The following is a 115343-nucleotide window of genomic DNA, read 5'->3' as shown; positions in this document are numbered from 1 at the left end:
TCAGCTGCATCTGCTTCGGATTTGTACCAGATGACATCCCCACTGAATGTCCCCAAACCAACCCTGTGGCTCAACAGATCCCGAATAGTCACATTGCCACTGATCCATGGATCGTCATATAGGGAGAAATAAGGCAGATAATCTTTCACTTTATCATTCCAACCCAACTTACCTTCCTGAACAAGCATACCGATAATGGCCGATGTAAACGCTTTAGAATTGGAAGCAATGGCATATAGGGTATTGGAATCCGGCTTTTCACTTTTACCAACTTCCTTAGTGCCGTAATTCCCTGTAAATACAAGCTGACCATCCTTTACAATTCCAATACTTGCCCCCGGAACATCCCAATCTTTGACCATCTGCTCAAAATAGGCATCAAGTTTTTTGAAATCGGGGTAATTTTGTGCATTGGTACGGAGTGAAAAAATCAGGAAAAAGACGACCAAAAACGATAGGTGATTTTTCATATATTTAAGATTGGATTGAATCAGCCTCAATTTAGGAAAGGGGGAGGATTGAACCAAAAAATTCATCTATAATCAATTTCTAGGTTGTTGGCTTTCTACCTTGATCACCATTTTTTTTCGATATTACCATTATTAAATCAAAGCTTCAAAAAATCCCCAGCAAACGCATCTACCCTTTTCCAATCCGTATATTCTATGGCTGATTTCGGAAATATTGGGCCTTTGGTAATGACCATAATCAATCTGATCATTAGCTTATCCAAAAAATTATATTTGGAATAATCCAGCATCCCGGCAAAAACTCCTACTAAGGAAGGTTTCCAGAAAATACCTCCCAAAAACTTACTTACATATGGATTGGTAATTTCATTATTTTTTTCTGGTTTTCTCGCTACCAAATTGACGGAGATAAAGGCGGCTTTTTTACTATTCAGAATTTCGTGATTTTCTTCTATAAACTTGATGATTTTTTCATTGTGCTTGCCATATCGGATACTAGAGGCAATAATTATTTTCCCATATTCCTCTAGCTCTCCACTGAAAAAATCTATATGAAATAGGTGTGTTTCTCTATCCTTTTCATTTAAAATTTTTGACAGATACCCGCAAATTTTCAATGTTTGCCCATCGACTGTAGAATATATAATGACTGTATTTTTTTCCATCGGAAAAGGTTTTTCTGTTCAAGTTTTTGATTTCAGAACTTGTTGGAATATGAGTGAGATCATTCGGCGACAAAATTAATCTTAATTCTAGGTTAAGTTAAAGATAGATAAACTAAGGAATAGAAAAAAACTATCAGCTTTCAATTATGATAAAAGTCATCTCTTAAGGTGTTTATGGTCAACTCTCTTTTATAGCTTATTCTATACCTTGACCATTATTATAAATCCATGAACTATTCAACCAATTCTAAAAAATATTGACTTATGAGGTTTTTAACAAAAAGCAGTAGACCAGTATGGTTGGTACTGTTAATTACATTTGGAAGTTTAGGTTTCATTGCAAGTTGTACGCATGAAGACACCTTGAACCCCTCCAATCCAGATGTCCCCTCCACTTTGGAGCCTTTGGACAAGCAAGTTCGTGTTCAGGTAGCTTATGACGCCACGGAAGTGGCAATTAAGTTTGTCTGGAAAACTCAGGAAAAACTTTATCCTGAGGGTATGGCCAATGTTGGCAAAAATTATCCCATGCAGTTCCATGATATTCTCCAACATGACGGAACTAAATTTGACCGTTTTCCTTCTGCTCAAAGACTACAGGAAGATAGGATTACCTTTATGATTGACAAGCATGAAGGTGGAATTCAGGGTTATGCAAGAATGGGTTGTGGCATTACCTGCCATACAGGAATGGAGGATCACAATTTACTGACTAATGACGTTTTGGACCATTGGCATTATAGAGCAGCACGAAGTGGTCCTATGGGATATGCTGAAGATGTGGCCGTTGATAATGTATCCAGGATAAGAGATGATTTGGGAACGATGCCAACAAAATTTTTACGCTCAGGTGGAGATAGATTAAGGGAAAATCAGTCAGCAATCATAGGTTCAGGCCATCCTGTACTGGAAGATGGATTGCCACGATTTGTTTTTAATAAAGGAAAGTCTATGCCAGGAGGTTTTGTTGTGCCCGGGTTTTTTCTCCCAAATAGATCTAATACTACCATGATTGACTCCCATATTGATATTCCACAGATTAAAGATGTCTCAAATAACATCAGTTTATTGGTAGTCTATCAAGATCGGACTTTTGATCCTATTGAAAAGGTCAATGCCATAGATTTAGGGTATTTGGCGTGGTTGGCCACAGGGATGGTAGCTCATTTGCCCGCTCATTTGAGGGATGAAACAAGTGCGGATTTTACTGCTTGGAAAAACTATTGGGCAACCGAAACCGGTATATCAACTGAAGCAGCTGCAATTACAAAACTTGATCAGGTTCACCAAGAATGGGTTGCATCTGGTAAAAAGGCCATGGTTACCCGTAGTGTTGGTTTTATTTATAATTCTGATCAACATGATATTACCTCGGAAAGGGATTTCAATGCGGACAGAAATGAGTGGACAGTAATTCTAAAGAGAAAACTTTCTACAGGTTCAGCTAAGGATGCCAACCTTTCCACACTTCCCAATGGAGGTAAATTTACCATCAGCTTTGCCATGCACGATTCCGGAGCGGGATCTGAAACACATGATATTTCTTTACCCTATGAAATTTCTAATGCTGATAATGCAGATCTCCAAGCCAAGCAAGTTTCAAGCATCTCTAATGTAGAATGGGGCACTGTTCCAGCATTGGATACTTATTGGGTAAAGCAGGCAGTTATGCCAAGATTCACAAATGATTGGTTGAGAAGTGGGGCGCATCCCGGTTCAGGAAGCATTGAATCTACCAAGTGTATAACCTGCCATACAGAGAGCAACAATGTGATCTTTACACAAGGCGTGTTGAACTAAAGCATTGTATCCAGGATGCAGATAACATCTGGGGGAGAAAGACTAAGGGTAGTTTTATGGAATTCAACCATTATCAATTCTCCCTCAAATTTTAAAAGTATCAAAAAACACAAATTAATCTAAAGAGCCATGGAATTAAAAAATATACTTGTGATTTTCTCGACCTTGCTCATATTTATTCTGGTCCTGAATTCATGCTACTACGATCAGATCGTCCCACCTGAAATTGATATATCAGATGTACCCCCCCAGTCATTTAGCGGGGATATTATTCCGATATTCAATCAGAGCTGCAATAATGCCGGATGTCATAGCGGTGCAGTAAGTCCCGACTTGAGACCTGCCAATGCTTACAGTGCTTTGACAAATGGAGGCTTTATCAATACAAGTTCTCCGGAATCAAGTGAATTATATCAATGGATGTTGGGTAATCGATCGACACCAATGCCACTGTCAGGTCCTAACGCAGACTACAATAGAAGAGTGTTAAGATGGATCACTGACGGAGCCTTAAATAATTGAAAATTTTTACCATGAAAAAGATGAATCCCATGCTAAAATATATCAAAGCATCAACAATCTTGCTGTTTATGACCTACCTGATTTCAGGGGCTTACGCTCAGGAAACAGAAGAAAAGAAAAAAGAAAATCCGGAAGATGAGGTTCAAACCCTTTACATTCATAGTCGTCCCTTACAAAGAGTGGGGAATACTTTTGAAAGTACCTGGTTGATTGACAACCAAACTGTCTTGGTTCCTTTGAGGAAAACTTTCCAGTTTGATATTTTACACAGATTTGGGACGGTAAACAATGGATACAGTGACTTCTGGGGGCTTTATGCACCTTCCAATATTAGATTAGGTTTTGCTTATACACCAATAAACAACCTCATGGTGGGTTTTGGCTTCACCAAATTCAATTTGCTTTGGGATTTCAATGCGAAATATGCCATTCTTAAAGAACAAGGTCCAAATCCTAAACCTGTGAGTCTGACCTATTTTGTAAATATGGCTGTAGATACCAGGCCTTCTGAAAATTTCACTTATGGCTCAGACCGGTGGAGCTATTTTCATCAGATTATGTTGGCTAAAAAGTTGAACAGGGATGTATCAGTTCAAGGTTCATTAAATTTTAGCCATTTCAATGCCGTTGAAGCATTTATTGACCCCGAGGGAGATAAACAAGCCTTGATGCGAAATGACCATTTTTCATTCACCTTGTTAGGTAGATATAAAGTTTCTGATGCTTTATCCTTCATCGGAAACTATGACCAACCTCTTACCCAGCATCCAACCAATAACCCCAATCCAAATGTTTCCTTGGGTTTGGAATTGGCTACACCACTTCACGCTTTTCAGGTTTTTGTTGGGAATTATCAATGGATTGTACCTCAGTATAATAATGTCTTCAATAGAAATAATTATGAAAAAGGTCAGTTCTTGATTGGTTTCAATATCACAAGGTTATTAGATGTAAAAGAGGAAAATCTGAAAGAAATGGTATTCAAAGAGAAAAAAGGACCTAAAAGGAAAAATAAATTGTAAGGTTGAATTTTGATTAAAAAAAGCATCGGTTCAGCCGGTGCTTTTTTTAATGATTATTTTTAAAAGTAGGTAAATGAGTGGCTAATATTTTTTTTCTCCCAAATCCCGATAATCACATAATTGGTTATCAAAACGTGTAAAAAATCACATAATCGGAACTAATTGTGCGAAAAGACGAAAACGACATCATCCTTATATAACCTCAAAGCTTATTTTCAAAAATGTATTTCAAAAATTCAACGGTCTTATCTGCTAGAAACAATGGGATATTCAATAACCCATTATTGAATTCTAAATTTCTAAGGGAAAATCGAACCTTAATTTTAGGTTCGTAAGATTGAGAATAGTAAGCCAAACTTTTACTTCTGATGTTTTCATCTGATTTTACTTCAATCGGGATGATTTCATTCTTGTACTGAATCAGAAAATCAACTTCTGCTTTGCCATTGGAAGTCCAATATCTTGGCATCACATCCAATTGTGGCAATAAAGCCTGCAATATGTAGTTTTCCGAAAATGCTCCTTTGAATTCTGTGAATAATCTGTTTCCCTCTTTGAATGCCATGGGGTCGAGTTCTGATTTTCTTCTCAGCAAACCAACATCCAACATGTATATTTTGAATGCGGACAGGTCATCATAAGCCGACAAAGGCAAATTGGGTTTATTGTTTTTACTAACCTTGTAGACAAACCCGGCTTGAATAAGCCACAAAAGGGCATCTTCATATTCTCTTGCCCTGGCACCTGTCTTTACCACCTGATATAGAAATTTTTTGTTTTCCCTGGAAAGCTGTGAAGGAATGGAATCCCATGTGTATCCAATTTTAGGAATGTCTTTTAATTCAGTATGTTTTGAAAAGTCCAATTCATAAGCCTGACGGATATCATTCAGAACTTGTTGCGTTCGCTCTATGTCAAATTCTTCCAGTAGAATTTTTGCCGCCTCGGGCATACCTCCTGAAATAAAATACATTTTGAATTTTTCTTTGAGGGAATTGAAGAATAAGTCAGGTATGGGATTTGTAGGAGTCACAGTGTTTACAAATTCATATAAATTGGCATCGGCTTTTTGGAGAAACTCCATAAATGTCAAAGGAAAAGCTTCCAAAAATTCCACTTTACCCACCGGGAAAGAAGCCTGATTCCCCAGCGTAATTCCCAACAATGACCCTGCACAGATGATATCATATTCCGGGGCCTTTTCATTAAAATACTTCAGCGCATTCAAGGCAGCTTTGCATTCCTGAATTTCATCAAACACAATTAATGTTGAATTAGGCTGAATAGCATGACCGTGTACCAATGAAAGGTTTTGAAGTAAACGCTGCGGGTCTTTTGTAACCTCAAAAAATTGTTTGAGATCGGTCTGCTCATCAAAGTTGAAATAGGCTATATCCTCGTAAGCCTTCTGGCCAAAGCTTTTGATCAAGGAAGTTTTGCCTACTTATCTTGCACCTTTGATGATCAAAGGCTTTTTGCTTTTCCTGTTTTTCCAAGCATATAACTTGGCTTCCAAATCCCTTTCAAAAAACATAATCACATAATTTGTTGTAAAAATGTGAAAAAAATCACATAATCAGAACTAATTGTGTGAAAATGATTTAAAATTGCTCTGAATTCAATTTTTAAAAAAATAAGGAATCCGTCATGCTGATCCCAATTGCCGGGAGAAGCTTCTATACAGAATCTGGTAAACGGTAATTGTGAACTTGATTCGAACCACGGGAGATTCCTCCTGACGTAGGAATGACGGGACGATTTCATCACTCAGCCTTGCTTTTCTCCACGAGCCCTTCGGTCAGTTTATTCAAAGCTTCAACCTTGTATTCAAAATCTCCCTTTAAAGTCTCCCTGTATTTGTTGATGTTTTCCACCAATTCATTGATATCTTCAGGAATAACTTCCTCCAAAAGCTGTCGGAGTCTTTTGGCTGTGGTTGGGGATTTGCCGTTGGTACTGATGGCAATTTTGACATTGCCTTTGGTCACGATACCACCAAGATAAAAATCACAGAGTTCAGGAGTGTCAGCCACATTGACCAATAAATAGCGCTCCTTAGCCTCATCATGAATTTGCTTATTGACAGCCTTATCATCAGTGGCGGCAATGACAATATGTTTGGCGCCAAGGTACTTTTCATGATACACATCTTCAATCAAAGTCACGTTGGGAGCGTCATGTGCCAATTTTAAAAACTCCTCATTGAATTCCTTGGAAACCGCTGTCACTTGGGCTTTGGGACTGCTTTTCAACAAAAAAGAAAGCTTCTCCGTCCCCACAAATCCACCCCCGACCAAAAGGATGTTCAATTGATGCACTTTGAGAAATATGGGGTAGAGAGAATTCATATTTTAGACCTGCCTGCCGGCAGGCAGGTTTTAGATTTAAGTAAAATACAGTTGAAATAAAATAGAAATACCATTGAAATATTTTGAGCTATTTCTTGCCATTTGGTTCCTTAATTTTTCTTATAACCTATTGAAATTGTATTTCAAGAATGCCTATTCCAAAATTATATCAGGGATTATATTTCAATATATTTTGCGAAGCATATTTCTACCTTATTTCCAAAGTTATAACCTCCTGGTAAATATCCTTCAACCTATAACTTTCCCTGACAACCTCACCTGCGATGATGATGGCCGGGGCAGTGATTCCGGAGGATTGGGCTTTGGCTTGGATATCCTGAATGGTACCTGCGACAAATCGTTCTTCTTTGGTAGTGCCATTTTGGATGATGGCTATAGGCAAATCAGATTTACCGGCCTGTCGATAAGCTTTTACAATCTCAGGAAGCTTTTTGGTTCCCATAAGGATGACAACAGTGGCCGTAGATTGGGCGGCAATGGCGATATCCCTTGAAAGTTCACTGTGAGTAGTAGTTGCAGTGATTACCCAGAAACTTTCGGAAACCCCACGCTTGGTTACCGGAATCCCAACAGAACCCGGTACCGCGATGGCAGAGGTGATACCCGGCACCACTTCAGTGGGTATACCAAAAGTTTCTATATAATCTATCTCTTCGGCACCTCTTCCAAACACAAAAGGATCTCCTCCCTTTAGTCTCACCACATGTCCATGTTTCAAAGCATATTCCACACATAGCCTATTGGTCTCATCCTGCGGGCAACTGTGTTTTCCCACTCTTTTACCCACAAATATTTTTATGGCTTGGGCAGGTGCATGCTTGAGTAGTGACTTGTCAATCAGTGCATCATAGAGAACAACATCTGCTTTGTTCAATGCCAAAACTGCCTTCAAAGTAATCAATTCCGGGTCACCGGGTCCTGCACCCACTAGGGTAACTTTTGGTTTTATTTTCTCTATCATGCCGTTACCTCCTTTTCTCTATAATTGCTGATGGCTTGGAATACTTTTGCCGCGTCCTCAAAATATTGATAGGCAAAGGCCTCAGATGGCTCGTTGTTTTGGATCTGATAAGTAATTTCGGCAAAGGTTTTCCCCAATTCAATCTTACCTGATTCTGTAAATGTTTCGTCAAAGAGGGCGATGATATTTGCGTAAGAATTGGTGCTCTTGCCTTCACTCAATAAGATGGCCTTTGCTGCATTGACCATTCCTGCATAGGTATGGTAGATACTGTCTGACCATCTTTTTTCTTTGAATGCTTCCTCAGAAAGCTCCAATTTTTCTCTGGCTTCCAACAATAAGGTAGCCACCAAATCAATCACCACACCGGCACATTCGCCTACCCCAACTGCCACTTTATAAGCATCCTCATTGCCCCAGTCTACCTGATCTTCCTCGGTCAGGGTTTCTGTTTCGGTTAGCACTTTAAGGATATCATAGAAATAAATCTGTCCTTTACGGTCGTAATAATCCAAGAAAGACTCTTCACCTTCTCCAAAATTTTCAAAATCATTGATCAATATCCTTAATGCTTCGGGGCCTCTCTTACTTGGGATTTTGATCACTTTATCCGCAAATCTTCCATTGCCATTGCCAAGCGTACCACCTCCCAATAGTACCTGAAGTGCAGGAAATACAGTTTTCCCAACTTTCATGGACATCCCCTGAAATCCGATATGGGCCATATTATGCTGCCCGCAGGCATTCATGCAGCCGGAGATTTTGATGGTCAGGTCTTTGTTTTTGAGGTACTTCGGATATTCTGCCAAAATGACTTTTTCCAGTTCCTTGGCAATACCTGTACTGCTGGCAATACCCAAATTACAGGTATCTGTTCCTGGACAGGCGGTGATATCTGCGAAACTATCATAGCCTGCATCTGCCAAAGCTATTCTCTTCAATTCCTGATAGAAAAATGGTATAGCTCCAACCTGTACATCCCGAATGAGGATATTTTGTCTCAATGTGAAGCGTACCTCATTTCCTGCATATTGGCTCACCAAATCTGCCAATTGTCTGGCCTGATCGGTATAAAAATCACCCAAATGTACTTTTACCCCGATGGAAACAAATCCGGATTGTTTTTGAGGAATCACATTGGTCAGTTTCCATTGCTCATAGGTCAAATCCAAAGGCTCCTCCAGCAAGGGAAATTCAGGCTGGGGAAGCACTTTGGATTCTTCATAGGTTTGAGCGTCAATGGGATATTTTTTATAAGGCAAAGCCTTTCTTTCTTCTTCGACCAAATTGAGGAATGTTTCAAGACCTAACTCATTGATCAGAAACTTCATCCTGGCTTTAAGCCTTCTGGAACGTTCACCATGTCTGTCAAAAACCCTCAACACACCTTCAATAAAAGGAATCAATTCATCTGTTGGCAAAAATTCGGTAATCAGATCAGCGTGTCTTGGCTGTGAACCCAAACCTCCACCCAATAGGATTTTAAATCCCCTTATTTCTTCTCCATTTTCTGTTTTTACTTGGGGAATAAAACCCAAGTCATGCAGATAAGCCAATGCAGTATCCTCTTCTGAGGCAGAGAAAGCCATTTTGAATTTTCTCCCCATTTCCTGACAAACCGGATTTCTTAAAAAATATCTAAAAACCGCATCAGCATAAGGGGTGACATCAAATGACTCTTTGGGATCCACACCGGCAGTTTCGGAAGCTGTCACATTCCTTACCGTATTTCCGCAAGCTTCCCTTAAGGTCACATCGTTCTTTTCCAATTCTGCCCAAAGGGCCGGTGTCTCGTCCAAACTGACATAATGGATCTGAATATCCTGCCGGGTTGTGATATGAAGTCTTCCGGTAGAGTATTTGTCAGAAACATCTGAAATCCTCTTCAACTGTTCTCCCGTAGCTTTTCCATAAGGTAATTTGATTCTGATCATTTGTACCCCGGGCTGCCTTTGACCATAAACTCCTCGGGCTAGCCGGAGACTACGGAATTTTTCCTCATCTATTTTCCCTTCCCTGAAAAGCCTGATTTTTCTTTCCAACTCAAGGATGTCCTTTTCCACAATGGGATTTTCGATTTCCGTTCTGAAGCTTTGCATCTTTTTATTTATTTTCCCTATCGGGTTTGTGGTTTAATGGTAATTTATGAACGAAGTACTATGTACAAAGTACCAAGTACATCTCACCCTTAGAGGTAAATTGAATCAATTAAAGTTTTCTGTAAGTTTGATTTCTTATGTTGACTCAATACTTGGTACTTTATCTGTCATACAACTTGTCCGCCGTATCGAATGGTACAACCCCCTATTTTATACTTTTTACAACTGCCCAAGATGGTGGCAATACTTGGTACTTGGTTCATTATACTTGGTACTTGGTTCATTGTACATTGTACATGTTACATCCGCTTATTCAATAAACCCAACACTCACAGTATCATAGCTACCCTCATCAATAAGAATAAAACTGCCGTTGGATTTATTTTCGGTATAACTATCAAAGTGAATGGGCTTGCTCAAGCGTAAATTCACTTTCCCAATGTCATTCAGTTTCAGTTGCTGCGTAGGTTCCTCGCCTGAGAAATCAGTGTGAATAAGAGACTCAATACTGTCGACCTTTGCTAAAACCCTGTTCACACCATGTTGAAGTGTAAATTTGTCCCCAACCCTTAACGGCTTATTATTGACCTGACAGATTGTGGCAGCAATTTGCTTTTCGGATTTGGGGAGTTCGTTGGATTTGACCAACATGTCTCCTCTGCTGATATTTACCTCATCCTCCAATGTCACAGTCAAAGAGGATCCTGGAGTAGCAACCTCATATTCCTGATCGAATAAACTAATGGATTTGATCTTGGATTGTGTTAAGGATGGCAAAACCGTCACCTCATCGCCCACATTCAGGTTACCTCCATATAGCACCCCTGAGAAACCTCTAAAGTCATGAAATGCTTCGGTTTTAGGGCGAATGACATACTGAACAGGAAAACGGGCTACCGAACTTTCCTGTAAGTCCCCAGTCTCCAAAACTTCCAAATGATCCAATAAGGTATTCCCAACAAACCAAGGCATCAACTCCGATTGCTTGGCGATATTTTCTCCCTTCAAAGCCGAGATGGGAATAAAAGTAATTTGTTCTGTATTGAAATTACTTTTCTCCACAAGGGCTTCAAAGTCAGTTTTTATTTTGAGATAAACATCTTCATCATAGTCCACCAAATCCATCTTATTGATCGCAACCACCACATGGCTGATGCGTAGCAGGTTACTGATAAAGAAGTGTCTATATGTTTGCTCAATGACACCTTTCCGGGCATCAATCAATATGATGGCAACCTGAGAAGTTGAAGCGCCTGTAACCATGTTACGGGTATACTCGACATGACCGGGAGTATCAGCTATGACGAAGTTGGTTTTGGCCGTATTGAAGTAAATATGGGCCACATCGATGGTAATACCTTGTTCCCTTTCGGCTACCAAACCATCAGTCGCCAAGGAAAAATCCAGATAATCAAAGCCACGTTTACGGCTGGTTTTTTCTATTGCCTCCAACTTGTCGGTAGTCAGTGACTTCGTATCATACAGCAATCTACCGATGAGGGTACTTTTACCATCATCCACGGAACCTGCTGTCGCTATTTTTATGAGTTTTTTACTTTCCATTTAATTAGAAGTGAGACGTGAGACATAAGACGTGAGACTTGGCCTCAGCTGATATTTTAATGCCACTAAGTCACGAAGACTTATGGTTTTTTGATTTTATTTCTAGAACTCCATTAGGCAGTATGAAGACTGCAAGGTTTGTGGTCCAAGACTGAAGTGGTGAACCATTTGCGAGTCTTGGTACTTTATACTTTGTACTTTCAAATCAAAAATACCCAACCTTTTTCCTTTTCTCCATGGCGGCTTCCGACCTTTTGTCGTCAATCCTGGCACCTCTTTCTGAGATGGTGGAATCCCTGATTTCAGCGACTACGGCATCTAGGGTTTCAGCTTCTGAAAGTACTGCAGCAGTACAGGTCATATCTCCTACCGTTCTGAAACGGACCATTTTTTCAAATACTTCCTCGCTGTTTTCCCTGTACACATGCTCATTGGCTGTCCAAATCAATCCGTCACGGAAAAAGACTTCTCTCTTATGCGCAAAGTAGATGGAAGGTATTTCGATATTTTCAGTTTTGATATATTCCCAAACATCAAGCTCAGTCCAGTTGGATATTGGGAAAACACGGACATTCTGCCCTTGGTGTATTTTGCCATTGAGCATGTCGAAAAGCTCTGGTCGCTGATTTTTCTCATCCCACTGACCGAAGTCATCCCTTACCGAAAAAACCCTTTCCTTTGCTCTTGCCTTTTCTTCATCCCTCCTTGCACCACCGATACAGGCATCAAATTTGAATTCCTCGATGGCATCCAATAAGGTAGTAGTCTGCAAAGTGTTTCTGCTGGCATACCTGCCCCTTTCTTCCGTCACTTTTCCCTGATCGATAGAATCCTGTACATTTCTGACAATCAATTCCAAACCCAATTCCGCCACAAGCTGATCCCTGAACTGAATAGTCTCCGGGAAATTATGACCCGTATCAATATGTAAAAGGGGAAAAGGAATCCTTGCAGGATAAAATGCCTTTTGGGCAAGCCTGACCAAAGTGATGGAATCTTTACCTCCTGAAAATAACAACACAGGCTTTTCAAACTGCGCCGCCACCTCCCTCAGGATATGAATCGATTCCGCTTCTTTGGGGTTTGGTATAAGTAGGTTTGACATAGTGATTAAATCTTTATGTTTTTTATTCCATTTTTACTTCATCGTTCTTCATTCAATGCTCGATATTCTAAATTTTGAATATCGAATGTCGAATGATGAATTCCAAAGTCTGAATTCTTTGTTCTCTCTTGTCTCTTGGTTCTTGACTCTTGGTTCTTATCTCGCATGCAACCCACACTCCTTCTTCGATTCTTCCCACCACCATCTGCCTGCGCGGGCATCTTCACCATCTGATATGGCCCTTGTACAAGGTGCACAGCCAATGCTGATGAATCCTTTGTCATGCAATGGATTGTAAGGAATCTTATTCTCTTCGATATAAGCTATCATTTGATCGAAAGACCAATCCAACAAAGGATTGAATTTGATGATGTTGTTTGCGTCATCCCACTCAATCTTTCTCATGGAGGATCGGTTGGCACTTTGCTCTGCACGAAGACCTGTCACCCAAATGCTGTTTCCGGCCAAAGCTCTTTTTAAAGGTTCCACCTTCCTTACATAGCAACAGGACTTTCTATGTTCAACCGAATCATAAAAACCGTTGATCCCTATTTTATCCACCAGATTTTCAACGGATTGTCTTTCAGGATATAATACCTGTATTCTCTTTTTATATTTACTTTCTGTTCTTGCAATTAGATCTAACGTCTCCGGAAAAAGCCTGCCGGTATCCAAAGAAAAAATATGAACAGGAAGGTTGTTTTCTGCAATCAATTGGGTAACCACCTGATCTTCCTGTCCCAATGATGTAGAGAAGACTACTTTCCCGGGAAAGAGATCAGACAAAAAGCCAAGTGCTTCTGCAGGACTTAGCTTTTCCACTTTTTCACTCAACTTATGCAAATTCGTTTTTAGGCTCATCTTTTTCAATTTTTGTGGCACCTTCCCAAGCGCGCTCGTGGAGATAATAAAGGGCTATTTTGGTGACCACCTCAATGGAACCGATGGAGAGTGCCATCACCAATTGACCTGTTACAAAAAATGAAATCACCATGGTGTCAATCGTACCGACTATTCTCCAGGAGATGGATTTGGCAAAACTCTTGACATTGGTGTCCTGACCTTTACTGTTTACAAACCATTTTTTAAGAGGCTGATCTAGAATCATACATTTTTTATTAAACTCAGAAACAAAAGTATATAAAACCTATAAATATTATCGGGTAAATGAGCAAAAAATTTTATTCTTTATCCAAAATATCTGCTAATGACTTGTTTTCCAATACATTAAGCATTTCATCTCTTACCTGAATCATTACCTTATTCAACCCACATTTAACTTCACTTTTACATTCCACACAGGGTTCGTAGTAATTGAGACTCACACATGGCAATAAGGCTATAGGCCCATCTAGCAAACGGATCACCTTGGAAAGCGGCACATCTTTGGGTTCTTTGATCAGGTAATAGCCGCCCCCTTTACCTTTCTTGCTGCCTAGTATCCCGGCTTTTTTGAGTTCAAGTAATATGTTTTCCAAAAACTTATGGGAAATACCATATTCCTCTGATATATCCTGAATTAAAACAGTTTTTTGGTCTCTATGCTTGCCGAGGTAGGTCAGGGCATGAAAAGCGTATTTGGTTTTTTTGGATAGCATGGTTACAAAAATAGGGGAAAAATCGGGACGGCAAAGGGTGGGGAATTGGAAAATTAAAAAATTGGAAGATTGGGTGGAATGGAAAGCAAAATCAGGATACTTTAGATGAATAAATTCGAAATCCTCAAAAACTTCAGAAAACTTAACCAAAGAAAGAGGATCAATGAATAAGATCTTTTTGACAGGTTCTGATGTCTTGAAATGGCAATTAGTTAGAACCATTAAAATATTTGCTGGTAAAATTAAATTTAGAAATTTCATATTTATCTTTCTAGGTGAATTACATAAAAGAAAGAGAAGGTGGGATTCTTTACTAGTAATTCTATTTCAATTTATACTTATACAGGTTGGCTTCACCATCATCAACAGATCCGATCAGATAGTCATCATTTTGAGAAACTGAAATTAAATTCAGCTGTTGATCCAATTCCAAAACTTTGATTGGATTACCATTCCAATCATATACCAAAATAGTGTTGCTGTACATGGCATTTTCTTTCATTGTTTTGCCTGAATATAAAATATAGATAAAATTATCAGACACCGATGTGCTTAGGCAGCCATACTTGTTGTCTGATTCCATTGTAGAAATGAAGTAACCTGTACTAATAAGTGAACCTGAATTACCTCCAAAGGAAGGAGGCCAAAACCTGGTTGCATTTTCCAACTCCAATGATCCATTAAGTCCAATTCTAACAATGTCGAAATTAAATGAAGATCTGGAAGTAGATACAAATTTTCCTCCCGAAGGCCGCATAAGAATGTCTCCCTGATAGGCAATAGACAGAATATGGTGATTAAATGCTGCAAGGTCCTTACTGAACGGATATTCGCCGAAAAATTCACTAGGTAACTTTTCATCGGTTTTTGAAACTGCAAATCGCTTTTCAAAAGAGCCTGTTCCAACAAATAGGCTGTCTTGAACTTTAATTAATTTGTGATAATTAAGATTAAAGTTTGAGGTTGTATTTATACAGGTATCCAACTTATTGTTTTGAGACAACACTGAAGAGAGATTGAATTCCTGATAGGAAAATTTATTCCTATTGTTTACGCCAACAACATTAGACCCATTTCCAGTTAATTGTAGACTTGCAGGAAAGGACAATTCACAAGGTCCATAACCCATTTTCCCAAACTCTGCTACCTTTTTTTCTTCATTCAGGTCTATAATGGTAAAATGATATTGGAAATTTGGGTTAGAAACAATCAGCAGTTCTCCCACAACCAATAATTCATATGCTTTTTGGATGTTGTCACTGACTGCAAGTCTATTTCCTGTAACCGTTTGGTATTCCTTAAACCCAAAAAATTCCTCAGGATTTTTGTTGTTCTTGCTACAACCCAAAGTCACAATCAAAAAGCATATAGCGATAATTGATAAATTGATTTTTTTCATATTTTAAAGAATTGGAGATTGATAGAACCAATGTAGGATTGAATTCATAGATCCAATTTAAAGAGAAATCTGTAAAAACAAAGGTTTAGGTTTTATTATTCTTTATTAAATAGATTTCAACTTGATTTTCAGATCAAAAAAATACTAACGTTCTAAGTTAAAAATAAAAGCCCTTGAAAACCGCAATTTTCAAGGGCTTGATTGTTCTTTGAAGTTTCTGAAAAACTCGAAGAACTGAGATTATAAGAAATCTTCGAGGTCTGGACGATCTCAAAGATTAAATCAATTCCACACTTCGCTTCACAAAGGCAGTCAGGTCTTTGCCGGTAAGCATACCTTGGGAAAGCAAGGCTAAATCAAACGCCTGCTTGGCAAGTTTGGTTTGCGCCCCTTCATCCTCGGACTTGAGCAGCTTGTCAACAACCGGATGATTTCCGTTGATGGCTACTTTGTAGTGGTCAGGCATCGCTCCGTAGAAACTCATTCCCCCGCCCATCTGTGCCATGTCCTTCATCCTGCGCATAAATTCATCCATGGTCACTGTCACAGGCATCTCCTCAGGACTTAATCCTTCGACTTCTACTGTATAGTCCTTGTTGTTGATTGCTTTTTCGAAGATTTCTTTGACCTTGGTGGATTGTTCTTCAGTTAACAAGTTGGCATAAGTGTCTTCTTTCTGGATCAGTTTTTCTGCAACATCAGCATCTACACGCTTCAGTTGGGTCTTTTCCTCTTTGCCTTCCACATGTTGAATAAAGTGACTGTCAATAGGAGAGTCCATTACCAAAACATCATAATCCTTTTTGTTTGCCGATTGGATAAATCCATCCTGTTTGTTGACATCGGTAGCATACAGGTATATGGTCTGCTCATTTTTGTCTGTCTGAATGGCTTTTACCTTTTCCTTGTATTCGGGTAGGGTGAAATATTCCCCTTTGGTATTCTTCAGCAATGCGAAATCCTTACCTTTTTCGGCAAATTTGTCCTCGCTGATCATTCCGTATTTCACAAAGAGTCCGATATCATTCCATTTCTCTTCATAAGCTTTTCTGTCTTTTTTGAAGAGTTCGCCCAATTTATCCGCCACCTTTTTGGTGATATAGCTGTTGATTTTTTTCACATTGCTGTCAGCTTGCAAAAAGCTCCTTGACACATTCAATGGAATATCCGGTGAGTCAATCACCCCATGCAACAACATCAGGAATTCAGGTACGATGTCCTTTACTTCATCCGTGATAAATACCTGACGACTGAAAAGTTTGATCTTGTTTTTCTGCATTTCAAAATCGTTCTTGATTTTAGGAAAATACAGCACTCCTGTAAGATTGAAGGGATAATCAACATTCAAATGAATCCAAAACAAAGGATCTTCACCCATTGGATACAATTGCTTGTAGAAAGCCAAATAATCTTCATCTTTCAGGTCATTGGGGGATTTGGTCCAGATTGGGGTAGTGGTGTTGATGATATTGTCTACATCCACAGACTTCCATTTCTTTTCTCCTTTGTCATCGACACCATCTTCCACGCTATCGGATTTTGTGCCGAACTTGATGGGAACAGGTAGGAATTTACAGTATTTGTCCAAAATCCCCTGAAGCTTCCACTTGTCCAGAAATTCTTCTGAATCTGCATTGATGAAAAGTGTTACATCTGTTCCACGGTCTTTTCTATCACCTGCACTGATTTCAAACTCGGTGCTTCCGTCACAGGTCCATTTGGCAGCCTCAGCACCTTCTTGATAGGATAGGGTATTGATTTCGACCTTGTCGGCGACCATAAAGGCAGAGTAGAAACCCAAACCGAATTTACCGATGATTTCATTGGCATCTTTGGCGTCTTTAAATTTCTCCACAAACTCAGCTGCACCTGAGAATGCAATCTGATTGATGTACTTCTTAATTTCTTCTGCTGTCATCCCCAGACCTCTATCGGAAATGGTGATGGTCTTTTTGTCTTTGTCAAAGGCTACTTCAACGGTGATGTCACCAAGTTCTCCGGCGTATTGACCCAATGTGGCCAACCTTTTGATTTTTTGGGTGGCATCCACTGCATTGGAAACCAATTCGCGGAGAAAAATCTCATTGTCAGAGTATAAAAACTTCTTGATGATCGGGAAGATATTCTCGGTATGTATCGAGATGGTACCTTTTTCCTGCATAGCTATCGTTAGTTTAAGTTGAATAACATTTTGTAATGAAACACCCTTATCAAGTGCTGTTCCAAATAGGTTTTGGTGTCATTTTGGCAGAAAACTTATGTACCCTCAGAAAATTTAGTTGATAAAAATATGACTCAAGTCATAAAATTATACCACCGATTACAACCTTTACTGACTATTTATAGTCTTTGATGCAATAGATTTAAACCGATGAAAATAATTGTAATCAGTCAATGCACCCCAAGAGAAAAAATTATTGTTCAGCAAATTGTTAAAAATTTTGACAATGTGACGGTGCTCCAATCTAAAAAATGGACAGGCATCAAGCTTAAGAAGGAAAATCAAGGGCTTAGTGGAAAAAATTCAAAATCACGCTCATTTTTAGATCAAAACGGCTTGAGATTTTTTTACAAATTCCATAAAGAGTCCATCCGCTTAAAAACAAAACACGTCAAACTTGAAGATCATCATTTTACCAAAGTGAGCATGCCTTTCAGTGAAATCAATTCCACGAGCGGGCAAGAGTTCATTGAATCTCTTCAGCCTGACATTTTATTTACCTGTAATGCACCTATTCTGCGGGGCAGAATATTGGATATCCCGAAAATTGCCGCTATCAACGCGCACTATGGAATCCCTCCTCATTACCGTGGAAACGACACCCTATTTTGGGCCTATATCAAAAAAGATTTTGAGAATTTAGGAGGCTGTCTCCACTACATTACTAAAGGAGTTGATCGGGGTAACATTCTTGCTGAGGTATTCCCCGAATTAGAACCAAAGGACAGTTTGGTACATGTAGACATCAAAACCTCAGAATTGTTGGCAAAAGCCACTGTTAAAATCTTGAAAGACATTGAAAATTGTGATTTGATTCCTAAAGGTAAAGAGCAGGTGGAAATTGGAAAAAATTACAAATTATCTGAAAAGACACTGGTACATCATTTAAAATATCTTGCTAAAGTCAACCTAGGAGTCCTCAAACCATTGCCCAGGAAAGAAAAGACAGTCTTCTATCTTCATTGAGATTTTGAGATAAGATCATTCCGCAAACTTTTTATATTTGTCCCATGCTCAAAGAAATTGCTGTACTCATCCAAAAAGAAATCACCCTTGAATGGCGTCAAAAGTACGCCTTGAACGGCATCTTATTGTATGTAGTCTCAGCGGTTTTCATCACTTATCTCAGTGTAGGTGCGAAACAGGGAAATATTGATATTCCGACATGGAATGCCTTGTATTGGATCATCATCCTTTTTTCAGCTGTCAATGCCGTTGCCAAAAGTTTTGTTCAGGAACATCAGGGAAGGCAGTTGTATTATTACATGATCGTCTCACCTGAATCCATCATCATATCCAAGATGATTTACAATACCCTTTTGACCCTGATTTTGGCGCTTTTAGGATATTTGGTGTTCAGCATCATTCTTGGCAATCCTGTGGCAGATCAGGGCATGTTTCTTTTGAACCTCATTTTGGGTGCGGTTGGCTTTTCGGCTTGTCTTACCATGGTTTCCGGAATTGCTTCCAAAGCAAGCAACAACGCCACCTTAATGGCAATCCTCAGTTTTCCGGTGATCATTCCCATTCTATTGATGGCGATTCGTGTTTCCAAAAATGCCATAGACGGCTTGGACTGGTCGGTAAGTGTGGATAAGATTATAACCCTGATTGCCATCAATGCTATAATAGCGGTGACAGCTTATATTCTGTTCCCGTACTTGTGGAGAAGTTAGGGGAGAGGGCTCGAAAAAAAAATGAATCCCGCGAAGACGCAAAGGCGCAAAGAGAAATTTTAAATAAAATGGATAGTCCACTTTTTTGCCAGCAACCCAAGATTATATTTTAAACAGGTTGGATGTTTGAAGTCCCCTGCCGGCAGACATGGATGTACCGGACATTTAAATTTACTTGCGAGAATTATATTGACTTATCATTTTACTTGAATCATAGTGTAAATACTTAATAAAATGTATTACCTCTTTAATTCATCATCAGCTCATTAAGAATAATGTATAGTGATTTCGGAATCTAAATCATAATAATTTCTTTGCGCCTTAGGGTCTTTGCGGGAAACCTAAAATCATCCCAATTTCTTTGCGTCTTAGCGTCTTGGTGGGAAACCAATCGCCTTACCCCAACTTATATTACAAAAAGCACAGGAATCAGAAACTTATGACCTATTTTTGCGATTGAGTTAGCAAAATTCCTGAAATGAAAAAAAGCTGGTGGAAAATCCTCACTATCCTCTTATTGGCATACACCATTACAGCAGGTCTTCTCCTTGATGTTCCCCGATTACCCATCCTCAATGAAACCATCAGGGCATTGCATTTCCATGTCACCATGTGGTTTGGAATGATACTGATGTTGGTGGTATCGGTCGTTTACAGCATAAAATTTCTGAGAACAAATGATCTTAAAAATGACGATGTGGCCATTGAATTTACTAATGCAGCGATATTGTTCGGAGTATTGGGAATTGTGACGGGAATGCTTTGGGCTAAATTCACTTGGGGAGATTATTGGAGTGGAGATCCAAAACAGAATGCTTCTGCGATCGGGTTGTTAATGTACTTCGCCTACCTGATTCTGCGAAATTCACTTACCGATGTTCACCAAAGAGCCCGGATAGGGGCAGTTTATAACATTTTTGCGTTTGCTGCATTTATACCTTTGATCTTTGTATTGCCAAGATTGACAGACAGTCTACATCCAGGGAATGGTGGCAATCCGGGATTCAATGCCTATGACCTTGACAGTAAATTGAGGATGGTATTTTACCCTGCCATCATCGCATGGACCTTGATGGGTACATGGATGGCCACAGTGAGAGTTCGATTGAGAAGAATAGAAAGAAAAGTTGAAGATAGATTGATAAATCAAGTATCATGAAAAAATGGTTTATAATATTATTCCTGTTGATTAGTCTTCAGGGCATGGCCCAAGAGAAAATTGCCATCACCGATGATGATTACCAAAACTCCAGAATTGAAATGGCAGATACCATGCGCTCTGAAGGAAAAATTTACGTATTAGTTGGAATAATCGGGATTGTTTTTGCAGGAATTTTGGTTTATGTAATTGCTACGGATAAGAAGGTAGGGAAATTGGAGAAATTATTGAAAGATTAACCATTAGATCTGAGCTACTTTTGAAGCTTTTGATATTGGAAAAATGAATTACTAAGTTATGAAAAAAAGACATATAATAGGTTTGGGAATCATTGGAGTGGCTATCATCATCATCATGTCAATGATTGGGGATGCGAGTACATATGAAAGTTTTGCAACTGCCCGGGATTTGAAAATGACAGGGAACGAAAAATCCATCCATGTGGTGGGGCAATTGAAAAAAAGCATCTCAGGTACAGTAGAGGGAATAGAAGTTAATCAAGATAAGACATCCTTTTATTTTATGATGGTGGATAATGACGGGACGGAACAGAAAGTATTTTATAATGAACCTGTACCTGCGGATTTTGCCAGGGCCGAACAAGTTGTTGTAATTGGTTCCTATGCAAATTCGGATCTTTTTGTAGCAGACAAAATCTTGATGAAATGTCCGTCAAAATACCAAGAAACAGAAGTCAGCAATGCCAGCATGTAATGAATTCACCCATTTATTAGCGTAACCATGATCAATACCTTTGCCGGTAATTTAGGCCACTTTGCAGTTATATTGGCTTTTGTCAGTGCAATTGTAGCAGCTTATTCTTATTATCAATATACCATTGCACCTGAATTGGAAAAAGCAAATTGGAAACGCTTTAGCCGTGCAGTATTCTATATTCACTCGGTGGCAAGTGTCACTATAGCCATTTCCCTTTTTGAGATCATCTATAACCATAGATTCGAATACTTTTATGCTTATTCCCATTCTTCCAAAGCATTACCGGTTCATTACATGATTTCCAGTTTTTGGGAAGGTCAAGAGGGTGCTTTTATCCTTTGGATTTTCTGGAATGTGGTATTGGGCTTGATCTTAATCCATACCAATAAATTTTGGGAAGGCCCTGTCATGATCGTTTTTGCCTTGGTTCAGGCTTTCCTGGTGTCCATGATATTGGGTGTGGTCATTGGGGATTTGAAAATCGGAAGTTCTCCTTTTATCCTTTTGCGGGATGCCATGAGTGCCCCGATATTCCAAATCAATCCTGATTTCGTTCCTGAAGACGGTACGGGCCTCAATCCTTTGCTCCAAAATATTTGGATGGTAATCCATCCACCTACCCTCTTTCTAGGATATGCTTCCACTTTAGTCCCATTTGCTTTTCTTATGGGAGGATTGGCCACCAAAAAATATTCGGAGTGGGTTCGTCCTGCACTACCTTGGGCGATTTTCTCTGCCATGATTTTGGGCATGGGAATCATAATGGGTGCCTATTGGGCTTATGTGACCTTGAACTTCGGTGGTTATTGGAACTGGGATCCGGTAGAGAATGCCGTCTATGTGCCTTGGCTGATTATGATTGCAGCTATCCATACCATGATTACTTTTAAGAAAAGCAGTACTGCCTTGAAGTCATCTATCGTTTTGGTCATTGCTTCTTTTATTTTAGTGCTTTATGCAACGTTCCTCGTAAGAAGTGGGGTTTTGGGAGATTCTTCCGTCCATTCATTTACCGATTTGGGTCTATCGGGACAATTGCTGATTTATATGTTGTTTTTCCTTGGTGTAGCTGTTTTCCTCGCTGCAAAAAACTGGAAATATATTCCTACTTCTGAAAAAGAAGCCTCAGTATATTCCAGGGAATTTTGGATCTTTATAGGAGCAATTACTTTATCTCTGATGGCTTTTCAGGTCATCCTACCTACTTCTATTCCTGTTTGGAATGCAATTGTGGAAAGTTTCGGGGGGATTTCCAATATGGCACCACCTGCTGATCAGGTCGGGTTTTATACCAAATTCCAACTTTGGTTTGCAGTGGCTTTGGCTTTGCTCACTGCTGTTGGACAGTTTTTCTGGTGGAATAAAATAGATGGCAAAACATTGCGAGAGGCTTTGGTGATGCCATATATCATATCTGTTGTGCTTTCAGCCATTATCATTATAGCGGGTAAGGTGTTTGATATTTCCTATATCATTGTAGTGCTAGCCGCCACATTTACCATTGTGGCCAATGCGACAATCCTGACAAAGCTGGTCAAAAAGACAACGTTCAAATTAGCAGGTGGTTCTTTAGCACATATAGGTTTGGGTCTGATTTTAATAGGCGTGATGTTTTCATCGGGCTACTCAGAAATCATTTCTTACAACATGTCAGGATTGACTTATAGCAACAGTTGGGAGGATGAAATGAACAAAGAACACGTGTTGCTTTGGATCAACAAACCAACTCAAATCAAAGAATACACAGCTATCTATAGAGGAAGGCAGAAAAAAGTTCAGGGAGTTCCCGGTTATGTCAATGTCAATCTCTTAAAATCAACAGACAACATCAACGAAGCCATTGCTTTAGATGATATCACTGCTCGGGGAAGAACACATTACAAAAAAGGAGAAACAGTTACCTTGATTTTGGAAGAAAATGATTACTTCCAAATTGACTATTTCAAAGATGACGTTTACCAGTTTTCTCTGAATCCTATGTCACAGTTCAATAGTTCTATGGGGCTTATTTCCTCACCGGATTCAAGAAGATTTGTGAACAGGGATCTTTACACCTTTGTCTCAGCCATCAATGACTATGAGGACCCTGAGTGGAGAGAGGATGAATTCTTTGAAGTATCACCGGGCGAGACATTCTATATCGCCGATTTTGTTACGACTTTTGAAGGTGGAGAGGTACTTACCAGCTTGGATGGTATAGATTTGAAAGAAGGTGATGTGGCGGTGAAGGCCAAACTTGTAGTGATGGACTATGATCAGGAAAAAAGACTTGAACCCATTTTTATTATCAGGGGAAATCAAGTTGGAAGAATCCCTTCTATTGATAACGAGTTGGGTGTGAAAGTGGAACTGGAAAACATACTGCCTGAATCCAATACATTTTCCTTTAAAGTCAATCGCTATCAGAAGGATTACGTAGTACTGAAAGCGATCGTGAAACCACAAATAAATATTCTATGGATCGGTACCATTATCATGTTGATCGGATTTACCGTAGCAATCTACAGAAGGTATGATGAATTCAGTAAAATGAGAGACAAAGGATTGGAATGATTTCAATCTGTGCATTTTATAATGGTGTACATAAAAGCAGAAAAACCCCAAGACTCAATTTCTTGGGGTTTTTTTGATGTTTCTTATTTCAAGTCAAATAATTTATCTTTCAATCATGAAATTTAAAATTGCGATACTTGGCACTGGAAATGTTGCTTGGCACTTAGGCCCTGCATTGGAGGATGCTGGACATACTATCACCGAAGTATTTGGAAGGGATATTGAAAAAGCAAATAACCTAACAAAGAGACTATATGTGGCCGAGGCGAAAGACGATTTGGATTTTTCAGATTCTGAAGCACATATCTTTATCATTTCAGTAAGCGATCAGGCTATCTCCGAAATTGCCGATGAAATCATTTTACCCGAAGACAGCATTTTGGTACATACTTCAGGATCAGTCGGAATGGATATTTTGGGCTATAGTTCTGCTTCCTATACCGGAATCTTCTACCCGTTGCAGACTTTTAGCAAAGACAGAAGGTTGGATTTTGCGGACGTGCCGTTTTTGTTAGAGTCAGACGATCAGACCACCTTGCAGAATCTCAAAAAATTGGCAAAAAGTCTTTCTCAACATCAATATGTGATCAGATCAAAAGACAGAAAAGCGCTGCATGTAGCGGCAGTGTTTGCCAGTAACTTTTCAAACCACATGCTGAGATTATCGGAAGAAATCATGGGTCGGCAAGGAATTGATTTTGAAATGTTAAAGCCCCTGATCATTGAAACCATCAGCAAGAGCCTTGAACTGGGTGCAAAAAAAGCCCAAACTGGCCCGGCTATCCGTAGTGATTTCAATATTTTAGATGACCATTATCAATTTTTAAATTATAACGAACAAGTTGCTGAAATCTATAAGCTTATTTCTCAGGACATTATAGACAGTTATTAAACAATATCTAATTCCAGGTATTTTTCTTTGTCATATAATTAACTACATTTATGACGGGTGATTAAGCAACTTTTTCAGGTTTAAATGACCTGCATTAAAATGTTATTAATTTTTAAACATATAAGTGGCCGCTCTGAAAAGACGGCCACTTTCATTTTTATTCCTGCCAGGAACCGAATTTCCCCAGCTGATAATCCTGATATGCCTGCCGGATTTCCTCTTGGGTATTCATGACAAATGGTCCCTGTGCCACCAAAGGTTCGTTGAATGGTTTGGCATGCCCAAGGATAATAACTGCGTCTTCTGTTGCCTCCACAGCTATGGAATCACCATCATTGTTGAATTCAATCAAATTTCTAAATGGAATTTCCTCTCCCATCACTTTCACTTTCCCCCGGACCACATAGAAAAATATATTTTCTTCCGTGGGAATATTTTTCGAGAACTTTCCTCCCGATTTTATAAATATCGTGCTCAAAAAGATAGGCCAAAGCGAATCAAAAGATCCTTTTTTATTGTCCCATTCTCCTGCGATCAATTGGACTTTTACCTTTTCATTATCCAGATTGAAATGAGTGATTTCATTCTTTTGCAAACCAAAATACCTCGGTTCTGTCATCTTTAGACGGGCAGGAAGGTTAAGCCAAAGCTGTAGGATTTCAAGTTCCCCTCCTTCTTCTTTGAATTTATTGGAAGAAACCTCTGCATGAATCAAACCTCTCCCCGCAGTCATCCACTGAATTCCACCGGCATCGATGACGGATTCATGTCCTCCTGAGTCCTTATGCATGATATCGCCTTCCAATATAAAAGTAACAGTCTCCATTCCTCGATGGGGATGTGGACCGAACGGTAACCCATTGTTGTTTTTGGGATAAGTTTGGTGTCCATGGTGATTGAGAAAAATGAAAGGGTCAATCTGCCGCAACTTTGGTGAAGGCAAAGGGTTGTAAGTGATCAAATCCGCAATAGGATGATAACTGGCTTTATGGATTTCTTTAATTGTCTTCATAATATTTGATGTATATACATTCAATCTAATTAAACCTCAATTTGTTCCATTAAAGGTCAAAAAAAAGCCTGAATTTCTTCAGGCTTCAAACATTCTTATTTTATCCAAGCTAGTGAGATTTCATCAGGAGCTTTCATTCTATCCGCTAAACGCATGTATCTGTCAGCCAAATTTGAAAGATAGTCCTGTGCTTTCGAGGCTACATCATTGAGACCTGTTAAGTTTTCAATGTCCCAAAGCTTTACCAAATGGTCGATAATCCTTGCATAATCCCAACCGGTATAAATCCCGACTTTTTGAGTAATGGCTGAAAACTGATCAAATAAAGTCGGATTGCTACTTCCTTTACCCATCAGGACTGCAGGCATCACTATTTGCTTTCGCATCATTTTATCAAAAGCCATAATTGCCCCATTTGGGTCAATTTCAAAGATTTCACTCATGAAACTTTTATAGGCTTTCTCATGCCTGGCTTCATCACCGGCAATCGTCTTACAAATCCTGGACAATACATCGTCACCTGCTTTATGCGCTAGCTTACCTGTATTGACATGGGAAATCTTGGTAGCTCTTTCCTGAAAAGAGGTATAAATCATGGCTTGATATGGATCTTTTTCAGATTTAGGATCAAAGCCATTGTAGATCAATCTGTGAATCGTCTGTTCGACCTTTTTCATATCTGCCCTTCCTGACAGATAAAGGTACTTATTCAGTAGGTCACCATGGCGGTTTTCCTCAGCTGTCCAGGCTTTAGACCATCGCACCCAACCTGAATTGCTCAAAAGGCTACCTTCTACATTGATGCCCTCCAACATGTTGAAATACGTCTGATAGCTGGGCAATGCCTCTTCCGTAATCATATTTCCTATCAAGGAAGTGATGATGGTATCAGGAATGCCGGCTGCTCTTTCCTGAAGTTTTTTTACCTCATCAAAGGCATCCGGTTCCCCCATATCAGGAAGAAAATCTGAAGGCTGCCAACATTCATCCGGATCAACCAATACGGTATCTACTGCATTATTGACGAAGCCATCTAACTGAGAAATGACTTCCATGTTTTTTTCCAATTCGTAATTTATGTGTTCTGATTTATTCATGATATTAAACTTTTCGACTTAAATAACTAAAAACCACTACCCATATACGCTGATATTTTAAGCAGCTTGAATTCAAATATCAAAGCCAATTAGACATAAAGGTAATGACAAATTATCGGATTAAATGGAAATAAACCCGATTTCTATATTCGGTTTCCGCTAAAAGGAAGGCATTATTTACTTAAGACCCAAGTTTTCATATTGAAGTTTGATGGGGCAGTGGCATTTAAGCGTTTTCCTATTTTGTCAAGGTACATAGTATTATACCTTAATCTCGTGATATAGTTCGGAAGATCGGGATCTCCGTTCCAGCAATGTTCGGCCCTGTCACCATAAAGCACTTCGCCACCATAATAGGGATCGGTTGTACTTTCAAGGAAATCTTCAGTCAGATAAACGGCATTATTGAGATAATAATTATCCATATCTCCACAATAGATATGGATTTTTCCTTCCAGATCTTTTCCCAATTTTGACCAATCCCTTTCCATGATATAGCGGAGGTCAAAGTTTTCCTGCCAGTGCTTAGCCACTTCCTTGTCTATCTTACCGGAATACCTGTCCCAAATAGGTTTTGGATATCCATCTTCACCCACAGGAGAATATACGGACTGCCAAATATCCCACTGATCTCCGGACCTACTTTTAGTGCCACCCAATGCAAGTTCCTTGTGATTCATGTCTTTGAGCATGGCTGATACATGGCCAAGATAATCTCTCTTGCCTACACGATCTGTGGTCCTGAAAGTACCTTTGAGAAAATAGGCATTTTCTTCCTCATAAATATTGACCGTAGTAAATGCCCTAAAATCAATGGGGTCAGGACAGGCAGCAAAACAACCATTATATTCATTGGGATACATGACTTGTACAGCCAAGGCTTCCCAACCGCCGGTAGAACCTCCATACACAAACCTGGACCAACCTTCTCCTATACCTCTAAACTGTTTTTCAATATGTGGGATCAATTCATAGGTAATCGCGTCACCATATGGACCGATATTCTGAGAATTGACAGCATAACTGTCATCATAAAATGGGTTGGCATGTTGAACTTCAATTACAATGAATTTTTGAAAATCAGGTGAAATCCATTTTTTGTAGAAATCATAGGCTTCTTGCTGTTGTATTTTATTATAGCCATAAATATTAAACCTAGCGCTGTAATCCTCCTCCAAATCTTCATCCGGTGGGGTAGTCCTAAACCCATCAAAATCCGATGGAAAATGACCATGATAAATCATCAAAGGATAATATTCATTTGGATTTGAATCAAAATCTCTTGGAATCAGAACATGCGCACCCAAATAAATATCCCGTCCCCAAAACTCAGACAGCATTTCGCTTTTGAATTTGACATGTTTGATAAATTCAGTGTCCTCTGGTTCAGTCACAGGAGGATTGACCTGATCGATGATCAGATCAAGAGCTGTTTTTCCATCCCATTTTATTTTTTGAGGCTTACTATAAATATTTCCGGGCGTCCTGTTCCATTGTCTTCCTTCCCATTGGTCCATTGGCATTTTGATGGTATGGCCATCAGACCTGTTGAAGATTTCATGTTTTACAATATACGCTTGTACCCAATACTCCCCTTCCGGGATATTCTGATAGTTTTCAATTGGATAGCCAAATTCATTCAGATTGAAACTGAGTGCTTGACCAGATTGATAATCCTCAAAATCCATCCCGATGACCTGGGCAGAATTGATATCATCGCTGACAGCAAATCTTGGTTCTGCCTTATCATTATGGTGAAAAAGCAAAAGCAAGCGACCGTCTTTCAAATCATTGGTCAATTCCTCAGATACCGTTACCCTGACTTCCGGAATCGGATTGGATTGACAGGAAATGAATATTATAATAATGAAAATCGGAAAATATCTCATGACAATAAATTTTGGTGGAAATTGAAGATACTACAAAATCCAAATTGATATTTTGTTGGGAATATCAAATTACACAAACGGACAAATACTGCTTTTTTACCCAAATATTCTACCGCCTATATATCTTGAAAGATTATTCAACAGAAGAAAGTATATCTTAAAGGTTCAACCATCAACAACATGAAAAGAACATTGTTTACTTTAATTGCCTCTGTATTGCTTTTTGCCTGCGGAGAAAAATCTGAAATCATAGATTATACTTTATTGTCAGATGAAGAGAGATTAAGCATCGCCAAAGAAATTGCCCAAAACACCATCATGGTGGATGGGCATGTAGACTTACCTTACAGAATGAAGGTGGGAGGATTTACCCTGCAAAGAGAAGTATTGGATGTATCCGTCAGGACAGATGGTGGTAATTTTGACTTCCCCAGATCAAAGGAAGGCGGCCTCGATGCCCCTTTCATGTCCATTTATATTCCAGCCATCTACCAAGAAAGAGGTGGTGCCAAAGCTTTGGCAGACTCACTTATTTTGATGACAGAAAGATTGTGCGATACCTGGCCTGATAAGTTTGCCATAGCAACCTCCCCCGATGATATCCAAAAAAATACCGAGGAAGGCAAAATTTCATTTCCTATGGGCATGGAAAACGGTGCCGCCTTGGAAGATGATATCAATAATGTCAAATATTTCTATGATAGAGGCATCAGGTACATCACACTTACCCATGGCAAAGACAACCTGATAGGAGATTCATCTTATGATACGACCCGAACCCACGGGGGATTAAGTGAATATGGCGTACAGGTAGTCAAAGAAATGAACAAGACTGGTATCATGGTGGATATTTCCCATGTATCAGATGACACTTTCTATGATGTGGTCAAGATAACCGACGTACCTGTCATCGCTTCACATTCTTCTGCCAGGGCTTTTACTCCCGGCTTTGAAAGAAATATGGATGATGATATGATCAAGGAGCTCGGAAAAAACGGGGGAGTAATCATGATCAACTTTGGCGGGAGTTTTATAGACGGGGATTACAATGAGCGTTCGAGAGAGGTCAGGGAACACCTGGTAAACTGGCTTGCAGATAATGGATTGAGCAGGTCAGATTCAGCAGCCCAAGCATACATCCAAAAGTACACTGCTGAAAACAATCCCTTTCCCAACGTCTCCAAAGTCGCAGACCACATTGACCACGTCAAAGCCCTTGTTGGTATTGACCATATTGGCTTAGGCTCTGATTTTGATGGCGTTGGAGACAGCCTTCCAACAGGGCTAAAGGATGTTTCCATGTATCCAAACCTGATTGCAGAATTGCTCAAAAGGGGATATTCGAAAGAAGATATTGAGAAAATTTGCTATAAAAATATCTTCCGTGTTTGGAATCAGGTCATCGCTGCTGCCAATTAATGGTCTGAAAAATATTTAAATAAATAAGATAATTACCTTTAGAAAAAAAAGATACAGCAGGCCCAAGCCGTTTATAAAATGAGGCAAAGAATTCATCAATAAATTCCTTATTTTTACATGTCAAACGATTCAAATCATATGAAAAAATTTAAAAATTTATCTTTTATTCTGGCAGGCGGATTATTTCTTTTTGCTTCTTGTGCGGAAAAAGAAGTTTCTGAAACTGAACCAGAACCATCTCCTTTTGCTGTTGAAACAGAAAAGATGACAATCAACGTGGACACCTTATACACCGATTTTGAAAGTCCTTGGGGCATGACCTGGCTTCCGGATGGCAGAATGCTCGTCACAGAGAGAAAAGGAGAGATCCTGGTTTTTAAAGATGATCAATACACCGGAGAGAAACTCACAGGTGTGCCGGCTGTTTCCGAAGTAAACCAAGCTGGATTGTTGGACATTACCATTCACCCGGATTATAAAACGAATGGTTGGATCTATATATCTTATGCAAGACCAAAAGGAGAAGGTGAAGTTTTGGTGATTTCAAGGGCAAAACTAAATGGCAATGCCCTTGAAAACCTGGAAGAAATTTTCGTGGCCAACCCTGAATGGAAGGGCGGAAGACACTTTGGTTCAAGGATAGTTTTTGACAAAGACAACTATCTGTTTTTCTCAAATGGTGATAAAGGTTCAAGACCCCAAAACGCACAGGAATTGGACAACGACCATGGGAAGATCCACAGAATACATGATGATGGAAGTATTCCTTCTGATAATCCTTTTGTGGATACCGAGGGAGCCTCACCTTCTATTTGGACTTATGGCAACAGAAATCCACAGGGGATGATTTATGACAAGGCCAACGATAGAATCTGGGCTGTAGAACATGGCCCTAAAGGCGGTGACGAACTTAATTTGATTGAAAAAGGAAAAAATTACGGTTGGCCGGTTATTTCTTATGGCATCAACTATGATGGTACTATCCTTACAGAGTTGACCGAAAAAGAAGGTATGGAACAGCCTGTAACCTATTGGGTACCTTCCATTGCAACCTGTGGTATGACATTGGTGACCTCTGACAGATATCCTGAATGGAAAGGCAATGTATTGGTAGCAGGTTTGGCAGGACAGCAGATCGCAAGGGTAGAGCTTGATGGCACTACTGCCGCGGGTGAAGAAACCCTTTTGAAGGACATTGGTCGTGTAAGACAAGTGTCAGAAAGTCCTGATGGATATATCTACGCTGTAACAGAAGCAACAGGTCTTTTGATAAAATTAGTTCGCACTGCCAGCATCCCTGTGCCTCCACGTGACTGATTCGATTAAAATATTGGTCATAGTAATTTCCAATAAATAAAAACCAAATATCTTATTGCAGAAAATAATACCCTTCCAATCAAGAAGGGTATTATTTTTTTTCAATTTTGAATCCAAAAGCTCCTATGAATACCAAAAATCAAGAGGATCAGGAATCTGGAACTTATATCCTGTAGCTTGTATTTTTTGTGAAGAAATCTGCTTCCAATCAGTTTTGCCAACGGGTGCATAATCTTTGGGCGGTGAAAATCCCAAATCCAAAGCATTTTTTTCGTAGACTAATTTACGTTTGGGATGATAAGGTGCTACCCCATTGTAAATTTGACTCCAGAGATTATTTTCAATTACCCAAGATGATATACCGACTGCATCATCTCGGTGGATATAATTGACGGGGCTGTCACCGACAACATTTGTTTTACCGGAAAAATATCTACCGGGAATTCTATCCACTCCCAACAGACCACCAAACCTGATAATGGTCAGGTCAAAATCAGGTTCATGAAGAAGAATATTTTCAGCCTGAAAGAGCGAAATATTACCTGTGTTATTTTTTGTCAGTGAAAAGGTTTCATCGAGTTCCCCGTTTAGATCTGGATAAACTGAAGTGGAACTGACATAGATTATTTTTTTCACTCCTGCCTGGATAGCCATGGATTTGATGAATTTGATCTGTTCCGGATGGAAAGTTTCAGGCATTGTTCTGCTTCTAGGAGGAATATTTATAAACAAGATTTCCGTCTCAAATAACTCCTGAAAGCCTTTCCCTTCGGGATGAGGCATCAATTTTAACAAATAGGTCGAAATTCCTTTGGTGTTCAATTCATCCAATTTTTCTGGACTTGTGGTACTACCTTTCACTTGAAAACCTTTTTCTTTGAGTGCTTTGGCTAATGGTAGTCCTAGCCAGCCTAAACCAATAATTGAAACAGATGTCATAAAAAGGATGGTATATTTTTAAATTATAGGTAAATTCAATGTTCAACAAATATAGAACTAAAAATAAATGTATCTTGGCTGTAAAAGCTTTATGAAAATAAACTTCCAACCTTTTTTCAATTTGATGGGTACAGCCCTTTTGGGATTGGTCCTCATCTCCTGCGGCGAAAAAGAAAAAGACAATCCACTTTTTGGGAATTGGTATGGGTTTGAACAAGATTCAACCTATTATGAATTATATATCAATGACACCTTGATCGTGTTAAACCACGAAAGTATTGGGCCAATTGGTTATGATTATTTTGTTCAAGACAATATTCTCATTGTCAGTAATGCTGCCGGGATGGAAAGGGTTTGGCAAATGACAGCTGTTGAAGATGACTATTTCACCCTCATAGACAGTTTGGAAACGATAACTTATTTCAAAATCGATCTCGCTCAGGATTTCTTTAAAAGTATTCAGGACTCTCTCAGTTATGTTGAATTCCAAGAAGGATTTACATTTAGATACCTAGAAAAAAAAGGTGAAAATGTACCTTAAACAAAAGCATTGCTGACATTTAAATCATTACAATTTATTCCCCTTGTTCAAAATGAAGTTTTAGAAATTATTTGTCGTGTATGTACGCAATGAGGCCAGTAAAATGGTATTTTAATGCCTGGATTGCTTCGGACATTTTTTTAATATTATAACAGATTTAATTGTCTATTTTTCTTTTTTGGGCATTGTTCCCAAGATATAATCCCAAAGTGGAGAACTTACTCCATATGCTACATCGGGATCTTTGTAATGATGAATGGCATGATTGACCCACAGCACCTTTAGAAAATTTTTGGGAGGCTGATAAGCATGTACCACAAAATGTACACCTAAGTATGCTGAATACCCAACCATAAAGCCAGGAAGAAAGTAAAGTGCATAATCACCCATGATCAAAGTGAAAACTGCATAAAAAATAACAGCATATGCCATACTGACAAATGGGGGCATGGTCAATCTATCCTTATCTTTGGGGTAATCATGATGGATGCCATGAACCGAATATTGTATTTTGTCTTTAATTGGTGTATCAGGCTCCATGTGAAACAAGTACCTATGCATCACATACTCTAGTAAAGTAAACCCAAATATTCCCAGAATAAATACTGTAATGCCATATAATACCTTGATTTCAGTCGCAGTATATGCATAGTACAATGACACAGAAGCCACAATAAAATACATAATGATGGGAATACTTATGTGGGTTCTTGTTAGCTTTTCCATTAAAGGATTCTGAAACATCTGGGCTGTTCCGTTATTATCCGGCCTGTCCAATCTCCCGATTTTCTTTAAGGTAGTCATTGGCGTCTTAGTTTTACTTAATAATCAATATTAAACAAAAGTCTATATTTTACAAAAGCAGTGGTTGAATTAAAACCTATCTATTTTTCAAATTTATAATAAAAGGAGGAAATAATTGCTGTTTACTTCACCATACAATCAATGATTTAGTCATCAATTAGAAATATATTGCTTTGATTCTTCAATCGTTTGATGATACAATGCCTCATACATCGGTAAGATAACAGATACGTCAAATTCCTTTGCCCTTGCCAAAGCCCTGATTTTAAAACCGGGAAGATTTTTTTCATCCAAAATTTCCAATGCTCTTTTGGTCATTTCTTTCACATCTCCCACTGTACAGGTAAAGCCTGTGACGCCATCGATATTTAATTCAGGAATTCCACCTGCATCTGAGCTCAAGACAGGCACCTCACAAGCCATAGCTTCCAACGCAGCAAGCCCAAAACTCTCTTTTTCTGAAGGCATCATAAAAAGATCAGCGACAGAAAGCACTTCTTCAACCGCCTCAAGCTTACCTAAAAAACGAACGTCATCACAAGTGCCCAGTTCCCGACATAATCTCTCCATTTTGTCTCTTTCAGGCCCATCTCCAACAAGCAGTAATTTTGCTGGGATTTTTTTTCTCAGTTCATAGAAAACCCTGATGACATCCTCTACCCTCTTCACCTTTCTAAAGTTGGAGGTGTGTACCAATAGCTTTTCTCCATGAGGGCAAATTGCCAATTTGAAATGTTCCTTTTTTTGCTTTTTGAATCTTTCCAGGTCTATGAAATTGGGAATAACCTCAATCCGCTTTTTGATATCAAAATGTTCAAAAGTTGATTTACGAAGATCTTCAGAAACCGCAGTGACTGCATCAGATTGATTGATGCTAAAGGTGACTACTGGTTCATAACTTGGATCCTTCCCCACCAATGTGATGTCGGTACCATGCAGTGTGGTCATGACCGGGATGTATATGCCTTGTTCTTTTAAAATCTGCTTTGCCATATACGCTGCAGAGGCATGGGGAATGGCATAATGGACATGCAACAAATCAAGTGACTCGTATTTTACCACGTTCACCATTTTGCTCGCTAGCGCCAGTTCATATGGAGCGTGCTCAAATAGGGGATAGCTTTTGATATCCACCTCATGATAGAATAGATTTTGATTGAAAAAATCCAGCCGAGTTGGTTGACTGTAAGTGATGAAGTGGATTTGGTGGCCTTCTTTCGCCAAAGCTTTTCCTAACTCAGTAGCTACAACCCCGCTTCCACCAAATGTTGGATAACAAACGATCCCAATTTTCATGAATATGATGTTTAAAATATATCAACAAGATACTAAACACTGCAATGATGTAATTTTGTTCAATATCTATTCCATTAAATTCCAAAATCCTTTTTGTTGGGCCGGACTTCTCATGGCTTGGTAGATAATATCATGGATTTCGGTCCTCACTCCATCTTTCAGTAGAATAGTGTTATTGGCATTCGGATGAACCCTGTTCGATAGAAAAACATAAATCAGGTCATTATCAGGGTCCGCCCAAACGCAAGTCCCGGTAAAACCTGTATGTCCAAATGTGCTTTTCGGCGCCAATACACCTGCGCTACCTCCTTTTCCCATTTCAGGTTCAGGTTTATCCCATCCCCAACCTCTTCTGCTCTGAATGGATTGTCTTTTGGTAAATTCAGCAATGGTCTTTTCATCTAAAAAATGAACATCTCCATATTTTCCTCCATTGATCATCATCTGCATCATCACCGCCAGATCATTTGCCTTTCCAAATAAGCCGGCATGTCCAGCGACCCCTCCATACATGGCGGCACCCGGATCATGGACATAGCCCTGAACAAGTCTTTTTCTAAATGTAATATCATCTTCTGTAGGAGCTATCAAGTCCTTGGTAAACTTTTTCATCGGGTTAAATGACATGGTCTGTAAACCTAAAGGCGCGTAGATATTCTGATCCAAAAATTCATCCATAGGCTGATTCGTCATTGTTTCTACCAAAGCCTGCATCAAATACATGGTGAGGTCAGAATAGACATAGCCATATTTTCTTCTTCCGGGGCTAGGATTTCTGAGGTCTGAGTTCACAGTCCAGACCCATAAACTATCTCTTAACGAATTGACAGCGAACATTTCATTGGAAACTGGTAAGGAATAACCTGGCTCCTCTTTGGATCTGTAAAAATCAGATTTCCAAGAACCTGCTTCCACCGTTTTTGCATAGTGTGGAATAAAAGCCAACAAACCAGCCTCATGGGCAAGGATATCCTTCAAAATTAAATTTCCTTTGTTGGTACTCCTCAGTTCGGGAATATATCTACCGATGGGTTTGTCCATATCAATCACCCCACGGCTGGCCAAAAACATAACAGCCTGTGTTGTGGCCAACACTTTGGTGATTGAAGCCAAATCGTAGACTGTCTCTGTAGTTACTTCTTTGGTTTTTTTGTAATCATAATGTCCATAAGCTTTTTCAAAAACTACCTGTCCATTTTTGGCAACCAAAACCACTCCTCCAGGAAAAGCCCTTTTTTTAATGCTTACATCCATTACTGTATCTATTCTGGCCAACACCTTACTGTCCATTCCTTGACTCTCAGGAATACTGTAGGCCAATCTGCCTATTCCGGGTAGATATCCTCCCGCCCCTGATCTTAAATTAAGATTAATAGATACCGGTAAAATCCCCCTTGCAGCCCTAGCTCCAAAAATAATTTCAGGCACGAGTCTTTGCGTGAAGGAATTGTTTTCATAAGCCAAAATATTATGTGGTATTTCGGGTATATATTTGGTTGCATAGGCATTCCCAAAAGTTACTAAAACCACATTTTTCTCCTGTCCCAGTTTTTTGATAAAATTAAAGTCTGTCATCGTGACACCAAAACTCCGAGTGGGACTATTGGAAATCCCCATGACCCCGATGATGACCGTATCAAAATCTTTTAACTTTTTTTCAATATTATCCAGACTGCCGGCATCCAGTCCCTTGCTGATTTGAAAATGTTCAAAATGGGCATATTTGTCAAGCTTTTTTTGAAATTCCAAGCCGTTCCCTCCTATAGTTAGAGATGCCATTTTCTTGAGATCCAATTGTTTGATTGGGAGAAAATCGTCCTTATTGGAAGTCACTGTGATGGCACTTGCATATAAATTTTCAGCAAGCAATTTCGCGGATGGGGCATTGAGTCTGTTGACCAGATTTTTGGTTTCTATTTCTTCTGTCCTGCCCAATCCTGCCCAAAATTTGGCTTTAAGGATTTTTCTGATCCTTTCATCCACCTCTTCTTGTGAAATTTTCCCTTCAGCTATGGCTTGAAGTATCAGGGCTTTTGCTTTCGGCACATCCTGAGAAAAAACCAACACATCATTTCCTGCCAACAAAGCCGCCAACTCAACTTCTCCAGGCTTGACATAACTGCTAACACCTTTCATATTCAGGGCATCTGTAAATACCAGTCCATCAAAGTTCATCTGTCTTTTGAGGAGATCACTGACCACATATTTGGATAGTGAGGTGGCCTTATTCCTTTCACTGTCCAAGCTTGGTATGTGCAAATGAGCAACCATGACACTCATCAGGTCATTGTCGATCATTTCCCGGTAAGGATATAGATCTATATCCTTGATTCTGGTTTCGGAGTGTCTGATAATAGGCAATGTATAGTGGGAATCAGATTCTGTATCCCCATGACCTGGAAAATGCTTGGCATTGGCCATTACCCCATGGTCTTGAAGTCCCTTCATGTACGCAATTGATTTTCTCGCTACAAGTCTTTTTTCTTCTCCAAATGCCCTGTATCCGATCACGGGATTGTTTGGATTTGAATTTACATCTACCACAGGGGCAAAATTGATGTGCATTCCCAGTTCTTTGAACTGATAGGCAATTTCTTTTCCCATCTCATAAATGAGGTCATCATCTGTCAAAGCTCCTAAAGTCATGGCTTTTGGAAAAGTAATCACGGAATCCAACCGCATGCTAACCCCCCATTCTGCATCCATGGCAATAAACAGCGGTACCCTGCTGATAGATTGAAAATAATTAGTCAGATTGGCCTGTCTCACTGGACCACCTTGAAAAAATATCAGTCCCCCAATATTGTGCTGCGATATTAACCTGGCAAGATCCTGTTTGTGCCTTTCATCTTTATTGGAATAGGCTGCTACCATGAAAAGCTGACCGAGTCGATCTTCAAAATTTTGATTTTCAAAAACACTGTCAACCCAAGCCATCTGCCTGTTTTCATCCAAAGAAATAAAAGGATCCTTGTCCTCTTTAAGAACTTTGGAACCTGATCTTTCCAAACCCAAAACAGCATCTGATTGAAAAATCACCAACAATGCAATCAGAACACCCCAAACTTTTACCCGCATGCCACTGTTTTATTTTTATTGCTTGAATTTTAAAATAACTTTGTATCAATATACACTCAATTGTACAAACTTACACGGAAAATTTAAGCCCAAAGATCAATTTTTGATTTGCGGATGAAAGATTTTGAAATTATACTGTACAAATCCATTTGAATAAATTCCCAAAATGAAATTTCCTTCAATTTTCAGAACAGCCAAACCCATGCGGTTTGATATCAAGCCCAGGTATTATGATCCTGTAAAAGAAGAAATAAACCAGCGGACGGCCAAAATCAAAAGAGAGCTTCAGGCTGACGGGAAGCTTCCGTTGGAAAATGAAGACAGTGACGTGTTAAACAGAGATTATGGTTCCTCCATTCGAGGATCATTTACCCAGGGAAGTCCTATCAAAGGAAGAACCGCTTCTATGGTTACAAGCGCAGGAATGATCCGATTGGTGATTTTCATCGTGCTTCTGGGAGCCTTCTTTGGATATGTTTACTTAGGGCCTGATGCACTGTACACCATGTTGTTTATTTTTATGGGCGGTGGTTTGGTTTATTTATTTTTTAGGTTAAAAGGAAAAAGTCGCCGATGAATGACATTATCCAACTTCTTCCGGATGCCATTGCCAATCAGATCGCTGCTGGCGAAGTAGTTCAGAGACCTGCTTCAGCATTGAAAGAACTGATGGAAAATGCCGTGGATGCCGGTGCAACCAAGGTCAATGTGCTGGTGAAAGAAGCTGGAAAAAATCTTATTCAGGTCATTGACAATGGCAAAGGTATGTCCTTGACAGATGCCAGAATGAGCTTTGAAAGACATGCCACTTCCAAAATTCGGACTTCAGAAGATCTGTTTGCCATACGTACTTTCGGATTCAGGGGTGAAGCACTTGCCTCTATCGCTGCTGTAGCACAGGTGGAAATGAAAACCAGATTGCGGGGCGAAGAACTTGGCACCATGCTTCAGATTGAGGATTCGGAAGTCAAAAAACAGGAACCTATCGCAACACAGGATGGCACTTCCATTGCCGTAAAAAATCTGTTTTTCAATGTACCTGCCAGGCGGAATTTTCTGAAATCAAACGCAGTGGAAATGAAACATCTCGTGGAAGAATTTCAAAGAGTAGCACTTTCCTATCCTGAGATTGGGTTTACATTTATGCAGCATGACATGGAACTGTTTAACCTGCCTCCCGGAAAACTTAGCCAAAGAATTGTCGGTATTTTTGGGAAATCTTTTCAAAATCACTTAGTGGCTTGTATCGAAGATACGCCCCACCTCAACATTAAGGGATATATCGGGAAACCGGAATCTTCCAAAAAATCCCGTGGTGACCAATTCTTTTTTGTCAATAACCGATACATCAAAAACAACTACCTCCACCATGCAGTGGTCCATTCCTATGAAGGATTGATGGCCGCTGATATGCACCCTTTTTATGTGCTTTTTTTGGATATTGATCCAAGTCATATTGACATCAATGTCCATCCCACCAAAACTGAAATCAAATTTGATGACGAAAGGACAGTTTATGGGGTAGTAAGGTCAGCTGTGAAACAGGCCCTTGGCGCCCATAATGTGGTTCCTTCTTTGGATTTTGGGCTTGATGTCAACTTCAATGAAAATTGGAAAAGCGATAAGTTACAGTCCGAAAGAGTCAGTATAGAAAATGCATATAAACCTGACACAGTCGGTCCGGAAAATCAATACAAGACTTTTCAAAGTCCTGCGTTCATAAAACAGTCTGTTTCGGGATGGGAGAAACTCTTCGAAAGTGGTGAAAACCTAAACATGACAAAAGAAATTAAATCCTTGGATTTAGAAAACCAAGATGATGTCCTGACGTTCCCTTCAAAAGCAAACGAGGATGTATTCAAATTGAATGAGGGAAGAAATTCAGGGGCGACATTTCAGGTAGAAAACAATTATATTATTGCACAGATGTCTTCAGGATTACTCATTATAGACCAGCAAGCTGCACATGAAAGGATCCTTTACGAGAAATACACCAAGCAACTGACCAAAGCCGCAGGTGCTTCTCAGCAATGTCTCTTCCCACAACATATACAATTGGCACAGGCTGACTTTGCACTGGTGATGGATATCATTGACGAGCTCCACAGTTTGGGCTTTGTCATTGAGGAATTTGGGAAAAGTACCATATTGATACAAGGTGTGCCTGCAGATATCTATGTAACCAATGAAAAAAGGCTATTTGAAGGCCTGATTGATCAATTCAAGCATTTCAAATCCGAACTTTCTTTGGACAACAGGGAAAATCTGGCACGTTCCTTGGCCAGAAGATCTTCTATAAAAAAAGGGAATATATTAGCATCGGCAGAAATGGAGACCATTGTTGGGCAGTTGTTCGCCTGTCAAAACCCTAATTATGGGCTCTCAGGGAACAAAACCTTCGTCAAACTGGATTTACCTCAAATACAAAGCTTTTTTACAAGATAAGATATGTTTAGAAATCTAACACCTGTAGTTAAAAACCTTTTGCTCATCACAGTAGGCGTTTATGTGATTACTGCATTTCTGATGCCTCAGCTGAAGTCCATATTTGCATTGTATTATGTAAATAGCAGTAGGTTTCTACCATTCCAGTTTCTGACATATATGTTCATGCATGCTGATTTCTGGCATTTGTTCAGCAATATGTTTGGACTGTTTATATTCGGGCCTTTATTGGAACAATTTCTGGGTCCAAAAAAGATTTTGATACTTTGGATGGTCTGTGGCGTAGGTTCGGGATTATTATATTCAGGATATACCTCCTTTAAAATGCACCAACTTGATAACAAAATAAGTGCATTTTATGAAAATCCAAGCCCTGATCTCTTCAGCGATTTTGTAAAGGATAACAAACACTTTTTCAAATCAGGAGTTTATGATTTTATTGATGCTTACAGCAGAAATCCTGAGGACAGCGGATTGATTCAGCGGGCAAAAGAAAACCTGATGGGTATCAGGGATATTCAGGTCAACATACCAATGGTAGGTGCTTCAGGTGCTCTTTTTGGAGTCCTTATAGCCTTTGGCATGCTCTTTCCCAATACCCAATTGTTTTTATTATTTCCCCCTATGCCTGTGAAAGCCAAATATTTGGTCTTATTTTACGGACTTTATACCTTGTATGCGATTCTAAATAATAACCCCAGTGACAATGTAGCGCATTTTGCCCATCTGAGCGGATTGGTGATCGGAGCTGGTCTTGTATATTATTGGAAAAAAGACAGAAAAAACTTTTATTGATAGATTATGTACGGAGGATTCTTGTTAAACCTTAGAAACGCTTTCAAGCAAAACAACAACAGCTTGTATAAGATCATTGCGATCAACATTCTGGTGTTTTTTGCCATGCTTGTTGTCAGGGTCATTTTTACTTTTTCAGGGGCAGGATCATTGTATCAGGCTTTTAGGTCCCTTTTGATGATGCCTGCAGATATTGGTCAGATTATTACCCAACCATGGTCAATTTTGACTTATATGTTTTTTCATGAAGGATTATTCCACATCCTGTTCAATATGCTTTTCCTATATTGGTTTGGGCTGCTTTTACATGAATATCTAGGAAGTCGGAAACTGGCTAATATTTATATCCTAGGTGGATTGGCAGGAGCATTACTTTATGTGGTGATGTACAATATTTCTCCCTATTTCAGTGAAGTCGTAAGTTCTTCCAGGATGCTAGGGGCAAGTGCGGGTGTTTATGCCGTAGTAGTGGCAGCAGCCACGCTTTCACCCAATACCACCTTTTTCCTACTACTTCTCGGTCCTGTTAAGATCAAATACATCGCCATTTTCTATGTGCTCATTGCATTTGTAAACTCTGCTGGTGAGAATGCCGGAGGGGAGTTGGCGCATTTGGGTGGGGCAGCTTTGGGTTTTATCTATGTCTATCAACTTCAAAAAGGAAAAGATTTAGGCGTTTGGATACAGGCTATCGGAAACTTTTTTGTCAATATTTTCGAGAAAAAGCCCTCTGTAAAAGTGACTTACCGAAAAAAGAAATCATACACCACCACTCCTGACCCGGCTCCATCTAAGACAGGAAATAGTTCATCAGGAAAAATTGAAGTTGCTACCCAAGAGGAAATTGATCTTATCCTTGACAAAATCGCCGAAAAAGGCTACGATGCGCTTAGCAAGGAAGAAAAAAGGAAGCTTTTTGAATTCAGTAAAAAATAGATTTTTACAATTTCCAAACCAATGCAACCCTTAGCACGGTTTGTCTGGTATTCTGACTTTGTACCTTAAATTCCGTATTCATTCCAAGGTTACCGATCAGGTCGAAATAAGATCCGACACCAAAATTACCCCCCGCTCTAGAAATCGTAGTTCCCGGAAGTCCCGGTTGCGTATTGAGCCAAAGATTATTGTATCCCCCCAACACATAGATCTGGGACACGCCTTCTGTAATGTAATAGCGCAAATCCACATTCAGATTGGACTCCCTTCCGACATTTGGAAACCAATAGGTGAAATTCGGAGCAATCGAAAACTTATCCACAAAGAAATATTCAACCCCTGCATTGGCCCCGATAATATTGATCTGAAACCTGTAATCCACCCCCAATTGAATACGGGTGTCCCCTTGTTCCTGGGCCTTGGCCAATTGAAATGATGCGAAAAGCAAAAATAAAACGAGTAGATTTTTCATGGAATCATTATTTGGGTCAGCACAAAACTATTTAAACATCGGGAAAAGGAAAGGAAATTCTTAAAAATAAAGAACAAGGGTCAATAAAACTGCACCTCCCTAAGAGAAGAATAAGCTTGAATGGAAGCTGGGTGTAGTTTGCAATTACGCCCTACAATCTTCCAACCATCCCGATAGCTATCAGGATGCAATTGAATCACTAAAAGCCATATCCTCCTAGGTTTTAAATTTGGCACCTATGAAATTCGGGAATTGCTCCCGACCACTGTACGGGATCCACGGATAGAAAGGTGTAGATGCTCCCTACAACCGTACTGGAATACACCTAGCGCCTTCGCCAATCTTTACCCACGTGGGTTGATTAACTTCCAATAGCTTTACTGAAATATCTAAAAAAACTAAAAATCCTGTTATAAAAAGGCTTTTTTCAATAATGTCCTTTTGCAGAAAGAATAAAGATTTTATGATCGAAAACCTCGTAAACTAGACGATGCTCTTTGTTGATTCTGCGAGACCAGCATCCAGAGAGCCCATGTTTTAAAGGCTCCGGTTTTCCAATACCTTCAAAGGGTGTTTGCTGAACCGATTCGATGAGTTTGCGGATTTTTTTCAGGATGCCGTTTTGACCAGACTTTTTGAAATGGCCAATATCTTCTTTAGCCTGGATAGTGAACTCAATTAATCTTTCCATATATCGTCCAAATCCATCTTTACAGTTTCCCCTTTTTGGGCCTGCCTTCTGCTTTCTTGAATTTTGGCCACAAATTCCGGGTCATAAGGTTTTTCCTTGGTAATCTCAAATTTGATTTTAAGTGCCTCGATAAATGCCTTTAGAGCGATTTCTTGTTCTGCTGTCTCCGGATGAATAATAAATGTATTTACTGTTTTCATGATATTTCGATTTAATCGTGCCTCAACATAGAAGCGTTGTTTTTTTACCATTTCAGTCTGGGAAAGATTTCAGGGTTTCCTCAGGGACTCTACTAATTTACAAAAATTTTTATCTTGGAAAGATAGAAATCACCTTGCATTGTGTAGTTTTTTCAAAGATACAAACCTTAAGAAGTAAATTAAAATTCATTGTTGCAAAGTCACCATGGGTATATATCCAGAAGCAAAATTACAATTCTAGAAAACAAAACTTTCCTTGACATTCACTTCAACCGCTTCATATAATCCTCCATCGCCAACCGGATCAGCTCGTCCAAGTGTTCTTGTTTTACCAAAGGTGCTGGAGGAAGGGCTTCCGCTTCATTCAAAGTGTTGGTCCATGTTCTTTCCGTTGAATGTCTAATTTGCCTGCTATACAAAATCTCACTATCTTTAACTAAATAAACAATTAGATTAACGAAAGAGACTAAGTGAAAACCATTATCATAAGCCATGCCCATTTGAATAATTTAGAATTCTTTTTAAATTGAAAATTAAAATTTTAGAAGATGAAGATATTCTCCATAATTTTTTTATCAGCTGTATTATTATTTTCCTGTAAAAATGAGCCAGGATCTGATTTTATTGTATTCACGGAGGATGATTTACCTGCCCCGATTTTTTTAAAGGGGAAAAAATACAACTTTGAAGAAATCATCAATCCCCGGTACATCTTTCTCAAGGAAGGTCATTTGATTGTCACTGAAAGAAAAAATGAATATGACAATAAAATCCAAATCATCGATATTGCAAATGAAACTTACAAAAGTTCAAAAGGCATCCATGGTTTAGGTCCCGGAGAAATCACCTTGGCCTATAAAATTGAGGACCGGGGAGAAGCCGGAAAGTTTTGGACTTTCGATATGGAACAGATCAAATTTTCAAAATTTGACCTTTATGATACAGTCAAACTTGCTGAGGAACAGACTGGCAGGGAAATGAAAACTGGGGTCTTCAGCACGGACCTTTCCTGGACTTCAGATTCTACATTGCTTTCCACGTTAGTAGATGGCTGGACCAAATATTTTGAATTCAGTATCTCAGGAGATACCCTCAGGCAATTTGGTAACTGGAAAGATATGGTCACAGGTAAAGAATATCCAACAAGAATAAAAAAAGAGGATCTCGATGCCAATGTCATCAGCAGTATATTTCAGGGGGAAATCAAAGGAAATCCCACCAAAACCTATTTCATCAAGGCCGGAAGTATAGTAGATTTTATAGAAATCATCCATCTGGAAAGTGAGACAATCAAAACCATTTACGGTCCGGTAAATGAAATCCCAAATTTTGAAATCAGCTATAGCATGGGCTATCAGATGGCTTCTGTCGACAGAACAAGTCCAAGCCGTTATATCGATGTTTATCCGGGTGAAACCTCATTCTTTTTATTATACAGTGGGAAACATTGGCAAAAATTTAGTGATTCCGACAGCTTGAACAGAATTTTTGAGGTGGATTATGAAGGGAATCTTCTCAATCAATATCAGGTGAACTTTCCTCTTTTGAGTATCACGGTAGATGAAAAAAACAAAAAAATCTATGCGCTTACCGTCGATGAAGAGCCAAACGTAGTTGAATTTTCTTTGACTGATAGCTAAAACAATTATCAACGGAAATTCCAAGGATTGAAAGGTGTAGATACTCCCGACAATTGTACCGGACTACACCTAGGCCCTCCGACAATCTTTAACTAAATTGGTTGTCAGGGTTGATCCTTTTATTTCTTTTGCGTCTTAGTGTCTTTGTGGGCAATAATCCTACCCCAACTGCCCCACTTCATTCTTATTCGCCAATTGCCCACAGGCAGCATCGATGTCCTGCCCACGGGATTTTCTGACTTTGGCGATGATGCCGTTTTGTTCCAATATCCGGACATACATTTCCACGGCTTCCTTGGATGCCTGACGGAATTCACCCTCGTCGATTGGGTTGTATTGGATGATATTGACTTTGGAAGGAATGATTTTACAGAATTTTGCCAAAGCCCTGGCATGTTCTTCGTTGTCGTTGATGCCTTCCCAGATTACATATTCATAGGTGACTTTTCGTTTGGTTTTTTGATACCAGTACTTCAGGGATTCAGCCAAATCCTCTAAGGGATTGACATCATTGATGGGCATTAACCTGCTACGGGTTTCGTTGATGGCTGAGTGCAGGGAAACGGCAAGATTGAACTTCACCTCATCATCAGCCATCTTTTTGATCATTTTGGGTATCCCGACTGTAGAAAGTGTGATCCTTCTCGCTGCCATTCCCAGGCCATCAGGAGATGTGATTTTGTCGATGGCTTCTATGACATTGGCATAATTGAGAAGTGGTTCGCCCATTCCCATAAATACTATATTGGTCAGGGGCCTGTTGAAGTAAGTCTCTGCCTCTTCTTTTATTGCCACTACTTGATCGTAGATTTCGTCTGGGTTGAGGTTTCGCATGCGTTTAAGTCTTGCAGTGGCACAGAAGTTACAATCCAGGCTGCAACCCACTTGAGAGGAAACACAGGCGGTGATTCTTTTTGTGGTGGGGATCAGAACAGATTCTACTATTTTCTCGTCATAAAGCTTCACGGCATTTTTGATTGTACCGTCGGTAGAGTGCTGCATCAGGTCCACCAATATGTGGTTGATGGTGAAGTTCTCTTTGAGCATTTCCCTGGTTTCTTTAGAGATATTGCTCATGTCATCAAAGTTTTTCAGGGACTTGTTCCACAGCCATTCATACACCTGCTTGGCACGAAACTTCTTTTCACCATGGGAGATAAAAAATTCTTCCAACTGCTCCAAGGTAAACTTCCTAATGTCTTTTTTTACGGTACTGTCCATGGGGCAAAGGTAGGGGATTTAAAGAACTTGTCCGTCGTGGAGGATTGGAAGATTGAAAAATTAGAAAATTGGAAGATTGGGAAGGCTGAAACTTACAAGGAAGTGCCTGAATTTCAGGAAAAGGTGTTTTACATAAAGTCCTAAATTGAATATCTGCATAATTTCAAGCTAATCCATTTTTAAAATCCTTTAAATTTAATTGTATATTTACCCTTTGAAATCTATTGAAATTCAGAGCGATAATAAAGAAATAATTGAAGCTTTTAAGAAACTGGCCGAGGCGTTTAAGGTTAAGTTTACCGAGAAAGATGATTTGGCCAAGGAAACAAACCCTTCCCCTAGCAATGACCCTTATTTTGAAAATTCCGGAGTATTGAAGGGTATAAAAAGAGGCATTGAGGATAGTAAGGCTGGAAGGGTGGTTTAATTGACACGAGAAGAACGTGAAAAGTTGCTTGGATTATGAGCTTTGAGGTGGAATTCACCCGTTCATCGCATCCCTCACTTCCACCAAAGTATCCCTAATCTCCACAATACTTTCCCATTCCTTGTCTTTTTCGCCATGCTCGATGCCTACATAGCCGTGGTAGCCATGGGAAAGCACGATTTTCATCATCCGCTCATAGTCTAATGGATATTGGTTTCCCTTGTCATCAAAGACAGTTGGCTTGAGACTGACACCTTTGGCCATGGCATCAGTTCATCCACACCCTGATAAGAGTCATAGGAAACATGTTTGTTCTCATCCCTAAAAATCCTAAAGTTGCCAAAATCCGGTAGGCTGCCGGCTCTTTTATGTCCGGTCTGTTCGAGCATACCTACGAGCCATTTGCCATCGATGGAAAATCCGCCATGGTTTTCGATAATGATATTGATATCAAAGTCATCAGCAAATTCACAAAGAGATCGCATGCCATCTGCACAAAGCTTCATAGCTTCTGCAGCCATCTTTGGATCCGTTGACCAAGGAATCTCAGTATAGGCATTGATCCGAATGGAATGACATCCCAAAAACTCCGCGGCCTCCACCCATTTTTTATGGTTTTCAACGGTCTGTTGCCTATCAGTAGCAGCCTTGGCTCCCAAAGTCCCTTCCCTATCCACCATGATCAAGACCTGGTCGATCCCCTCATTATCGCATCGGGTATTCATTTCCTTGAGATAGTTTCTGTCCTGAGCCTTATCCATAAAAAAATGATTGACATACTCCACCGCAAGAATTCCATGCTTTTTGCTCATCAAAGGAAAATCAAGATGATCCATCTGTCCCGAAAAAAGCAACCGGTTGACAGACCATTCTGCAAGAGAGATTTTGAACAAAGGGTCTTGTTTTTTCATAGTGAAACTGAATTGGGGAATACCGAATCCTAAAGCTGCTGTTGCCAATCCGGCTTTTTTGAGAAAATCTCTTCTACGATTCATCACGAAATATTTTGGGTTATAAAGATTGATTGGGTTTGAAAATTCTGTCTTATCCGATTCTGTTAATTCAGATACCCTAAAGACAAATCGATTATTAATATCGCAAAAAAGAATAGAATCACAACAGTATTTTGGCTAATTTGGATTCCTGATTTTTAAAAACCAGTCAAATTGAAAAGACGCCAATCTTACCTACTACCTTTTTTATACCAAATCAAGCGGGCTTATTCTTCTTTTAAACTCAAATCCGGAATCAAACTAGGACTGATCAAGTCAATCATGATCATGCCTTACAAAGGTTTTGGCAACGAACGGGAAATATATTTTGTAGCAAGAATTCTCAGGGACCGAAAAATCGGACCTTCGGATGCACAAGATAGGCGATTGAGAAACTTTCAAAAAATGTATAAACGCTTTATGACTTGGGAAATACCCCATGTGAGGGTCAAAGCTACATTTTATGAAAATGAAGTTATTGCTGTATCTGATGAGGAAGGCTATGCTGAATTCAGAATCCCTGTTCCTGCCAATTGTACCTTTACCAATCAATGGGAGGAAGTACACTTGGAATTATTGGATAAGGTCATTTCGAAACAGGGTCAAGTAGCGGCCATCAATAAGATATTCATGCCCTCTGAACATTTGGAGTATGGAATCATTTCGGATATTGATGATACTATTGTACCAACAGGTGCTACGAGACTATGGGAAATGATCAAGACGACTTTTTTGGGAAATGCCTATTCCCGAATTCCATTTCCAGGTGTTTCGGCATTTTACAAAGCAATGGAAAAAGGGAGGGATGAAATCGAAAGCAACCCCTTGTTTTATGTATCGAGCAGCCCCTGGAACCTTTATGATTTCCTGATGGAGTTTTTGGAAGTGCATCATATTCCCAAAGGTCCCTTGATGTTAAGGGATATTGGCTTGTCCAGGGAACAATTGATAGCCGGTAGTCATTTTGACCACAAGTTGTCCCAAGTGGAAAAGATATTTGAATTTTATGGAGAAATTCCTTTTATCCTGATCGGCGATTCCGGTCAACATGACCCGGAAATTTACCTGCAAGTGATCAAAGATTATCCAGGTAGGGTCAAGATGATTTATATCCGGGATGTCCAAGTGTCCCGGCATGCTGCGATGGAAGAGATTCAATTGAAAATGCAAAACCTCGGAGTGGAGATGCTCTTGGTGACGGATACCATGGACGCTGCAAGGCACGCACTGGATAAAGGCTGGATCCTAAAATCAGATGTAATCGATATCGCCGAAACCAAAAAAGAAGACGAGGAAGCTTCGTAAATGCCTTTTTCAGGGAGGTTTAAAAAAATAATGAACCACAAAAGTTACAAAAGGGTACAAAAGAAAAATAAAAAAATTGGTTTCATTCAACCTCAAATTTTACTCACTTTTGTTTCCTTTTGTCTCTTTTGTGGTTCAAAAAAATTAAATCCATATTCCTTCTTATATTTTTAAATGACCAGAAAAAAATTCAATTGATCTTTAGTTCCCCCGCTTCCACATACCAAAATCCATCCCATTCCCATTCCCATGTTTTGAGATCCAAAGATGGATTTTGATCAGCATTGACCGTTTTATATTTCAGGGCTTGTTGGCCAAGGTTCCATGTTAGGGGAGTTTGGTTTTGGAGTGTTTCGGCTAGTTGGTCTGCATTGGATTCCATCAGGTAAAAAGCATTGGCCTGACCAAAAACTTTGGCTTGGCCATCTTTGTCAATCACCACCGCAGTCTTCTCATCTACTGCAATGGCCTTGAGAAGCTCATTATTGGCAAGGTTTTTCAACCTTGCCAAAAACCCGACCAATCTGCCTTCTCTCCCTCTCTGAGAAAAATGCTGGTCAGTGATTGTGTTTTGCAAAAGGGGATGATTGATGAGACTGGACCGGCGAACTGTCAATCTTTCATCAAATGGATTTTGGAGGGCTTCCTGACTGATGATGGAACCGCTTTCCCCTGTATAGACAAACTCACCCATAATGGCACAACCTGCACTTGTTCCACCTATCGGAATTTGTTTTTCATGGATCAGGTACTGAATGGCCTCTTCAACTTTGGTGCCTTCCCATAATCTCAAGTATTGGGACTGATCACCACCCGCAATAAACAAGGCCTCGGCATTCATCAAGGTCTCAAACACCTTTTCATCATTGGCGGATTCAACTGTATTGAGACGCAAGGTTTCTACAGAATTCAGTCCACCCATATTATAGAGGTAATCATTGTATCCATCTCCGCCACTTACCCTGATGATCACAAAATCCCCACCGCCCGACCTTTCGATCATCCATAACATGGCTGCATCCACATCCGTGCTGCCGCCCATCAGGACAAGTCCACTTTCCGTATCGGTCTGTAGATCCTCAGCATTTCCGACCCTCCCCAAGGAATAAGAATTCCCAACAGGAGGAATAGGGGGCATGATGGGTTCAGCATTACAGGCATAAGTGAAAAGTAGAAAGAAAGAAATCGCTGCAGAAAAATGCTTGGATCTGACCATGATAATTCAAAATTTGTAATTGAAATGCAAACTAATGAATACATTTAAATTCCCCCAATTTGTCCAAAATCATTTTGAAACAAACTAAACAAATCAGGCATAAATTCTTTTACCAACTCCTTCAGGCTTGCTTTGCTTAAGTCCAAACAAAGGTCTAATCCATTTCCACCTCCTGATACCAAATTCATAAACCAACCAGGAAAAACCAAATGTTCCTGCCGACATGACCAGGAACTTGGGCCAAAACCCCCAATCCAAGTGCATCAAATAAAATCCTATCGCAATAGTGAAAGTCTGATGAAGAATATAAAATGGATAGACCGACTCATTGGCATAGGTCAGGGCTGTGCTGGGCCGATTCAGGTAAGCAGCCGCATAACCGAACAAAGCCAATATCCAAGCCCAAAGGTTGAACACTTTGAAAAAGGCTTCAATGAAATGGATCAAAGTAGAATCTGCATACACCTGTCTCAATCCAATCAATAGTGTGAAACCGACCAACCCACAATAGAGGTATTTCCTTCTGTTTTGCAAAACAGTTTTCCAGAAAATATCTTTGACAGAAATCAATAAAAAGCCAAAAAAGAACAGTGTAATATAATTCACCACATTGAACCAATCTCCCCATAGGGCATGGGTGGAGGGGAAAAAAGGCTCCAATAAAGATTCCCATAGATAAAGCGGAATGATCAACCAAAACAGACCAAAAGGCCTGGAAGCTAGGACAGTCATTTTTTTCAATAACCAGCTTTGAGGATGATTTCTGAGGTAAAGGAAAGCAGGAATCAACACCAGAGAAAAGAGCAACAGGTAGGGCAAAAACCACAAGTGGTGCCAAGAAAAATTACCCTCGGGGTAAACTCCGATAAATGCCTGTGATGGCCAAAATTCGAAATATCCCTCAGTAAATTGACCTTTATCCAAACGCTCAAAATAAACCTGGGGAGGAACAACCAAAAGAATACCAACCATCAATGGCAACAAAAGTCTTTGAATCCTTTCTTTGGCAAAATGTCCACCGCTTCTTTTGGAAAGGGCGTAATAGGTTCCCATCCCAGAAATCACAAAAAGGATAGGCAAACGCCATTGATTCACAAATAACATAGGCCACCGCAAGTCGGGATAAATGATGTCATTCTTGATATGGAATCCCCAAGGGACAAAAAACATCCCAACATGGTAAAATATCAGCAATCCGAAAACGATTACCCTTAGCCAATCTAAGTCATGTCTGCGCATAATTTTTGATTTTGTTTTATCCAAAAGTAGATATTGAAAAGATTGAAAAAAGGGCCTTGTGATCAATGTCAAGGATTTGGGATGAAATGCAAGATTATGAGACTTTGTACTTTCTTTCAAAGTCATCAATCATCCCTCTTGATACAGGGAGTGAATCAGAATGACTTTTTACTTTCAATTGATAACCTTGTGCATTGCCTTTTACTTGCGCTACTTTTTGGAGATTTACCAAAAAAGACCTGTGAGTTTTGAAAAAATGGGGAAAGGATTGCAATTGGCTTTCAAATTCTTTGAGTGTCATTCTTTTTAAAACCTTGTTCGCTGTGTCACCTTTCTCGAAATATATCTCCAAGTAATTCCCTTCCGATTTGGCAAATAAAAACTCTTCAGGGTTGAGGTCAAAGTCATCACTTTTTTGTTGGGTAACAATAGGAAGTAGTTTTTCCCTTTGTGTTGAAAAATCAAGCTGTTGCTGACTGTTGAGAGATTTGGCGGTTTTCAGATGTGCCTTCAATAATCTCAGGTAATTCATGGGAACAAGAATAATTGCAAACAGAACTCCTACCAAAAATGTATTTCTGATTTCTTCCAAAAAGTATCTTATTGACCAGTTATCAGGATTTGAATAAATAAAATCCCTGACAAGAAACTGACTGATTCCAATCATCAACAATACACCTGCAATCAATGCGATTTCTTTTCTGACAGTCCACTTGTCTTCATTTACACTCAAATTGTTCAAACCAATAATGAGCAATACACAAAAAAAGGCATTCAAAGAATGTATCATGGAAATCCAAAAATAACTGACTTTGTGTTCAGGTCTGTAAACCACAAAAGGTTCAAAAAAATAGTTGAAGCCCATACTCATCCCAAAAATCACCGTAGCTAAGATCCAAAGGTTTTTCCCCTTGAAATAATAGGGGTAAGGTTGTTTTAGAAAATCTTGGACGTTTGAGTACATGGATTTTTCGGGATTGAAGAATAAAATTAATCAATCTTAAATTCCCAGCCATTCAAATACATCATCAAAATTTACTGTAACAGAAGAATTGCCATCCGGGTGCAAATTAGGAAAAGTGGTCAGATTGCTTTCTCTGTTCATCAGCATCGCTTTCACAAAATGTAGCTTATGCCCTTCTGCCAGGCTTCGTTGGTCTTCCAGAAAAGCCCTTCCAGCAGTGGCATTACCAAAGGTTCGGGTATTGGGCCTACTAAGTATTGCAGCAAATATTTGCTCTCCTTCCCGACAAGTTGACCCGTCAATCAAGACTGCAACTTTTGGTAAGGGAGATAATACCTCCAATGCATTTGGAACAGTCACTTTTCGAACACCACCAATGAAGGATCCACCGTTTTTATACTCCCAATCTTCTTTTTTACTGTCATCATAAAAAAATGCCCCCAAGACCCCATCTCCAAGTAAAGGCCCCAAACCGGCCAACATTCCCTCCAAATTCCCTCCTGTCAGGCTTCGGAGGTCTATGATCCAAGCATCTGTTGCCTCCAATTCTCTCCCCCTTATCTGTTCCTGAATGGCCAAAGCTATATCTTCGGGGCTTAATTGAGAGGTCGGAATATCCAAATAGGCTATATTATTGGGTAAAGCGGGTGTTTGTTTTTGGACTGAAATACAATCAAAGGCATTTTTGTCTCCTGCTACAATTTCTCCTCTTGAGTTGATCACATAACTTTTATCATCCCCAATCATCTCGAACACCTTATCCAATGCAATATAAGTATCCTCGATTTTCCGGGCATCTTTAGTCAATTCCGATATGGCCTGATCAATTTGGGACTTCTTCCAAGTGTAATTGAAACTAAATGAACTATAAAAATCATTTTCAACCAATTGGAGGAACTCATTCAAAAATGCCTCTGCTTCTGGAGAAATTGTTTCTTCATTTTTTTCCTCAGTTTCCTGACAGGAAAAAGTCAGCATAACGATAGCGAGAATTGAAAGAAATCGTTTCATTGGACATCCATTTTATCTTAGAATATTACAAAAATATATTATTTAATTCAAGAGGTCAAAGAATTTTTTGAAGTCTTGGATGATGATTTTTTTATTTTCCTTTGTCAATTGATCACTTTGATTCATCGTGATGATATAACCCTCATCCATATTGAAAAACCCCATTGCCTCCACCAAACCTTCCACTTCCCTATCCCTATTGTCAGGATTCAATTCATTGGTAACCTGTATCAGCCATCGACAAACAGTTCCCTCAAAAACCACAAAATCACATTCCTTCTTTTCTTTGAAGTAATACAGCTTTTTATTTTTTTTCCTAAAATTCAAATAAACAAGATTCTCCAAAAGTCTTCCCTTATCCTTTATGAAACTCAATGAATTGGATTTGGCAAATCCAGTATCGATGCAATAAACTTTTTTGGGATTTTTCGATATACTTTTAGAGGACCAACTAAACCGCGGAAGGAAAAACAACAAATAGGAATCCTCCATCCAAGATAAATAATCAGAAACGGTGGTAGGCGAACCGACATTGAAAGTTTTGCGGATACCATTGAAACTTACCTCTTTCCCGATATTGGATATTAAAAAAAGTGCGATATCCATCAGCACATGGGTATTTTTTATTCCATACCTGACCGCTATATCCCTATACAAGATATCTTTCAGCAACATTTGAAGTATTTCAGGGTTTTGGTCTCTTAGGAATTCAGGAAAGCCACCTTTAACCACATAGTCATTGAAATTTTCCTGACTATCATCTAGACCTAAAAAGGTGAGGTATTCTTTATATGAAAAAGGGAATACTTCATGACTGAGATATCTTCCGGTCAATCTTGTACCCATTTCCCGGCTCAAAAGTGAAGCATTTGAACCGGTGACAAATACTTTCTCCCCTCTTTCATGTAGCTGTCTCACAAAAACCTCCCAACCCTTCACATTCTGGATTTCATCAAAAAAGTAGGCTTCAACATCCTCTCCCATGACATCATCCAACTTTGAAAAATCACCTACTTCAAAACCAAATACTCTTGAATCTTCAAAGTTGAAATAGGCGACTTTTTCATAATATTTTTTGACTATCTGTCGCATCAGGGTACTCTTTCCAGATCTTCTTATGCCGGAAATTACCTCGACATGAGTAGAGGATGGTTTGAATATCTCCAACATTTCACGTTTGATAAACCCAAAATCTTTGGCTAATACTCGTTTTTGACCATCGTATGCGGCTTCTATATCTTCTTTAAATACCATAAGCATAAGTAATTTACATCACAAATATAAAGTTTATTTTGTAAAAGTAAATTGTCTTATTTTGCAAACGTAAACTAATTTACGTTAACAGCATAAGAAAATAAAAGTTAAGGCCCATTTTCATAATCTAATGGGATATTTATTTAAATTGGATTTTATACCAAATCAAAATTGGAAAATCTAAAATGAATACAGAAAATACATCAGATAAATTGGAAGGAATAATTGTTCCTATGGTTACGCCTTTACTATCCAATGGAGAATTGGACAGGAAAGGGACAGAAAGATTGATTCGACACCTGACCCAAGGGGGAGTCCATGGGATTTTTATTTTGGGAACCACAGGTGAAGCTTCCAGTTTGAAACCGGCCATCAAAAAAGAACTGATAGAAATCACCTGTAAGGAATCACAAGGCCAGCATTTGGTCTTGGCCGGTATCACCCATACGGCTTTGGATGTAAGCTTGAAAATAGCCAAAACCGCTAAAGAAAATGGCGCTGAAGCAGTTGTGGCTGCCCCTCCTTACTATTTCCATTTGGATCAGGATGACCTATTTAAATATTATATCAGACTTGCGGACCTGAGCCCCTTGCCACTCTTTTTGTATAATTTTCCCGTCATGACCAAAATCACTTTAGAGCCTGAGACGGTACAGAAATTATCCCAACATCCCAATATTATCGGAATCAAAGACAGTTCGGGAAATGGCGTATACTTCCAGAACCTATTGGAACTAAAAAAGGGGAATTCTGAATTTTCTGTGTTGATAGGTCCTGAGGAGATGCTTGCTCAATCTGTCTTTTCAGGTGGTGATGGCGGGGTCAACGGAGGTGCTAATATTTTCCCAAGTCTCTATGTCCGACTCTTTGAAGCTGCTAAAAACCATGATTTTGAAATGGTCAACAAAATCCAGCCTCTCATTCTGGAAATTTCAAAGAACATTTATGGATGTAGCCCAAAAAGCTCAAGCTACCTCTGTGGTGTCAAAGAAAGCCTCTATTATTTGGGTATCTGTGAACCTCATATCGCTCCACCTTTACAAACCGTGGACGCACTGACGAAAGAAAAAATAGTCCAAAATCTTGAAAAAATCATCTTCAAAATTAAAAGCATTTAATCCCCACCTCTCAATCACCATTTATGAATCTTCCTATCATCGACCTCACTGTTTTTTTGGTTTATGTGATTGGAATAATTGGCTTTGGGGCTTCCTTTTATTTCAAAAAAAGAACACCAATCGATTACATCACCGGAGGAGGAAGGTTGCCGGCATGGGCATTGGGAATGTCCATTTTCGCAACTTATGTGAGCAGCATCAGTTTTTTGGCCTTACCAGGCAGTGCCTATCAGTCCAATTGGAACGGTTTTGTTTTTAGTCTTTCCATACCATTGGCAGGATTTGTAGCAGTGAAATATTTTGTCCCACTCTACAGAAAACTTCAGAGCCCATCAGCCTATGCCTATCTGGAAAACAGGTTTGGAGTTTGGGCCCGGGTCTATGCCTCCACCTGCTACCTGCTTACCCAATTGGCACGCATGGGGGCCATCATGTATTTATTGGCTTTGCCCATGAATGCATTGTTTGGCTGGAGTATCCCTTTGATAATCATTGCCACAGGAATTGGGGTGGTAATATATGCCATGTTGGGAGGAATAGAAGCGGTGGTTTGGACGGATGCTGTTCAGGGTGTTTTATTAATCATAGGTGCATTGACCTGTTTTGTTTTGATCATTTGGGAAATGCCAGGAGGTTTTTCACAGGTATATGAAATAGCCCACGAACAAAATAAACTTTCCTTGGGCAGCTTTTCCTTTGATTGGAGTCAGAGTACCTTTTGGGTAATTTTGGTCTATGGATTATTTATCAATTTGCAGAATTTCGGTGTGGACCAAAGTTATATCCAACGCTATTTGGGTGCGAAAACCGAATCAGAAGCCAAGATATCAACGTGGTTGGGAAGCCTGCTTTATGTCCCGGTTTCCTTGTTGTTTTTTATGATAGGCACAGCACTTTTTACCTATTATCAACAATTCCCTGAAAACCTCCCAATAGAATTACAATCCTTTGAAAATGCGGATAAAGTTTTCCCTTATTTTATTGTTTCAACGCTTCCCAAAGGATTGACCGGACTGATGATCGCAGCCATATTTGCCGCAGGTATGAGTACACTATCTACCAGTATCAACAGTTCGGCTACAGTTATTTTGGAAGATCATGTCAAAAAATACTTATTCCCCAAACTACCGAAAGCCGTCGAGTTCAAAGTTCTGTATTTGTCTTCATTTATCATGGGATTAGCAAGTATCTTAATTGGACTGGCATTTAATGGGGTCAGTAGCGCTTTGGATGCCTGGTGGGCATTGGCTTCGATTTTCAGTGGTGGAATATTGGGACTTTTCCTTTTAGGAGTGCTGACTCAATCCGAAAGTATTATCCCAGCAATCACAGGTGTAATCTGTGGCTTGATCATCATTGCATGGATAAGTCTGGAAGAGTTACTCAGGGCTTATGGCTGGCCAGTCCTGGAACTGCATAAAAATCTAGCGATTGTTTTGGGAACCATGGCTGTTTTTATTGTGGGATTTGTTTTGGGTTGGATGGTGAATAGGGTGAGGGCTATTTAGCTTGGAGGCAATAGACCTCTCCTGTCGTCGAGGTGACAAAGCAAAGTAAACTTTGAAATCTCAAAAGCTGTTTTTGGTTCAATCGTGTTTCAGTCCTCTCCTTCCTTAATCTTCCTTCCTCATCGATATGCCAGTCCACATCCATAGAGGTGGTCGGATCTGAGGTCCAAGTGAGGTAAAATGCGTGTGGATCTGATTGGGAAAATCCTGGAATCCCAAAAAAAATTCCTGCAAAAAGAAGGATAAAATGCCTAAAATGTTTCATTTTGGTTATGTTTTTTGAGTTAGAAATACAATCTAATAAAGATAATTGACTACAATTTAACATTATCGATTTGGGTCAAAAACCTTTAAAAATGGTCAAATTTTGGACTTTTTTGACTATATTTAGAAATCTGTCTTTTATCAAAAATTCATTTATTGTTTATTAATTCCGTGTAATGGTAAAAACCATAATTGTATCAAATAGACTTCCTGTTTCCCTAAGACACCGAAATGGCCGATTCGAATTCAAACCATCGGCAGGAGGTTTGGCCACAGGCTTAGGGTCCATTTACAAATCAGGTGAAAATATCTGGATAGGCTGGCCGGGCAATACTGTTGAAGACCCCGAACAGCGAGCAGAAATCATTTTGGAATTGCATGAATTGAAAATGGCACCGGTTTTCCTTACAAAAGAAGACGTGGAGCAGTTTTATGAAGGATTCAGTAATGAAACCTTATGGCCGGCATTCCATTATTTTACCCAGTACATAGTTTACAACCCTGAGCATTGGGAAGCATACATTCGGGTCAATCAAATGTTTTGCGAGGCTATTCTAAAAAAAGCTGCTCCGGATGACACCATTTGGGTGCATGACTACCAATTATTGCTCCTCCCCAAAATGCTGAGAGAGGCCTTGCCCAATGCGACGATTGCATTTTTTCAACATATACCCTTTCCATCCTATGAAATTATCAGGATGATCCCCTGGAGAAAAGAATTGCTGGAAGGAGTCTGCGGTTCTGATTTGATCGGATTTCACACATATGACGACATGCGTCACTTTCTCAGTGCTGTGGGCAGGATCACAGGAATGTCTTCCGAAAGCGGATATATCCAAGCGGAAAATAGGATAATTAATGTCGATTCTTTTCCCATGGGTATTGATTATGGGAAATTTGAAAAACAGGCCAAAAGCAAAAAAACCCAAAATATTGTCAAAAATTTCAAAACCCAAGTAGGAGATGTCAAGCTGATCTTAACCATAGATAGACTGGATTATTCCAAAGGTATTCCTCAACGTCTCCATGTATTCTACGAACTTCTAAAAAGCCATAAGGAACTTCATGGGAAAATATCTATGATCATGGTTGTGGTGCCCAGTAGGGACATGGTACAATCCTACAAGGAACTTAAGGAAGAAATTGATTTACTGGTAGGCCGGATAAATGCAGAGTACTCCACCCTAAATTGGATACCGGTCCACTATTTCTACAGGGGTTTTCCTTTTGAGGAATTGAGTGCTTTTTATAGTATGTCTGACATCGCTTTGGTCACACCGCTTAGGGATGGGATGAATCTGGTATGCAAGGAATTTGTAGCCAGTAAAACCGACCAAACAGGTGTCCTGATTCTTTCCGAAATGGCAGGAGCTTCTAAAGAACTCATAGATGCAGTCTTGGTCAACCCCAACGATAAGCAGGGTGTGGTAGATGCTATTTATCAAGCATTAGCTATGAAACCTGAGGAACAAAAATCCAGAATGGTTTCTATGCAGGAAAGTCTGAAGAAGTATGATATTTTTCAATGGGTAAAGGTTTATCTAGATCGGTTGGAGCATGTGAAAGAGAAACAAGCGGAACTTACCTCTAGGGTGGTGGATACCAAAATTATCCAAGAAATTGAAGAAAAATTCAAAACTGCTTCCAACCCTGTTCTGTTCTTAGATTATGATGGTACGTTGACGGGATTCAAATCAAACCCACAGGATGCTATGCCTGATGCGGAGTTAAAAGCTATAATCAAAGGTTTGAGTACCAAATCTCAAGTTGTCATTATTTCCGGTAGAGATAAGGATACGCTTGGTCAATGGTTTAAAGGTCAATCAATAGATATGATTGCTGAACACGGTGTTTGGGTGAAGCGCAAATCCTCCAAGGAAGGATGGGAACTTTATGCCGAGGTAGATGATAGTTGGAAGGAAGAGATCAGAAAAATCATGGAATATTATGTACTCAGGACCCCAGGTGCATTTATTGAAGAAAAACACCATTCGTTGGTATGGCATTACAGAAAAGTAGAAAGCGGTCTAGGAGACCTAAGAATGAGGGAACTCTTTTCTCATCTCAAATATATGGCACGTGGATATAATTTGCAGGTTTTGGAAGGAAACATGGTCTTGGAAATCAAACGGCCTGATATCAACAAGGGTCGTGCAGCTGTAACCATGATGAAAGGTATAGAATATGATTTTGTCCTGGCAATTGGTGACGATTGGACAGATGAAGACACTTTCAAGGCCATGCCTAAAAATGCTTACACCATCCGGGTAGGTTATGCCTACACCCAAGCAAATTATAACATCAAATCCTACCGACAGGTACGAGACCTACTCAAAAAACTCATTGAGTAGGTGGTTTTGAAAATTCGAAAATTAAGCAATTGGTTTTAAAAAAATTAGGGAATTATATTTGAACCACAAAAGAAACAAAAGGGAACAAAAGAGGATATGACCAAAAGTTGATATTCAGTAACTTTTGTATTCTTTTGTCACTTTTGTGGTTCCATTTTTTACTTTGTTTATAGAAAATTAGGCCGATCCAACTTTTTACCAATTCTGAAAGCCGCATTCATCAATCCTACATGGGAGTAAGCCTGTGGAAAATTCCCCCATTGACTACCTGTAGCCTGATCCACATCTTCTGAAAATAGATTGAGGTGGTTGGAATATTTGATCAATGTTTCAAAACCTTCAACTGCCTCATCCAGCCTATTCACACAAGCCAATGCCTCAATATACCAAAATGCACAGATCAAAAATGTGGTCTCAGGTACCCCGAAATCATCCATATGCTTGTATCGGAAAAAGAGGTAATCTTTTGAAAGCAGCTCTTTTTCCAATTCCTTAAGGTGATTATTTGCCCGCTCTATATCATCTCCAAAGTAACCCATGGTAATCAACTGCAAGGTAGAAGCATCCATATGTTTTGCGCCAATGGCCTGCGAGTAGGCCTTCCTGTCAGGGAGATAGCAAGCTTCTATTTTTGCCACTGCAAGATCCTTCAAGTACATTGCTTTCTCATACATCTTTTCGTTTTTGAGACGTTTCCCGATTTTGGCGGCTGCCAATGAACCTGCCCAATGAAAAAGGAATGTATAGCAATGTTCTTGGGCAAGACTCCTAAACTCCCATAAACCTGCATCCTTTTCATCCATCGTCTGTTCGATTTTATCCAAAAGATTCATGATCATGGGTTCAGAATGACTTCGTTCCTTTGAGGTGAACCTCTGATCTGAATACAGGGGTAAAAGGGAAACCAACACCTGTCCATACAGATCATTTTGAATATGGGTATAGGCCTGATTGCCAAATCTGACGGGCTTGTTTCCCAAATAACCCTCCAAATCAGAGATTTCTTCAATCAACAAACTCTCTCCTGTAATAGAATAAAGTGGTTGATATCTTCCATCTGCACCTGTCGGCAGGTTTTGGATGAATTCAAAATATTTCTCGAGCTCTTCAAAGTGACCAACACCATTAAAAGAAGTTAGGGTATAATAACTGTCCCTTATCCAACAATATCGGTAATCCCAATTCCTTGTGGAGCCTGGAGACTCCGGAAGGGATGTGGTGGAGGCGGCTATGATGGCACCGGTGTCCTCATATTGGTGGATTTTTAGGATCAGGGCAGAGCGAAGCACCAACCGCTGATGAAATCCGGAAATACTGGTGGACTTGACCCATGATTGCCAGTAATCCGTAGTTGCTTGCAGAAATCTCTCAGATGTGGATTCAATCGGCGCTTCCAATGGCCTTCCATAGGTGAAAACCAGATAAATTGGCCGCTGAAGCACAAAAGATTTCCCTTCACAGATGTAAGTAAGGGCTGCATTTGAAGTCAGTCTGATTTCCTGATCCTCACCCATATACTGAATATGATTGCTACCAATACTGGGCGTAAGTGTTTTTGTTCCTCTTTGCGCAACTGGCTTACAGGTAATCTTAATCCTTGAGGCTCCGGTAAGAGGTTCTATCTTCCGGATCAGCATCAAGGGTTTAAAATACCTGTCGAAATTCTTGAAACGAGGGGCAAAATCAGTCACTTTATAACTATCCTGTCCAGTATTAATTATGGTTTCAAGTATATTGGTATTTTCTAAATATGATTGAGTAGATTCAAAATCAGACCCTTCTGGTAAAATGGTAAACTCACCACCTTTTTTTCTGTCCAGCATTCCACCGAAAATAAAATCCGAGTCAAAGCGAGGCAGGCAAAGCCACGAAATATTAGTGTTCTTTTCAACATGGGCAATGTAGGAACAGTTACCGATTAGCCCAGATTCATAAATATGCTTGTTCATGTAGATTAAAGTTTAGGTTTGAGAAAATACTAAAAATGGCTAGCAGGCTCCCGGCAAGAAAACGAAATCAGTTTTCTAATCCAAAGATTTATAAATTTTAAATGGATTTCATTTTAAACTGCTTATAATCTTTTCCGGTTGCTTTAATATCTTGAATTTGATAAATAATTATTTTTGATCGAGTAAATACCAACCTTTCGGATCAACCTCTATCGTCCCTGCACTTCTTACTAGCACTGGTTTGGAGGAAAGAATATGGCGCTCAAATCCATTGGAAGTTTTGATTTCCACTGGCATCGAAAAATCAATATTGGGTAGGCTGACCTGATACCCTTTTTTACCCTTTTTGGAAACTTTCACCTTAGGAACCCGGATGGTTTTTAGATACATATCAAAGAATCCCTGTAATTCGATTCCAGTATATTGCTGTACAAACTGAGTAAAATCAGCTGTTTCGACGAGGTTTTCATAGGTAAATCGCTCATCTGAAGCAAAGGATTTGAGCATGGGGAAAAACACCTCATCCCCAATATAGTATCTCAGCGAATGTATTATAAATGCCCCTTTGGTGTAAATCTCGGGATGATAGGCTTGGTCAGAGTTGGAGTTTCTTGGTGAAACTACGGGCCTGGCATGGGCAATCCCCTTTTTGACCGAAGCTACCTTTTCATGATAGGCATCTTCTCCTCCATGTTCCAGATAAAACAGCCAATCCCCATAAGCCGTCAATCCCTCGTGGATCCAGAAATCTGCCCAGTCTTTGACCGAAACCTTATTGCCAAACCACTCATGCCCCAATTCATGGTGAAGCAGCCAATCGGCGTACCCATCCCCTATTTTTTCAAACTGAAAGTTGTTCCCATAAGCATTGATAGTCTGATGTTCCATCCCCAAATAGGGAGTTTCCACCACAGCGATTTTGTCATTGGGAAAGGGGTATGATCCAAAAAACTTCTCATGGGTTTTGGCAGAAGTTTCCAATACTTCCATCAGCGATTTGGCTTTATCCCTGTTTTCCTGCAGGACATAGACTATCATCGGGATTTCCGTCCCATCTGTACTGTTGAAAGTTTTTGATTCTTCATGGAAAACCCCCATCGTAAAGTTGATATTGTAATTGTTAATGGGATATTGTGTGGTCCAATGGTAGGTGACTTTTCCATTTTCATTTTTGGTATCTACCAGTCTTCCATTTGCTGCTACAAAATAAGGATATGGGGCAGTGAGGATCAAATCCACTCCGTTTGAAGGTTCACTTGATGGGTGGTCCAGGCAGGGCATGAAAATCTTTGCACCTTCATTCTGAGAGGATAGCCCCATCCAATGGTTATCCAATTCGTCTATCTCCCAAGTAAAACCTCCTGTCCAGGGTGGCCGGATAGCGATTGGAGTTTGGCCACCGTAAAACACCTCCACCTCAGTGCAAGTACAATCGGAAGGATAAATGTCCAATGTATCCCCAAAATGCCTGAAACCGACTTCCGCTCCATCCATGATGACTTTGCTCACTTTGTACTCCTCGATCAGGTTCACTCTTAGCGTATCCAACTTTTCATCTGAGGAGAAAGTGATTTTGTTTTTCCCATGGATCTCCTGTTTTTCGGGAAATATTTCCAGTTCCAACTGATAGTGCAGAACCTCATATTTTGTTTGCAAAGGATCAATTTCCCCACCCCAAGCCCAGTTTTTTTGGATTTGGGAAAATGTGCTGAAAGAGATCAGAAGGAATGATAGGATTAGGGAGGTTGTTTTCATTGTATTTAATATAATAGGGTTAATTGGTATCAGGGAATTCCTTTTCTATAATACGGTTCACAAGAGCTTTCAATTGATCTAAATCTTCAGAAGCTGCATAAATCCGTGTCATTTTTATTTTATGATATTCATGAGCTATAAAATTCCGAAAGGATTTTGGAACATTCCATGGATAGGGATAAGGTTCCAAAAACCAGCTTTCAATACTTTTTATAGCTTCTCCGATAATTAAGAACTGGTAAAGAACAGCACTTTGAATCATTGAATTTTTAAGAAATTCCTCTTCATCCATATCATCCATAAAATCCTTGATACTATCGATTGCATGGATAACATGTAGTAGCCTTTCTTTATTGGTAGGTTTAGCCATAAATCTGAATTAGATCCTTTTTTACATTATCTACCATATACTCACGAAGTGTGTCGTGTTCCACAAAGTCAATCTTTCTATTAAGCGCTTCTATCAACTGTTCCCTAATTCCAAGCTGATCGAATATGCTGAATTTAACATTTTTCTTTACTTGGAATAAGATATCGATGTCACTTTCCGGATTGTCGTCCCCTCTGGCAAAGGAGCCAAAAACCCAGCCTTTTTCTATTCTTGAATCCCTATCAAGGATTTCATTGATTTTTTTGATTATGGCTTTTCTGTCAATTTTCTCAAAAACCCTATAAGCAACTTCCTCCTCTGCAACTTTCAGTGCTTCTTTGGCCATTTCGTTATCATCGCCGAGGTCATATACTACCTTATCCGCCATCCAAGGAACCAATAGTTCTGAAGATGGAATCTCAAAAATTTCTGACAAGCGGATGACCTGTTCTTTGGATAGTTTCCTGATTCCCCGCTCTGCTTTACTGATTAAAGCTTGGTCAATATCCAAGAACACACCTACTGTCCGGAGGGGCATCTCTTTTTCCAGTCTAAGCTTTCTGATTTTTTTGCCGAACCTGTTCATGATTTTGACAAATATTTTTTGACCAATTTAGTCAAAATTGCGTAGGAGTGCAAGGAGTTGAGGAGAGATAGGTTTAAGACATAAGAAGCAAGATGTAAGACATAAGAGAGGCATTTTTTGGTTTCGGTCCCGATAGCCATCGGGATGATATTCTTCTCCCATAATTAAAAATATTTCAACAGCACTGGAATTGCTCCTGACTCCTGTACGGGATCCAAAGATAGAAATGTGTAGATACTCCCGACTGCTGTACCGGACTACAACTAGCGTCTTCGTCAATCTTCACCCAGATGGCTTTAAATACAAATTTCTGTCTAGGCATAGAGGTGAATATCGACTGAGTTGGGTGACAAAAGATGTGATTGGCTTAAAATTACTTGGCAACTTTAACTCCATTTTCTATTAAAACCTTCGGGGCTTTGAAAACCCCAAAGGTTAACCCTAACTCATTTTGTCCCTTGGTTCTTGATTCTTGATTCTAAAATCTCCCTCCCCTCATTCAATTCACTTACCAATGCTTCAATATCCTCTTCCGAAGTATTGTAGTTTGTAATACAGGCCCGGAATGTTGGTTTGCCGAAGACAGGATAAATAGATAGCCAGGACTTTCCGGAGTCAATGATGTTTTTGATTACTGTTTTGGTGAAATCAGGATTATCCAGGTAATTTTCATCCATAAAACATACCACGGGAAATGGGCTGCTGTTCATTACAGTCCATCCGCTGTTTTTCAACAAACCTTTCAGTTTTTCCCCTATTTCTGTTTGATGGCGAATGGTTTTTTCATAACCCTCCCAACCAAAAATCATCAATGCCAAATACAGTTTGATGCCATAAGCCCTGCGGGACCATTGGATGGAATGGGTAAATGGATCGACAATTTCAAGGTCTTTGGCTTCCTTGGGCATATATTCGGCTGTGATCCGGAATGTTTCTGATAAGATTTCTTTGTGCCGGGTGATAAACAAACTGGTGCCCATCGTGACAGACAACCATTTGTGCGCATCAAAAGTGATGGAGTCAGAAAGTGAAATTCCGTTCAGATAAGGTTTCAGATCGGGATGCAAAACTGCCGCACCTCCATAAGCAGCGTCCACATGGAACCAAAGCCCGAAGTCATCTGCGATTTTCCTGATTCCCGGCAAGTCATCAATGGCGCCTGTTCCCGTTGTGCCGGCAGTACCGATGACCAAAAAAGGTTGGTAACCGTCATGAACATCCTTTTGAATGGTTTCCTTTAGGATTTCCAAATCCATTTTCAGGTCTTTCCTAACCGGAATATTCCTGATGGCATCATAGCCCAATCCAACGGTTTTAGCTGCCTTATGAACTGAGTGGTGAGACTCAGCCGAACAATACATCACAGGTCTCTTCCTTACCCCAAACCAACCCGACTTGGCAAATTGGGGAAAAGCATAGTTCACCGCACACAAAACAGCGGTCAGGTTAGCTTCGGCACCTCCACTTGCAAACACCCCATCTATGCTCTCTGTAGAATATCCAAACTTCTTTCCAAATTCAGCAATCAGATAATTCTCAATTTCATTGGCAAATGGAGAATGGCTCCAAGCTGCCAATTGGGGATTAAAAACAGCGGTGATCAAATCTCCCAAAATACTGGGGAAGTTTGCCCGGGGATTGTAGAGGCCGAAATATTTTGGATGTGGGGTTTGGACAGAATAGTTTTTCATACCCTCCACCAAATGCTTGAGAGCCTCCTTAGAAGTTAAAGGAGCAGAGAAATCAACCTTCCTTACTTCCTTCACAATTTCAGAAATATCGAGCCTCGGAGAAACCCGATTGGACTTTGTATCAGAATAGTATTTCTCAAGAAAGTCAATGGTGAATTTGTACAGTTCCTGTCTTTCGGAAGGGGTTAAATCAAAGCTTTGCATGTAATTGATTGGTTAGAACGGTTTGAAAAACAAGATGAAAAAATACTGATTACTACCCAAAAGAACCGTCATATATTTAAGGGAGTTCTTCACCTTGGAGGTACTTATTTGACCACAAAAGTGCCAAATGAAAACAAAAGAAAAGGAAGATTTAATGTTGAAATCAAACACCATAAACAAAATGTTCTGGGAATTAATTAAATTTGATAAAAGAAATAAGCGATGGAAAATCTACAGATAGAAAGCACAACCAGTCAAATTATTCTGAAACTTAACAAAAAAGGCTTTACTGAGCAGTTTTTAGATTCCTTGATTAAGCGATTAAAAATCGAAGATTTGGCACAAAAATCGGCTTTGGATGACAAAATATTGAAAATTGCAGATGAAATCAATCAGGATTGGTGGGATAAAAATGGTGAGGAGTTTTTGAAAAATATAGCCAAATGATTTCGAATGCGGCTGTCGTAGATACCAACATTATTTTATCAGCTTTAATCTCCAAATCTTCTGGAATTAGGGAAAAACTTTTTGATGAAACAATGAATTATTTTGCCCCAAATTATATCATCATTGAATTATATAAACACAAAGAGAAGTTACTGAAATATTCAAAACTTGATGAGACCGAATTCTTTGAATTTTTTTCCTCAATTGTAAACCGAATAAATTTTGTTTCTCTTGAGACTATTAAAGAAGAAAACAAAAAGAAGGCATACCATCTCTGCAAAAGCATTGATATTAAAGATACTCCTTTTGTAGCACTTTCAATTCAGCTTAAAATCCCCCTATGGACTGGGGATAAGAAGCTTAAACAAGGTCTTATCAAACTTGGTTTTATGGACTTTGGGGAGGAATAAAATATTGTTTTTCGGAGCTTGTAGCTTCGAAACATTTGGTAAAGAAGATACTTTTTTTTAACCACAAAAGTGACAAAAGGAAACAAAAGAAAGGAAGGGATTGATCTGGAGATCAAAAAAAGCCTCCCAGTTTCCTGGAAGGATGTTTTTTATTGTTGTCTCCGCGATACTAGAGCCAGGCTTTGAATCTAAGTCTCGAACCTTGTTTTCTGGTAAAAACCTTCGGGGTTTTAAAAACCCCAAAGGTTTCACCCTAACTCATCTCGTTTCTCGCCTCTCGTTTCTCGCTTCTTGTCTCTTGGCTCTTGGTTCTTAACTCTCACAACTCATGTCTCACCTCTAAACCTCCGTCTCCGCATACTCCTCCACAGGAATACAGCTACACACCAGATTTCTATCACCATATGCGGAATCGACTCTTCTGACGGTTGGCCAGAATTTATTGCCTTTCACAAATGGTAAAGGATAGACTGCTTTTTCTCTTGTGTAAGGGAAATCCCAATTATCTGATAAAGCGAGTACTGCTGTATGAGGTGCATTTTTTAGCACGTTGTTTTCTTTATCTGCCTTACCATCATACACTTCTTGGATTTCTTCGCGGATTCCAATCATGGCATCACAAAACCTGTCCAATTCAGCCATGGTTTCTGATTCCGTTGGCTCTATCATCAATGTTCCCGCTACCGGGAAAGATACCGTCGGAGCATGGAATCCATAATCCATTAGACGCTTGGCAATATCTTCTACTTCTACCCCAACCTCTTTGAATTCCCTGCAATCCAGGATCATTTCATGGGCTGCCCGTCCACCTTTTCCAGTATAGAGAATTGGATAATGCTTTTCCAGTCTTGATTTGATGTAGTTGGCATTCAGAATGGCGATTTTGGTAGCATTGGTCAATCCATCTCCACCCATCATGGCGATGTAGGCATATGAAATCGGAAGAATACTCGCACTACCATAAGGTGCTGCTGAAATTGAAGTGATAGCAGATGTCCCTCCTGTTTCAATTAAAGGGTTGCCCGGTAAAAACGGCACTAAATGCTCTGCTACACATATTGGGCCCATCCCTGGTCCACCACCACCATGAGGAATACAGAAGGTTTTATGGAGATTTAAGTGACAGACATCCGCACCAATTCTTCCAGGACTTGTCAGTCCAACCTGCGCATTCATATTTGCCCCGTCCATATATACCTGACCACCATTATCGTGGATGATCTGACAGATTTCCTGAATGGCTTCCTCAAAGACCCCATGGGTTGAGGGGTAAGTCACCATCAAAGATGCCAATTCACCTTTATGTGCTTCAGCTTTTGACTTCAAATCCTCCACGTCAATATTTCCACTTTCATCACATTTGACCAAGACAACTTTCATCCCTGCCATCACCGCTGATGCTGGATTGGTACCATGTGCGGAAGTTGGGATCAGAGCTATATTCCTATGGTGATCTCCCCTGTTCATGTGGTAAGCGCGGATTACCATCAATCCGGCATACTCTCCCTGTGCACCGGAATTGGGTTGGAGGGATGTATCGGAAAATCCTGTGATTTCAGTCAACCAATTTCTGAGATTTTGAAAAAGCTCATAATATCCGGCTGCCTGATCTTGGGGGCAGAAAGGATGCAACTGACCAAACTCAGGCCAAGTAACGGGAATCATTTCTGCTGTTGCGTTCAGTTTCATGGTACATGAGCCAAGAGAAATCATGGAATGTACCAAAGAAAGGTCCTTGTTTTCCAATCTTTTGATATACCGGAGCATTTCATGCTCTGAATGGTAAAGATTGAAAACGGGGTGCGTCAAATATTCAGAAGTTCTCAACAAACCTGCCGGATAATTTAACTCCAATTCAGAAATCATGGCATTCCAATCAAACTGAACTTTATTGTTGATGGACTTTGAGAATACTTCCACCACTCCCTTAACATCGCTGATGGTCTTTGCTTGATCAAAAGCCAATACTACGGCACCTTCTTCATACCTGAAATTCATCTCAGACGATAAAGCAAAGGCCTTGATTTTTGACAGTTGTACAGCATCCGCTTTGATTTTGATGGTGTCAAAAAAGTTCTCATTCAATTGCTCATATCCCAATAATCCCAATGCCTTTGCAGTCAATTGGGCAAGTCCATGGGTTCTTGCTGCAATTTCTTTCAAGCTTTTTGGACCGTGGTAAACAGCATACATTCCTGCCATGACTGCCAACAACACCTGTGCTGTGCAAATATTGGAAGTGGCTTTTTCTCTTTTGATATGTTGCTCACGGGTCTGTAATGCCATTCTGTAAGCATTATTCCCATCCCTGTCTACGGAAACACCAATAATTCTTCCGGGAACTTGTCTTTTATAAGCTTCTTTTGTAGCAAAAAATGCGGCATGAGGACCTCCATATCCCATAGGGACTCCGAATCGTTGACTAGTGCCCACTACCACATCTGCTCCCATTTCTCCCGGAGGGGTAAGTAAGGTCAAGCTCAAAAGATCTGTAGCAAAAGCAGTCAGCACATTATTTTCCTTTGCAGAAGCGACCAATTGAGCATGATCGATCACAGCACCATCAAGATTAGGGTATTGCAAAAGCATCCCAAATAAGTTTGCATCAGTCAGATCCAAACTTGAAAGAGGCGCAATGACCAACTCGATACCGATAGGTTCAGCACGGGTGATCAGAAGATCCTTGGTCTGAGGGAATATTTTTTCATCCACAAAAAATTTATTGGCATTCTTTTTTTCTCTGGGCTTGGAAGCATAAAGCATGGTCATCGCTTCAGCAGCCGCAGTGGCTTCATCTAGCAATGAAGCGTTGGCCATCTCCATACCGGTAAGGTCCATCACCATGGTCTGATAATTGATCAATGCTTCCAATCTTCCCTGAGCAATCTCAGCTTGATATGGAGTGTAGGCGGTGTACCATCCCGGATTTTCAAGGATATTTCTCAGGATCACACCTGGCACAATCGTATCATAATAACCCAACCCAATAAAAGATTTGAAAATCTTATTTTTAGATGCCAGTTTTTTGAATTCCCTCAAAAATGAAGCTTCTGTTTTGGATTTGGGAAGATCCAAAGGTTTTTCCAACTGTATGGCCTTTGGAATGGTTTGATCTATTAGCTCTTCCATGGAAGCTGCTCCGATACTGTCTAGCATCAGTTCAATTTCCTTCGGAGATGGGCCGTTATGTCTTTGTTCAAACTTGGTAGAGGGATCTAATTTAATCTTCATTTTTATTAAGATATAAGGACAAATTTGGGTTCTATTCTCATCACTTTTTTGGTTGTGCAAAGGTATAAATTATTGAATGATAATAATTTTTTAAACCCAAAGAATTATAGTCTTGTAACACTCAAATTGACAAACGGTTTTAATGTATTGGGAATTATTTCTATGTTTGAAGCCTTAATTTTAAATACCCCAAATATATTTTATGAAAAAGAAAATATGGATAGTAGGAGCGATAGCTCTATTATTTACTGGAAAGATCGAAGCCCAAGATGCCACTGCGATAAAATATGCCAATTCAATCACTGCGACTGACCTTGAAAAACACCTGACTTATTTGGCCTCAGATGAATTGGAGGGCAGGGATACAGGGGAAAAAGGTCAAAAATTAGCTGCTGAATATTTAGCTGGTTTTTATAAAAATCTTGGACTTTCAGGGCCTGTTGATGGGGAATATTTTCAGAAATTTAACCTATCATCTGTTTCATATCCCCAAGTGAACCTTACTGTTGGCAAACAGAAACTGGTTAACAATGAAGACTTTGTGTTCATTGGTGATGCGGACATGAAAAGGCTTGCAAAAACTGATCTGGTATTTTTGGGGCTTGCCAACGATGAGAATTTGAAAAAAGTAGATGTGAAAGGAAAATTGGTTGGCCTATGGGCAATCGGTAGCAGAGCTCAGACAGTTGTGCCTGAGGTGATGGAAGCAGGTGCTGCAGGAATTGTGATTGTCACCATGGAAGGACAGGCTAATTTTGACCGAATGACCAATTGGTACAAATCCTTGAGCGGCAGGGGAAGATTGGGTTTTGAACAACCAACCAAACAAGAACCTATATTTTTGGTAAGCTCAGACAAGATGTCTGTATTGTTTGATACTCCTGTGGAGATATTGAAGGAAGCCGCCAAAAATAACCCTGAGTCTATCAAAACACAAAAAGCTTCTTATTTAGTCAAAAAAGAAAACAGATTGGTCCCCACTGAAAATGTCATGGCTTTCTTGGAGGGTACAGATAAAAAGGAAGAGGTATTGGTGATTTCTTCCCACTATGACCATGTAGGAATCAACAGTAAAGGAGAAATAAACAACGGTGCCGATGATGATGGTTCGGGGACTGTATCCGTGATGGAAATTGCAGAGGCATTTGCTTTGGCTGCAAAAGATGGTATTCGACCAAAAAGAAGCGTATTGTTCCTGAATGTGACCGGAGAAGAGAAAGGACTTTTAGGCTCTGAGTATTATTCCAACAACCCGATTTTCCCATTGGAAAATACGGTGAACAATATCAACATTGATATGGTGGGCAGGATAGATTATGAATATCAGGATGCCGAGAATCAGGATTATGTCTATGTGATCGGTTCTGAAATGCTTTCCTCACACTTGAAAGTCATCAACGAATACAACAACATCACCTATACCGGTCTGATTTTGGATTACAGGTATGACGCGGAAGATGATCCAAACAGGTTCTACTACCGATCTGACCATTACAATTTTGCCAAACACAATATTCCGGTGATCTTCTTTTTCAATGGCATTCATGATGATTACCATCAGCCCAGTGATACTGTGGACAAAATCGAGTTTCCTTTGATGACCAAAAGGGCTACGTTGATTTTCCATACTGCTTGGGATTTGGCCAATAGAGAGAACAGAACACCTGTGGATGGCACCAATACAAGGACTGCCCGATAAAATTAAATTATGAAAATATCAACCATTTTTTTCCTCGTCTTTCTGATGAACTTCCAGCTTTTTGCCCAAAAGCAAAAAGTATGGTTGGATTCGGATACCGGGAATGAAATGGATGATCTTTATGCAATTGTCAGGTTATTGAAAGAGCCTTCTGTGGATGTGGTTGGCTTAAGTTCAACCCATTTTAATAATCCGGACCTTTTGGTTTTTGAAAAATGGAATGCTTATGATACCAAGGGTTTGAATACCTTGGAGGACAGTCAGCGGCTCAATGAGCTTATTCTGAACACCATGGGACTTTCCCATATCCCCCACCCCAAAGGTGCAGATAGGCAAATCGGCAGAGCTTGGGGAGGTCAGGAACCAAGGGATTCTCCGGCAGCACTAGCCATAATAGCTCTTGCCAATTCATTGCCTGAAAATGAAAAACTGGATATCCTAACTTTGGGAGCATTGACGAATGTAGCATCAGCCATCATTCTTGACCCTGAAATTATACCCAAAATAAGGATTTACGCTTTGGGCGCTAAATACAATCAAAGCTCGCGAGCTTGGAGTAAGAATGAATTCAATATCAGGAATGACCTCAATGCCTTTGATTACCTTTTGGATCTTTCCGGACTCGACTTTACAATCATGCCTTTGGAAACCGCACTTCCCTTGAAATTTGATCGGGACGAGACCTTTAAAAAAACCGACGACAACATCCCTATAGAAAAAATTCTTGCAGACAGATGGAGAGAACAAAATCCTCAGGATAAAACGCGGGTAATGTGGGATTTGGCCTTAGTGCAGGCCTATTTATTACCCCAGTATTCAGAGACTATTTTGGTTAATTCTCCTCCTGAGAGCAAAACCTTCACGGTTAAGATTTTTTCAAAAATAGACAGTAAAGCCATGATGGAGGATTTTTGGGTAGTGCTTAAGAAGTAAAGAATTTATAAGGAATAAAGGCAGACAATCCCTTGCATATATTCAACAATCAAAAATTTTACTTTTCAAGGGGAATTAGTTTGTTGTTATTGCTAAAATCCATACTTTAATTTCTGTATTCAATAAATCCACCCGATGACCAAGTCTATAAGAACCCTGATTTGCCTCAATTTTATTGTTTTCACCTTTTGCAGTGGCCCGGATTCTACTAAGTTGTTGGATTACAGCAAATGGGAGACTTTTGGCGGGACCAAAGATGCCGCTCGATATTCTGCTTCCAGTCAGATCAATAAAGAAAATGTCAAAAACCTCGAAGTAGCTTGGACTTTCAACACCGGAGATGCCACCGAAAGGTCCCAAATCCAATGTCAACCAATCGTAGTTGACGGCGTTTTGTTTGCCACTAGTCCACAGGTCAATGTATTTGCTTTGGATGCTGCTACAGGCAAATTACTTTGGAGATTCAACCCGTTCCAATTGCTTGGGGGTCAAAACTCCTGGGCCGGCACTAACCGTGGCGTGACCTATTGGGAAGAAGGTGATGATAAGCGAATATTGTTTACAGCAGGCAATTGGCTGATGGCTTTAAATGCAACAGATGGAAGACCTATCGAAACATTTGGCGATGGCGGAAAAGTGGATCTTCAAAAAAATCTGGATACAGACATGGAAGAATTCCTGATCGTATCCAATACCCCTGGAATTATTTACAAAGACAAATTGATCATGGGTATGCGCCTTTCTGAAGGGCTTGATGCTGCACCTGGCCATATCCGTGCATTCAATGTAAAAACTGGAGAAAGGGAGTGGATTTTTCACACTATTCCCCATCCCGGAGAATTTGGACATGACACTTGGGAAGCAGAATATTGGGATAAAATCGGTGCTGCCAATAACTGGGCAGGTATGAGTCTGGATGATGAAAGGGGTATTGTGTATGTACCTACAGGCTCGGCAGCCTATGACTTCTGGGGTGGTTACAGGCATGGTCAGAATTTATTTGCCAACAGCCTGATCGCACTTGATGCAAGTACCGGTGAAAGAATCTGGCACTTTCAGGCCATTCATCACGATATTTGGGACCGGGATTTTCCTGCCAATCCAAACCTGATCCGAATCAAAAAAGATGGCAAATGGCTTGATGCTGTGGCCCAGACTTCCAAACAGGGTTATATTTATGTTTTTGATAGGGTTACGGGTGAACCTGTTTGGCCGATACATGAAAAGGCTGTACCACAATCAGAAATTCCTGGGGATAAAAGTTGGCCCACTCAACCACATCCCTCATTACCGGAACCATTTATGAGAATGGCCTATACGGAGAATGAAATTTTAAAGCTAACGCCTGAATGGGAACAAGAAATCAGGTCTAAACTCGAAAATGTGAAATATGGTGACATGTGGTTACCTCCAAGTCATGAACATGGGATAGTGTTGTTTCCCGGAATGGATGGTGGGGCTGAATGGGGGGGCTCTTCATTTGATCCCTATACCCAAACCATGTACATCAATGCCAATGAAATCCCATGGGTGATAAAAATGGGTGCCAACCCAAAATTCGAGAATCTTGGCCAAGGAATATATGTGAATTACTGTGCCAATTGCCATGGCGTAGATAGAAAAGGAAATCCGCCCGCTTTTCCAACTTTGATGGATTTGAACAAAAATTTTACCGCAACTTCCTTGGACGCTTTAATCAAAAACGGGAAAGGGGCTATGCCTGCTTTTGCGCACATTGCGGACGATGACAGGAAGTTGTTGGTGGAATATCTTCTTGGAAAAGAACAGGATCCAAACGCAGAAAAAAAAGAACTGGAAGGCGGAGTTGAACTGCTTACGCCTCAATATGTCATGCAAGGTTATTCGAGGTTGCTGACTGAAGATGGTTATCCTGGCATTCAGCCTCCTTGGGGAACCCTTACTGCCATGGATATGAATACAGGGAAAATCAAATGGCAATCGGTCCTCGGAGAATTTGATGAACTGACAGAAAAGGGTTTTGAGCCGACCGGTTCAGAAAATTATGGAGGACCTGTCACTACTGCCGGAGGTTTGGTATTTATTGCTGCCACCAAAGATGAAAAGATCAGGGCATTTGATAAAGATACAGGTAAGGTTTTATGGGAAGCCAAGTTGCCCGCTGCAGGTCATGCTACCCCCGCAGTCTATGAGAAAAACGGTAAACAATTTGTGGTGATTGCCTGCGGAGGAGGTAAAGGCACAAAATCCGGAGACGCTTATGTTGCTTTTGCTTTGCCTGAAATCGAAAAAAATTGAAGGCAACCTAAAGAAATTTAAAAAAATAAAACTTATCCCGCTTCTGCTTCCAGGAGCGGGATAAGTTTTATTTTTGGCCCAACAATGTTTTTATACCTTCCAATAACTGTTTAAATCCTTCTTTGAAATGCTCCTTGGAATCCTGAAAATTAGGTTCCATTTCTTCTTTATAGAGCTTTTCAATTTTTTCCTTTCCCTTATTGAATTCGTCTTCAAGGGTGGTTTTCTTCTCTTTTAGGTCTTTGATTTTCTTTTCTATTTCATCTCTTGCCTCACCTGTCGCATTGGTGCCTTTTTCGATTAATTGTTCTATTTTAGTGCCAATATCCTGTAGAAGTGATTCCACTTCTTCAAACCCTGTTTTTTTTTCTGACATAATATAAATATTTATTAAACCCTTTGAATCAATGGTTTCTAATATACTAAGTAAGCTTCAGACTACCAGCAAATTGAAATATAATTTATTTGAAAGCACAGAAGCGCTCTTTATCGAGTTGGAAAATATTTGCCGGGAACTGAGTAAAGAGATCATTGAGGAAAACAAAGAAGAAAAACCTATCCCCATCAAAATCGAAAAAATCAACGACTATGAATTCATCTTTAGGATAGGTGCCGATGTTTTGATTTTTATTTTACAAAGTAATATTGTAAGACTTCCAGACGACACTTATCTCAGTAAATCCAAATACCTAAAAGAGGATGTTTCACTCAGGTATTTTGGACAGATTTTGATTTATAACTTCCTTAGCGATACTTTGACGTTTGGCAGGCTCGATGACCCGGGGTATTTGATAGGCCGAATACTGCTCAATCGAGAAAACAAATTCTTTTTGGAAGGTGACAGGAAAATAGTCTTCAATTTTCCAGAGCTAAAGGAAAACCCGGTGTCCAAAGAAAAAATGAGAGACTTGGTAGAGCAATTGATCGTTTCTGCATTGGAAAATGATCTTTTGGCTCCTGCTTTCCATGATATCATGCTGATCTCTTATCACCAAAAACTCGAACATACTTCAAGCATGGGAAATCCCCAAAAAATTGGATTTGATTTTTTCGCCAAAAACCGTGAATGATTTGATCTGACAGGTCAAGTATGATTATCAAAAAAAATCTGACATGTTCTTGCCAAGAGAGGATTATTCTCCGACTACCTCATTCACTTGGGTCTGTTTTTCATATAATTCAGCATAAACGCCTTTTTTTGCCATCAAGATATCGTGCGATCCTTGTTCGATGACCCTTCCATCGTCTAAGACTATAATTTTATCTGCAAGTTTTGCGGAGGAAACTCTATGCGAAATGATGATAGAGGTTCTATTGACCATAATGTCTTTGAGCGCATTCAAAATTGCATTTTCAGTTTTGGTATCAACTGCAGAGAGGCAATCATCTAGTAGCAGAATTCTGGGCTCTTTGGCCACAGCTCTTGCAATAGACACCCTTTGTTTTTGTCCTCCTGAAAGCGTGACCCCACGCTCACCCAGCTTTGTGTTGAAGCCATTTGGAAATTTTACGATATTTTCATAAACATCAGCATCTTTTGCAGCTTTCTCCACGATATCCATATCTGTTTGATCCCGTCCAAAAGCGATGTTACTGGCAATCGTGTCACTAAAGAGGAAGACATCCTGAGGAACATATCCTATTTGTTTGCGAAGGTCTGAGATGTCATATTCCTGTATGTTTTTATCATCAATCCATATCTCACCCTCCTGTGGGTCATACATTCGAAGCAAAAGGTTGGCAATGGTGGATTTGCCTGAACCTGTGGTACCTATGATCGCGAGGGATTCTCCTGACTTGATCGTGAAGCTTACATTCTGCAAAGCTTTTATTCCCGAATCAGGATATACAAAAGATACATTTTTTACAGAAATATCTCCAGAAATAGGACCGACATAACTTTCTGTACTTATCATGGGATTTTCCACATCCAAAAATTCATTGATTCTGGCCTGAGATGCTGCTGCCCGTTGGATGATACTGGTCACCCAGCCCAAAGAAGTCACAGGCCATGTCAACATATTGACATAAAGAATAAATTCTGCAATCACACCATATCCAATTTGCCCATCCATCACCTGTATGCCGCCAACGTATACGGTCAATATCGTACTGACTCCGATCAGACCCATAATCAGTGGGAAAAACAGAGACTGCACCAAAGTCAGACGAATCGATTTATCCTTATAATCTTCACTTGCCTTGGTGAATTCATTGGAACTGTCCTCCTCTCTCACAAAAGCTTTTAAGACCCTGATACCCGAAAATGCCTCCTGTACAAAAGTGCTCAGTCCAGAAAGGCTCCTTTGAATCTTCTCTGAACGTTCATTGATCATGTTATTGACAAAATAAATACTTATAGAAAGTATAGGTAAGGGAAGAAGTGAATAAATGGTCAACTCAACATTGACTGTCAACATATATCCGATCACTAAAGGAAACAACACCAATAGATTTATACCATACATCAATGCCGGACCGAGATACATTCTTACCCTACTCACATCCTCTGTAATCCTTGCCATCAAATCTCCTGTACTGTTCTGTCTAAAAAAGCTGAGGGGTAATTTTTGGTAGTGGTCGAAAATATCATTCTTCAAATCATACTCTATCAGCCTTGACATGATGATCACAGTCTGACGGATCAGAAAAAGGAAAAAACCCCTTAACAGCGCCATGACCAAAATCAAAACTCCAAAGACAAGAACAAATTTCAGGAATTGACTTCGGGCAATTTCTGCCAGATGACCCTCTCCAAAAACCTGATAATACTTAAAACTCTCAACCACAAAATCTATTGAAATTCTTACCAATTGGGCAGGTATTATTACAAAAATATTGGAGATAATGGTAAATAATGTTCCCAAAAGGAGATAGCCCTTGTATTTATATAGGTATTTGTTTAGCCGTAGTAAGTGTTTCACAAAATAAAAACTTTAAAATCTCTTGATAAGTTTTGTTATACTCCATTAATTGTATTAGTAAAGCCCAAACAAAATATATAATTTTGCCTGACGTTTTTAAAGCACAATAACCCAAATATAACACTTAAATAAAATCCAAGTTCAAATGGTAGAGATTAATACTGAGGAAAAAGTGAGGGAAGGATCTATTTACGGTCAGATCACTTCTTTAGGCCACGAGCAATTAGTTATTTGTTATGATGAGCCTACGGGCTTAAAGGCCCTTATCGGTATACACAACACGGTACTCGGGCCAGCCTTAGGTGGTACTAGGATGTGGAACTATGCTTCCGAAGCTGAAGCCATCACAGATGTACTGAGATTATCCCGGGGTATGACTTTCAAAGCTGCCATTTCCGGCCTGAATTTGGGGGGAGGAAAAGCCGTAATCATTGGCGATCCTAAGCTGAAAAATGAAGCATTTCTAAGACGATTCGGAAGATTTATTGAAAGCCTTGGAGGCCGCTACATCACTGCCGAAGATGTTAATATGAAAACCAGCGATATGGAATATATCGCTATGGAAAGCAAATATGTAACCGGCCTGCCCGAAGTAAGGGGAGGTGGTGGAGATCCTTCACCTGTCACGGCATATGGCACGTATTTGGGCATGAAATCAGCAGCTAAAAAGGCCTTTGGATCAGATAGCCTTACGGGAAAAAAGATCGCTGTCCAAGGAATCGGACAAGTTGGTAAATATCTTGTCGAACACTTGATCAAAGAAAGGGCAGAAGTTTTTATCACAGATATCTTTGAAGATAAATTGAAGCAGGTGGCCAAAGAAACCGGAGCCACAGTTGTCGACTCAAATGTGATTTATGATATTGATATGGACATCTATGCACCATGTGCATTAGGCGCTACCATCAACGATCAAACCATCGATAGATTAAAATGTCAGGTTATAGCAGGTGCAGCCAACAATCAATTGCAGGATGAAGAAAAGCATGGCAAAATCCTTTTGGAAAAAGGCATCACCTATGCTCCCGATTTTTTGATCAATGCCGGCGGCCTTATCAATGTCTACGCCGAATTTGTAGGCGGTTACAACAGGGAACTGACCTACAAACACGCAGAAAAGATTTACGATATCTGCACCGCGATTTTGGATAAATCAGAAAAAGAAAATATCCCTGCCCAGCAAGCTGCCATTGAAATGGCATGGAATAGGATACAGGCAATGGGCAAAGTCAAATTGCCTTATTGAGATAAACAATACAAAACAATACCACCTGTCAGCCGAATAAAATCAAGGCTACAGTTGGTATTGTCATCTTTGGGAAGGTAAAACAGAATACTTTCTTTATCCTCCCACAAAATATTTATATTTACGTTCTTTAATTTCAGGTATGTTAAACAGAAGAATACTCAGGGTCAAAGCCTTTCAGAATTTATACGCCTATGATCAATGCAAGGCATCAAATCTCAATATCGCCAAAGACCAAATAAGGGAAGCTTTCTTACCTGACCTCAATACCATGGAAGTACAGGATAAAGGTCTTCTCAAAAAAGAAGGCGAATTAGCTGTAAAAGCCTTTGTAGAAAATCTGAATTCTGAAATTTTTAAACCCAATGGCAATCTCAATCAGAAAGTCAATATAGAAGCCAAAGCAGCAATCAACAATTATCACAAAGCCAATAAAAAAGACTATGAGTTTTTGTTGAAGAATATGGTAACCTCGGCAGAAAGGATCCCACAATTATACTTATTTGCCATTCAACTTTTAATTGCATTTGGAGACTATGTGGCTCTTGAGTCAGAAAAAAAGAAAAAAAGGTCTACAGACGCGGTAAAAATGACGTTGGGAGAAATCAATCTTGCTAAAAACAAAATTCTCCAGAACATTAAAAATTCTGCTGATTACCAAGCTGCTGTCATAAGACAACATGCTGGCATTGAGGAATTGGAATTGGAAATCAAAGAATGGTTCAGGGAATATGTGAAGCCATTGGAGAGCTATCAGGAATACATACAATTGGAGGAACCCAGTATGGAACAGGATTTCCAGATTGTAGATAACATTCTAAAAAAAGCAATATTCAAATCTGAGGTGATATTGAATTTTTTTGCGGAAAAAGACATTAATTGGACAGAGAATAAATCTGTGGTAAGGAGCCTAGCCTCAAAAGTACTCAAAAACGAAGCGGAAAATTCCGGTGCCGTACTTCCCGAAATAGCCATCAATTGGGAGGATGACAAGGAATTTTTCCAAAATATATTTAACTTGACCGTCCGAAATGACGAGGATAATAGAATGCTGATCTCCCAAAAAACCCAAAACTGGGATATTGAAAGAATTGCTCAGACAGATAAGATCATCCTTTCCATGGCAATCACAGAAATGATGAATTTCCCAAGTATCCCGGTCAAAGTCAGCATCAATGAGTATATTGACATCTCAAAAACATACAGTACTCCCAAAAGCAAACAATTTGTGAACGGATTGTTGGATGTTTTGTCAAAAGAACTAACTGAAAAGGGTCTTATCCGTAAGAGTGGTAGAGGTCTTTTAGATAACAAATAAAACATTAAACTGATGAGCAATAATTCAAATTCATGGATAGCATTCATTGCAGGTGCCAGTATAGGCGCTGCTATTGGTATCCTTTTCGCCCCCGATACTGGAAAAAACACCAGAGACAGACTTTCTTACCAACTATCCAAGTACAGTGAGGAGCTGGAAAAATTGATCAATGATTTAAGAGAAGGAAAAAATCTGCCTTCCAATGAAGCGAAAACTGAAGGTAACAAGGTCATTTCTGATGCAAAAAACAAAGCAGAAAACCTTCTCAGTGATGTGAATAAACTGATAGAACAAATAAACAGAGAATCGAATTAAATCAAACAAGTTATGAAATACCTAAAAATGTCTGCTTTGGCTTTGGCCCTAGCTATCACCGCAGTAGGTTGCGAAACTAAAAATGACCAAAGCGATAAAATCGCTGAGTTGGAACAAAAATTGGCAAGATTGGAAGCATCCCAACCCATACCAACAAACGTAAGTTCGGTGGCAGCTGCAGATCCTACCTCTTTGGGGGCCTTTCAATTTCAAGAAATGGAGTATGATTTCGGAACAATCAATGAAGGAAAAGTAGTGGAGCATCTCTTCAAATTCACCAATAACGGACAAGCACCATTGGTGATTTCAAACATCACTGCATCTTGCGGTTGTACCAGTCCTGACTGGACCAAAACGCCCGTTAAGCCAGGTGATGAAGGTTTTGTGAAAGTGATTTTCAATTCTACAGCCAAGACTGGAACGCAGGCCCCAACAGTTACCATTCAGGCAAATACAAGCCCTAATGTTACAAGATTGAGATTGAAAGGTAATGTAACCCCAAAATTAGCCGGCGCAAACCCAAATCAACTCGGTCCAGTTAAAAAATAATATATGAAACTTTGGATTTTACTTCAGGCCGATGGTGGTGCTGGTATTATGGGACAAGTCTTCCTTTTTGGCTCCATCATTTTGATCATGTACTTCTTCATGATCAGGCCTCAACAAAAAAAACAAAAAGAAACCAAAAATTTTCTTGAGTCCATTAAAAAAGGAGACAGCGTAGTGACTATAGGTGGAATCCATGGAAAAATATTTTCCATAGATGGAGAAACTCTGACACTTGAACTGGACAAAGGATTCAAGATTAAAGTTGAAAAATCTGCTGTTTCGGCTGATTTTAGTAAAAAAGCTTTAGGAACCCAATAAAAATATCTTGGCCCAGCTTAAAAAATTCTTCAATAATCTTAATCCACAAAAAACCTCAAATTTTAAAGTGGCGGCGCTATGTTTCATAGCAGCCGCCACTTTTTGGGTTTTAAATGCGCTTAATAAAGATAATTATACAACAGTCGTAGATTTTCCCATTGAAATTATTTTTGATGACAATGAATTTATGGCTGTTGAAAATCTCCCAAACAGAATCAAATTGGAAATCAATGGTAATGGTTGGGATCTATTAAGAAAATATTTTAAAATCAACGAATCTCCTTTTTTGATAGAAATCAACAATCCCTCTACCAAGGATTATTTTCTCACTTCTGAAATCAGGCGTGGTCTTTCGGAAACATTAAATCCTACAAGTTTAGTCTCAATTTTGCCAGATACAGTCAGATTCAGTATTGACAAAATAGTAACCCGAAAAATCAAAATTCAAGCAGACACCACTACCAATACTTTAGCAAAAAACTTTAGATTGATTACCCCAATTGAGATTGACCCTGCTGTTATCAATATCAAAGGTCCAACTTCTGTGTTACAAAAACTCGATGGCGTTTTGAATGTTGACCTCCAAGAAGTTAGAATCAGTGAAAATTACAGTAAAATTATTACCCTTGAACTACCTGACAGCCTGAAAAAATATCTGGAGTTGGAAGAAGAAAGTGTTCACGTCCGCTTTGAGTTGATTCAAATGCTGGAAGGAAATAAAAGGCTTAGATTGAAACTGGTCAACTTCCCCGACAATGTCAGTTTGGTTCAACAACCTGGTACCATCATCATGTCTTATTTGATAGATGAAAGAAAGCTTGAGGACCTCAAGGCATTGGAGTTTGAGGCCATATTAAATTATAATAACCGCAACGCTCAGGATAGTACCATCAATGTACAAGTTCTACCAAAACCTACCTACCTTGAGAACATCAAATTTGAACCGGAAGTATTAAAACTAAGGTATGACTAGAAAAACCCCACTTCTTGTCGGCCTCACAGGAGGTATTGGTTCGGGCAAATCGACCGTAGCAAAGATTTTTTCCATTTTAGGCATAGCCATCTATTATGCTGATGACAGGGCAAAGTGGTTGATGGCGTACGATGTGGAACTGAAAAATCAAATTTTGACTCATTTTGGAGATAAAAGCTACACCGAAGATGGAAAGCTAAACCGAAGCTATTTGGCAGAAACGGTATTTAGTAATGAAGAAAAAGTCAAAACCATTAACAGTTTGGTCCATCCTGCTGTAAAAAAGGATTTTGAAAAATGGGCCGCCCAACAAATCTCCCCTTATGTTTTGAAAGAAGCTGCCTTACTTTTTGAAACCGGCTCTTTCAAAGACCTGGATAAAACGATCAATGTTAGTGCACCTTTGAAGATCCGGATTACAAGGGTTTTACTTCGTGACCCTCATAGGACAGAAAAGCAAGTGAATGATATCATTGACAAACAAATTCCTGATGAAGAAAAAAATCAGAGGGCAGACTATGTGATCAAAAACGCTGACAACAAATTATTGATTCCGCAGGTGTTGCAAATCCACCGTGAGCTATTGGGTCAGCAAGCTTAAATACCTTTAGAGGCTGAACTGAATCTGATCAAGATAAAACTTCATTCTGGTATGCCTTCTGTTCAAAAAATCAATGTTATCTATTTTATCCAATTTATGGTTGTAAAAAACCTCAATATATTCATTATTAAGTAAGTACAGATTTACCTTATAGGTATAATACCTGATGCCTACTACAAAAGTTCCTTCTGTATAAAGCATCTGTATCTTTTTATTTATTGGTAATTTTCTAAAATCTTCCTTACTCATTTCACTAATTTTGACAGCTCCATTTCTGAGGCAATATAGCCAAAAGCAGACCAATTTCCACTCTTAAGGACATTTTCAAAACAGTTTTCGCCTTAACCGTATCACCCTTTGCCAGATAGTAATTAATTTATAGTTAGATAATCTTTTGAATCTATACGTTAGCTATGTATTATTGAAGATAAAAATATTCCTGCCAATAATGAAGACAAACTTAGGGCAAATTCTCAAATCCCGAATTTTATTGATCCTGATTACTATCACCATTCCTATTTTCTTCTCTTCATGCTCCTCAACCAAAAAAATCCGGAATCAGAATATCAATAAAGTGATTGACACCGCCCGTTCTTACCGGGGCACTCCATATAGGTACGGCGGAACTACCCGATCAGGAATAGATTGCTCCGCTTTGATTTTTCATTCATTCCAACCCGTGGGCATCAACATGCCCAGAACATCCGAAGCACAAAGCAAAATGGGTAAGAAGGTCAATGAGAGTAGGCTGGAAAAAGGTGATCTTGTTTTTTTCTCTACGGGAAAAAGCAAAAGAAAAGTATCTCATGCCGGAATTGTCACTGAAAACTCCAGGGGCAACATCATTTTTATCCACTCATCGACATCCCTTGGTGTCACAGAAGACAAGCTGGACAATTCCTATTGGAGTAAGGCATTTCGGTTTGGGCGAAGAGTTTTTTAGATAAAAAATTAAAAGGCTGTCTCATAAATCGTCTTTCTAATTTTATTGCCAAATAAATTATCGGTTTTACAATTAGGCGCTTTGCTTAGTGTCTTTGTGACCAAAATTCTTCAAAAATGCCACTAAGACACAAAGTTTAGTGAAATTTAATCCCAAACAATATCTGGATACAATTTTTGAAGATTTCACTTATGAGACAGCCTCTTAATTATCGAAAATTGAGAAGAAAATTAAAACTTAGTACTTCCATTTGGCTGTAGGATAAACCGGAAGGTGTAATGTCCACTTGGAGTCATCCTTGGGTCGATTTCTTCTACAGGTGGATTACCTTTGTAATAACTTAGGATTTCCATTTTGACATAATTCCCTTTTGTGGTTTGAACTAAAATCACACGGCCGGGAATAGGCGTTACCGTAAATGTCGTGGAATTGTAATTGTACCAGCCTGTTCCACTACCAGTCGGAATCGCAAAGGAAGTGGCTGTATCTTTAGCAAACACAGCAGAAGCAGGAACTTCAGTGATTTCCTCGAAAATTCCAGTAACAATGGCAGCGCTGACATTATTGGCACTATTGACACGGATGGTAGTCCCTTTGAAAGCCAAATCCCAATTTTCATTTTCGCTTACAATGGCATTTTGCTCCATGCTGAAATATTGAAATGGACGCTCTTCAATTACTTGACCGGTTGTTCGATCAATCAGGTCATTGGGAGCTGCCAGATCTTCCACCAAAGTGGCCTCAAGAGGTACTACCGGAGCAGGTTCATCATTGTTGTTGCAGGAAAATAAGAAGGTAATAATCCCAACTGTGAAGATAAATTTTTGCATTGTTTTCATTTTATTTTTTAGTTTATAAGATTTAGAATTGGTATTTTGATTCCTAGAAACAGCACCCTGCCGGGATTATTCGGTTGAGCCGGTGTTGCAGCATTTAAAAGATTGGTACCTCCTGCCTCCAGAAAAAGCCCATTTTCAAATGTCTTCGAGGTAGTAATATTTATGCTTACCCATCCCGGGGCATATTCTCTGTCGTCATCAAGGATGAGGTTTCCGTTTAGGTCTGCAAAACCAAACCTACCTCTGTAAATGGCCCTCAGGGACCAATTGATTTCAGTAAGGTTGTCACGGTAATTCACTTTGAAGTTTCCACTATGACGACTTCTATTGAATAGTCCTCCATAATCTGCACGGGTGACACGTTGGGTTTGGTTTTGTGAATTCCGCTTAAAAATTTCCCCATTTTCAATGCGCTCAAGCATCTCCATATCTTTGGTATCCAAAAAAGCGTAACCCGCACTCAGACTGAGATTATCCAGTAAGTTAATTTGGGCGTCAACTTCTATTCCCTGGGTGACTACGCTACGGATATTGAAATAGGAAAATGCATTCTGTCCGGTGACCAATTGGGCAATTGGAGCTGTTTCTATCAGGTTATCTATTTCATTGCGGAAAGCATTTAACTGAATGAGACTTTGTGTTGTTGGTTTCCATCGAAATCCGGTATTGATTGACCTGGATGTTTCGGCATTTAGTTCTCCCAGTGTTTGAGGATCAATTAGAATTTGTGCTATCAAGCCTTCTTCCTGCAATCTGGAAATTTCCCGCTCAGCAAGATTGGCACCAAAAACATAGTATCCGGAAGCAGCATTGTTAAAATTCAACAATAATTGCCGGAAATCGGGTGTTTTGAACCCGGTACCCATAGAGGCCTGCCAACTGAAGCTTTCAGAAATCTGATATTGCGCTGAAATTTTTGGGCTCAGTCGATTTCCAAATTGACTGTGAAAATCAGCTCTCAGGCCGGTAACTACATTGATTTTGGGAATAGGATCCCATAAATGCTGAAGGAAAAAGTAGCCCGCGTCAAATCGGTTTTTTTCTTCATAGCGGGTGGCTTCCACCGTTTCTATCAATTGCCCCATACCCAAAGTGATCAGGTTTTTAGAATTGGCCTGAAAGTCAGTCTGCAGTTCAGTCCGATGATAGAATTGTGCAAAATACTGAAAGTCAAAAACTTCTCCACCATTTCTGAACCTGGTGTCCGAATTGGTTGAAAACCATGAGCTCATGCCCCGAAGCGTCAGTGTCCAATCTGCATCGGGCTTAAAACGTATGGTAGGGTTTAAGTTGAAATCCCTTCTTTCATTACCCAAGTCAAGAATTTCAACACCTGAATTACCGTTAGTTTGAAGAATGCCTTGCGATGTCTCCAGATATCCTCTGCCAAAAACACTGACATTTAACTTTTCAGAAAGGTCACCTGAAATTTTAAGCTGTCCGGTAGAGGCCTGAAAAGGATTTTGGGTTTGGCCCACTGTTTCGGGAGTAAGATCAAATCCATCTGTCCGAAAATGATCCAGAAAAACCTGAGTACTCCAGTTTTTTTTGCCGACTCCTAATTCCAAAAAGGGATTCCAGGAATTGAAGGAGCGGTGCCGAAGGCCTAGATCCACGTTGGATTTATTGTTACCTGATTTGGTAATTATATTGATCACGCCGCCCATGGCTTCACTGCCATAAATGGCACTCGAAGGCCCTCTGAGGATTTCGATCCGATCAATATTGGAAACAGAAATACGGTCTAAGTCGAAGGTGCCGGCGGTTCGCCCTATCATGGGTTCTCCATCAAGAAGAATCAGAATATAATCCGAGTCCAAGCCCTGCATTTGCAGCCCCGAACCATGATCTGAAGTAATCTGTAAGCCTGTTTGCTCCCTCAAAATCTCGGATAAACGAATGCCCCCTGTTTCCTTAATCTTTTCAGCATTCAATACCGTTACGGGCATGGGTAGTTGTTCAACACTACGTTCTGTACGGGTCGCCGCCACTACTATCTCCTGAAGATTACCCGATTTCTCTTGAAGGATAATTTCCTCATCCAACAGCCATTCCTGCCAAGTCAATTGGCGGCTTTCAAAACCCAAAGCAAATACGGTTATCGTTTCGGAAGGATTTTGAATTTCGATTTTACCCAAAGCATCTACAGCAAGCGCTTTTTGGCCTTCAGGTTTGATCAAAGCATGGATGATAGGTTTTCCTGAGCTATCAAGAATTTTCTTTTCCCCATCCCCTTCAAGAGCAGAAAGTTCGGAGCAAAATAATAAAGACAGGAAGAAAAATGCTATTTTATTTAGATTAAATCTAATCATAATCTCAAATTTTTTTGCCGGGAGGATTCCTCCCGGCGGGATTAAGTTTAAAGACTATCAATTAGGCCTTTCCAAGCATCCAATTGTGGTATTCCCGGCTTCCTCAATCCAAAGAATTGAGCGATCATTTCCCCTTCTTTGTCAAAAAGCTCCAAAGCAGAAACCAAACCGTCTGAAGTATTTTTGTGAACAACAAAAGCCGAATCTATGATGTCCTCATTCAGGTGCATATTGAAGTCAGGATCCATGACATTGAGCCAATTTCCCATCTGACGGATGGTTCTTACTTTTCCTTGATGGATCTGTATATTTCCTTTGTTACCAGCGAAAATCATGATAGGCATTTTCTCAGCTGAGGCAGTTTCTACAATTTTTCTTGCCGATAGTCTGTCCACTTCATAAGCCCATTTGTCATTGATCCATTTGACAGCATCAAGTCTATGTACATTGTACTTTCTGAGCATCCCAAAGAAATCATGGGTATCCTTCATATTTTCCCATTCATGCGTAAAAGCTGCCAGATCAATCTCTTTGGCATGTTCTGACTTAGGATATGCTTCAACTTCCAGATCAGCGTTTTGGTCATTGCTTCTGAAATCATTCAAAATCTTATCATAAGCATCTTCATTACTTTTTTCCTGAAGATAAATTTTCAAAACTGCAACACCTGCCTTGTCAAAAAACTGGAAGCTCCTCATTGTGCCTCTTGGTGTATGGTTGGTCACAGCAAAACCAAATTTCCAGCCGCTGAAAAAGATCCGCTGCTCGATCGGGCCGATCACGGTCGCCACCTGATTGGGTGCCTGACCCATCAGGTCGATTTTCTGAAAATTACCTTTGTGTTCCAATACGCAACCTTCATTTCTGGTCAGGGCCATTACTTTGCCAAGGCTTTTGCAGGCGATGATAAGTTCTGCAAAGTTTTCGTTTAGCCTGACCGTTTCAGGTCCAATAGTGGAAGCAATCAGTTCCGCTTCGGATACGCCTAACTTTTGTGCGGCATCTCTTACCCTCAGTTGAGGCTGTTGTTTTTTAAGTTCTTCCCAGGCTTCTTTTAAAGAAGCTACTGAGGAAAATTGCATGGTAGATTCCATAGTTTATGCAAGTTTGGTTTCTAAATGGTTTTGAATAAATGGTATACTTTGAATGATGATGGGAGAATCCTCTGAGCCGGAGAATACCTGAATAGGATGCTCAAATATTTTCTCCAGATTTGTAGCTGTCATCACGTCTTTGACGGCTCCTTGATAAAGGATTCTTCCTTTTTTGAGTAAGATTACCTTATCAGCATAGTTGGCAGCAAGATTAAGGTCATGCAAAATGGCAAGGACACCGATGTTTCTTTTCTTTATTTTATGGATTATCTTAAGTACATGATGTTGTAATGCAATATCCATACTGGAAGTAGGTTCGTCCAAAAGCAGGTATCTTGGAAAAGGTTTTTTATCCCAAATCTGGGTCAACACCCTGGCGAGTTGGACTCTTTGCTTTTCACCACCTGACAAGTTCCCGTAAAGTTTGTCCTTGAGGTGCCAGGTATGGGTTTCGGTCATGACCTCTTCCACTAGGTCTTGACGAAATGAATTACCCCCCGAGAGTAATCCCAACTCAACTACTTCCAAAGCTTTGAATGGAAATGATAAATAGCTATGCTGAGGCATTACCGCCCTGACGAGGGCAAGATTTTTGGGAGAGAATCCGGTAATTGGAGATCCGTTGTATGCGACATTTCCATACTTACATGGAATCTCTCCTGATAAGATTTTGAACAGAGTAGATTTACCGGCACCATTGGGACCTAGGATTACTGTCAATTCACCTGGAGCGAGAGAGACGCTTGCCTGGTCCACAATAGGCATATTCCGGATGCAGAAATGGATATCATTTGCTTGTAACATATCAGGATCTGATTTTTTTTACGTTGATAATAAGCCAGATAAAAAATGGAGCACCGATGATGGCGGTGATGATGCCGATGGGCATTTCAGAAGGCATGACAATGGTCCGCGCCAATAAATCGGCAATAGTCAACAAACAGGCACCCAATAGAAATGATCCCGCAAGAACCAATCTATGGTCGGCTCCAAACATCATTCTAATCAAGTGCGGAACGATTAGGCCGACAAATCCTATAGTTCCTGTTAAAGACACCGCCGTTCCAACAATCAGCGCGCTTGAAAATAGCAAGATGTATTTTACTTTCTGGACATCTACACCCATGTGAAATGCCTCATTTTCACCTATTGAAAGGGCATTGAGATTTTTAAACTGTGAGGTGACCAATATTGCCGGACCTGATATCAGCAGAAATGCAATCCCTACCTTATCCCAATTGGCCCCTCCAACATCGCCCAAACTCCAAAATGTGAAATTCCTCAAAGCGGCATCATCCGCATAAAAAATCACCAATCCGATCAGTGCCCCTGAAAGTGCATTTAGAGCAACTCCTGCGAGAATCAATAAAGAAATATTTGTCTTTCCGGCTGAACTGCTCAGCTTATATACCAAGGAGGTATTGATGAGACCTCCAATAAAGGCAAAAAGCGGTAGGCCTATTCCTCCGAAATAGCTCAAGACCGGAAAACCACTTCCAAATACAATGAATATCACTGCAAATAAGGCTCCTCCACTACTCACCCCAATAAGGCCCGGTTCGACAAGGGGATTTCTAAACAGCCCCTGCAAAGCCGCCCCGGTAATTCCTAGGCCTCCACCGACAAGAATTGCCATCACTATCCTAGGCAAACGTATATGAAGCAAAACATTGGATTGCTGTGGGGAAAAATCCGTAATACCTAATCCTATAGTATCCATAAGAACCCCTAAGACATTATAAACAGGAATATGAAAAGCTCCCAAGGATAGTGAAATGACCACAACTACCATCAAAGCACTACCCAACAATCCAAGAATGAGATTCTGAGTCTTATTTTTGCGATATGTCAGTGTCTGTATCAAGGGTTTATTTTCTCACGGATTTTGCAAGTTCCAATGCAGCTTTACCAACTCTGGGGCCAAATCCTGATAGGTATTGTCCGTCCAAAGAAAGAATCTGTCCCTGCCTGAAAGCGGTGGTATTTTCTATACCTCTGATATTTTTGACACCATCCATTCCTCCTATAGACTGAATTCCCGAATCAAAAAAGAGCAGGTAATCAGGATTCATGGAGATCAAAGCTTCAGGAGTAAGTGGAATAAAGTCTTTGAATCCTTTACCCACATGGTCTAGCCCTGCCATATTGAACATCGATTCCGCAAAGGTCTCCTCGCCCGCAACAAACACCATTTCCTGACCTCTTGCCATGACAAAAGCCATACTTGGATTTGTAGATTGAGCTTGCAAATAATTTTGCAATTCTTTGATGTCAGCTTCTATAGAAGCATTGATGGCCTTCCCTTTTTCAGGCACTTCTAAGAAGTTGGAGATTTCAAAGACAATCTTATAGGTACCATTGATATCTTTGGGCTTTTCAAAAAACTGGACTTGAAGTCCAGCAGCTTGCAACTGCCTGACCACGTCTTCAGACATATATCCCTCCTCCGCCAAGACCAAATCGGGTCCTAAGGCCAAAATACCCTCGGCTTTGATCTGATTACGGTAACCAATAGAAGGCAATTCCTGCATGTTGGCAGGGAAGGTTGAGGTAATGTCAGTCGCAATAATGTCTCCTCCAAACCCCAATTCGCTGACAACTTCTGTGATGGTACCACCTGCTGTGATTATCTTAACTTTATCTGCGGTGACTTCAGTCTTCCTTTCAGCACAGGAAAAGATTGTAGTTCCAAGAAGGAATAATAGAATGAATCTTATCATTATTTAGATTGATTTAAAATAATGTGACAAATATCAGTGTATTTAGATTTAATCCAAATAAAATTTAATTGATATTTTCTATGAATCTGAATTTTTTATCAGGGTATTGAGAGAATACAAAATTGATAGAATCAATCTATGACGATGGACCGGAACTATTAATAAACCCTAAAGGCATAAAAAACCTAAAAAGATTCTTGAAAATTTAAGTTTAAAGACGACCTTACAGAAAGGCTTTTGAAAAACATTTTAAAAAAGATCAACCAAGCAGGATTAATTTTCCAAACATCCTTTGGTATTAAGCTTTTATAATTAATTTTGCACTCAAATTTAAAAAGCATCATCCTTTTTATTCTAATACAAACAAATGGCAAATACTGGTAAGATAACACAGATAATCGGTCCTATTGTGGATATATCCTTTGAAGAGGGATATTTACCCAACATTTTGGATGCCTTGACTGTCACGAGACAAGACGGTCTCAAAATCATCCTTGAAGTACAGCAGCATCTCGGTGAAGATAGAGTCAGAACCATAGCAATGGATGCTACAGAAGGTTTGGTGAGAGGTCAAGAGGTTGTGGACAACGGCGCTCCTATATCTGTACCGACAGGCGATGCCATCAAAGGACGTCTGTTCAATGTAATCGGTCAAGCTATTGACGGCTTACCTGAAGTGATTTCTGAAAAAAGATTGCCTATTCACAGGTCGGCACCAAGATTCGAAGATCTTACTACAGCCACTGAAATTCTTTATACAGGTATCAAAGTATTGGATTTGATCGCTCCTTATGCCAAAGGAGGTAAAATTGGTCTTTTTGGAGGTGCAGGTGTTGGTAAAACAGTATTGATCCAGGAATTGATCAACAACATTGCAAAAGCTTATTCAGGTATTTCCGTATTTGCCGGTGTCGGTGAAAGGACCCGTGAAGGAAATGATCTTTTGAGAGAAATGATCGAATCAGGAATCGTAACTTATGGTGATGATTTCCTCCACTCTTTGGAAACTGAAGGTGGATGGGATCTATCTAAAGTTGATCTCAAAAAATTAGAAGAATCAAAAGCTACCTTTGTGTTCGGTCAGATGAACGAGCCTCCGGGAGCACGTGCGAGAGTTGCCTTGACAGGTCTAACCCTTGCTGAATACTATAGAGATGGTGAAGGCGAAGGTAGCGGTAGAGATATCCTGTTCTTTATTGACAACATCTTCCGATTTACACAGGCAGGTTCTGAAGTGTCAGCCCTTTTGGGAAGGATGCCGTCAGCGGTTGGTTACCAACCAACATTGGCCACAGAAATGGGTCAGATGCAGGAAAGGATTACTTCTACTAAAAACGGTTCAATTACTTCCGTGCAGGCCGTTTACGTACCTGCGGATGATTTGACTGACCCGGCTCCGGCTACTACATTTGCCCACTTGGATGCCACTACAGTACTTTCCCGAAAAATTGCGGAATTGGGAATTTATCCTGCTGTGGATCCATTGGATTCTACCTCAAGGATTCTTGATCCCCTGACTTTGGGAGAAGAACATTATGGCTGTGCACAAAGGGTGAAAGAAATTCTTCAGCGATACAAAGAACTTCAGGATATCATTGCGATCCTTGGTATGGAAGAACTTTCTGACGAAGATAAAATGGTCGTTCACAGAGCTAGAAGGGTTCAAAGATTCCTTTCCCAGCCTTTCTTCGTAGCTGAAGCATTTACAGGTCTGAAGGGTGTTTTGGTAGACATCAAGGATACCATCAGAGGTTTCAATATGATCATGGACGGTGAATTGGATCATCTTCCTGAATCCGCTTTCAACTTGGTAGGTTCTATTGAAGATGCCATTGCGAAGGGTGAAAAAATGCTTGCTGAGGTAAAATAATCCAAAGCCTGTCTTAACCTTCAGGCTATAAAGATATTCCAATGATGAAATTAACCATAGTAACTCCTGAACAGCAGGTTTTTCAGGGTGAAGTGACAGAAGCCACATTTCCAGGTGTTGATGGATCTTTTCAGGTTTTGCAAAATCACGCAGCTGTTGTGTCTGCATTGGGAAGAGGGACTGTTTCCTACACTACCAAAGAAGGAAAGAAAAGCCACGTCGTCGAAGGAGGCGTAGTAGAAGTCAATGACAATAAAATTGTATTGTTGGCCGAGAAAGTAATCGGCTAAATATGCTAATATATTCAAACACAAAACCCGGCTGAACAGTCGGGTTTTGTGTTTTTAGAAAGGCTAAATTCAATCAATTTTGTATCTCCTTCCATTTTAATCTAAATAATTTTGGTCTTGGAAAAATATTCCACTACCTTTGCAACCCTGAAAGGAGGTGTATACATATGATCATAGTCAACGTAAAAGAAAACGAATCAATTGAAAAAGCGCTCAAGCGTTTTAAAAAGAAGTTTGACAAGACTGGTGCTGTAAGGGAACTTAGGGCACGTCAGCACTTTGTAAAACCTTCTATCAAAAGAAGAGAACAAGTAATCAAAGCAGCTTACAAGCAAAGAATGCAAACAGAAGAAATGAACTAATTGTTTGCTATCTTTTTGAGATACACACATCAATCAGCGCATCTACCGAAAGTGGATGCGCTTTTTTTTGATATCCTTAACAATCCTTAACGGACCATGCTCTCATTTTTATAAGGGAAAAAGTAGTTTAGGGTCAACTTAGACTATTAAAATATGAAAAGATTAATATTGATCTATTTTGGACTTTTTGCCATAGCCTGCAGTAACCCATCAAGCGAAAACAATGAGGTCTTGGATTACGAATCTTTTGCCAACTCATTGGACTCAATCATGGCGCTTGACCAAGGTATACGGAAAAAATTTATGGATGCCATGCAAGCCAATGAGGAAATTGAGTTCAGCTTTTATGGAGAAATGAACAGAATTGATTCCTCCAATCAAGCTTGGGTAATTAACAAACTTCAGAAATATGGTTGGCCGGAAAAAAGCAAAATCGGAGACGATGCCGCTAGGGCAGTTTTTCTGGTGATCCAACATGCCGAGCTATCGGACATAGAAACCTATTATCCTCAATTGCAAGCATTGGCAGATAGGGAGGAGGCCCGCCCGGTCCATGCAGCCATGATGCTGGACCGGATGCTGATGTATCAAGGTAAAAAGCAGGTTTACGGCACCCAATCCAGCGGGCAACTCAGACAAGATGGTTCATGGGTGATTTGGCCTGTAGAAAACCCTGAATCAATTAATGAAAGAAGAAAATCGGTGGGTTTTACAGATACTGTTGAGGAAACTGCCGCTTCCATGGATGCCGTTTATAATCCTGATGAACCGCTACCAAATGGAGATTGACTCAAGTCCTGATGGTTAAAGATTTTCATCAATATTAAATATGAGTTTCACACTTAAATTCATATATTCAAAAATAAGTTACCCAAAATCATGCTGGAATCCTTTATCAACTATCTTGAATTTGAAAAAAGAGCGAGTGCACATACCGTACTTGCCTATAAAAAGGATTTAGAGCAGTTTACTGAATTTTACCTTTTATCATTTGAAAAAGAGGACATATCTCATGCGGAACATTCCGAAATCAGGGCCTGGATCGTTGATTTGGTAGAAGAGGATAGAAGTGCCTTGACTGTAAACAGGAAAATGGCCACTTTACGCTCCTTTTATAAGTTTCTGCTCCGTTCAGGTGAAATCAGCAAAGACCCCACTTACAAACTGAAAGCCCTGAAGTCACCAAAACGCCTACCTGAATTTGTGCAGGAAGAGGCGATGGACAAGATTTTGGATGAAATGGAATATGAGGCCGATTTTGATGGACAAAGAGACAAAATGGTCATGGAGTTTTTATACCTGACAGGGGTCCGGCTTTCGGAATTATTGGAATTAAAATGGAAAGATATAGACCTTTATTCCGAAAGTGTCAAGGTGTTTGGTAAAAGGAAAAAAGAACGAATGATTCCACTTACCAATAGGCTAAAAAAGAATATAATTTCGTACAAAAAAGTATTTGAAGAAACATTTTCTTTTGTAGACCAGAGTGACTATTTTATCGTTATAAACTCTAAAGAGCAGGCATATCCCATGAAGATTTACCGTATTGTAAAACATTATTTAGACCTTTTTGCTCAAACTACCAAGAGAAGCCCACACTTGCTGAGACATACTTTTGCGACGCATTTATTGAACAAAGGGGCGGACCTCAATGCTGTCAAAGATCTACTCGGACATGCCAACCTTGCTGCAACGCAAGTCTATACCCACAATTCCATGGAAAAACTTAAGGCTGTGTTTGAACAGGCACATCCAAAAGCTTAATATACGTTTAACTTTAAACCATTAATGTTATGAGACTTCAAATGCATTCCATCCATTTCGACGCAGATCGCAAGCTTATCGACTTCATCCAAAAGAAAGCCGATAAATTAGACACCTATTATGATCAGATTGTCGACGGTGAAGTTTTTATGAGACTAGATAATCATGAGAAGAAGGAAAATAAAATTATTGAAATAAAAATGAATGTGCCGGGTAAAACCCTTTTTGCCAAACAACAAAGTGAATCCTTTGAAGCAGCTGCAGATGAAGCCATAGAGGCCCTTCGACGACAAATCAAAAAATTTAAAGAGAAAGCTGTTCTCGCTAAGCAATAAATGGTCTATTTGGCTGACCTTAATGATGCCAGTGCTTTAGTTTCCTTTGATTTTCGTGTTGGAAGTTGGATGACCGTTGACCGATGTACGCCAAAGTTTATTTTAATCAGCATTTTGATAATTTAAATTCTTTTTTTGGAAAAAAGCGAATCAACGAACAAACAGACAATTTCTAATCAGGGCTTTCAAATGTTGAAAGCCCTTTTTTCATCCTCTCCATATTCCCCTCAGAGATTGCCACGCTGCACGAAGGAAAATTCGAAATATCAAGGTTTACCCAATGCTCCTACCATCGACAGATTTTGAAATTGATGGTTTAGAACTACAAATAGCATTCGAATCTATTGCAGTACTTCCCCTTGTCACCTCGACGTAAGGAGAGGTCTGCTGCCCGCTTTGATGTCATTTCCTTTCTGTAAATGCCAAATTTTAAAAACTACCAATGACATAAATGTAAAATACCCCTCGGCAAGCTCGGGGACCGGGAAATATGGTTATATGAGGTGGGAGTGGGAAAAGCGGCGCCGCCGCTTTTCCCACTCCCACCTCCCCAAAAGACAAGCCCGGTGGCCGATCCCGATAGCTATCGCGGACGAGGCCAAACAAAGGTAACTTGATGTCATTACCTATTCTGAACATTTTCAAAATGTTGAAAACTCGCAATGAAGAACTCCCTTCTTTCACCCCCTTCTCTCAGCTCTTGCTTCTTGGCTCTTGTTTCTTGCTTCTTGGCTCTTGGATCTTGTGTCTAGTGTCTAGTGTCTCACGTCTCACGTCTCACGTCTCACTTCTCAAAAAACCCAATTATATCCAATCCCTGCCAAAACACCCAAGGCGATAATCAACGGTGAGGACAATTTGGTAAACTGAAGCAACAAGTAGGTTCCAATGATGGCCAAAATATTAAACACATTCGCATCCAAAGGCTCAAAAAGCAAATAGGCCGCAGCAATCAACATTCCACAACTCACCGCATTGATTCCTTCAAGGGCTGCACGAACAGGCCGGTATTTTTTCAATTGGTCCCAAAAGCGGATGACAAAGAATATCAGAAATGTTCCGGGTAGAAATATCCCTGCGGCAGCAATCAGACCTCCTGTCAGTAATCCTGCCACTCCATAATCTCTCATGGATAGGGCTCCAACGTACGAACTGATGCTGAAGGTCGGTCCGGGAATCCCCTGCGATATGGCATATCCAGTCAGAAATTCCTGAGAAGTCAAAAACTTTTTGAATTCCACAAACTCTGTAAACAAATAAGGGACGAGCACCTGACCTCCTCCAAAGATCAAACTTCCGTTTCTATAAAAATTCTCGAAAAGCAATACAGATTGGTTTTTGGTAATGGCACCCAAAACCGCCGCAAATATCAGTATGCCTCCCCATAAGTAAAAATTGGCCCATGAAATCACCAATTTCTTATCCCCTTCCTCTTTGGGTTGATTCCTGTATTTCAGTGATGTGGTAACTCCTCCGACAAGAAGCAGGATTGGAAAAATAAATGGGGAGTTATAAAAGAATGAAATAAAAGTTGAAAACATCATCAAAATGGAAGCCTCTGTGGTTTTTACCATTTTGAAGATGGTCTGCCGGGCTGCATAAACGATAAAACCTATTGCCATAGGTTGAATAAACTTTGCAAAATTCAGCGCACCGGGAGTGTTTTCTTGGAGGTAATCAATAAGAAAAGCCGCGGAAATCATCAATAACGTTGCAGGTAGTATCCAAACAAACAAGGATAAGTAGGCCAAAGTAGGGCCTCCAATTCTATACCCAATCGCTGAAATGGTTTGTGTGGAAGTAGGGCCGGGAAGGATCTGACAAAGCGCATTCAGTTCCCATAATTCCTGTTCTTTGATATAGCCGCGTTTCCTCACCATGGTATCCAATACCATGGCGAGAAAAACCTGCGGACCTCCAAATGCTGTCAAGGAAAGCCACAATACATCTTTTAGGTAGAAATAATATCGAGCGCTTTTGACTGACACGGCTTATTTTTTTAAGCCCAATTCCCTCAGACGCTCATCCAAAAACTCTCCTGCTGTGGCATCCTCAAATTGCTTGGGATGCTGTTCGTCAACACAACTTTCCAAGCAGGTCAAATCCATATCAGATCGGGGATGCATGAAAAAAGGTATGGAATACCTACTGGTATGCATCATTTCTTTGGGAGGATTGACTACCCGGTGGATCGTCGATTTCAATTTTTTGTTGGTCAATCTTTCCAACATATCCCCAACATTCACTACCAATTGATCCGGCAAAGCGGTGATAGGGATCCATTTGCCATCTTTTCTCAACACCTGAAGACCATCGGCACTTGCTCCCATCAAGAGAGTGATGAGATTGATATCCCCATGTTCTGCGGCACGAACTGCATCAGCAGGTACCTCATCAGGGTTTTCTATCGGAAAATAGTGAATCTGTCGGAGGATGGAATTGCCATGTGCTACTTTGTCCTCAAAATAAGTTTCCTCCAAACCAAGGTAAATGGCTATTGCTTTGAGCATGTTTTTACCGGCCTGCTCCAAGGTCTTATAGGTTTCCAGTGCAATGGCTTCAAATTCAGGGAGTTCTGAAGGCCAAATATTATCAGGATATTCAGCTTTGATGGGATCTTTATCGGGAATGGAGGAAAGATCCTGACCTACATGGTAAAACTCCTTGAGATCACCTGTATTCCTGCCTTTTGCATGCTCCTTGCCTTTGCCGGTATAGCCCCTTTGGTATCCGATTTCAGGTTTTTCGTACTTGGACTTGATTTCATCAGGCAAGCTGAAAAATTTTTTAATACTGGAATATAAATTATCCTGAAGATCTTTACTCAATCCGTGGCTTTTGATCGCCACAAAACCTATGTTATTGTATGCCTGACCAAGTTTCTCCACAAAAGCCTGCTTCCTTTCAGGATTACCTGAAGTAAAGTCAGCCAAGTCCAAAGAAGGGATCTCATCATATAGTATCTCACTCATATCTGTAAATTTGTTTTAATTATAAGCCAAGTTAAGCCAAAATTAAATAAATTAGCCTTTGTACCTCCTTCACTATGAAAAAAACCACGCAGTATTTTTGTCTTTTGGTATTGATCTTACTTCACGCCTGTTCGGGATCAAGGGAAAAAAAAGATGAATTGAAATTCGAAAGTGATATCATTGACTCTTTGGCCAATGCAAGCAAAGAAATCAGTTTTTACTATTTTGATGAACAAAAGGATTTTCCTGACGCCATCATTGAAATGTATTCCCCTCTGAATATGGAGAGTTTCAAACCTGGTAAAGTGCCTTTTGAATTCAATATCAAAAACTATCCATTTGGAGAAGGATTGAGCGGATTCCAACTGAATATCATACTTAACTCGAGTGACCCTATTGGATATAATTCGCCCATTTTTCAAAGAGAACTAAATGAAGGCACTTACAGGATAGTAGCGTATCTTTTAGATAATGAAGGATTGGCACTCAAGGAATTTGGAAACTATGTTATCCGGGATTTTTTGGTAGGGGATTCTAGGCCGTTTCCATATTCTGCAGAACCTTACCTGGCAATGAATCTTCCCATCAATGGACAGACTTACTTTGAAAATGAGGAAATTACCATAGATTTTTTGGTCATTGGAGGTGATATGCTTTTGGACAATCTTAAAGTGCAGGTCAGGGTTGGTGAATATTCCTATGAAATCAATGAGGTGTATCCTATCCGAATCTCAGACTTACCTAAAGGTGAATATAACCTACAGCTCAAACTGCTGAATAAAGACGGGACCGAGTTGGATGGCCCTTTTTCCAGTGTACAAAAGGCCATTATCGTGAAATAATTAAGGTCAAATAATATTTTTAGCCTTTGATATTATTGAAATAAGCGCCTCCTCAATTGGTGAACATCCTTATCTTTGCACCTTTCAATTAGACTATACAACACACATTATGTTACTTGTAAATACCATCAGGGACAACTTTGAAGCTGTATTGCATGGATTGCAGAAACGCAATTTTGCAAATGCGGAGACTGTCCTACTCCAGGTTTTGGAAATCGATAAAAACAGGAAAGAAACCCAAGTCCAAAGAGACAATCTTCAAGCAGATTCCAACACGATTTCCAGACAGATTGGAGCCTTGATGAAGGAAGGTAAAAAAGAGGAGGCTGAAAAAATCAAATCAAAGACCTCTGAAATCAAGGAACAGATCAAAACCTTAGAGACTACCTATTCCAATTTTGAAGAGGAATTGAAACAACTCTTGTTTACCATTCCCAATGTCCCCCATGTTTCTGTCCCAAAAGGAAAATCTGCTGAAGACAATGAGATCGTTTTGGAACATGGCAAAATCCCTGTACTTCCCGAAAACAAATTACCCCATTGGGAATTGATCAAAAAACATGACATCATCGACTTTGATCTAGGTGTCAAAATAGCAGGGGCAGGATTTCCCGTGTACAAGGGCAAAGGTGCAAGACTTCAAAGGGCTTTGATCAATTTCTTTTTGGATGAGGCATTGAAAGCCGGTTATATCGAAGTTCAACCGCCGATTTTGGTCAACGAAGATTCCGGCTATGGTACCGGGCAACTACCTGACAAAGAGGGTCAAATGTATGAAGCAACAGTCGACAAGCTTTTTCTAATCCCAACAGCGGAAGTTCCCATTACCAATATGTATAGGGATGTGATTTTAGAGGAACAGGATCTCCCCATCAAAAATGTCGGATACACCCCATGCTTTAGAAGGGAAGCGGGAAGTTGGGGCGCGCATGTCAGAGGGCTGAACAGGTTACATCAGTTTGACAAGGTAGAAATCGTACATATTTCACATCCTGACCAATCTTACACTGCATTGGAGGATATGAGCAAATATGTTCAAAACCTGCTGCAAAAATTAGAACTCCCTTACCGTGTCTTGAGGCTTTGCGGTGGAGATATGGGATTCACCTCAGCATTGACTTATGACATGGAAGTCTACTCCGCTGCGCAGGAAAGATGGCTTGAAGTCAGTTCAGTATCCAATTTTGAGACCTATCAGGCCAATAGGTTGAAACTGCGTTTTAGAGGAGAGGATAAGAAAACGCAATTGGCCCATACCCTCAATGGCAGTGCCTTGGCATTGCCAAGAATCGTAGCTTCCATTCTGGAAAACAACCAAACTGAGAATGGCATCAAGATGCCCAATGTATTGGTCCCTTATTTGGGTTTTGATTTTATTTAAACCAAAGATTAATATGCCCCATCGATGAAAAATCTATCCCTCATCATTCTTTTTCTTTCCTGTTGCGGGACAGTTTTTGCCCAGTCAGTCAATGAGGAAAAATCGGCCATCACACATACCATACAACTTTATTTTGATGGCATGATGGAAAGGGATCGAACGAAACTTGATACAGCTTTTGATCCCTCAGCCAGATTGATCGGATATCGGGGGGAGAATTTTACCGTAACGCCATACGAAGAATGGGCTTCAGGAACGGCAAATGGTGACAAAAGAGATCCCGATAAATTTGATAACCGATTACTGGATATTGAAATTAAAGGCTATACAGCTTTGGCTAAGACCGAACTCTTTTGGCCGGGCATATATTATTTTGATTACCTGACTTTGATCAAAATGGATGGTCAGTGGAAAATAGTCCATAAGACCTGGTATGAGGAAAAGAGATAAAAACAAAACCCTCCTAAACTTAAATTTCGGAGGGTTTGTTTAACGATTGTTTTTTATTTCAATTTCCCTTCCGTATCAATGAATTCACCTTTAATGGTTACGTTTTGATTTTTATTTACTTTGCCAAAAATCGAAACCTTATTGCCTTCTCCAACAAATTCCAAAGTAGCACCTGAGTTGAGGTTCAAATCCCCATAAATAACCAAATCCCCATATACTTTCAAAACCGCATTGCTGTTAATGGAAAGCGACCGGTTTTTGTTGTATTGCCCAAAAACCAAGGATCCATTCATCATAAATACTCCCCCACTATTTAAGTTTAGACTATTTTCTATAGCCATAGAGCCACAGAAAGTCAGTGAACCTCCAATATTGACATTCTTAAGAGAAACAGCACCTGTATATCCTTCAGTTTGATTCGAATTGACATTTAGATTGGATTTACCTTCATAAGATCCAAATCCCGTACAGCTGATTTCGCTACTTAACGGCAGTTCTTCTTTTTGTGTCAAATTAAGAATTTGGAGCCCCTTTCGACCAGAAGCTACAAAAACATATCCTTTTTTCGCTTTCACAAAGTTAGTAGAACCATAGATTCCCAATACCCCGATATTTTCCAACATATCATTTTCAACTAATTGGGAAACAGAAATCCCTGCCCCGCCATTTGCCATAAAAACTTTGCCGTCATCAAAAGACACGGCGTTAGTCACCACATCGCCATCTTCTACCTCTTCAGGCTTGACAGGAATGGAAAGACGTTGTAAAAAAAAACCTGTTGCAGTGGAATATACACCTACGCCTCTCTGTCCTTCAGAAGCAAATAACAAGCCTGGGGCCATATCCAAAGTCCTTTTTGATTCTGCAATATCATTTTCAGTCCGAATTGACTTAATAGTTTCTAAATTAGACGGATTTAATAATTTAATTCCTTCCTTTCCACTTAGTACTGCCAGTACATCATTGCCATATTTGACCGCCCTAAGATCAGTCAAAGGAAATTTATTGTGCATTTCACCTTTACTGCTGAACAGACCTACCAGTCCATTGCTTCCACTAGCCACTGCAATATCTTCTGACGTAGTACATACATCCACTGCAGCAAATCCTTCTATATCAAATTTTGAAAAATTTGAAACGAATTTACCATTGCTGACATTGACAACCACGAGTTGTGCAGCGGTACTGATATTGGGTTCCTGATCGATATCAAAAGCAGCTGCAGCATACAATACGCCATTTTTATAGCTCAGTGAATTAATATCACCATTTTTGAAAATTGCCTGGCTCGTGATTTTTGGATGTAGGGGATCGGTAATATCAAATATTTCAATTGCTCCCAAGAAAACCGGTCCGACTGTATTGTAACTGACATAGGCATAATTGCCCGAAATATCCACATGAGTAGCAGTCAATTCCTTGCCTGACAGATTAGGTGGATCGACTTGGGATACCATCATGAGCGGTACTTTTCCGGCAGGAATATCTTCTTCCGAGATTCTTCCATTTAACATTTCCGATCCGAATATTTCCACTACCCCTGTACCTTCCAATGAAACCCTGGTATTCAGTGTTTCAATATCTGTGTTGATTTCAACTGTAGGATCCGAAATCGGGTTTTTATCATCAGGCACACATGCCAGAATCGTAGCTGTAATAAATAAAGTAAGGGTGATTTTACGCATTTCAAAGAAATTAAGTTAGGTGACATTCATAATAATAAGAGTTAAAAAGCCTTATCAGAAAAATGAAATAAAAAAAGAATAACAAAATAACCAAATGGTTAGTTTACAAAACAAAATCTAGGGTATGAAATCCATTTTTGGAATTCAAAAAATCCTACTACTTAAAATAAATTATTTTTTTAAAACCTTGATATGCTCCACTTTCTGCCCCCACCGGATTTCTACAACAAACAATCCTCTTGGAATTTTAGCCACCCAAGTAGCAAGGATTTCGTTCATTTCATCCTCATTTGAAACAGACATGGATTCAGTAACTGAAGTGGGGTGTATCAGTCTAAAAGTCAAGCTTTCCTCGTTGTATCCATCCCTATCCAATAAACTTACCCTCAATTGACCATTCTCTGTTGGGTTTGGATAAGCTCTCCAAATGCCATTGGTTACTTGTAACATTGGAAGATTTACAGAAACTACACTTGAATATTCAAAATTTCCATTGAAATCTACTTGTTTTAACCTATAGTAAACTATGCCTCCCGAAATCGGTAAATTTTTATCTTCATAAGAATAGGAAGATATTGTCTCAGTCCAACCAATCCCCTTCACTTGTCCAATCTTTTTGAATTTTTTTATATTCATTTCAGACCTTTCAATTTCGAAATGGCTGTTCTCCCATTCTTTGGCTGTAGACCAATTTATTATTGTAGCACCATTTTGAGGTGAAAAATTAGAATTGAAATAAAGAAGCTCAACTGGTAGAATCCGACAGCTATCAAAAAATTTGCCAGCTTCAAGTTCAATTTCATTACTAATAACACCACAATAATAAACCTTAGCAGATCCTGTTGCAGTTACTCTAGCAGCCCCACCTGCATTGATATTTCCTCCAATGTCTATTTCACTATTCCCTCCAAAAACAATCTGAGAATTACCAAATAATTCTAAATCATTATCAATAATCACTTTTGCATCTCCAAAGGTATTTAATTGATGTTGACTCCCCCCCATTATTTCAAGTTGGAAAGTTCTGAAAAATCCAGAAACATTAATTTGAGAGCTATTACCATTATACCTAGTCGTCCCAGAACTTATTAACCTACCTCCATCTAGTATGTTAATTATAGATCTACCTTTCAGGTCAATTGAGCCAACTAAAATATTGGCAGTATCATCGCCTGTTATATCTAAAATTGTACTTGGATTATTGGAACCTAAGGAAATAATCAATTCGCCCAGGATATTAAACTCACTATTTCCAACTACATTAAATTCTACTTGTCTCGCTTCTCCAATAGTTACATTTCCAGTAATATTGAATTTCGCTCCATTGCCTACTGAAATGCTATTGTAAGTTCCATCAAAAGTTAGATCTCCAGTAATAGTTAGGTCATCGTTAATAACCACATTAACCTTACACCCGGCAGGTATTGCCGGAGGAAAAAGACTAGCATTTGCTGTACAACCACTTGGGTCATTTAATGTCGTTATATCCCAACAATTTCCATTACCCCATGTTCCATTACAGCCTGCTTTACTTGGATTGTATGTATATGTCTGCCCATACCCATAGAAAGAAACTCCCGAGAGGATTAGATATAAAAATAATATTTTATAAAAATTGTTCATTTATTCTCGTTTTTGAGCAAAGAAAACTGAATTTCAAATATACATATTTGCTTTTCGTGTTCCTAATAACTAAACAATTTTTTTTATATCTGCTCTTTGTTTAATCCAAAAATAGAAAAAAAACCTGTTCTATATTGAATAAAACAGGTTTTTTAAAAACTATTCCTGGTTGGATTTCATTCTAAAAAAATTTTTACTTCTTCAACAATTTAAAGTGCTCCACCTGCTGACCCCACTGTATTTCGATCATCAAAACTCCTCTCGGTACCCTTGCTACTAATACGCTTAACACTTCATTCAGTTCAGATTCAGACCTTGCCTGTACTTGGAAAGCTGCTGATGTTGAAGAAAGAATTTTCACTGTAATGGTTTCACCGGTATAGGCCTTAAAATCTGTAAGCTTGATGTTTAATCGCTCACCTCCAACCAATGGATTGGGATATACTTTCCACACATTGACCATATTCTGATTGCTTGAAGTAAGACGTACAGACATCACTTTCCCAACTGTAACTTTTCCATCAAAATCAAACTGATTGATTCTATAATAAACAACAATCTCATTCAAAGGAAGGCTCAAATCTTCAAAACTGTATTCGGTCACGTTGTCTGACCATCCCATTCCATCAACAGTTGCAACTACTCTGAAATCAGTAATATTACCAATTGATCTTTCAATTTCGAAATGACTGTTTTCAACCTCCTTACCGGTTGCCCAAAAAATAGAATTTGATCTGATATTGGCATTAAACTGTGCTTTGGTATAAACATATTCTACAGGCATTATTCTACAGGATGCTGCAAAAGTTCCCTGAATAATTTCCTGTGTGTTACAATTATTATCATTACATGGAACAGGAAATGTTCCGCAAACAAAAACTTGAGCCTGTTCGGTTGCAATTACTTTTGCACTACCTACAGTAATTATATCGCCACCAATATCTGTTTCACTTGTTCCTCCAAAAGTAATGTCACTGGTACCTCTAACATCAAGATTTTTCTCAATCATAATCTGAGCATTCCCATAAGCATTCAATTGATTACCAGACCCCCCTGTAATAATCACACTTCCACCTGTTCTAAAAAAACCAGTGACATTAATTTCCGAATTATTTCCTCTGTAATCCACATCACCTTCGACAAACAATCCCCCACCTACCAAAATATCAACCTTGGATCTCTGACCAAAATTAAATGACTTCACGCTTAAAATACTAGTAGCATCTCCATCACCATCAATGACTAACTGTGCATTATTTTCAATGTCCAATAGTCCACCAGTAATATTAAAACTTCCTCCATTTCTAATATCAATATTAAGTTTTGTGTTTGCAGTATTTTTGCCACTTGGTAAAATTAAGTTCCCACTAACTGCAATCTCTCCACCATTTACAAAAATACTTCCTTCGGTATCTACTGTCTTTGTAAGGTTTCCAGAGATATTTAATTTACCACCTGAATTTACCCTGACCGTAGTAAATGAACCAACAGTCAAACTCGCAAGGTTAACCTCATGGTTGATAACAATTGTTACCGGACAACCTGATGAACCGTTGGAAGGTGGAGTTGCTGGAGGATTTGGAGAACAACTTCCGGTACGCACCCAGCAAGAAGCCGTTGTCAGATAATTGGTCATTGTAGGAGAACAAGTTCCACTTGTAGTGTATGTCACTTGCGCATTGCTATTGTAGCCAAGCAAAAGAAATAGGGCGAAAAGTACTGTTTTTAAAAATCTCATGGGGTGATTGATTTTTGTAGAGTCTATTTTGTGTTTCAAATGTACTTATTTGTATTTAATAAACAAATAAATAATCAATATTTTTGCATTTTTTTATATATGAAATGCTTTTTTAATGATTTATAAAATATTTAAACTATTAAAAAATATCCGTAAATCCAGATAGATTTAGATTTACCACTATAAAATTTTACGGTTAATTCATTGATTTATAATTCTTTAACAATTAATCGTTTAAAAATTCAGCAGTAACTATCCCTTATCTTCAAAAGAATCTAAATACAATCGAAAAATAAAATCAAAAAGGATTTTTATATCTAAAAAATCGGATCAGCCGTCATGACATAGAAAAGCCTGTCCCGAATCCCGATAGCTATCGTGGAGAGAGGTCTGCAGCCCGATTTATGTCATTTTCCATTCAGTAAATGCCAATTTTCTCCACTCGGGATGACGGCTGCCTAACGTCATTACCTTTTCTGAATATTTTAAAAAAATGTTTAGGACTTGCAACTACGATCCCTGAAACCTTAAATGTGTGGCTGCCAACTGAGACTGCTCACTGCTTCATTATCTTAATAAACTCAACTTTCTGTCCCCATGAAATCTCTAGAAGAAAAATCCCTTTAGAAGCCCTTTGCAGTTCTTCCAATATCAATCCCGAAATCTGACGGAGATTATTACTATTAATCACCTTATTGACTGCATAAGGTGTAATAAGTCTTACCCTCAGATCTTCTCCCTGATATTCCCTGTCATCTATCAATTCCAAGTTGAATATTTCTCCTGCGTTAGGATTTGGAAAAGCCCGCCAAACACCTTTTACTTGATTTAAAGTTGGTAGACGGACAGAAACTGTTTTTGAAAAATTGGAATTCCCATTGAAATCAACCTGCTTGAGTCTATAATAGGCCATACCACCTATCAATGGCAGGTTGTTGTCATTGTACAGATATTCCACCGGATCATCAGACCAAGCTGACCCCGGTTCATTCCCGATCAATTCCCAATTTTTGATGCCTTGCAAAGACCTTTGGATTTCAAAATGAGAGTTTTCCCATTCTTTGGCAGTGGCCCATTGAAGTTCAACCAATTTATCTTCCCTTTTAAAATTAGCATCAAAGTAAAGATATTCAACCGGTAAAATTCTGAAGTTGGGGTATCGGATAATGACCACTCCTGAAATTCCTGAACCTCCACCACCGCTTCCCGCACCACCTCCAGAACCCTGTGAACGTCCTGCACCACCTATCCCGTTTCTATTTGCATTTCCACCTATACCACTTCCCCCCAAACCGGGATTATTTCTTGATGGATTAGAACCTGCATCAGTGGATCCGCCCCCTCCAGCAGCATAAATGACCAAATTTCCTCTAAAATTCGAAGGAAATCCCTCACCACCGTTTCCGCCTGTTGCAGTAATATTTGAACCTGGCCCAGGAGTTAATATTCCTGGTGTACCTGTACTTCCTGCTCCTCCGCCCCCGCCTCCAGTGAATTCATTCAAACCAGGACTACCATTATTCCCTAATGCATTTCCAAGACCGGATATATTTAAACCACTTGCTCCTCCTCCGGAAGAATTAACCATAAACCCATTTCGTCCGTCAACACTTGAATTAGAACCTCCACCACCGCCAGCCCCGGCAATGGTCTCATAATCTGTACCAAATCCAAAAATAGATGGCGTACCATTGGTGCCTTTAACGTTTTGGTTCCCAGCACCCCCTCCTCCTCCTCCGACGTTCATTTCAAAATCAGTATCCACGACAAATCCCTGTCCTCCGTTAATATTACTGAAACTAGCCAGAGACACACCCCCTGCACCTCCACCTCCTGCTGCATTTCCAAAACCGCCGCCGCCGCCGCCTCCAACTACAAACAAGTCAAACTCAGTAAGCCCTTTTGGAGCAGTCCAAGAATTCAAACCCGGAGAAGAAAACTCTATGATTGTGGTCCCTGTAACTGCACCATCATCCAATAGGATTCCTCCAACAAAAAACTGACAAGTATAGGAAATACTGACCCTTCCATCGCTTCCATCCCCACCGTTTTGGTTGGCGCCTCTTGCACCGCCCCCGCCACCTCCCGGTCCTTCAAAAGGTGAATTTCCAGGTCGATTATTACCATTTGCGCCATCCCCTCCGGGGCCTCCTCCTCTCGGGGCGTTGGCACCTTCTCGGTCCGTCGCAGGATTCCCATCTATTCCAATACCTGCTGATGAACCACCACCTCCTCCAGCATTGGCAGCTGCAGTAGCTCCATTCCCACCACTGAACCTAAAAGTTCCAATACCATTTGCAGATGATCCTCCAAGTCCTCCGGCAGGAGTATTGATCCCCGGAGTTTCACCGCCTTTGGCCAAAACTATTCTATTGGTTATATCATCTGTAGGCGCAACCCATGAATCTTCACCATTGATACTAGAAAGACCACCGGCACCAACCCAAACGGTATAAACTGAACCTGAAATAACTATGATTTCGCTTCTTGAATAGCCTCCACCTCCGCCACCGCCGCCGGTACCGTTTTCTGTTCTCCCGCCACCACCTCCACCTGCACCCCAAACTTCAACAATCAAGGAATTGACACCGGCAGGAACAAAAAAAGTGTTTTCCCCAGGACTATTGAAAACAACAGGACTATTGCATTGTCCAAATGCACTTAGATTGCTACCAAAAAAAACAGCAAATAGGAGTATAAATTGGGTAAGCGTAATTTTATTATTCATCCAGGATTCCTTAATTTCTTGGTATACAAATATTTGTTTAAGAAATAAGAGGGGTTTAATAGGCTTTAGTCAATGTCAACTGTCGAAATCACTAGGGGATTATATGGCTATTAATATAGCAAAAACATTTTTAAGAAAATATAAAAAGATTATTTGTGCCATTAAAATGCATTTATTCGTCTATCTTTTTTGATTCACACTAAAAAATCTGAACCATAAAGTATAAAATCAAAAATTACCAAATGGTATTCCTAAACCACAAAAAATTTTGAAAGAATCATTGTTTCATAATTTTCAAATATTCTGCCTTCTGACCCCAAGTAATCTCGAGGAGATAAATCCCTCTTGAAACATTTTGAAACTCTTCCAAGATTAATCCCGAAATCTCACGGAGATTCTTACCTTTAATTACTCTATTTACCATTGTAGGCGAAATAAGTTTTACCGTTAAATCCTCCCCATTGTATTCTTTTTCATTGATCAATTCCAAGCTAAACCTTTCACCGCTATTGGGATTCGGGAAAGCTCGCCAAACACCGTTCACTTGATTTAGGGATGGTAGGCGAACAGATATTGTTTTTGACAAACTAGCGTTACCATTGACATCAAACTGCCTGATTCGATAATAAGCAAAATTACCTATCAGTGGTAAGTTATCATCACTAAACACATATGCAACAGGATTATCCGACCAGCCCAATCCAGGTTCATTTCCTATCACTTCCCAATTATTTATATTTTGTAGCGATCTTTGAATTTCAAAATGGGAATTACCCAGCTCTTTGGCAGTTGACCACTTTAAGTCAACCGATTTGGTCTCCCTTTTAAAAAAAGCATCAAAATAAAGGTATTCAACCGGTAAAATCCGGTAAGAAATCCGGATAATAACCATACCGGCAGAACCTGCTCCACCATTATTCCTTCCGGCTCCTCCTCCAGAACCTGTATTTGCTCTGCCGCTTCCACCTATCCCTACTCCCACAGAGCCATCACCATCTCCTCCCAATGAAATCCCAGAAAAAGAACCTCCTGTACCAGCACCATAAATTTGAGCAGGGTTCCTTCCTGTGGATCCTCCTCCACCGGCAAAGCTATTTTGGACATTGGGAATATTCAACAGAATATTCAAACCCACACCATTCCCACCATTACCCGGATTGTTATTTGCTCCATTTGACCCGGGACCACCTGCACCCCCACCGCCGCCGCCATTAAGTTGGTTGCCATTGCCTCCTCTTCTGCCATTACCACCTGAATTTGTCTGATTTCCAGAGTTTCCTCCTCTTGTTCCCTGACCATTTCCAGGATTGTTATTTGCAGCTGCACCTCCTCCTGAACCTCCTGCTGAGCCATTTCTCGCAGCAGCTGATGAAGAACCGCCCCCACCACCGCCAAAAGAATTTATACCTAAAAAGGAGGATAGGGTCCCGTTCGCACCTCTTTGATTTAGCGAATTTGATCCTGTTCCACCACTTCCAACGGCAACGGGATAAGAGGCTCCCACGATTAAAGGCAGTCCGTCCCTATTTGAAATGGCTCCTGCGCCCCCGCCTCCTGCTGCTTCTCCGCGACCGGCCCCACCCCCTCCAGCTACGACTGCCACCATGACATCTACAATTTCTTCGGCAAGCCCAATAGAGGGCATCGTGAAAGTATCTGAACACCTATAGATATAAACTGCATCGTAACCAGAAGGGGTCTCTATGATTTCAGTTTGCAAACATTCCTGAAAAGGACAATTACCTACTGCAGCTCCACCAGACAATACATTTCCAGAGGGTGCTTTATTAAGGCGCAATGGAGATCCGGAGCTATTCAGATTATTTCCGCTGATTATCCCATTATTGTTGAATGCCCCGGCTACCGAAATACTATTACACCTGTTGGAGTTTAAATTGTAAATCCCACTATTACTATTGAGTTGAAGAGCACCTCCTATAGAAAGGTTACCAGAGAAATTGACTGATACATTCGAATTAATGTTAACTGAGCCTCCGATAGCTGTATTTCCTTCCAATGAAACATTGGAGTTGCTGTTGAAATTAACAGCTCCTCCAATCGATAGAATTCCATTACTAAAGAATGTAGCATTACTGCTGACATTCAAACCTCCCGGGATGATCATTTCTCCGTAATTATAGATGGACTTATTGGAATTGATATTACCGGAAAAAGTCATCAACCTGTAATTGTTGATGGTCCAGTTTCCATTAAAATCATTGTTGATCTGTATCTCACCGAAATTATCTAAACTGCTTAAACTGGATAATTGGCTGAAGGATCCATTCCAAGAAGCTCCATTGCCAATACAGATTCTAATGTTGCTACTGTTGTTAAAAAGTACTTGAGAAGTTCTGTTTCCAGTAATGCATACAATGCTGCCATTACTGATTACTCCATCAGGAGCAGCATTGCCATCAATAATTACGGTACAGGAAGTACATTGGGCGGCAAGCTCTTTTGAATCAAAAAAGAGTGACACCAATAAAAATAAAAAACACAAAAATATTTTGGTCTTCATACCAAGTTCCAGATCAACTCTAAACTATTAAGTATTTTAATTGCCAATCGCTTAAAATAAAAAGATAACAATGGGAGATTAACGTTTTCGTTATCTATTTTAAGAGCAAAGGAATTATTTGGGATGATAATTATAATGCAATTAAAACTTAAAAATGCTTTATTCAAAGAATGATTCAATATTTCGTTAAATTATTGATTAATATCAGTTTAAGAACTCTCGAGAAGCTTTGAAACAATGCGCTAAGCTTTATTTAATCAGAAAAAAAAACTCCAAAGCTACCTGAAAATAAGTCGATGGTATTCTATTTCACTTCCATTGGATATCACGAGCATATAAACTCCTTTTGAAGTGATTTTTAAATGTGATAAGATATTTTCGGAAAGTAAATCTAAATTGACCCCTTCAAAATTTCTAATGAAGCCATTCGGATGAATTAACTTAATTTGTATTTTCTCGTCTCTAAGGCCATTCAAATTCAGCAATTCAATATTCAATTTGTCACCATGGGTAGGATTTGGATAAACTACCCAAATTCTGCCATTTTCTTGCGTGGGAGGTATTCTAACCGAAACAATTTTACTCATCGAGAATTGACCATCCAGATCCACTTGTTTGAGTTGATAATAAACCATTCCTCCTGCAAGAGGCAGTTGTGAATCGGTAAACATATAATCAACAGGACTATTTGACCAACCCATTGCATTGACATCTCCCAAGCTTTTCCAATCTCTAATATTTCCTATCGATCTAAAGATTTCAAAATGGGAGCTTTCCCATTCCTTGCCAGTTGCCCAATTTAAATCCACCGTACGCTCCTCACTTTTGAAATTCACATCAAAATGAAGGTATTCTACCGGCAAAATTCTAAATGTCTGCCTGACAATAACAATGCCGTTGGCTCCGGCACCACCATTTCCAGAGGTGGTTGCACCTCCCCCTGAGCCTGTGTTTTGTCTCCCATTTCTATTTGCCCCTGTTCCATTGGCTGTACCACCAATACCAGAAGAACCTCCAACACCATTAGTTGTATTACCAATACCACCACCTCCAGCTGAATAGATAACAGAACTTCCAGTAATATTTTTACTTATACCTGAACCACCATTTCCTCCGGAATTTCCGTTCCCATCATCACCATCACCGGAAGCTCCACCGCCTCCACCTCCTCCTCTATTATTACTGTTTCCTTGTCTATTACCAGTTCCACCATTACTCCCTAACCCAGGTGAAAGACTTTCATTTGATCCACCCAATGCATTTCCACCAGAATTAGAATCATTTCTAACATCATTCGAAGCAGCTCCTCCCCCACCAGAACCGCCAGAATTACCAGTTCTTACACCTGAATTTGTAGAACCTCCCCCTCCTCCTCCACTGACTATTAATCCAAGGAAAGATGATTCTGATCCATTACGTCCACTAGCATTAGTATTTGTAGACCCAATTCCACCTTTACCCACAATTACAGATTCAACTGTTCCAAAAGGCAACAATTCGGAAGTAATGTAAATCAGCCCACCGGCTCCTCCTCCTCCAGCACTTGTACCTCTTCCTCCTCCACCGCCTCCGGCCACAATCAGGACCTCTGCTTCATCGACGGGTTCTTCATTTTCATTAGTGCCAGGAATATTCCAAGAAGTATTACAACGAATAATAAAAACCCTCTCAAACGTAGTTTCTGAACCAGGTAAAATAATAGTTTCTAAACAAGCCGAAGAAGAACAGGTATTGTCATTTTCAGGGGACTGGAAACAAGATCCTGTTGGTGTTTTTCCGGCCGCAATAGACGAACCACTTGAAAGAACAATGAAATTGGTATCTGGTCCATTCAAGTTCAAAGAACTGTTTCCACTATTCGTAATCGTTAAAGTTCCTCCTACTACTACACCTGCACTACCTGACAAATGCATAGGAAATCCATTAATTTGCATGTTTCCAGTAGCCCTAATTATACCATCTCCAGAAACATTTACTTGACTTCCACCAGAATTAGTTGAATTAAGTGTATTTGTATTGAATTCCCCTTGAATGTTTAAAGCACCGCCTCCTTCTAAACGTGTTTGATCTATTACAATGAAAATTGTGTTCTCACCTACATTGACAGCTTGGCCTGAACCGGAATTTAAAAAAGTGAGGTCATTGACTTGGACAAAAGTTTGTGGTTCTAAATTTGATGCATTGACCACATTAAATGTTGCCCCAGCACGAATTCCTAAAGTTCCCCCTACTAAAAACCTACCTCCGTCATTAATCTGAAAATTAAAAAGATTTCCACCACTATTATTTACTGTTAGGTTCCCCGAAAAATTTACTTCGCCTCCCGAATTGACTGTTAAGGAAGCCATATTTCCACTCCCGATATTTGTATTTCCAACTCTTTCAATTGGGTGGTTAATTACTATTTTTATAGGGCAATTAGGATTCCAAACAGGCCCCAGTGGAGGTACATTAGCTGCATTTTGAGTAGGACATCCATCTGGATTAGTCTTCACCCAAGCTGCCGCATCATTCCAGTTTGTACTAAGACCTGAGGTGGTATAGGTCTGAGAAAATACCGGACGAATGAAGAAAAGTAATAGGCAAATGCCGGAAAGCATTTTTACACAAACTGATTTCATTTTAAACTTTGGGTGATTTAAATGCAATCTTTTAAAAGGTTGAGGTAATTATTTGCATAACCATTATAAATGGATCTTGTTTGATTTTATGGGAAAGAATTGAAGCATAGTCAATCATTTTTAAACGCTAGAACTTAATAAAGTAGGTTTATTATATTATTTTTTACCCAATATATTCAACAATTTAATCCGAAATGTTGATTTATAAAGGTAAAATTTGGGGTG

At 39.7% G+C, this 115343-nt stretch carries 102 protein-coding genes and 1 pseudogene (1 of these 103 only partly in view); 46 read left to right on the top strand and 57 right to left on the bottom strand.

Annotated elements, in window-relative coordinates; all coding sequences use genetic code 11:
- Both HMJ38_RS02780 and hemG read right to left on the bottom strand, forming a co-directional pair.
- A protein-coding gene (locus HMJ38_RS02780) for a serine hydrolase (RefSeq protein ID WP_194972858.1) crosses the window boundary here: on the bottom strand, positions 1-470 show its 5' portion. 1066 nt of this gene lie to the left of the window's left edge; 470 of the gene's 1536 nt are visible here — the first part of the coding sequence; it begins with the start codon at positions 468-470; its stop codon lies off the left edge, out of view.
- 137 nt (positions 471-607) lie between these two features.
- Positions 608-1135 (bottom strand): menaquinone-dependent protoporphyrinogen IX dehydrogenase, encoded by a 528-nt coding sequence (gene hemG, locus HMJ38_RS02775; RefSeq protein WP_194972857.1) that lies wholly within the window; start codon positions 1133-1135, stop codon positions 608-610.
- 264 nt (positions 1136-1399) lie between these two features.
- On the opposite strand from hemG, the gene HMJ38_RS02770 reads away from it, so the two are divergent.
- The 3 genes from HMJ38_RS02770 to HMJ38_RS02760 all read left to right on the top strand — a co-directional run bounded on the left by HMJ38_RS02770 (position 1400) and on the right by HMJ38_RS02760 (position 4479).
- The gene (locus HMJ38_RS02770) at positions 1400-2935 is read left to right on the top strand and encodes an ethylbenzene dehydrogenase-related protein (RefSeq protein WP_194972856.1); all 1536 of its coding nucleotides are present in this window, start codon (positions 1400-1402) and stop codon (positions 2933-2935) included.
- 129 nt (positions 2936-3064) lie between these two features.
- Entirely contained in the window at positions 3065-3457 is a 393-nt protein-coding gene (locus HMJ38_RS02765) for a hypothetical protein (protein WP_194972855.1), read from the top strand.
- Between the two features lie 11 nt (positions 3458-3468).
- Complete coding sequence (locus tag HMJ38_RS02760) at positions 3469-4479, top strand: DUF5777 family beta-barrel protein (protein ID WP_194972854.1); 1011 nt, start codon at positions 3469-3471, stop codon at positions 4477-4479.
- A gap of 202 nt (positions 4480-4681) precedes the next feature.
- Here the strand turns inward: HMJ38_RS02760 and HMJ38_RS25625 are convergent, their stop codons facing one another.
- The 12 genes and pseudogenes from HMJ38_RS25625 to htpG form a co-directional block, all read right to left on the bottom strand.
- A complete protein-coding gene (locus tag HMJ38_RS25625; RefSeq protein ID WP_394355051.1) occupies positions 4682-5572 on the bottom strand; it encodes an ATP-binding protein in 891 nt (296 codons plus the stop codon).
- Positions 5564-5911: pseudogene (locus HMJ38_RS25620) on the bottom strand (AAA family ATPase); the annotation flags it as partial. The pseudogene HMJ38_RS25620 and the gene HMJ38_RS25625, both read right to left, overlap by 9 nt.
- A gap of 331 nt (positions 5912-6242) precedes the next feature.
- On the bottom strand, positions 6243-6827 hold the full coding sequence (locus HMJ38_RS02750; RefSeq protein WP_194972853.1) for a precorrin-2 dehydrogenase/sirohydrochlorin ferrochelatase family protein: 585 nt from the start codon (positions 6825-6827) through the stop codon (positions 6243-6245).
- A gap of 208 nt (positions 6828-7035) precedes the next feature.
- Positions 7036-7809, bottom strand: a complete 774-nt coding sequence (gene cobA / locus HMJ38_RS02745) for a uroporphyrinogen-III C-methyltransferase (RefSeq protein ID WP_194972852.1) — start codon at positions 7807-7809, stop codon at positions 7036-7038.
- Positions 7806-9908 (bottom strand): HEPN domain-containing protein, encoded by a 2103-nt coding sequence (locus HMJ38_RS02740; RefSeq protein WP_194972851.1) that lies wholly within the window; start codon positions 9906-9908, stop codon positions 7806-7808. Before HMJ38_RS02740 ends, cobA begins: the two co-directional genes overlap by 4 nt.
- Before the next feature lie 309 nt (positions 9909-10217).
- Entirely contained in the window at positions 10218-11471 is a 1254-nt protein-coding gene (locus HMJ38_RS02735; protein ID WP_194972850.1) for a sulfate adenylyltransferase subunit 1, read from the bottom strand.
- A 205-nt stretch (positions 11472-11676) separates the two neighbouring features.
- Positions 11677-12576 (bottom strand): sulfate adenylyltransferase subunit CysD, encoded by a 900-nt coding sequence (cysD, locus tag HMJ38_RS02730; RefSeq protein WP_194972849.1) that lies wholly within the window; start codon positions 12574-12576, stop codon positions 11677-11679.
- 156 nt (positions 12577-12732) lie between these two features.
- Positions 12733-13437 carry a phosphoadenylyl-sulfate reductase gene (locus HMJ38_RS02725; protein WP_194972848.1) on the bottom strand — a complete coding sequence of 235 codons (705 nt, stop codon included), beginning with the start codon at positions 13435-13437 and terminating at the stop codon, positions 12733-12735.
- Positions 13412-13684, bottom strand: coding sequence for a DUF2061 domain-containing protein (locus HMJ38_RS02720; RefSeq protein WP_194972847.1), 273 nt, complete (start codon positions 13682-13684; stop codon positions 13412-13414). The genes HMJ38_RS02725 and HMJ38_RS02720 overlap by 26 nt, the downstream gene beginning before the upstream one ends.
- A gap of 73 nt (positions 13685-13757) precedes the next feature.
- On the bottom strand, positions 13758-14174 hold the full coding sequence (locus HMJ38_RS02715; protein ID WP_194973016.1) for an RrF2 family transcriptional regulator: 417 nt from the start codon (positions 14172-14174) through the stop codon (positions 13758-13760).
- Between the two features lie 322 nt (positions 14175-14496).
- The gene (locus tag HMJ38_RS02710; protein ID WP_194972846.1) at positions 14497-15573 is read right to left on the bottom strand and encodes a BF3164 family lipoprotein; all 1077 of its coding nucleotides are present in this window, start codon (positions 15571-15573) and stop codon (positions 14497-14499) included.
- 277 nt (positions 15574-15850) lie between these two features.
- Positions 15851-17734, bottom strand: coding sequence for a molecular chaperone HtpG (htpG, locus tag HMJ38_RS02705; protein WP_194972845.1), 1884 nt, complete (start codon positions 17732-17734; stop codon positions 15851-15853).
- 210 nt (positions 17735-17944) lie between these two features.
- Here htpG and HMJ38_RS02700 point away from each other — a divergent pair, with 210 nt between their 5' ends.
- The 7 genes from HMJ38_RS02700 to HMJ38_RS02670 all read left to right on the top strand — a co-directional run bounded on the left by HMJ38_RS02700 (position 17945) and on the right by HMJ38_RS02670 (position 24791).
- On the top strand, positions 17945-18760 hold the full coding sequence (locus tag HMJ38_RS02700) for a formyl transferase (RefSeq protein ID WP_194972844.1): 816 nt from the start codon (positions 17945-17947) through the stop codon (positions 18758-18760).
- Between the two features lie 44 nt (positions 18761-18804).
- Positions 18805-19470 carry a heme exporter protein CcmB gene (locus tag HMJ38_RS02695; RefSeq protein ID WP_194972843.1) on the top strand — a complete coding sequence of 222 codons (666 nt, stop codon included), beginning with the start codon at positions 18805-18807 and terminating at the stop codon, positions 19468-19470.
- 478 nt (positions 19471-19948) lie between these two features.
- Positions 19949-20629 carry a cytochrome c biogenesis protein CcsA gene (gene ccsA, locus HMJ38_RS02690; RefSeq protein WP_194972842.1) on the top strand — a complete coding sequence of 227 codons (681 nt, stop codon included), beginning with the start codon at positions 19949-19951 and terminating at the stop codon, positions 20627-20629.
- Positions 20626-20868 carry a CcmD family protein gene (locus tag HMJ38_RS02685; protein WP_194972841.1) on the top strand — a complete coding sequence of 81 codons (243 nt, stop codon included), beginning with the start codon at positions 20626-20628 and terminating at the stop codon, positions 20866-20868. The genes ccsA (HMJ38_RS02690) and HMJ38_RS02685 overlap by 4 nt, the downstream gene beginning before the upstream one ends.
- A gap of 58 nt (positions 20869-20926) precedes the next feature.
- Entirely contained in the window at positions 20927-21343 is a 417-nt protein-coding gene (locus HMJ38_RS02680; RefSeq protein ID WP_194972840.1) for a cytochrome c maturation protein CcmE domain-containing protein, read from the top strand.
- Positions 21344-21370: 27 nt separating this feature from the next.
- Positions 21371-23899, top strand: a complete 2529-nt coding sequence (gene ccsA, locus HMJ38_RS02675) for a cytochrome c biogenesis protein CcsA (protein ID WP_194972839.1) — start codon at positions 21371-21373, stop codon at positions 23897-23899.
- Between the two features lie 115 nt (positions 23900-24014).
- A complete protein-coding gene (locus tag HMJ38_RS02670; RefSeq protein WP_194972838.1) occupies positions 24015-24791 on the top strand; it encodes a Rossmann-like and DUF2520 domain-containing protein in 777 nt (258 codons plus the stop codon).
- A gap of 157 nt (positions 24792-24948) precedes the next feature.
- On the opposite strand, the gene HMJ38_RS02665 is transcribed toward HMJ38_RS02670, so the two are convergent.
- The 3 genes from HMJ38_RS02665 to HMJ38_RS02655 all read right to left on the bottom strand — a co-directional run bounded on the left by HMJ38_RS02665 (position 24949) and on the right by HMJ38_RS02655 (position 28789).
- Positions 24949-25803, bottom strand: a complete 855-nt coding sequence (locus HMJ38_RS02665) for a pirin family protein (protein WP_194972837.1) — start codon at positions 25801-25803, stop codon at positions 24949-24951.
- A 95-nt stretch (positions 25804-25898) separates the two neighbouring features.
- A complete protein-coding gene (locus tag HMJ38_RS02660) occupies positions 25899-26900 on the bottom strand; it encodes an acyl-ACP desaturase (protein WP_194972836.1) in 1002 nt (333 codons plus the stop codon).
- 173 nt (positions 26901-27073) lie between these two features.
- Complete coding sequence (locus tag HMJ38_RS02655; protein ID WP_194972835.1) at positions 27074-28789, bottom strand: hypothetical protein; 1716 nt, start codon at positions 28787-28789, stop codon at positions 27074-27076.
- 180 nt (positions 28790-28969) lie between these two features.
- On the opposite strand from HMJ38_RS02655, the gene HMJ38_RS02650 reads away from it, so the two are divergent.
- Together HMJ38_RS02650 and HMJ38_RS02645 are read left to right on the top strand one after the other, a co-directional pair.
- Positions 28970-30208, top strand: a complete 1239-nt coding sequence (locus HMJ38_RS02650; RefSeq protein WP_194972834.1) for a dipeptidase — start codon at positions 28970-28972, stop codon at positions 30206-30208.
- Between the two features lie 138 nt (positions 30209-30346).
- Positions 30347-31525, top strand: coding sequence for a PQQ-dependent sugar dehydrogenase (locus HMJ38_RS02645; protein ID WP_194972833.1), 1179 nt, complete (start codon positions 30347-30349; stop codon positions 31523-31525).
- 123 nt (positions 31526-31648) lie between these two features.
- On the opposite strand, the gene HMJ38_RS02640 is transcribed toward HMJ38_RS02645, so the two are convergent.
- The gene (locus HMJ38_RS02640) at positions 31649-32464 is read right to left on the bottom strand and encodes an NAD(P)-binding domain-containing protein (RefSeq protein ID WP_194972832.1); all 816 of its coding nucleotides are present in this window, start codon (positions 32462-32464) and stop codon (positions 31649-31651) included.
- Positions 32465-32555: 91 nt separating this feature from the next.
- Between HMJ38_RS02640 and HMJ38_RS02635 the strand changes: the two genes are divergently transcribed.
- Positions 32556-33005 (top strand): hypothetical protein, encoded by a 450-nt coding sequence (locus tag HMJ38_RS02635; protein WP_194972831.1) that lies wholly within the window; start codon positions 32556-32558, stop codon positions 33003-33005.
- A gap of 165 nt (positions 33006-33170) precedes the next feature.
- Here the strand turns inward: HMJ38_RS02635 and HMJ38_RS02630 are convergent, their stop codons facing one another.
- From HMJ38_RS02630 to HMJ38_RS02620, 3 genes are all read right to left on the bottom strand, one after another.
- Positions 33171-33809, bottom strand: coding sequence for a sterol desaturase family protein (locus HMJ38_RS02630; protein ID WP_194972830.1), 639 nt, complete (start codon positions 33807-33809; stop codon positions 33171-33173).
- 153 nt (positions 33810-33962) lie between these two features.
- Positions 33963-35105, bottom strand: coding sequence for an N-acetyl-alpha-D-glucosaminyl L-malate synthase BshA (gene bshA / locus HMJ38_RS02625; RefSeq protein ID WP_194972829.1), 1143 nt, complete (start codon positions 35103-35105; stop codon positions 33963-33965).
- A gap of 66 nt (positions 35106-35171) precedes the next feature.
- Complete coding sequence (locus HMJ38_RS02620; RefSeq protein ID WP_194972828.1) at positions 35172-38183, bottom strand: glycoside hydrolase family 3 N-terminal domain-containing protein; 3012 nt, start codon at positions 38181-38183, stop codon at positions 35172-35174.
- Between the two features lie 166 nt (positions 38184-38349).
- Here HMJ38_RS02620 and HMJ38_RS02615 point away from each other — a divergent pair, with 166 nt between their 5' ends.
- The 4 genes from HMJ38_RS02615 to HMJ38_RS02600 are packed head-to-tail and all read left to right on the top strand — an operon-like array spanning position 38350 to position 42359.
- Entirely contained in the window at positions 38350-38760 is a 411-nt protein-coding gene (locus HMJ38_RS02615; RefSeq protein ID WP_194972827.1) for a hypothetical protein, read from the top strand.
- A complete protein-coding gene (gene mutL / locus HMJ38_RS02610; RefSeq protein WP_194972826.1) occupies positions 38757-40628 on the top strand; it encodes a DNA mismatch repair endonuclease MutL in 1872 nt (623 codons plus the stop codon). Before HMJ38_RS02615 ends, mutL begins: the two co-directional genes overlap by 4 nt.
- Positions 40629-40631: 3 nt before the next feature.
- Positions 40632-41423: a rhomboid family intramembrane serine protease gene (locus tag HMJ38_RS02605; protein ID WP_194972825.1), complete on the top strand. Its 792-nt coding sequence runs from the start codon at positions 40632-40634 to the stop codon at positions 41421-41423.
- A 6-nt stretch (positions 41424-41429) separates the two neighbouring features.
- On the top strand, positions 41430-42359 hold the full coding sequence (locus HMJ38_RS02600) for a rhomboid family intramembrane serine protease (RefSeq protein WP_194972824.1): 930 nt from the start codon (positions 41430-41432) through the stop codon (positions 42357-42359).
- A gap of 4 nt (positions 42360-42363) precedes the next feature.
- Here HMJ38_RS02600 and HMJ38_RS02595 read toward each other — a convergent pair whose 3' ends face one another.
- The 4 genes from HMJ38_RS02595 to HMJ38_RS25250 all read right to left on the bottom strand — a co-directional run bounded on the left by HMJ38_RS02595 (position 42364) and on the right by HMJ38_RS25250 (position 44216).
- Positions 42364-42831, bottom strand: a complete 468-nt coding sequence (locus HMJ38_RS02595; protein WP_194972823.1) for a hypothetical protein — start codon at positions 42829-42831, stop codon at positions 42364-42366.
- A 427-nt stretch (positions 42832-43258) separates the two neighbouring features.
- Complete coding sequence (locus tag HMJ38_RS02590; protein ID WP_194972822.1) at positions 43259-43522, bottom strand: Txe/YoeB family addiction module toxin; 264 nt, start codon at positions 43520-43522, stop codon at positions 43259-43261.
- Entirely contained in the window at positions 43510-43722 is a 213-nt protein-coding gene (locus HMJ38_RS02585; protein ID WP_194972821.1) for a DUF2683 family protein, read from the bottom strand. The genes HMJ38_RS02590 and HMJ38_RS02585 overlap by 13 nt, the downstream gene beginning before the upstream one ends.
- A gap of 263 nt (positions 43723-43985) precedes the next feature.
- Positions 43986-44216 carry a hypothetical protein gene (locus HMJ38_RS25250; RefSeq protein WP_228779841.1) on the bottom strand — a complete coding sequence of 77 codons (231 nt, stop codon included), beginning with the start codon at positions 44214-44216 and terminating at the stop codon, positions 43986-43988.
- 54 nt (positions 44217-44270) lie between these two features.
- Between HMJ38_RS25250 and HMJ38_RS02580 the strand changes: the two genes are divergently transcribed.
- Positions 44271-45362 carry a BF3164 family lipoprotein gene (locus HMJ38_RS02580; RefSeq protein WP_194972820.1) on the top strand — a complete coding sequence of 364 codons (1092 nt, stop codon included), beginning with the start codon at positions 44271-44273 and terminating at the stop codon, positions 45360-45362.
- A 159-nt stretch (positions 45363-45521) separates the two neighbouring features.
- Here the strand turns inward: HMJ38_RS02580 and rlmN are convergent, their stop codons facing one another.
- Positions 45522-46583: a 23S rRNA (adenine(2503)-C(2))-methyltransferase RlmN gene (gene rlmN, locus HMJ38_RS02575; protein WP_194972819.1), complete on the bottom strand. Its 1062-nt coding sequence runs from the start codon at positions 46581-46583 to the stop codon at positions 45522-45524.
- A gap of 214 nt (positions 46584-46797) precedes the next feature.
- Here rlmN and HMJ38_RS02570 point away from each other — a divergent pair, with 214 nt between their 5' ends.
- Complete coding sequence (locus HMJ38_RS02570; RefSeq protein ID WP_194972818.1) at positions 46798-47010, top strand: hypothetical protein; 213 nt, start codon at positions 46798-46800, stop codon at positions 47008-47010.
- 54 nt (positions 47011-47064) lie between these two features.
- Here HMJ38_RS02570 and HMJ38_RS25500 read toward each other — a convergent pair whose 3' ends face one another.
- Together HMJ38_RS25500 and HMJ38_RS02565 are read right to left on the bottom strand one after the other, a co-directional pair.
- Positions 47065-47199 (bottom strand): hypothetical protein, encoded by a 135-nt coding sequence (locus HMJ38_RS25500; protein ID WP_262892865.1) that lies wholly within the window; start codon positions 47197-47199, stop codon positions 47065-47067.
- An 11-nt stretch (positions 47200-47210) separates the two neighbouring features.
- On the bottom strand, positions 47211-48005 hold the full coding sequence (locus HMJ38_RS02565) for a TIM barrel protein (RefSeq protein ID WP_228779840.1): 795 nt from the start codon (positions 48003-48005) through the stop codon (positions 47211-47213).
- A gap of 171 nt (positions 48006-48176) precedes the next feature.
- On the opposite strand from HMJ38_RS02565, the gene HMJ38_RS02560 reads away from it, so the two are divergent.
- Positions 48177-49307, top strand: a complete 1131-nt coding sequence (locus HMJ38_RS02560; protein ID WP_194972817.1) for an App1 family protein — start codon at positions 48177-48179, stop codon at positions 49305-49307.
- 190 nt (positions 49308-49497) lie between these two features.
- Here HMJ38_RS02560 and HMJ38_RS02555 read toward each other — a convergent pair whose 3' ends face one another.
- From HMJ38_RS02555 to HMJ38_RS02535, 5 genes are all read right to left on the bottom strand, one after another.
- Positions 49498-50523, bottom strand: a complete 1026-nt coding sequence (locus HMJ38_RS02555) for a cyanophycinase (RefSeq protein ID WP_194972816.1) — start codon at positions 50521-50523, stop codon at positions 49498-49500.
- A gap of 93 nt (positions 50524-50616) precedes the next feature.
- On the bottom strand, positions 50617-51762 hold the full coding sequence (locus tag HMJ38_RS02550; RefSeq protein ID WP_194972815.1) for an acyltransferase family protein: 1146 nt from the start codon (positions 51760-51762) through the stop codon (positions 50617-50619).
- 94 nt (positions 51763-51856) lie between these two features.
- A complete protein-coding gene (locus tag HMJ38_RS02545; protein ID WP_194972814.1) occupies positions 51857-52726 on the bottom strand; it encodes a LytR/AlgR family response regulator transcription factor in 870 nt (289 codons plus the stop codon).
- A gap of 36 nt (positions 52727-52762) precedes the next feature.
- Positions 52763-53737 carry a S41 family peptidase gene (locus HMJ38_RS02540; RefSeq protein WP_194972813.1) on the bottom strand — a complete coding sequence of 325 codons (975 nt, stop codon included), beginning with the start codon at positions 53735-53737 and terminating at the stop codon, positions 52763-52765.
- 42 nt (positions 53738-53779) lie between these two features.
- The gene (locus tag HMJ38_RS02535) at positions 53780-54991 is read right to left on the bottom strand and encodes an ATP-binding protein (RefSeq protein WP_194972812.1); all 1212 of its coding nucleotides are present in this window, start codon (positions 54989-54991) and stop codon (positions 53780-53782) included.
- A gap of 185 nt (positions 54992-55176) precedes the next feature.
- Here HMJ38_RS02535 and HMJ38_RS02530 point away from each other — a divergent pair, with 185 nt between their 5' ends.
- Together HMJ38_RS02530 and HMJ38_RS02525 are read left to right on the top strand one after the other, a co-directional pair.
- The gene (locus tag HMJ38_RS02530; protein ID WP_194972811.1) at positions 55177-56109 is read left to right on the top strand and encodes a dihydrodipicolinate synthase family protein; all 933 of its coding nucleotides are present in this window, start codon (positions 55177-55179) and stop codon (positions 56107-56109) included.
- A 23-nt stretch (positions 56110-56132) separates the two neighbouring features.
- Entirely contained in the window at positions 56133-57617 is a 1485-nt protein-coding gene (locus HMJ38_RS02525) for a sodium:solute symporter (protein WP_194972810.1), read from the top strand.
- Here the strand turns inward: HMJ38_RS02525 and HMJ38_RS02520 are convergent.
- Entirely contained in the window at positions 57610-57882 is a 273-nt protein-coding gene (locus HMJ38_RS02520; protein ID WP_194972809.1) for a hypothetical protein, read from the bottom strand. The two genes, HMJ38_RS02525 and HMJ38_RS02520, sit on opposite strands and share 8 nt — an antisense overlap.
- A gap of 175 nt (positions 57883-58057) precedes the next feature.
- Here HMJ38_RS02520 and HMJ38_RS02515 point away from each other — a divergent pair, with 175 nt between their 5' ends.
- The gene (locus HMJ38_RS02515) at positions 58058-60232 is read left to right on the top strand and encodes a bifunctional alpha,alpha-trehalose-phosphate synthase (UDP-forming)/trehalose-phosphatase (protein ID WP_194972808.1); all 2175 of its coding nucleotides are present in this window, start codon (positions 58058-58060) and stop codon (positions 60230-60232) included.
- Between the two features lie 167 nt (positions 60233-60399).
- Here HMJ38_RS02515 and HMJ38_RS02510 read toward each other — a convergent pair whose 3' ends face one another.
- The 5 genes from HMJ38_RS02510 to HMJ38_RS02490 form a co-directional block, all read right to left on the bottom strand.
- Positions 60400-62181 (bottom strand): glycoside hydrolase family 15 protein, encoded by a 1782-nt coding sequence (locus HMJ38_RS02510; RefSeq protein WP_194972807.1) that lies wholly within the window; start codon positions 62179-62181, stop codon positions 60400-60402.
- A gap of 168 nt (positions 62182-62349) precedes the next feature.
- Positions 62350-63936 carry a M1 family metallopeptidase gene (locus tag HMJ38_RS02505; RefSeq protein ID WP_194972806.1) on the bottom strand — a complete coding sequence of 529 codons (1587 nt, stop codon included), beginning with the start codon at positions 63934-63936 and terminating at the stop codon, positions 62350-62352.
- A gap of 19 nt (positions 63937-63955) precedes the next feature.
- Positions 63956-64306 (bottom strand): HepT-like ribonuclease domain-containing protein, encoded by a 351-nt coding sequence (locus tag HMJ38_RS02500; protein WP_194972805.1) that lies wholly within the window; start codon positions 64304-64306, stop codon positions 63956-63958.
- The gene (locus HMJ38_RS02495) at positions 64299-64892 is read right to left on the bottom strand and encodes a nucleotidyltransferase domain-containing protein (protein ID WP_194972804.1); all 594 of its coding nucleotides are present in this window, start codon (positions 64890-64892) and stop codon (positions 64299-64301) included. Before HMJ38_RS02495 ends, HMJ38_RS02500 begins: the two co-directional genes overlap by 8 nt.
- A 446-nt stretch (positions 64893-65338) precedes the next feature.
- Entirely contained in the window at positions 65339-66787 is a 1449-nt protein-coding gene (locus tag HMJ38_RS02490) for a pyridoxal phosphate-dependent decarboxylase family protein (RefSeq protein ID WP_194972803.1), read from the bottom strand.
- A 222-nt stretch (positions 66788-67009) separates the two neighbouring features.
- Between HMJ38_RS02490 and HMJ38_RS02485 the strand changes: the two genes are divergently transcribed.
- Positions 67010-67234 (top strand): hypothetical protein, encoded by a 225-nt coding sequence (locus HMJ38_RS02485; RefSeq protein WP_194972802.1) that lies wholly within the window; start codon positions 67010-67012, stop codon positions 67232-67234.
- Positions 67231-67644 (top strand): PIN domain-containing protein, encoded by a 414-nt coding sequence (locus HMJ38_RS02480; protein ID WP_194972801.1) that lies wholly within the window; start codon positions 67231-67233, stop codon positions 67642-67644. Before HMJ38_RS02485 ends, HMJ38_RS02480 begins: the two co-directional genes overlap by 4 nt.
- Before the next feature lie 339 nt (positions 67645-67983).
- Here the strand turns inward: HMJ38_RS02480 and gcvP are convergent, their stop codons facing one another.
- Entirely contained in the window at positions 67984-70875 is a 2892-nt protein-coding gene (gene gcvP, locus HMJ38_RS02475; RefSeq protein ID WP_194972800.1) for an aminomethyl-transferring glycine dehydrogenase, read from the bottom strand.
- Positions 70876-71077: 202 nt separating this feature from the next.
- On the opposite strand from gcvP, the gene HMJ38_RS02470 reads away from it, so the two are divergent.
- The 3 genes from HMJ38_RS02470 (at position 71078) to HMJ38_RS02460 (ending at position 75784) form a co-directional block, all read left to right on the top strand.
- Complete coding sequence (locus HMJ38_RS02470; RefSeq protein ID WP_194972799.1) at positions 71078-72574, top strand: M28 family peptidase; 1497 nt, start codon at positions 71078-71080, stop codon at positions 72572-72574.
- A 9-nt stretch (positions 72575-72583) separates the two neighbouring features.
- Positions 72584-73507, top strand: coding sequence for a nucleoside hydrolase (locus HMJ38_RS02465; RefSeq protein ID WP_194972798.1), 924 nt, complete (start codon positions 72584-72586; stop codon positions 73505-73507).
- Between the two features lie 135 nt (positions 73508-73642).
- Positions 73643-75784, top strand: a complete 2142-nt coding sequence (locus HMJ38_RS02460) for an outer membrane protein assembly factor BamB family protein (RefSeq protein WP_194972797.1) — start codon at positions 73643-73645, stop codon at positions 75782-75784.
- 67 nt (positions 75785-75851) lie between these two features.
- Here the strand turns inward: HMJ38_RS02460 and HMJ38_RS02455 are convergent, their stop codons facing one another.
- Entirely contained in the window at positions 75852-76160 is a 309-nt protein-coding gene (locus HMJ38_RS02455) for a hypothetical protein (protein ID WP_194972796.1), read from the bottom strand.
- A gap of 31 nt (positions 76161-76191) precedes the next feature.
- Here HMJ38_RS02455 and HMJ38_RS02450 point away from each other — a divergent pair, with 31 nt between their 5' ends.
- Positions 76192-76854 carry a hypothetical protein gene (locus tag HMJ38_RS02450; RefSeq protein WP_194972795.1) on the top strand — a complete coding sequence of 221 codons (663 nt, stop codon included), beginning with the start codon at positions 76192-76194 and terminating at the stop codon, positions 76852-76854.
- Positions 76855-76917: 63 nt separating this feature from the next.
- Here the strand turns inward: HMJ38_RS02450 and HMJ38_RS02445 are convergent, their stop codons facing one another.
- On the bottom strand, positions 76918-78708 hold the full coding sequence (locus HMJ38_RS02445; protein WP_194972794.1) for an ABC transporter ATP-binding protein: 1791 nt from the start codon (positions 78706-78708) through the stop codon (positions 76918-76920).
- A 145-nt stretch (positions 78709-78853) separates the two neighbouring features.
- On the opposite strand from HMJ38_RS02445, the gene HMJ38_RS02440 reads away from it, so the two are divergent.
- The 7 genes from HMJ38_RS02440 to coaE all read left to right on the top strand — a co-directional run bounded on the left by HMJ38_RS02440 (position 78854) and on the right by coaE (position 84028).
- A complete protein-coding gene (locus HMJ38_RS02440; protein WP_228779839.1) occupies positions 78854-79954 on the top strand; it encodes a Glu/Leu/Phe/Val family dehydrogenase in 1101 nt (366 codons plus the stop codon).
- 142 nt (positions 79955-80096) lie between these two features.
- A complete protein-coding gene (nusB, locus tag HMJ38_RS02435; protein ID WP_194972793.1) occupies positions 80097-81272 on the top strand; it encodes a transcription antitermination factor NusB in 1176 nt (391 codons plus the stop codon).
- Positions 81273-81284: 12 nt separating this feature from the next.
- The gene (locus HMJ38_RS02430; RefSeq protein WP_194972792.1) at positions 81285-81587 is read left to right on the top strand and encodes a YtxH domain-containing protein; all 303 of its coding nucleotides are present in this window, start codon (positions 81285-81287) and stop codon (positions 81585-81587) included.
- Positions 81588-81599: 12 nt separating this feature from the next.
- Complete coding sequence (locus HMJ38_RS02425; RefSeq protein ID WP_194972791.1) at positions 81600-82136, top strand: DUF1573 domain-containing protein; 537 nt, start codon at positions 81600-81602, stop codon at positions 82134-82136.
- Positions 82137-82139: 3 nt separating this feature from the next.
- Complete coding sequence (gene yajC / locus HMJ38_RS02420) at positions 82140-82454, top strand: preprotein translocase subunit YajC (RefSeq protein WP_194972790.1); 315 nt, start codon at positions 82140-82142, stop codon at positions 82452-82454.
- Positions 82455-82461: 7 nt separating this feature from the next.
- Complete coding sequence (locus HMJ38_RS02415) at positions 82462-83427, top strand: YbbR-like domain-containing protein (RefSeq protein WP_194972789.1); 966 nt, start codon at positions 82462-82464, stop codon at positions 83425-83427.
- Complete coding sequence (gene coaE, locus HMJ38_RS02410; protein WP_194972788.1) at positions 83420-84028, top strand: dephospho-CoA kinase; 609 nt, start codon at positions 83420-83422, stop codon at positions 84026-84028. Before HMJ38_RS02415 ends, coaE begins: the two co-directional genes overlap by 8 nt.
- A 6-nt stretch (positions 84029-84034) precedes the next feature.
- On the opposite strand, the gene HMJ38_RS02405 is transcribed toward coaE, so the two are convergent.
- Entirely contained in the window at positions 84035-84277 is a 243-nt protein-coding gene (locus tag HMJ38_RS02405) for a hypothetical protein (RefSeq protein WP_194972787.1), read from the bottom strand.
- A gap of 199 nt (positions 84278-84476) precedes the next feature.
- On the opposite strand from HMJ38_RS02405, the gene HMJ38_RS02400 reads away from it, so the two are divergent.
- Positions 84477-84971: a C40 family peptidase gene (locus tag HMJ38_RS02400; protein WP_194972786.1), complete on the top strand. Its 495-nt coding sequence runs from the start codon at positions 84477-84479 to the stop codon at positions 84969-84971.
- Between the two features lie 230 nt (positions 84972-85201).
- Here HMJ38_RS02400 and HMJ38_RS02395 read toward each other — a convergent pair whose 3' ends face one another.
- The 6 genes from HMJ38_RS02395 to HMJ38_RS02370 are packed head-to-tail and all read right to left on the bottom strand — an operon-like array spanning position 85202 to position 91936.
- Positions 85202-85801 (bottom strand): HmuY family protein, encoded by a 600-nt coding sequence (locus HMJ38_RS02395; protein ID WP_228779838.1) that lies wholly within the window; start codon positions 85799-85801, stop codon positions 85202-85204.
- 17 nt (positions 85802-85818) lie between these two features.
- Complete coding sequence (locus HMJ38_RS02390; protein ID WP_194972784.1) at positions 85819-88122, bottom strand: TonB-dependent receptor plug domain-containing protein; 2304 nt, start codon at positions 88120-88122, stop codon at positions 85819-85821.
- Between the two features lie 47 nt (positions 88123-88169).
- A complete protein-coding gene (locus HMJ38_RS02385; RefSeq protein ID WP_194972783.1) occupies positions 88170-89216 on the bottom strand; it encodes a hemin-degrading factor in 1047 nt (348 codons plus the stop codon).
- 3 nt (positions 89217-89219) lie between these two features.
- Complete coding sequence (locus tag HMJ38_RS02380) at positions 89220-90020, bottom strand: heme ABC transporter ATP-binding protein (protein WP_194972782.1); 801 nt, start codon at positions 90018-90020, stop codon at positions 89220-89222.
- 1 nt (position 90021) lies between these two features.
- Positions 90022-91080: a FecCD family ABC transporter permease gene (locus HMJ38_RS02375; RefSeq protein WP_228779837.1), complete on the bottom strand. Its 1059-nt coding sequence runs from the start codon at positions 91078-91080 to the stop codon at positions 90022-90024.
- 4 nt (positions 91081-91084) lie between these two features.
- Positions 91085-91936, bottom strand: a complete 852-nt coding sequence (locus HMJ38_RS02370; protein ID WP_194972781.1) for a heme/hemin ABC transporter substrate-binding protein — start codon at positions 91934-91936, stop codon at positions 91085-91087.
- 367 nt (positions 91937-92303) lie between these two features.
- On the opposite strand from HMJ38_RS02370, the gene atpD reads away from it, so the two are divergent.
- The 6 genes from atpD to hpf all read left to right on the top strand — a co-directional run bounded on the left by atpD (position 92304) and on the right by hpf (position 96557).
- A complete protein-coding gene (gene atpD, locus HMJ38_RS02365; protein WP_194972780.1) occupies positions 92304-93806 on the top strand; it encodes a F0F1 ATP synthase subunit beta in 1503 nt (500 codons plus the stop codon).
- Between the two features lie 41 nt (positions 93807-93847).
- A complete protein-coding gene (atpC, locus tag HMJ38_RS02360; protein ID WP_194972779.1) occupies positions 93848-94096 on the top strand; it encodes an ATP synthase F1 subunit epsilon in 249 nt (82 codons plus the stop codon).
- Between the two features lie 167 nt (positions 94097-94263).
- Positions 94264-94458, top strand: coding sequence for a 30S ribosomal protein S21 (gene rpsU / locus HMJ38_RS02355; protein WP_194972778.1), 195 nt, complete (start codon positions 94264-94266; stop codon positions 94456-94458).
- A 153-nt stretch (positions 94459-94611) separates the two neighbouring features.
- Positions 94612-95247, top strand: coding sequence for a DUF6624 domain-containing protein (locus HMJ38_RS02350; RefSeq protein WP_194972777.1), 636 nt, complete (start codon positions 94612-94614; stop codon positions 95245-95247).
- Positions 95248-95337: 90 nt separating this feature from the next.
- Positions 95338-96222 carry a tyrosine-type recombinase/integrase gene (locus tag HMJ38_RS02345; protein WP_194972776.1) on the top strand — a complete coding sequence of 295 codons (885 nt, stop codon included), beginning with the start codon at positions 95338-95340 and terminating at the stop codon, positions 96220-96222.
- Between the two features lie 29 nt (positions 96223-96251).
- Complete coding sequence (gene hpf / locus HMJ38_RS02340; protein WP_194972775.1) at positions 96252-96557, top strand: ribosome hibernation-promoting factor, HPF/YfiA family; 306 nt, start codon at positions 96252-96254, stop codon at positions 96555-96557.
- 791 nt (positions 96558-97348) lie between these two features.
- Here hpf and chrA read toward each other — a convergent pair.
- Together chrA and HMJ38_RS02330 are read right to left on the bottom strand one after the other, a co-directional pair.
- Entirely contained in the window at positions 97349-98545 is a 1197-nt protein-coding gene (gene chrA, locus HMJ38_RS02335) for a chromate efflux transporter (protein WP_194972774.1), read from the bottom strand.
- 3 nt (positions 98546-98548) lie between these two features.
- Entirely contained in the window at positions 98549-99529 is a 981-nt protein-coding gene (locus HMJ38_RS02330; protein WP_194972773.1) for an isopenicillin N synthase family dioxygenase, read from the bottom strand.
- A 74-nt stretch (positions 99530-99603) separates the two neighbouring features.
- Between HMJ38_RS02330 and HMJ38_RS02325 the strand changes: the two genes are divergently transcribed.
- From HMJ38_RS02325 to HMJ38_RS02315, 3 genes are all read left to right on the top strand, one after another.
- The gene (locus tag HMJ38_RS02325; protein WP_194972772.1) at positions 99604-100371 is read left to right on the top strand and encodes a hypothetical protein; all 768 of its coding nucleotides are present in this window, start codon (positions 99604-99606) and stop codon (positions 100369-100371) included.
- Positions 100372-100480: 109 nt separating this feature from the next.
- Positions 100481-101752, top strand: a complete 1272-nt coding sequence (serS, locus tag HMJ38_RS02320) for a serine--tRNA ligase (protein ID WP_194972771.1) — start codon at positions 100481-100483, stop codon at positions 101750-101752.
- Between the two features lie 24 nt (positions 101753-101776).
- Entirely contained in the window at positions 101777-102202 is a 426-nt protein-coding gene (locus HMJ38_RS02315) for a nuclear transport factor 2 family protein (RefSeq protein ID WP_194972770.1), read from the top strand.
- A 53-nt stretch (positions 102203-102255) separates the two neighbouring features.
- On the opposite strand, the gene HMJ38_RS02310 is transcribed toward HMJ38_RS02315, so the two are convergent.
- From HMJ38_RS02310 to HMJ38_RS25495, 6 genes are all read right to left on the bottom strand, one after another.
- A complete protein-coding gene (locus HMJ38_RS02310; protein ID WP_194972769.1) occupies positions 102256-103887 on the bottom strand; it encodes an LVIVD repeat-containing protein in 1632 nt (543 codons plus the stop codon).
- Positions 103888-104058: 171 nt separating this feature from the next.
- Positions 104059-105510, bottom strand: a complete 1452-nt coding sequence (locus HMJ38_RS02305) for a hypothetical protein (protein WP_194972768.1) — start codon at positions 105508-105510, stop codon at positions 104059-104061.
- A gap of 193 nt (positions 105511-105703) precedes the next feature.
- Positions 105704-107248 (bottom strand): hypothetical protein, encoded by a 1545-nt coding sequence (locus HMJ38_RS02300; protein ID WP_194972767.1) that lies wholly within the window; start codon positions 107246-107248, stop codon positions 105704-105706.
- A 556-nt stretch (positions 107249-107804) separates the two neighbouring features.
- On the bottom strand, positions 107805-109976 hold the full coding sequence (locus tag HMJ38_RS02295; RefSeq protein ID WP_194972766.1) for a glycine-rich domain-containing protein: 2172 nt from the start codon (positions 109974-109976) through the stop codon (positions 107805-107807).
- A 277-nt stretch (positions 109977-110253) separates the two neighbouring features.
- Positions 110254-112497 carry a glycine-rich domain-containing protein gene (locus tag HMJ38_RS02290; protein WP_194972765.1) on the bottom strand — a complete coding sequence of 748 codons (2244 nt, stop codon included), beginning with the start codon at positions 112495-112497 and terminating at the stop codon, positions 110254-110256.
- Between the two features lie 278 nt (positions 112498-112775).
- Complete coding sequence (locus HMJ38_RS25495) at positions 112776-115118, bottom strand: glycine-rich domain-containing protein (RefSeq protein ID WP_194972764.1); 2343 nt, start codon at positions 115116-115118, stop codon at positions 112776-112778.
- Positions 115119-115343 lie beyond the last annotated feature (225 nt).

This window comes from Aquiflexum lacus (assembly GCF_015476655.1).
GTDB lineage: Bacteria > Bacteroidota > Bacteroidia > Cytophagales > Cyclobacteriaceae > Aquiflexum > Aquiflexum lacus.
This window is presented reverse-complemented; position numbering and strand designations above follow the sequence as displayed.

Excerpts from the sequence above, each read along its gene's own strand:
- hemG (WP_194972857.1), bottom strand. The coding sequence starts at position 1,135 with ATGGAAAAAAATACAGTCATTATATATTCTACAGTCGATGGGCAAACA.
- HMJ38_RS02770 (WP_194972856.1), top strand. The coding sequence starts at position 1,400 with ATGAGGTTTTTAACAAAAAGCAGTAGACCAGTATGGTTGGTACTGTTA.
- HMJ38_RS02765 (WP_194972855.1), top strand. The coding sequence starts at position 3,065 with ATGGAATTAAAAAATATACTTGTGATTTTCTCGACCTTGCTCATATTT.
- HMJ38_RS02760 (WP_194972854.1), top strand. The coding sequence starts at position 3,469 with ATGAAAAAGATGAATCCCATGCTAAAATATATCAAAGCATCAACAATC.
- HMJ38_RS02750 (WP_194972853.1), bottom strand. The coding sequence starts at position 6,827 with ATGAATTCTCTCTACCCCATATTTCTCAAAGTGCATCAATTGAACATC.
- cobA (WP_194972852.1), bottom strand. The coding sequence starts at position 7,809 with ATGATAGAGAAAATAAAACCAAAAGTTACCCTAGTGGGTGCAGGACCC.
- HMJ38_RS02740 (WP_194972851.1), bottom strand. The coding sequence starts at position 9,908 with ATGCAAAGCTTCAGAACGGAAATCGAAAATCCCATTGTGGAAAAGGAC.
- HMJ38_RS02735 (WP_194972850.1), bottom strand. The coding sequence starts at position 11,471 with ATGGAAAGTAAAAAACTCATAAAAATAGCGACAGCAGGTTCCGTGGAT.
- cysD (WP_194972849.1), bottom strand. The coding sequence starts at position 12,576 with ATGTCAAACCTACTTATACCAAACCCCAAAGAAGCGGAATCGATTCAT.
- HMJ38_RS02725 (WP_194972848.1), bottom strand. The coding sequence starts at position 13,437 with ATGAGCCTAAAAACGAATTTGCATAAGTTGAGTGAAAAAGTGGAAAAG.
- HMJ38_RS02720 (WP_194972847.1), bottom strand. The coding sequence starts at position 13,684 with ATGATTCTAGATCAGCCTCTTAAAAAATGGTTTGTAAACAGTAAAGGT.
- HMJ38_RS02715 (WP_194973016.1), bottom strand. The coding sequence starts at position 14,174 with ATGCTATCCAAAAAAACCAAATACGCTTTTCATGCCCTGACCTACCTC.
- HMJ38_RS02710 (WP_194972846.1), bottom strand. The coding sequence starts at position 15,573 with ATGAAAAAAATCAATTTATCAATTATCGCTATATGCTTTTTGATTGTG.
- htpG (WP_194972845.1), bottom strand. The coding sequence starts at position 17,734 with ATGCAGGAAAAAGGTACCATCTCGATACATACCGAGAATATCTTCCCG.
- HMJ38_RS02700 (WP_194972844.1), top strand. The coding sequence starts at position 17,945 with ATGAAAATAATTGTAATCAGTCAATGCACCCCAAGAGAAAAAATTATT.
- HMJ38_RS02695 (WP_194972843.1), top strand. The coding sequence starts at position 18,805 with ATGCTCAAAGAAATTGCTGTACTCATCCAAAAAGAAATCACCCTTGAA.
- ccsA (WP_194972842.1), top strand. The coding sequence starts at position 19,949 with ATGAAAAAAAGCTGGTGGAAAATCCTCACTATCCTCTTATTGGCATAC.
- HMJ38_RS02685 (WP_194972841.1), top strand. The coding sequence starts at position 20,626 with ATGAAAAAATGGTTTATAATATTATTCCTGTTGATTAGTCTTCAGGGC.
- HMJ38_RS02680 (WP_194972840.1), top strand. The coding sequence starts at position 20,927 with ATGAAAAAAAGACATATAATAGGTTTGGGAATCATTGGAGTGGCTATC.
- ccsA (WP_194972839.1), top strand. The coding sequence starts at position 21,371 with ATGATCAATACCTTTGCCGGTAATTTAGGCCACTTTGCAGTTATATTG.
- HMJ38_RS02670 (WP_194972838.1), top strand. The coding sequence starts at position 24,015 with ATGAAATTTAAAATTGCGATACTTGGCACTGGAAATGTTGCTTGGCAC.
- HMJ38_RS02665 (WP_194972837.1), bottom strand. The coding sequence starts at position 25,803 with ATGAAGACAATTAAAGAAATCCATAAAGCCAGTTATCATCCTATTGCG.
- HMJ38_RS02660 (WP_194972836.1), bottom strand. The coding sequence starts at position 26,900 with ATGAATAAATCAGAACACATAAATTACGAATTGGAAAAAAACATGGAA.
- HMJ38_RS02655 (WP_194972835.1), bottom strand. The coding sequence starts at position 28,789 with ATGAGATATTTTCCGATTTTCATTATTATAATATTCATTTCCTGTCAA.
- HMJ38_RS02650 (WP_194972834.1), top strand. The coding sequence starts at position 28,970 with ATGAAAAGAACATTGTTTACTTTAATTGCCTCTGTATTGCTTTTTGCC.
- HMJ38_RS02645 (WP_194972833.1), top strand. The coding sequence starts at position 30,347 with ATGAAAAAATTTAAAAATTTATCTTTTATTCTGGCAGGCGGATTATTT.
- HMJ38_RS02640 (WP_194972832.1), bottom strand. The coding sequence starts at position 32,464 with ATGACATCTGTTTCAATTATTGGTTTAGGCTGGCTAGGACTACCATTA.
- HMJ38_RS02635 (WP_194972831.1), top strand. The coding sequence starts at position 32,556 with ATGAAAATAAACTTCCAACCTTTTTTCAATTTGATGGGTACAGCCCTT.
- HMJ38_RS02630 (WP_194972830.1), bottom strand. The coding sequence starts at position 33,809 with ATGACTACCTTAAAGAAAATCGGGAGATTGGACAGGCCGGATAATAAC.
- bshA (WP_194972829.1), bottom strand. The coding sequence starts at position 35,105 with ATGAAAATTGGGATCGTTTGTTATCCAACATTTGGTGGAAGCGGGGTT.
- HMJ38_RS02620 (WP_194972828.1), bottom strand. The coding sequence starts at position 38,183 with ATGCGGGTAAAAGTTTGGGGTGTTCTGATTGCATTGTTGGTGATTTTT.
- HMJ38_RS02615 (WP_194972827.1), top strand. The coding sequence starts at position 38,350 with ATGAAATTTCCTTCAATTTTCAGAACAGCCAAACCCATGCGGTTTGAT.
- mutL (WP_194972826.1), top strand. The coding sequence starts at position 38,757 with ATGAATGACATTATCCAACTTCTTCCGGATGCCATTGCCAATCAGATC.
- HMJ38_RS02605 (WP_194972825.1), top strand. The coding sequence starts at position 40,632 with ATGTTTAGAAATCTAACACCTGTAGTTAAAAACCTTTTGCTCATCACA.
- HMJ38_RS02600 (WP_194972824.1), top strand. The coding sequence starts at position 41,430 with ATGTACGGAGGATTCTTGTTAAACCTTAGAAACGCTTTCAAGCAAAAC.
- HMJ38_RS02595 (WP_194972823.1), bottom strand. The coding sequence starts at position 42,831 with ATGAAAAATCTACTCGTTTTATTTTTGCTTTTCGCATCATTTCAATTG.
- HMJ38_RS02590 (WP_194972822.1), bottom strand. The coding sequence starts at position 43,522 with ATGGAAAGATTAATTGAGTTCACTATCCAGGCTAAAGAAGATATTGGC.
- HMJ38_RS02585 (WP_194972821.1), bottom strand. The coding sequence starts at position 43,722 with ATGAAAACAGTAAATACATTTATTATTCATCCGGAGACAGCAGAACAA.
- HMJ38_RS25250 (WP_228779841.1), bottom strand. The coding sequence starts at position 44,216 with ATGGCTTATGATAATGGTTTTCACTTAGTCTCTTTCGTTAATCTAATT.
- HMJ38_RS02580 (WP_194972820.1), top strand. The coding sequence starts at position 44,271 with ATGAAGATATTCTCCATAATTTTTTTATCAGCTGTATTATTATTTTCC.
- rlmN (WP_194972819.1), bottom strand. The coding sequence starts at position 46,583 with ATGGACAGTACCGTAAAAAAAGACATTAGGAAGTTTACCTTGGAGCAG.
- HMJ38_RS25500 (WP_262892865.1), bottom strand. The coding sequence starts at position 47,199 with ATGATGAAAATCGTGCTTTCCCATGGCTACCACGGCTATGTAGGCATC.
- HMJ38_RS02565 (WP_228779840.1), bottom strand. The coding sequence starts at position 48,005 with ATGAATCGTAGAAGAGATTTTCTCAAAAAAGCCGGATTGGCAACAGCA.
- HMJ38_RS02555 (WP_194972816.1), bottom strand. The coding sequence starts at position 50,523 with ATGGTCAGATCCAAGCATTTTTCTGCAGCGATTTCTTTCTTTCTACTT.
- HMJ38_RS02550 (WP_194972815.1), bottom strand. The coding sequence starts at position 51,762 with ATGCGCAGACATGACTTAGATTGGCTAAGGGTAATCGTTTTCGGATTG.
- HMJ38_RS02545 (WP_194972814.1), bottom strand. The coding sequence starts at position 52,726 with ATGTACTCAAACGTCCAAGATTTTCTAAAACAACCTTACCCCTATTAT.
- HMJ38_RS02540 (WP_194972813.1), bottom strand. The coding sequence starts at position 53,737 with ATGAAACGATTTCTTTCAATTCTCGCTATCGTTATGCTGACTTTTTCC.
- HMJ38_RS02535 (WP_194972812.1), bottom strand. The coding sequence starts at position 54,991 with ATGGTATTTAAAGAAGATATAGAAGCCGCATACGATGGTCAAAAACGA.
- HMJ38_RS02530 (WP_194972811.1), top strand. The coding sequence starts at position 55,177 with ATGAATACAGAAAATACATCAGATAAATTGGAAGGAATAATTGTTCCT.
- HMJ38_RS02525 (WP_194972810.1), top strand. The coding sequence starts at position 56,133 with ATGAATCTTCCTATCATCGACCTCACTGTTTTTTTGGTTTATGTGATT.
- HMJ38_RS02520 (WP_194972809.1), bottom strand. The coding sequence starts at position 57,882 with ATGAAACATTTTAGGCATTTTATCCTTCTTTTTGCAGGAATTTTTTTT.
- HMJ38_RS02515 (WP_194972808.1), top strand. The coding sequence starts at position 58,058 with ATGGTAAAAACCATAATTGTATCAAATAGACTTCCTGTTTCCCTAAGA.
- HMJ38_RS02510 (WP_194972807.1), bottom strand. The coding sequence starts at position 62,181 with ATGAACAAGCATATTTATGAATCTGGGCTAATCGGTAACTGTTCCTAC.
- HMJ38_RS02505 (WP_194972806.1), bottom strand. The coding sequence starts at position 63,936 with ATGAAAACAACCTCCCTAATCCTATCATTCCTTCTGATCTCTTTCAGC.
- HMJ38_RS02500 (WP_194972805.1), bottom strand. The coding sequence starts at position 64,306 with ATGGCTAAACCTACCAATAAAGAAAGGCTACTACATGTTATCCATGCA.
- HMJ38_RS02495 (WP_194972804.1), bottom strand. The coding sequence starts at position 64,892 with ATGAACAGGTTCGGCAAAAAAATCAGAAAGCTTAGACTGGAAAAAGAG.
- HMJ38_RS02490 (WP_194972803.1), bottom strand. The coding sequence starts at position 66,787 with ATGCAAAGCTTTGATTTAACCCCTTCCGAAAGACAGGAACTGTACAAA.
- HMJ38_RS02485 (WP_194972802.1), top strand. The coding sequence starts at position 67,010 with ATGGAAAATCTACAGATAGAAAGCACAACCAGTCAAATTATTCTGAAA.
- HMJ38_RS02480 (WP_194972801.1), top strand. The coding sequence starts at position 67,231 with ATGATTTCGAATGCGGCTGTCGTAGATACCAACATTATTTTATCAGCT.
- gcvP (WP_194972800.1), bottom strand. The coding sequence starts at position 70,875 with ATGAAGATTAAATTAGATCCCTCTACCAAGTTTGAACAAAGACATAAC.
- HMJ38_RS02470 (WP_194972799.1), top strand. The coding sequence starts at position 71,078 with ATGAAAAAGAAAATATGGATAGTAGGAGCGATAGCTCTATTATTTACT.
- HMJ38_RS02465 (WP_194972798.1), top strand. The coding sequence starts at position 72,584 with ATGAAAATATCAACCATTTTTTTCCTCGTCTTTCTGATGAACTTCCAG.
- HMJ38_RS02460 (WP_194972797.1), top strand. The coding sequence starts at position 73,643 with ATGACCAAGTCTATAAGAACCCTGATTTGCCTCAATTTTATTGTTTTC.
- HMJ38_RS02455 (WP_194972796.1), bottom strand. The coding sequence starts at position 76,160 with ATGTCAGAAAAAAAAACAGGGTTTGAAGAAGTGGAATCACTTCTACAG.
- HMJ38_RS02450 (WP_194972795.1), top strand. The coding sequence starts at position 76,192 with ATGGTTTCTAATATACTAAGTAAGCTTCAGACTACCAGCAAATTGAAA.
- HMJ38_RS02440 (WP_228779839.1), top strand. The coding sequence starts at position 78,854 with ATGGTAGAGATTAATACTGAGGAAAAAGTGAGGGAAGGATCTATTTAC.
- nusB (WP_194972793.1), top strand. The coding sequence starts at position 80,097 with ATGTTAAACAGAAGAATACTCAGGGTCAAAGCCTTTCAGAATTTATAC.
- HMJ38_RS02430 (WP_194972792.1), top strand. The coding sequence starts at position 81,285 with ATGAGCAATAATTCAAATTCATGGATAGCATTCATTGCAGGTGCCAGT.
- HMJ38_RS02425 (WP_194972791.1), top strand. The coding sequence starts at position 81,600 with ATGAAATACCTAAAAATGTCTGCTTTGGCTTTGGCCCTAGCTATCACC.
- yajC (WP_194972790.1), top strand. The coding sequence starts at position 82,140 with ATGAAACTTTGGATTTTACTTCAGGCCGATGGTGGTGCTGGTATTATG.
- coaE (WP_194972788.1), top strand. The coding sequence starts at position 83,420 with ATGACTAGAAAAACCCCACTTCTTGTCGGCCTCACAGGAGGTATTGGT.
- HMJ38_RS02405 (WP_194972787.1), bottom strand. The coding sequence starts at position 84,277 with ATGAGTAAGGAAGATTTTAGAAAATTACCAATAAATAAAAAGATACAG.
- HMJ38_RS02400 (WP_194972786.1), top strand. The coding sequence starts at position 84,477 with ATGAAGACAAACTTAGGGCAAATTCTCAAATCCCGAATTTTATTGATC.
- HMJ38_RS02395 (WP_228779838.1), bottom strand. The coding sequence starts at position 85,801 with ATGCAAAAATTTATCTTCACAGTTGGGATTATTACCTTCTTATTTTCC.
- HMJ38_RS02390 (WP_194972784.1), bottom strand. The coding sequence starts at position 88,122 with ATGATTAGATTTAATCTAAATAAAATAGCATTTTTCTTCCTGTCTTTA.
- HMJ38_RS02385 (WP_194972783.1), bottom strand. The coding sequence starts at position 89,216 with ATGGAATCTACCATGCAATTTTCCTCAGTAGCTTCTTTAAAAGAAGCC.
- HMJ38_RS02380 (WP_194972782.1), bottom strand. The coding sequence starts at position 90,020 with ATGTTACAAGCAAATGATATCCATTTCTGCATCCGGAATATGCCTATT.
- HMJ38_RS02370 (WP_194972781.1), bottom strand. The coding sequence starts at position 91,936 with ATGATAAGATTCATTCTATTATTCCTTCTTGGAACTACAATCTTTTCC.
- atpD (WP_194972780.1), top strand. The coding sequence starts at position 92,304 with ATGGCAAATACTGGTAAGATAACACAGATAATCGGTCCTATTGTGGAT.
- atpC (WP_194972779.1), top strand. The coding sequence starts at position 93,848 with ATGATGAAATTAACCATAGTAACTCCTGAACAGCAGGTTTTTCAGGGT.
- rpsU (WP_194972778.1), top strand. The coding sequence starts at position 94,264 with ATGATCATAGTCAACGTAAAAGAAAACGAATCAATTGAAAAAGCGCTC.
- HMJ38_RS02350 (WP_194972777.1), top strand. The coding sequence starts at position 94,612 with ATGAAAAGATTAATATTGATCTATTTTGGACTTTTTGCCATAGCCTGC.
- HMJ38_RS02345 (WP_194972776.1), top strand. The coding sequence starts at position 95,338 with ATGCTGGAATCCTTTATCAACTATCTTGAATTTGAAAAAAGAGCGAGT.
- hpf (WP_194972775.1), top strand. The coding sequence starts at position 96,252 with ATGAGACTTCAAATGCATTCCATCCATTTCGACGCAGATCGCAAGCTT.
- HMJ38_RS02330 (WP_194972773.1), bottom strand. The coding sequence starts at position 99,529 with ATGAGTGAGATACTATATGATGAGATCCCTTCTTTGGACTTGGCTGAC.
- HMJ38_RS02325 (WP_194972772.1), top strand. The coding sequence starts at position 99,604 with ATGAAAAAAACCACGCAGTATTTTTGTCTTTTGGTATTGATCTTACTT.
- serS (WP_194972771.1), top strand. The coding sequence starts at position 100,481 with ATGTTACTTGTAAATACCATCAGGGACAACTTTGAAGCTGTATTGCAT.
- HMJ38_RS02315 (WP_194972770.1), top strand. The coding sequence starts at position 101,777 with ATGAAAAATCTATCCCTCATCATTCTTTTTCTTTCCTGTTGCGGGACA.
- HMJ38_RS02310 (WP_194972769.1), bottom strand. The coding sequence starts at position 103,887 with ATGCGTAAAATCACCCTTACTTTATTTATTACAGCTACGATTCTGGCA.
- HMJ38_RS02305 (WP_194972768.1), bottom strand. The coding sequence starts at position 105,510 with ATGAACAATTTTTATAAAATATTATTTTTATATCTAATCCTCTCGGGA.
- HMJ38_RS02300 (WP_194972767.1), bottom strand. The coding sequence starts at position 107,248 with ATGAGATTTTTAAAAACAGTACTTTTCGCCCTATTTCTTTTGCTTGGC.
- HMJ38_RS02295 (WP_194972766.1), bottom strand. The coding sequence starts at position 109,976 with ATGAATAATAAAATTACGCTTACCCAATTTATACTCCTATTTGCTGTT.
- HMJ38_RS02290 (WP_194972765.1), bottom strand. The coding sequence starts at position 112,497 with ATGAAGACCAAAATATTTTTGTGTTTTTTATTTTTATTGGTGTCACTC.
- HMJ38_RS25495 (WP_194972764.1), bottom strand. The coding sequence starts at position 115,118 with ATGAAATCAGTTTGTGTAAAAATGCTTTCCGGCATTTGCCTATTACTT.